The sequence below is a fragment of the Streptomyces sp. Ag109_O5-10 genome, from assembly GCF_900105755.1.
Classification (GTDB): Bacteria; Actinomycetota; Actinomycetes; order Streptomycetales; family Streptomycetaceae; genus Streptomyces.
The window spans coordinates 7478477-7593185 of the sequence record NZ_FNTQ01000001.1 but is presented as its reverse complement, the minus strand read 5'-3'; the positions used below and the strand labels follow the sequence as shown (position 1 = coordinate 7593185).

The window sequence follows — 114709 nt, the reverse complement described above, 5'->3', positions numbered from 1 at the left end:
GCGCAGCATCTCCAGGTCGGCCGGGGTGACCCGGTGCCGCCCGCCCCGCGAGACGTCGACGTCCTCCGGGGGGTTCTCCCACTCCCACACCGGCATCACGGCGGGCGTGCCGGTGACGGCGGGGGCGCCGAGTATGTGCGGGCGCTGCTGTTCGTCGGAGCGCCACAGGGCGGTGGCCCGTTCGACGAAACCGGAGAGCGAGGTGGCGTGCGGAACGCTGGGCTCGCCGGGGACGCCGAGGCCGATGTCGTCGAGGGTGACCGGCCGGTGCAGCCGGGCCGCGAGCACCTCGCAGATCAGGTCGGGCACCTGGCCGCGCGGCCGCTGGCCCTTCAGCCACCGGGCGACGGCGGTGTGTTCGTAGCGCAGCGAGAGTCCACGGGCCCGGCCCGCCTGGTTGACGTGGGCGGCGAGACCGGCGTGCGAGATCCCCGCCTCGTCCAGGATCGCGTCGAGCAGAGAATTGGGCTGCATGGATGCCCCCCGAGTGGCCTGGTGCCGTCAGCGTAGTGCGGGTGCGTTCACACGGGGTGTGAACCAAGTGCGCGAATCCGTAGCGTGCGCGCACTGTCGCGGAACGTGTCGGGCCGGTTGACTGAACTGCCTCGCAAGAGGCCGGCCGGGCCGCCGGCTCCCCCTCGTACAGTGCGGTGGCCTGGCCGCCGGCTCGGCCGGGGTTCAGGGGCTAGTGCCGCAACAGGCAACGTTCGCCCCGTCACGACGCCCGGCACGCACTCTCGCCGCACCAGCCGAAAGCCCAAGTACATCCAGTACGAGGACTTCCGGCCGGCACGCCGAGAGCACGCACCGGACGCCGCTCCTTGACGGGCAAACGTTGCCTGCCGCGGCACTAGCCGTGCGTCGTCGGCTGCGGGTGCGTGGGGTTCGCTCGCGCGGTTCCGCGCGCCCCCGGGAAGGGGTGTGGGTGCCGGCGTTCGTGGTGAAGCACCAGGAGCGCGATGTCGTCGGTGGGGCGGCCGCTGGTGTGGTGGAGCAAGGCGGTGAAGACCGCTCGGAGGATGGTCTGAGGGGAGAGCGGGCGGTCCCGTACCGCTTCCCTGAGCGCTTCCGGCAGGGAGAAGAAGTGGCCCTTGGGGCTTCTCGCGTCCTCCGCGCCGTCCGTGAAGAGGACGAGCGACTCGCCGTCGAGCAACTGGCCGCAGTCGGTTGCGGTCAGGTCCGTCGGCAGCGGGAAGGGCCCGAGGGGCGGCAGCGGATCGGCCGCCGACAGGGGCTCCACGCGCGCACCGCTCAGCAGGTACGGCCAGGGATGACCGCAGTTGATCGCCCGAAGCCCGCCGTCTCCCGTGATCTCCAGCAGCAGGAGGGTGACGAACTCCTCGGCGACCGGGCTGTCCGGATCCTGGCCGCTGGACGGGTGTTCGGCCCTGGCTCGTTCTCGTAGGTGCCGGGCGAGGGCGCGGTCCAGGCGGCCGAGTACCCGGCCCAGTTCGGGTTCGTCGTGGGCGGCCTCGCGGAAGCTGCCGAGGACGGCGGCGACCGTACCGATCGCCGACAGTCCGTGCCCGCGTACGTCGCCCATCACGACCCGCACGCCGTGCTCGGTGGCGACGGCCTCGTAGAGATCGCCGCCGATGCTCGCGCCCCGGTCGGCGGAGAGCTGGGCGGCCGCCACGTTCAGCCCGGCGAGCCGGGGCGGCAACGGGCGCAGCAGCACGCTCTGCGCGGCGCCGGCGACCATGCGGGCCTGCCGCAGCTCCCTGAGCAGGGTCCGGCGGACATGGACTATCAGACCGGTGCCGACGGCGAAGAACACGGCGCTGGTGACGATCCGCGCGCCGAGCGCGTGCTGCTCGGCCAGCGGGCACCCGAATTTGTAGCCGACGGCGACGGCGCCCCACACCGTGGGCAGCCCCAGCGCGAGGGCACGGCGCCTGGGCCGTGAGGTCGTCCGGGGCCGCCTGCTGCGGGGAACCCCAGCCTTGTTGCGGATCATGCCGATGGCCCCCATATAGGCCCTGACAGAACAGACGGACCGACCCCGAAAGGCCGGTCCGATTCTGTCGACGGCATGCCCCGACTGGGCCATGTCCCGGATGGATCTCACCCAAATGAGTGACCACCCACAGGACACCCGCATTTATGCAGGTGGCAGTACGTGCAAGCGCCGGACGGGGACGCGCCCACGGCGACTAGCCGCGCAGCACCGCCCCCGTGCGCCCCCCGGCAAGGGCGACCGCGGCATCACGAGCCGCCGACGCCTCATCGACCGTCAGTGTCCGGTCCCCGGCACGGAACCTGAGCGCATACGCCAGCGACTTCTTCCCGTCGCCGAGCTGCTCGTCGTTGACATACACGTCGAACAGCCGAATGGCCTCCAGGAGGTCACCCGCACCCTCGCGCAGCGCCGCCTCGACCTCCGCCGCCGGCACCGTCTTGTCGACCACGAGGGCGACATCCTGCGTGGCCACCGGGAAGGTGGAGATGCTCGGCGCCTGCGGCGTACCGTCGCCCACCTGCTCCAGCGCGTCGAGGTTCAGCTCCATCGCGCTGGTGCGCGCGGGCAGCCCGAGCGCCTTGACGACGCGCGGGTGCAGCTCACCGGCGTGGCCCACGATCCGCTCCGCGCCGTCGTCGGCGACGACGACCAGCTCGGCGCACCGGCCTGGGTGCCACGGCCCGTACTGCCCGGACCGCACGACCAGCTCGGCCCCGGCCTCCCGCGCGACCGTGCGCCCCGCCTCGACCGCGTCGGCCCAGTCGGCCGGACGGCCCTTGCCCCACCAGCCGGCCTGCTCGCGGGCGCCCGCGAGGACGACGGCGACGTGGCGCGGCTGCTCGGGCAGCACGGCGTCGAGCGCGGCGAGTTCCGCGTCGGTCGGGCGGCGGTCGACCGGCAGGTGACCGGCGACGCCCTGCTCCGCGCGCGGCAGGAAGACCAGGCCGGTCTCGAACAGCGCCAGGTCGTGCGCACCGCGCCCGTCGTTGCGCCGGAGCGCACCGAGCAGGCCCGGCAGCAGCGAGGTGCGGAGCGCGGGCTCCTCGTCGTTGAGCGGGTTGGTCAGCCGGACGACGCGGCGAGCCGGGTCGTCGGCGGCCAGGCCCAGCTGGTCGAAGACCTGCTCGCTGACGAACGGGTAGTTCGGCGCCTCGACGTAGCCGGCCCCGGCGAGCGCGCGGCCCACCCGGCGGTGCAGCCGCTGCCGGTGGGTCAGGCCCCGGCCGGACGGCGGCTTGGGCAGCGTGGAGGGCAGGTTCTCGTAGCCCTCCAGGCGGATGACCTCTTCGGCCAGGTCGTTCTGTTCGAGCAGGTCGGGCCGCCACGACGGGACGGTGACGAGCAACTCGTCCTGCCCGTAGACGTCACAGCCGACCTCCTGGAGGCGGCGGACGACGGTCTCGCGGCCGTATTCGACACCCGCGACCTTGTCCGGGTGGTCCGCCGCGACCGTGATGGTGTGCGGCGCGGACGGCGTGATGACCTCGGTGACGCCGGCCTCGGCGGTGCCGCCGGCGAGCAGCACCAGCAGGTCGACCGTGCGCTGCGCGGCGGCGGCCGCGGCCTGCGGGTCGACACCGCGCTCGAAGCGGCGGGAGGCCTCGGAGGAGAGCTTGTGCCGGCGGGCGGTGCGCGCGATGGCGACGGCGTCGAAGTGGGCCGCCTCGATGACCACGTCGGTCGTGGCGTTCTCCACGTCGGCGTGGTCGGCGATCTCGGTGTTGGCGCCGCCCATGACGCCCGCGAGGCCGATCGGGCCGCGGTCGTCGGTGATGACCAGGTCCTCGGCGTGCAGCTGCCGTTCGACGCCGTCGAGGGTGACGATCTTCTCGCCCTCGGCCGCCCGGCGGACGCCGATGGTGCCCTGGACCAGCGTGCGGTCGTAGGCGTGCAGCGGCTGGCCGAGCTCCATCATCACGTAGTTGGTGACGTCGACGGCGAGGGAGATCGGGCGCATGCCGACCTTCTGCAGGCGGCGCTGGAGCCAGATCGGGGAGCGGGCCTCGGGGCTCAGGCCGGTGACGGTGCGCGCGGTGAAGCGGTCGCAGCCGAGCGGGTCGGAGACCTGGACCGGGTAGCCGAAGGCGTTCGGGCCGGGCACGTCGATCAGGGCCGGGTCGCGCAGCGGCAGGCCGTAGGCGATGGCGGTCTCGCGGGCCACGCCGCGGATGGACAGGCAGTCGCCGCGGTTGGCGGTGACGGCGATGTCCAGGACCTCGTCGACCAGCTCCAGGAGCTCGATGGCGTCCTTGCCGACCTCGGTCTCCGGCGGCAGCACGATGATGCCGTGGCTGCCGTCGTCGCCCATGCCCAGCTCGCCGCTGGAGCAGATCATGCCGTGGGAGGTCCTGCCGTACGTCTTGCGGGCGGCGATGGCGAAGTCGCCGGGGAGCACCGCGCCCGGGAGCACGACCACGACCTTGTCGCCGACGGCGAAGTTGCGGGCGCCGCAGACGATCTCCTGGGGCTCGCCGGTGCCGTTGGCGGTGCCGACGTCGACGGTGCAGAAGCGGATCGGCTTCTTGAAGCCCTCCAGCTCCTCGATGGTCAGCACCCGGCCGACCACCAGGGGGCCCTTGAGGCCGTCGCCGAGCTGCTCGACGGTCTCGACCTCGAGACCGGCCGAAATGAGCTTGGCCTGCACGTCGCGGCCGGTCTCGGTGGCCGGCAGGTCGACGTACTCCCGCAGCCAGGAAAGCGGGACCCGCATCAGATCTCCATCCCGAACGGCCGGGTGAACCGGACGTCACCCTCGACCATGTCTCGCATGTCCTCGACGTTGTGGCGGAACATCAGCATCCGCTCGATGCCGAACCCGAAGGCGAAGCCGCTGTACTTCTCCGGGTCGACGCCGCAGGCGGTGAGCACCCGCGGGTTGACCATGCCGCAGCCGCCCAGCTCGATCCAGCCCTCGGAGGAGCAGGTACGGCAGGGGCGGTCGGGGTTGCCGACGGACTCGCCCTTGCAGACGTAGCAGAGCATGTCCATCTCGGCGGACGGCTCGGTGAAGGGGAAGAAGTTCGGCCGCAGCCGGGTCTTCATGCCCTCGCCGAACAGCGACTGGACCATGTGGTCCAGGGTGCCCTTGAGGTCCGACATGGTCAGGCCCTCGTCCACCGCGAGCAGCTCGACCTGGTGGAAGACCGGGGTGTGCGTGGCGTCCAGCTCGTCGGTGCGGTACACGCGGCCCGGGCAGATCACGTACACCGGCAGCTCGCGGTCGAGCAGGGAACGGATCTGGACCGGGGAGGTGTGGGTGCGCAGTACGACACCGGACTCCGTGCCGCCCTCGGGACCCTGCACGAAGAAGGTGTCCGCCTCGCCGCGGGCCGGGTGGTCCGGGCCGATGTTGAGAGCGTCGAAGTTGAACCACTCGGCCTCGACCTGCGGGCCCTCGGCGACCTCGTAGCCCATGGCCACGAAGATGTCCTCGATGCGGTCGGACAGGGTGGTCAGCGGGTGGCGGGCGCCGGCCGGGACGCGGTCGTACGGCAGTGTGACGTCCACCGCCTCCTCGACCAGCACCCGGGCGTCACGCTCGGCCTCCAGCTCCTCCTGACGGCCGGCGAGGGCCTTGTTCACCGCACCGCGGGCCTGGCCGACCAGCTTTCCGGCGGCGGCCTTGGCGTGCGGGGGCAGGGCGCCGATCTCGCGGTTGGCGAGGGCCAGCGGGGAGGTGCCGCCGGTGTGGGCGACCTTGGCCTCCTGGAGCGCGTCGAGGGAGTCCGCGGCGGCGAAGGCGGCGAGCGCCTCGTCCCGCATGCGCTCGATCTCTTCCGGTTTCAAGGCCTCGACCTCTACAGGGTCGTACGACTTATTCGGTGCCGACATCTCTTCCCGTGCTTCCGATTTGGCTGGCGGTGGGTCCCCGAGACCGTTGGTGGGCCGTGAGAAGGACACAAAGGTGCCAAAGGCCGAGTCTAACGGGGTGGAGGTATTCGAAGAGCCCGTGGGCCGTCAGGCGAGATACGCCGGCGTGCTCACGGGCAACGTAAATCGGAACTCGGCGCCGCCGCCGGGGGCACGTCCGACGGTGATGGTGCCGCCGTGGGCCTCGACGATGCCCTTGACGATGTACAGCCCGAGGCCGGTGCCGCCGCGCTTGCTGCCCCGCCAGAAGCGGGTGAAGACGCGGTTCATGGACTCCTCCGGGATGCCGGGCCCCTCGTCGCTCACCGTGACCGACGTGCCGGCTTCCTCGCCTTCGCGCGGGGACGCCGTGGCCGTGATGTCAATGGTGACGGTTCCCTCGCCGTGCCGCACGGCATTTTCGATGAGGTTGCTGAGGACCTGGTCGATCTTGTCGGGGTCGGCCCACAGCCCGGGCAGCGGCTGCTCGACCCGGAGCAGGAAGCGGTCGGCGGGCTGGCCGGCGGCGACGTAGGCCTGGATGTGCCGTCCGACGGCCGCGCCGATGTCGACGGGCTGCCGGCGCACTTCCAGCCGCCCGCTGTCGATCCTGGAGATGTCCAGCAGCTCGGCGATGAGCCGGGTGACCCGGTCGGCGTCGGCGTCGACCGTCTCCAGCATCAGCCGTTTCTGGTCGTCGGTGAACCGTTCCCACTTGGCGAGCAGGGTGGCCGTGAACCCCTTGACGGAGGTGAGGGGCGACCGCAGCTCGTGCGCGACGGTGGCGATCAGCTCGGCGTGACTGCGTTCGGTACGGCGCCGGGCCTCGGTGTCCCGCAGCGACACGACGACGCGCCGGACGGGCCCGGTGGGCTCGGCCCGCACGTAGCGGGCCGACACCAGCACCTCCCGGCCGCCGGGCAGCAGCAGGTTGCGCTCGGGCTGGCCGACCCGGATGGCGAGACCGCCGTACGGATCAGTGAGCTGCCACCAGCGCCGCCCCTCCAGGTCCTCTAAGGGGAGGGCCTTCTCCAGGCGCCGCCCGAGGGCGTCTGCGGGGGCGGTGGCGGTGATGCGGGCGGCGGCGGCGTTGAAGCAGACGACGAGACCGTGTTCGTCGGCGACCACCAGGCCGTCGGGCAGCTCGTCGGGGTCGATGCCGAGCCCGGTGAGGTCGCCGTGCCGGGGTGCGGGTACGCGTCCGGTGCCGCGGCCCCCCGGCGCGTTGCTGGTGCCGACACTCATACCCCGTACTCCACCTCTCAGACGGCGCAGCAGGCCCCCGAGCTGGTCACCCTACTAGCTCAGGGTGACGGAACGGCACCCTCCGGAGGCGCGCTGTGCACGGGCCGATGCGTAGAGACATACGGCGGCGGCGGTGGCGAGGTTCAGGCTTTCGGCCTTCCCGTGGATCGGGACGCGCACGACGGCGTCCGCCAGCGCGCGGGTCTCCTCCGGGAGCCCCCAGGCCTCGTTCCCGAACACCCAGGCCGTGGGCCCGCCCATGGTGCCCTTGTCCAGCTCGTCGTCGAGATCGTCGGTCCCGGCCCCGTCGGCGGCGAGGATCCGCACGCCGGCCCCCTTCAGCCCCGCGACGGCCTCCTCGACGGGCACCCCGACGGCGACGGGCAGGTGGAAGTGCGAGCCGACGGAGGCCCGCACCGCCTTCGGGTTGTACAGATCCACGGACGCGTCGGTCAGTACGACGGCCTCCGCGCCCGCGGCGTCGGCGCACCGCAGCACGGTGCCGGCGTTGCCGGGATCGCGGACGTGGGCGAGAACGGCGACGAGCCTGGGGCGGGCGGCGAGGATGTCCGCGAACGGCGTGTCCAGGAACCGGCAGACCCCGACGAGCCCCTGGGGCGTCACGGTGGTGGAGATGTCGGCGATGACGTCCTCGGCGGCGAGGTGGATCCGGGCGCCGGCCGCCCTGGCCTCCCCCACGATGTCGGCGTACCGCTCCGCGGCCTCGACGGTCGCGAACAGCTCGACGAGGGTCGCCGCGTCCCCGACCCGGTGCCCGGCCGCCTCCCGCACCGCCTGCGGCCCCTCGGCGAGGAACAGCCGCTCCTTCCCCCGGAAGTTCCGCCGCCCCAGCCGCCGGGCGGCGACGACACGTGCGGAACGGGGGGAGATCAGCTCGGGGGTGGGCATCTTGTCGTTCACCTTCGGAGAGATCAGTAGCTTTCGTACCGCCGGGCCGACGGTTTCACATGCCCGCGTCGGCGGGGTGCCGCTGCGCCCACCCGACGCCGGGCCGACGGTTTCACATGCCCGCGTCGGCGGGGTGCCGCTGCGCCCACCCGTGCCGCCCCAGCGGCACGACTGCCCGCGGCTTTGTGAGACGGCTGGGCAGCGCCCCGTAAGGGGCGCTGTGGGTACCCCCCGGCCGAAGGCTGGGGGAGGAACTGCGCGACCGGCCCCCACCGGCCCGCGACCGAACACGGCGGGGCGGCAACAGCAGGACCCGCAAGCCCTCAAGCCTGCGGGTCCTCAAGTCACGTCGGCCGAAGCCAGCGCAGCGTCACGCCGCCTTGGGGGCGTTGACATCCGACGGCAGCGCCTTCTGGGCCACCTCGACGAGCGCCGCGAACGCGTTGGCGTCGTTGACGGCCAGCTCCGCCAGGATCTTGCGGTCGACCTCGACGTTCGCGGCCTTCAGACCCTGGATGAAGCGGTTGTAGGTGATGCCGTTGGCGCGGGCAGCGGCGTTGATGCGCTGGATCCACAGCTGACGGAAGTCGCCCTTGCGCTTCTTGCGGTCGTTGTAGTTGTAGACCAGCGAGTGGGTGACCTGCTCCTTGGCCTTGCGGTAGAGGCGCGAACGCTGACCGCGGTAGCCGGAGGCCTGCTCGAGGATCGCCCGGCGCTTCTTGTGGGCGTTGACTGCCCGCTTGACGCGTGCCACTTGTTAACTCCTTGTAGCGGGGCCGCGGTTGGACTCACGCGGCCCGGAAACGACTGGGTCCCGGTACTGCTGACTCATGGGCGCCGGCCGGCGCCCGCGTGTCACTTGCCGAGAAGCTTCTTGATCTTCGCGGTGTCACCCGGGGCCATCTCGGCGTTGCCGGTGAGGCGACGCGTCACACGGGACGACTTGTGCTCGAGCAGGTGGCGCTTGCCGGCGCGCTCACGCAGGACCTTGCCGGAGCCGGTGACCTTGAAGCGCTTGCTGGCACCGCTGTGCGTCTTGTTCTTCGGCATAGCGCCGTTATCTCCTCGTTGGTGGCGTTCCGGTGCCCGGTCGTGAAACCGGGCACGATAGAACGTCGCTCTTGTATCGGTTACATCCTGGGACTCGCGCCCCTGGTGCTGTGACCTGGGGCGTTGACCCCGGGATCACGCCTCGGCGGGCTCCTCGGCAGGCGCCTCGGCCGCGTCTACCTCGGCGGCGTCGACCTCGGCAGCGTCGACCTCGGCGGCGTTCTGCGAGCGGCCGGGGTTGGCCTTCGCATCCGCCTTGCGGGCCTCCTGCGCCTGACGGGCCTCGGCCATCGCCTCGGTCTTCTTCTTGTGCGGACCGAGAACCATGATCATGTTTCGGCCGTCCTGCTTCGGGTTCGACTCCACGAAACCGAGGTCCTGGACGTCCTCCGCGAGCCGCTGCAGCAGTCGGTAGCCCAGCTCGGGCCGGGACTGCTCGCGACCACGGAACATGATCGTGATCTTGACCTTGTCGCCCTGCTTGAGGAACCGGACGACGTGACCCTTCTTGGTGTCATAGTCGTGCGGGTCGATCTTCGGCCGGAGCTTCATTTCCTTGATGACCGTGTGCGCCTGGTTCTTGCGCGCCTCACGGGCCTTCATGGCCGACTCGTACTTGAACTTCCCGTAGTCCATGAGCTTGCACACGGGCGGACGGGCGTTCGCCGCGACCTCGACCAGGTCCAGGTCGTACTCCTGCGCAAGCTCCAGCGCCTTGGCAAGCGGGACAATCCCGACCTGCTCGCCGCTGGGACCGACAAGTCGCACCTCGGGAACGCGAATCCGGTCGTTGATGCGGGGCTCGGTGCTGATGGATCCTCCTCGGTAGCACCACACGGCGGCCTGGCGGGCAACCGCGTAACGTCTGTTTCCGTAAGACCTAACCGCACCGAAGCAGAAAAAATGCCCCGGACGATCACAGGCGGGGCTCCTCGAACTACCGGAACACCGCCGCGAGGATCGCGGGGCGCAGAATCGGACGGAACGCCATCGCCGTGAACGGCGAAGCGACCGCCTGACCGGTGACCCGCCGCCCGTGGGGCAGTCAGGTGGGAGTTCGAAGCCTCCACTTGTGGGCCGGTTCAGCTAGCGGTGAGGCATACCTGTCCGGCCGGTCGTCAGTCCAGGCTAGCAGCAAAGCCGGGACAGGGCTAATTGAGACGACCTGGGGCTAAGTAAGAGCCTCCGCGCCCCTGCGCCTATCGTGTGGGGCATGAGTGAGACACCCCTTCCCGGCCCCGGTGACGACGCCGGGCAGCCCGACTTCGACGAGATGACCCGCGACATCGCCGAGGTCCCCGCGGTCGAGGTGATCGTGACGGTCGCCGTCAACCTGATGAGCGCCGCGGCCGTGAAGCTCGGTCTGACCGAGGAGGGGGACAAGTACAAGGACCTGGACGAGGCCCGCAAGCTGGTCACCGCCCTCGCCGGACTGCTCGACGCGTCCACGACCGAGATCAGCTCCTTCCACGCGGCCCCGCTGCGGGACGGCCTGAAGTCGCTCCAGCTGGCCTTCCGCGAGGCCTCGATCGTCCCCGACGAGCCCGGCCAGGGCCCCGGCGAGAAGTACACCGGCCCGGTCTACGGCTAGCCCCCGGTCAGTCTCTGACGTACAAGGGCTCGCCCGGAGGCGTGGTCCCGGCCGGCAGCAGTGCCAGGTCGAGGCCGCGCACCAGGCGGGCCCGCAGTGTCTCGTCGGCGGCGAGCCGCTCGGCGACGGCCCGGGCGGCCTCGGCGGGCGGCGCCGCGGCCTGGTCGAGGACCAGCGCCAGTGTCCCGTCGGCGGTCCCGGGCCCGAGGTGGGCCCGGAGCACGGCGGGCTCGGCGGCCACCGCGGCCCGGACGGCCCTGACCACGGCCGGGTCGGCGAGCGGGTCGGTGGTGGTACGCCCCTCGGCGAGGGCGAGCAGCGCGGCACCGCTCAGCTCGAACGGCACCGGCCCCGACAGGTCGAGCACCACCGTGTCGGCCTTCTCGTGGGCGGCGGCCTGGAGCGCCTGGTGCAGGGGTACGGCGACAGGCCGGGCCGCCGGGTCCCAGCGGGCCAGCGCCTCGGTGGAGGTGAAGGCCGGCAGCGCGGTGCGGTGCCCCGCCTTCAGGGTGGGGACGGCCATGTCACTGGTCTTGTCGCGGCGCAGCCCGTTCTCGTCCTCTTCGGCCTCGCCGAGGACGGCGACCACCGGGACCAGGAGCCGGGCGCCCTTCAGCGCTTCCAGCACCGGTCCGACGGCGCCGCGGTCCGCGGCCCAGGCGGCCAGCGCGGCCGCCAGCCGGGGGTCGGCCGAGCCGTCGTCGTCGGAGTAGCCGGAGTCGGGAATGTTCTTGTTCGCCACGGTCCCCGACCCTATCGGGGGGATGCTGCTGCGGTTGTGCGGCCCCCGAAACCGCCCCGACACGACTTTCACGGGAATCTCAGATTTCCCTGACCTGCTTCTAACGTCCGACAAACGGCGCGCACAGTCCCCGGCCCGAGCATCGCGGGCATGGAGTCCCCCAGAGCCACCTCAGGATCCCGTCGGGCCCGCCGCCGCGCCCGGCCCCCGCGCCGGGGCCTTCTCTACGTCTCCCTCGCCACGGTCGCGGTCGTCGGGGCCACCGCGGCGGGCACCGTGTACGTGAAGGCGCACGCCGGCGACAACACCGTATCCTCGGCGGCGTCGCCGGCGCCGTCCTCCTCGGCCCCGGCGAGTGGGGAGGCATCGGTGGAACCCGTGGCGCGGCCGGCCGTGGACCGGGACGCGGTGCTGAGTTCGGCGCTGGGGAAGGTGACCGTGCCGTCCGGGGCGGAGGTCTCGGCGGCCGTCCTCGACCTGGACTCCGGCGACAGCGCGGTCCACGGCGACTCGGCCTTCGACACCGCGAGCATCGTCAAGGTCGACATCCTGGCGACGCTGCTGCTGCAGGCGCAGGACGCGGGCCGGCATCTGACGGCGACGGAGAAGGCGTACGCCACGAAGATGATCGAGAACAGCGACAACACGTCGGCGTCCCGGCTGTGGGAGGTCATCGGGAAGGCGGCGGGGCTGGACGCCGCGAACAAGCGGTTCGGGCTGACGTCGACCGAGGGTGGCGACGGAGCGCTGTGGGGGCTGACACAGACCACCGCGGCCGATCAGCTCACCCTGCTCCAGCAGGTGTTCGGGGACGACTCGAAGCTGAGCGAGGCCTCGCGGGCGTACATCCAGGGGCTGATGAAGACGGTCGAGCCGGACCAGCGGTGGGGGGTCTCGGCCGCCGCCGACGGTTCGCGGTACGCGCTGAAGAACGGGTGGCTGGCGCGGAGCACGACCGGGTTGTGGGACGTCAACAGCATCGGGCGGGTGACGGTGGGCGGGACCGAATATCTGGTGGCCGTGCTGTCGAAGGGGACCGTGAGCCAGGCCGGGGGTGTCTCCTTGGTGGAGGCGGCGGCGAAGGCGGCGGTGGGGTCGTTCACGGAGTCCACGCAGTCTTCTGAATCTTCTGAGTCGGCCCCTGCTTCGGCTTCGCAGTAGGGGGGTGCGGGGACGCGCGGGCGGGTGCGGGTGCGTGGGGGCTGGTCGCACGGTTCCTCCCCCAGCCTTCGGCCGGGGTACCCCCAGCGCCCCTTTGGGGCGCGTTGCCCTCAGGGGGTTCTTCTGCGGCCTCTCCACAAGGCCACCGCCGCCACCAGCAGAACGCCGCCCGAACCGCCGGCCAGCGGTGCTGCCCAGTCCGTCGCGCCGGTGCTGCTCTGCTCCGGGTCCGGTCCGGAGCCGAAGTACTTCTTGCTGTACGAGGCCGAGGTCAGGCTCTGTGTCTTGAGTCCGGACGCGGACTTGATGGCGGCCGCCGGGTCGATCATGCCGAAGCCACGGGAGTCGTCGCGGCCGCCGGCCGGGGCGTCGCGGGCGGTGTTCTCCAGCAGTTTCTTGATCTGGGCCGGGGTGAGCCCGGGGTGGGCGGCCTTGATCAGGGCGACGGCACCGGAGACGAAGGCGGACGCGGCGCTCGTCCCCCAGCCCTCGTAGTACTTGTGGTCCGGGTCGGCGATGACGATGTCGACGCCGGGCGCGCTGACCGTGGCGTACCAGCGGCGGGTGGAGAAGCCGGCACGGGTGCCGAACTTGTCCACCGCAGTGGCGGCGATGACGCCCGGGTAGGCGGCCGGGTAGGAGATGTGGTCGCCCTTGTCGCCGCCGTTGCCGGCCGAGGCGACGACCACGACGTCCTTCTTCAGGGCGTACTGGATGGCCTCGTCCTCGCTGGGCTCGGGATGCGCGGAGTCGGAGTCGTCGCCGAGGGAGAGGTTGATGACGTCCGCGCCGTGGTCGGCGGCCCAGCGGATGCCCTCGGCCAGGGCGTCGCCCCGGGTGGAGCGGGCCTTGGCGCGGGCGCTGTCGCCGTCTTCGAGGATGACCCGGACGGGGAGGATCTTCGCCTCGGGCGCGACCCCCATCACGCCGTCGCCGTTGCCGACACCATGGCCGTGACCGGCGATGATCCCGGCCATGGCGGTGCCGTGCCGGGCCCAGTCGCGGTCACCCGGCCCGGCGCCGAAGCCGATCATGTCCTTGGCGGCCAGGACGTTGCCGGCGAGGTCCGGGTGGTCGGCCTCGACGCCGGTGTCCAGGACGGCGACGGTGACGCCCCTGCCCTTGGTGGTCCGCCAGGCCTCGTCGAGGTGCAGGGCGGACAGCCCCCACTGCTGGGCGCGGATGCTGTCCGCGTAGGCCGTCGTGGACGGCAGCAGGGCGAGCGAGCCGGCCAGCAGCAGGCTCACCGCGGCCCCGGTCGCGCGGCGCTTCATGAGGGCTTCTCCGTTGCGGTACCGACGATGTTCTGACGCAGCCGCCGTTCGATGCGGTCGGCAAGGCCCTCCGCCTCGTTGCCGAGGCCGGCCTGGGCCGCGGCCGTGGTGGCGCCGGACGCCTCGGCGTCGGCGGCGGGCTGCGGGGTGTCGACGGTACGGCCGTCGGCCCAGCCGGAGACGGCGTAGGCGACGACCGGGGCGTCGGTGAGCACGGAGATCGTCCAGGAGGCGCGCTGGTGCGGGCCGAACCGCTCGGCCGCGGTGTCCTTCGCGGCGTACGGGAGGGGCACCAGGTCGGTACGGCGGTCCAGGCGCTCGCTCGTGAACCGCTTGGCGAGGGCGGTCATGCCGGCCGAGTCGGCCTTGGTGAACAGCAGGCCGACGGTCGTCACGTAGCTCTGGGTGGCGTCGGTGTAGGTGGCGCGGATCAGGCGTGAGCAGCCGACGGGTGCGAGGGCCTTGCGCAGCAGCGGGTCGAAGGCGCCGGAGCAGCCGCCGGCCGGGGCGACGGCGATCCGGGTCCAGGCGCGGTCGGCTCCGCCCGGGCCGGCGCCGGTGCCCTGCACGGTGCGCGGGAACAGCTCGTCGACGGGCACGTTGTGCCAGAGGCCGGAGGCGGAGCTGAAGCTGGTGGCCGCGCTCGCGTCGCCGCCGTCGTCGACGATCCAGCCGCCGGTCACCGCGCCGCCGATGAGACCGAGGCCGAGGACCATGCAGGCGGCGGCAGCGACGGTGCGGGGTGCCACGCGACCGGCCAACGACAGCCCCCGCCCACGCTCGTCGTACCCCTCGGGCTCACCGAAGGTGACAACGGGCCGCTCCCGGCCGGGAGTTCCCACGGAGGAACTCCAGGACAGCGAGGGGTCCGGGGCGGGGTGGAAGGGGTGGGGCGGCGGAGCGGTGTCGCGGTAGGAAGGCGGAGCGGGAGAGGGCATGGGGGCGGTGTCCGGACGGGCCGGGGCCGGGGCGGCCGAGGGCCGTGGCGGCGCTCCCGCCGGGCGCGCGGGGCCGTCCACGGCCGGGAACGCCGTACCGGTCGCCGACGCAGCGGCGGAACGCGGCCGGGCCCCGTCGTCCGACAGCCCCACCGGACGCGCCGGACGGGCGGCGCCCGGGCCACCCGTCCGAGGCGGCACCTCGCCACCCGGGACACCGGCTGCCGGAGCCACCGTCGGACGCGGCGGGGTGCCCGACGCCCGGACACCGGTCGGACGCGCGGACTCGCCGGGCGCGACGGGCTCCGCGGGACGTGCGGGTGCTCCGGTCGACGTGTGCCTCGTCGGAGGCGGTGCGGCGCCCGCCGCCGGAGGACCAGCGGGGCGCGCTGGGGCGCCGGCCGGCGGAGGGCCGGCCGGGCGCGGTGGGGTGCCCACCGTCGGGGCGGCCGTCGGGCGCGGTGGCGTGTCGGCGGACGGCGGCTGGGCCGGCCGGGGTGGCGGTGGGGCGGACTTCGGGGGTGTCGCGGGGCGCGGCGGGGCGGTCGGGACGGGGAACGTCCGCATGTGCGGGCTCCACGCGCTGCCCGAGTCCCGCGCGCCGATCTCGGTGGCCGGGTAGTCGCCGCGCGGCGGTTCCAGCCGTCCGGGCCCGGAACTGCCGGACGTGGCGGACGTGTCCCCGGTGGTGTCGCCCGACGGCGCGGACGGCGTGTCCGGGCGCGCGGCCGACGATCCCGCGGGGGCACGGCGCTCGTCCGGCTCCGACGACGGCCTCGGCTCCGCCGCCGCGCGGAGGGGGCGTGGCGGGGCGGGTGGTGCCGACCCGGAGTCCACGCGGCGGGGCGCCGGGGCCGAGCCGTACGACAGCCGGAACGGCGCGGTCCGCCCCGTCCCCCGCCCGGTGGACGCGGGCGGCACCGCGCGGCCTGAGTCCTGCTCCGAGGGCGCCGGCCCCCCGCGACCGGTCTCCCCGCCGGTGCCCCCGCCGAGGAACGCCGAGGGCGCCGGTGGTGTGTCCGGGAAGCGGGCCGAGGCCGGTGGCGGGGGCAGGGGTGCGGTGGCCGGGTTCCGGGGCGGCTGGTCCTGTGGCGGCCGGAGGCCGGGGTGGCGGGGTCGAACGATGCGTTCGGCGGACGTCGAGCGGGCGACCGCCCGGTCCCCCGGCCCCTGTTCGACCTGCCCCACCGCACCGCCCCGACTCGTCCGGTCATCACGACTCTGCTGCCCGCCGGGCCGTCCCGGCAGCTGGTCCTGCCCGGTGGTCCCGGCCCCACCGGTGGATACGTCCGGCCGCTGCGACCGGTTCAGCCGGGCCGGCCGGTCGAAGAACCCGGGCCGGTCCGCCCGGGGGGACGCGCCGGCCGTGGCGGGGGTGTCGCCCGGGCCGGTGCCGCCGGTGCCCGGCCGCGCCGGGTCGGGCGCCGGCGCGGGTTCTCCGCCGGGCTCCGCCGGGGTGTGGTCGGGCGAGGAGCGTCGTGGGATCGGGGCGTGCCGCGCTTCGCCGCTCATGCGCCCCCCGTTTCCTCGTGCCCGGGCCAAGTTCTCGTACGGGCCGTCGTGCTCCCCGATGCGAAGGCGTCCGCCGCGGGCACGCATACCCGCGCGCGCGGATCCGCATCCCGGTGCGGGTCAGGCGGCCGGGTCGTTCCGCCGTACGTGCGCGCCACTCTACGGGTTGTGCGAGCGCGAACGGCAACCAGTCCGCGGGCCCGCGGCATCTGCCCGGATCGTCCCCCTACCCTGCGGTAATCCTGTCTGGCAGGCTTCGTTCATGACTGCGCGCGCCGCCGACCGGGCCCGTTACGACCGGGCCACCGCCCACCTGGACGCCCCTCTCGCGATCGTCGATCTGGAAGCCTTCGACGCCAACGCGGACGACCTGGTGCGCCGGGCCGGCGGCAAGCCGATCCGGGTCGCGAGCAAGTCCGTGCGCTGCCGCCACCTGCTCGAACGGGTGCTCGCGAAGGAGGGTTTCGCGGGGATCATGTCGTTCACGCTCGCGGAGTCGCTGTGGCTCGCGCGGTCAGGGTTCGACGACGTCCTGCTGGCGTACCCGTCCGCCGACCGGAGCGCGTTCGCCGAGCTGGCCGCCGATCCGAAGCTGGCGGCGGCCGTGACGGTGATGATCGACGACCCGGCGCACCTGGACCTGATCGACGCCGCCCGGAACGGCGGGGGCGAAGTGGTCCGGGTCTGCCTGGAGTTGGACACCTCGCTGAAGCTGTTCGGGGGCCGGGTGCGGATCGGGGCCCGGCGCTCGCCGCTGTACTCCCCCGCCCAACTCGCCGACCTGGCGCGGACCGTGGTCCGGCGCCCGGGCTTCGAGCTGGTCGGGATCATGGGGTACGAGGGGCACATCGCCGGGGTCGGGGACGACGTCGCCGGCCGGCCGCTGCGCTCCCGCGCGGTGCGGCTGATGCAGGCGACCGCCCGCCGTGAGCTGGCCGAGCGGCGCGCCGCGGTGGTGCGGGCGGTCCGGGCGGTGGCCCCGGACCTGGAGTTCGTCAACGGCGGGGGGACGGGCAGTGTGCAGAGCACGGCGGCGGAGGACGCGGTCACCGAGATAGCGGCCGGGTCGGGTCTGTACGTGCCGCGTCTCTTCGACAACTACACGTCGTTCACCGGCCGTCCGGCCGCCCTCTTCGCCATGCCGGTGGTTCGGCGCCCCGGTGTGGGGGTCGTGACCGTCCTGGGCGGCGGCTACCCGGCCTCGGGCGTCGCGGGCCCGGACCGGCTCCCGGTGCCGTACCTGCCGGAGGGGCTGTCGTACGACTCCCAGGAGGGCCCCGGCGAGGTGCAGACCCCACTGCTCGGCTCGGCGGCGGACGACCTGCTGATCGGCGACAAGGTGTGGTTCCGGCACGCCAAGGCGGGCGAGCTGTGCGAGCGGTTCGCGGAGCTGCGGCTGGTCGAGGGCGACCGGGTGACCGCGACCGTGCCCACGTACCGGGGCGAAGGTCACACGTTCCTGTAGACGTCTAGTCCGTCGGGCGGATGCCCTTCGTGATCTTGTCCATGTCGGCCAGCGGCGGTCCGTCCGGGCCCGCGTCGAAGACGAACCGGACGACGACGGGGGCCGGCACGCCGGTGTCGGAGGGGAAGGCCAGCGACTGGACGTAGCCGCCCGGTCCGTCGGCCGTCCGGACCCGCCAGCGCACCAGGTAGCCGTCGCGGCCCGCCACCGCGACCCGGCCGGACCTGACGACCTGGTGGGACCGGATGCCGCCGTAGGGCTTACGTCCGCCGGGATCGCGGCCGTAGACCGCCTGGGCCGCGTCGGGCACGTCCCGTTCGGCGACGGTGCGCGGGGAGGCGCCGTCGGCGCTGCCGGCGGTGCGGCTGATGACCTGGCCGTGGCGGCACCGGCCGGTGTGGGCCGGGCAGGCGTAGGTGCCGTCGGTGGTCATCACGACGTCGTCCTGGGCGGGGTAGGAGGAACCGGTCCAGCCGGCCGGGACCGGCAGCGTGATGCCGTTGAGCCGGTCGACGACGAGGGACGGGGGCGCCGCCGCGCCGGGGGCGGCGCGGACGCCGGTGTCGGTCCGGCCGCGCACCTCGTCGGTGCGCAGCACGGTCGCGCCGGAGACTATCGCCGTCGCCAGTACGGCCGCGGCGGACGCCAGCGCGACCGCCTTGGCCCGTCCGGGCGCCCGCGCCGCCGGGGTGGGCGGCGCGGGCAGGCCGGACGGGGTGCGCCGGTGCTCGGTCCAGGTCTGTCCGTCCCACCAGCACTCCAGGTGCGGGGCCTCGGGGTCGGCGTACCAGCCGGGCGGCGGCGTCATGCTCACTCCCGCACTGTAGGGCGGGGGCGGGGGTCCGTACACGGCCTCCTAGAGGGGCGTGACGTACGCCCCGGAGATCCCGCCGTCCACCAGGAAGTCGCTGGCGTTGACGAAGGAGGAGTCGTCGCTGGCCAGGAAGGCGACGGCGGCGGCGATCTCCTCGGCCTCGGCGAACCGGCCGAGCGGGATGTGCACCAGGCGGCGGGCGGCCCGCTCGGGGTCCTTGGCGAACAGCTCCTGGAGGAGCGGGGTGTTGACCGGTCCCGGGCAGAGCGCGTTGACGCGGATGCCCTCCCGGGCGAACTGCACGCCCAGTTCGCGGGACATGGCCAGAACTCCGCCCTTGGAGGCGGTGTACGAGATCTGCGAGGTCGCCGCGCCCATCCTCGCGACGAACGACGCCGTGTTGATGATGGAGCCCTTGCCCTGCTGCCGCATGTACGGGATGGCGGCCTTGCAGCACAGGTAGACGGAGGTGAGGTTGACCTCCTGGACGCGCTTCCAGGCCTCGAGCCCCGTCTCCAGGATGGAGTCGTCGTCGGGCGGCGAGATACCGGCGTTGTTGAAGGCGACGTCGACGCTGCCGTAGGTGTCGAAGGCGGTCTTGAACAGGGCGTCGACCTGTTCGGCGTCGGTGACGTCGACCTTCACGAAGAGCCCGCCGACTTCCTCGGCGGCTGCTTTGCCGCGGGTCTCGTCGACGTCGCCGCAGACGACGTTGGCGCCCTCGGAGGCCAGCCGCCGCGCGGTGGCGAGGCCGATGCCGCTGCCGGCTCCGGTGATGACGGCGGTACGGCCGACGAGCCGGCGGCAGACGATGTCAGAGGTCTCGGGGGTCTGAGCGGTCACTGTGCGGGGCCCTCCGTGCTGATGAAGACGTTCTTGGTTTCGGTGAAGGCGGTGAGGGCGTCCGGGCCGAGCTCGCGGCCGATCCCCGACTGCTTGAAGCCGCCGAAGGGGGTCCAGTAGCGGACGCTGGAGTGGGAGTTGACGGACAGGTTGCCCGCCTTGACGGCCTGGGAGACGCGCAGGGCGCGGCCGACGTCACGGGTCCAGATCGAGCCGGAGAGGCCGTACTCGGTGTCGTTGGCGAGGCGGACGGCGTCGGCCTCGTCGTCGAAGGGAAGGACCACGGCGACGGGTCCGAAGACTTCCTCGGTGGCCACGCGGGCGTGCGGGTCGACGCCGGTGAGGACGGTCGGCGGGAACCAGAAGCCGGGGCCCTCGGGGGCCTTGCCGCGGATGCCGGGCGCGTCGGCGCCGACGTACGAACGGACCCGTTCCAGCTGGGCCTTGGAGATCAGCGGGCCCATGTCCGTCTTCTCGTCCGCCGGGTCGCCCACCGTCACGGCCTCGACGGCGGGGGTGAGGAGTTCCAGGAAGCGCTCGTACACGGTCCGCTGGACGAGGATGCGGGTGCGGGCGCAGCAGTCCTGGCCGGAGTTGTCCAGGAAGGACATGGGGGCGGCTGCCGCCGCGGCCTCGACGTCGGCGTCGGCGAAGACGAGGTTGGGGCTCTTGCCGCCGAGTTCGAGGGTGACGCGCTTCACCTGGTCGGCGCAGAGCGCCATGATGCGCTTGCCGACGCGGGTGGAGCCGGTGAACACGATCTTGGCGACGCCCGCGTGTCTCACGAGCGCCTCGCCGGCGATGTCGCCGCGGCCGGGCAGGACCTGGAAGAGGTGCTCGGGGAGGCCTGCCTCCAGGGCGAGTTCGGCGAGGCGCAGGGCGGTGAGCGGGGTCGTCTCGGCCGGCTTGAGGACGACCGCGTTGCCGGCGGCGAGGGCGGGGGCGGTGCCCCAGGCCGCGATGGGCATGGGGAAGTTCCAGGGCGCGATGACGCCGACCACCCCGAGGGGTTCGAGGAGGGTGACGTCGAGGCCGCCGGGGACCGGGATCTGCCGGCCGGTCAGCCGCTCCACTCCCCCGGCCGCGTAGTCGAGCAGGTCCCGGACGTTGCCCGCCTCCCAGCGGGCGTTGCCGACGGTGTGCCCGGCCTCCCGGACCTCCAGCTGGGCGAGCTCTTCCCGGTGTTCGTCGACGGCGGCGGCGAACCGGCGCAGCAGCCTGGCCCGTTCGCCGGGGGCGAGCGCGGCCCACCGCTCCTGGGCCGGTGCGGCCCGGTGGACGGCGGCGTCGACGTCCGCCTCCACAGCGCCGGGGACGGTCGCGATCACCTCCTCCGTGGCCGGGTTGAGGACGTCGAGTTCGTACTGCTGCTGTTGCGACAAGGAGTGCCTCACATGCGTTCGAAGGAGCGGCGCAGCTCCCAGTCGGTCACCGCGGCGTCGAAGGCCGCCAGCTCGACGCGGGCCATGTTGCGGTAGTGCGCGACGACCTCGTCCCCGAAGGCGGCTTTCGCGACGGGACTGTTCTCCCAGAGCTCGGCGGCCTCACGGAGGGTGGTCGGGACGTGCGCGAAGTCGGCGGTGTAGGCGTTGCCGGGGCAGGCCTCGGGCAGTTCCAGCCGCTGCTCGACGCCGTACAGCCCGGCCGCGATCAGCCCCGCGACGGCGAGGTGCGGGTTGACGTCACCGCCGGGCAGCCGGTTCTCGAAGCGCAGCGAGCGGCCGTGGCCGACGACGCGCAGCGCGCAGGTGCGGTTGTCCTGCCCCCAGGCGACGGCGGTCGGCGCGAAGGAGCCCGGCTGGAACCGCTTGTAGCTGTTGATGTTGGGGGCGTAGAGGAGCGAGAAGTCGCGGAGGGCGGCGAGCTGTCCGGCGAGGAAGTGCCGCATCACGTCGGACATGCCGTGCCCGTCGGGGGCCGCGAAGACGTTGCGGCCGTCCGCGTCCGTCAGCGACAGGTGGATGTGGCAGGAGTTGCCCTCCCGCTCGTTGTACTTGGCCATGAAGGTGAGCGAGACGCCCTCCTGGGCCGCGATCTCCTTCGCGCCGGTCTTGTAGATCGCGTGCTGGTCGCAGGTGACGAGGGCCTCGTCGTAGCGGAAGGCGATCTCGTGCTGCCCGGGGTTGCACTCGCCCTTGGCGGACTCGACGGTCAGCCCCGCGCCCGCCATCTCGTTGCGGATCCGGCGCAGCAGGGGCTCGATCCGGCCGGTCCCCAGCACCGAGTAGTCGATGTTGTACTGGTTGACCGGGGTCAGCCCCCGGTAGTTCGCGTCCCAGGCCGCCTCGTAGGTGTCCTTGAACACGATGAACTCCAGCTCCGTACCGACCTGTGCGGTGTAGCCGAGTTCGGCGAGGCGCTCCAGCTGGCGGCGGAGGATCTGCCGGGGCGCGGCGACGACCGGGGAGCCGTCGTTCCAGGCGAGGTCGGCGATGAGCATCGCCGTGCCCGCGTTCCAGGGCACGCGGCGGAGGGTGGACAGGTCGGGGTGCATGGCGAAGTCGCCGTAGCCGCGGTCCCAGGACGACATGGCGTAGCCGTCGACGGTGTTCATCTCGGTGTCGACGGCGAGGAGGTAGTTGCAGCCCTCGGTGCCGTGGCTCAGGACCTCGTCGAGGAAGAAACGGGCGGCGAACCGCTTGCCCTGCAGCCGCCCTTGCATGTCGGGGAAGGCCAGGACGACAGTGTCGATCTCACCGCTCGCGACGAGGGTGTGCAGCTCCTCGACGCTCAGCGGGGGTGTGCGGTCTGCCACGGGAGCTCCTTCGGCTGGCGATGTGCTGCTGCGGCCGGACGGGGAGCTCTAAGGTATTGAAGAGAACCATTGCTTGGGAAGGGGGTACGGCCACATGTCGCTGGACGCGGACGGCGCCCTCGACGATCCGTTGACTCCGGTGCTGCGACCGGTACGGGCGGGCAACGGCTTCGAGGAGGCGCTGGAGCAGATCCTTCAGGTGGTCCGGCTGGGCCTGGTCCCGGGCGGCGAGCGGCTGCCCGCCGAGCGGGTGCTGGCGGAGCGGCTCGGGATCAGCCGGGTGACGCTGCGCGAGGTCCTGAAGGTGCTCCAGGACCAGGGGCTGGTGGAGTCCCGGCGCGGGCGGTACGGCGGGACGTTCGTACTGCCGCGCACGGACGCCGGCGGCGAGGACGAGCTGCGGCGCCGGATCGCCGAGGTGGACATCGAGGACGTGCTGCGCTTCCGGGAGGTCCTGGAGGTGGGCGCGGCGGGCCTGTGCGCGGCGCACGGGCTGAGCGGCGAGCAGGCGCTCCGCCTCCGCGAGGCGCTGGCCCGCACCCACGAGGCACCGCTGGCCGACTACCGCCGCCTCGACACCCTGCTCCACCTGACACTCGCCGAACTGTGCGGCTCCCCCTCCCTGACCGCCCAGTACGCGGCGGTACGGGCCTCGGTCAACGACCTCCTGGACTGCATCCCGCTCCTGGTCCGCAACCTGGAGCACTCGCAGCGCCAGCACATCGCGCTGGTGGAGGCGGTGCTCGACGGGGACGCGGACGGTGCGCGGGAGATGATGCGGGAGCACTGCGCGGGGACGGCGGCGCTGCTGCGGGGCTTTCTGGCGTAACGGCCCCTGCGCGTGTCATAAAGGTATTCACGCACACCTTTGCGACTCGGGAGGGGTCCATGACCGGACGGCCGCTGATCGGCGTGAGCACGTACCTGGAGGCCGGGGCTCGCTGGGGGGTCTGGGAACTGGAGGCGGCCCTGTTGCCGGCCGGCTACCCGCGCCTGGTGCAGCGGGCGGGCGGCCTTGCGGCGATGCTGCCGCCGGACGCCCCGGAGCATGCGGCGGCGACGGTGGCCCGGCTGGACGGCCTGGTGATCGCGGGCGGCCCGGACGTGGAGCCGGCCCGGTACGGCGCCGAGCCCGATCCCCGGACCGGCCGCCCCGCCCGGGCCCGGGACGCCTGGGAGCTGGCCCTGATCGACGCTGCGCTGGCCGCGGGGGTGCCGCTGCTCGGGATCTGCCGGGGCCTGCAGCTGCTGAACGTCGCGCTGGGCGGGACCCTCGTCCAGCACATCGACGGTCACGCGGAGACACCCGGCGTCTTCGGCCACCACCCCGTCAAACCGGTCCCCGGCACGCTGTACGCCGCCACGGTCCCGGAGGAGACGTCCGTCCCCACCTTCCACCACCAGGCGGTGGACCGCCTCGGCGACGGCCTGGTGGCGTCGGCGTACGCGGCGGACGGCACGGTCGAGGCGGTCGAACTGCCCGCCGGGCGCGGGTGGGTCCTCGGGGTGCAGTGGCATCCGGAGATGGGCGAGGACCTGCGGGTGATGCGGGCGCTGGTCGCGGTCGCGTCCTGAGCCCGGCCAGAGCCGCGTCGCCCTGGGCTCGCCGGAACGTGCGCAGAGCGGGCAGACCGGGCGGCACCGGCCGCACCGGGAAGTACCCGGTGAGTGCGGCGAGGGCCGGGCGGCGGTGACCCGGGCAGGGTCCGTGGCCCGCCCCGAGCGGATGCGCGGCGAAGACCCGCTCCGGGTCCGGCCCGCCCTGGGCCCGCACGCACGGCGGCATCACGAGAGGTCGGACCGGACAGGGACGCCGCAGGATCCGGCCCCCTCCTCAAGGAGGCCGCAGGCCCGTTCCTGCCCTCAGGGGCCCCGCAGGATCGGCCCCCCGCCTCAGGCGTCTCGCAGGCCGGCCGCGTCGGCCAGTGACTGCCGGTCGTCCGCGTCCAGCCCGGCACCGGCCGGCAGTTCCTCGTCGGCCGGCAGACGTCGCACCCACACCGCGCCGGCGGCGAACGCCGCTCGGCAACGGGCCCGTTCCGGGTGGTCCTGCTCAAGGCCGCCGATCGCCAGGTGCCAGGCGTTGCCGGGGTCGGTCGGTGCCGACAGGGCGGCGGCCACCAGCAGGATCACGAGCAACTCGGCCCGGCGCGGGACCGACGGATCGCCGCAGCAGGTGCGGGACGACGGCGGGCATCGCGGCGCTGACGGACATCGGTCCGGACATCACAACCCGGGCCAGGACTCGTTCGGCCGACTCCGCCGCGTCGGGATCGAGCAGCCCCCGCAGGACGGCCGGGACGTCGACGGGGCAGCCGGGGACGGACGCCCACTCCACGTCGTCGCACCCCTCGAGCGCCGGATGCGGAGCCGCCACCCGCTTCAGGTGCGGATGGGCCGCCGTCAGCGCCGCTGTCGCGGCCACGGCCGCGGCCTGGTGATCCACCGTGCACACCAGCGTGCCCTCGCCCGTCGCCGTTCGCGGTGACTGGAGGGAAAGTTACCGAATCCCGCGCGGGTCAGCTCCGGGTGAGGGCGAGCAGTTCCCGAGCCGGGCCGGTGGGGCGGTGACCGGTCGGCCATACCGCTCGCAGGTCCCGGCGCAACGCCACCGCCTCCACCGGGACGCTGACCAGCCGTCGCATCGACAGCTCCTCACCCACCGCGAGTTCGCTGAGGACCGCCGGTCCGGCGCCGCTGACCGCCGATGCCTTCACGGCCGTGGTCGAGGACAGTTCGATCAGCGGGCGGGCCAGGCCGCCCAGGGCCGCGTCGAGGACCTGGCGGGTGCCGGAGCCGCGTTCGCGGAGGATGAGCGGGGTCGCCGCGAGCTCCTCCGCGGCGAGCGGGCGCCGGCGGCGGGCCCACGGATGGGCGGGGGCGACCACGACGATCAGCCGGTCGTGGGCTATCACCACCGAGTCCAGGCCGTGCGGGACCGTAAGGCCCTCCACGAACCCGAGGTCCGCCTCGTCCGCGAGCAGCCGTTCCGCCACCGCCGCCGAGTTGCCGGCGAGCAGGGACACCGCCGTGTCGGGCCGCTGGGCGCGCAGCGCGAGCAGCCAGCCGGGGAGCAGGTACTCCGCGATGGTCATGCTCGCCGCGACCCGCAGGCGCGAGTCACGGCGGTCCCGGAGCGCCTGGGTGCCCGCGTCGAAGGCCTCGGCCGCCTCCACCACCCGCCGCGCCCAGTCGGTCACCAGCGCCCCCGCGTCCGTGAGCCGGGAGCCACGCGGTGAGCGGTCGACGAGGGCCACGCCCAGCTGCCGTTCCATGGACCGGATCCGGCTGCTGGCCGCCGGCTGGGTGATGCCGACCTCCCGCGCCGCCGCCCCGAGGCTGCCCAGCCGCGCCACCGCGAGCAGCAGCTCCAGCGCGCCGAGGTCCGGCACCCGGTGCGCCAGTGTGCCGCCGCCCGACCGCTCCTCCGTTTCGCTCATAAGACCAGCTTATGCCCCCATAGAAGCGGACTCCCTGGTCGCGGCCCCGCAGTGGCGGGACCGTGGAGCCATGGTCACCGCAGTCCGGCATCTCGGACCCAACTGGTACGCGTCCGTCATGGGCACCGCTGCCCTCGCCCTCGGCGGCGCCGCGCTCGGCGCCGGCGGTCTGCGCGAGCTCTGCACCGGCGTCTGGGCGCTGTCCCTGCTGCAGCTCCTGGTCCTGCTGGCCGCCCGCGCCCTGCACTGGGCCCACCACCGTGACCAGGCCCTCGCCCACCTCCGCGACCCCGCGGTCGCCCCCTTCTACGGCTGCCTGGCGATGGCGCTGCTCGCCGTCGGCGCCGGTGGCCTCACCCTCGGGCGGGACTGGATCGGGGAGCCGGCCGCCGTCGCGCTCGACTCCGTGCTGTTCGTCGCCGGTACCGCCGTGGGACTCGTGGCCGCCGTCGCCGTACCGTACCTGCTGGCCGTACGGCACCGGGTCGAGCCCGGTCAGGCCTCCCCGGCGTGGCTGCTGCCGCTGGTCGCGCCGATGGTGTCGGCCGCGGTGGGCCCGCAGCTGGTCCCGCGGCTGCCGCCCGGGCAGCCCCGCGAGGCCTTGCTCTACGGCTGTTTCACGCTCTTCGGGCTGAGCCTGCTGGCCACGCTGCTGATGCTGACGCTCGTCTTCGCCCGGCTGGTCACCGCCGGCCCGCTGCCGCTCGCGCTGACGCCGACGGTCTTCCTGGTGCTGGGCCCGCTCGGGCAGTCGACGACGGCGGTGGGCGCCTTCGCCGACCTCGCCCCCGGAGTCGTACCGGCGCCGTACGCGGCCGGCTTCGGTCTCCTCGCCGTGCTGTACGGCGTTCCGGTCATGGGGTTCGCCCTGCTGTGGCTGGCCTTGGCGGCCGCGCACGTGGTGCGGGCCCGGCGGCACGGGATGCGGTTCGCCATGACGTGGTGGGCTTTCACCTTCCCGGTGGGCACCTGCGTCACGGGGGCCGCCGCGCTGGGGCGGCACACCGGGTTCGCCGGGTACCACTGGCTGGCGGTGGGCCTGTACGGCCTGCTCGTCGCCGGCTGGCTCGCGGCCGCCTCCGGCACCGTACGCGGGCTACTCACCGGAGAGCTGCTCGCAGCGCCTCGCCCAGCACCCGCGGCGCCTTGGCCAGTGACGGTCCGTACCACGTCAGGTGCCGTCCGCTGAGCAGCGCGCACGGCAACCCGGGGAACGCCTCCGGGCCGTCGGCGGCGGTGAAGCGGTAGGGCTCGTCCGGGAGGGCGACGAGGTCGGGGCCCGCGTCGCGGAGTTCGTCGAGCGGGATGCGGGGGTAGCGCTCGGGGTGGTTTCCGAAGTGGTTGCGTACGCCGAGCCGGGCCAGCACGTCGCCCGCGAAGGTGTCCCTGCCCAGGACCATCCACGGCCGCCGCCAGATCGGTACGACCGCCGTGGCGAGGGGCTCGGGCGGCGGCGCCGACCACGCCCGTTCCGCCTCGTCCAGCCAGCGGGGGCGGCCGTTCGCCCCACAGGCGGCCAGCACCCGGGCCAGCTCGCGGAAGGCCTGCGGCACGTCCCGTACCTCCGTGACCAGGACCTCCACACCGGCGGTGCGCAGGGCGGCCAGGTCGGGGGCGCGGTTCTCCTCCTCGTTGGCGATCACCAGGTCGGGGGTGAGGGCGAGGACGCGGTCGAGGGCGGGGTTCTTGGTGCCGCCGACTCGGGGGAGGTCGAGGCCGGCGGAGTGGGTGCACCAGTCGGTGGCGCCGACGAGGACCTCGGGGAGCGTTTCTGCGATTGCCTCGGTGAGGGAGGGGACCAGGGAGACCACCCGCCGTGGTGCTCTGCCGGTCCGTTGTGGTTGCGCGCGCAGTTCCCCGCGCCCCTCAAGGAGTGCTTCAGTACGGGGGAGGTCAGCGCTGGCGATCGTGGACTGCCTCGATGTGTTCCGCCACCGCGACCACGACGACCCGGGTGTCCGGGACCGTCGCACGCCAGCGGTGGCGGACTCCGCCGGTGAGGTAGAGGGTGTCGCCGCGGCCGAGGCGGTAGGCGCGGCCCTCGGCCTCCACCTCCACGGCGCCGTCGGCGACGTACATCAACTCGTCGTTGCGGTGCTGGAATTCGCGGCCGGCTTCGTGGTCGCCGGTGAATTCCGAGGCGTGCAGCTGGTGGTGACCGCGGACCAGGGAACGCACCCGGGGCGCGAAGTCCGGCTCGGTGGCGTCGTCGGCGCGTACGACGTCCACGCTGCACGCCGGGTCGGCGGCGGCGAGGAGTTCGACGGCCGTGGTGCGCAGGGCGTCGGCGAGCTTCTCCAGGGAGGTGCGGCTGGGGCGGGCCCTGTCGTTCTCGACCTGGCTCAGGAAGGGCACGGACAGGCCGCTGCGTTCGGCCACGACGGCGAGGGTGAGCTCCAGCGCACGGCGACGCCGCCGTACTGCCGCGCCCACCCGCACGGGCTGCTGGTCTTTGTGGTCGCCCATCGCTCCGGCTCCCTCCTTCGCTCGTCGTTCCGTCCTTCGGGTGCCCGGCCTGGGCCGGACCCCTCCTGATGGGTTCTCTGCACCCTACGCATGTTCGGCAAACCGTTTCAGGCGGCCGTCACATCCCTGTCACGTCCGGTGAGCGCGACCCTCACAGATCGCGCCAGTGCACGAGCTCGCCCGCGGCACCGGGCGCGGGCCCCTCCTTCGGGACGAACACCCCGGCCGGGAGGGCCGGACGGCCGTCGGATCGCTCAGCAGTGCGGACGGCGGATCAGCGGCGACGCGGCTTCCGCCGGGGGTACGCGCCCGGTCAGGACGCGGGGGTGCCCCACGGGTTCAATGCGCGGGCGGTCGCCGATGTTCCCGGCGCCGCCCCGGGCGAGGACCGCCTGGTCGGGGCGGTGCTCCGGGGTGTGTCCGCCGGACGCGGAAGTCCCGCAGGGCGGAGAGGAGTTGCGGCCGGCTCCCCGGCGTCACGCGGTATCGCGACGAGGTCGGGGGGCCTCGGCGCACGTGGACGGGGGCGGGGGCGCGTCGAACGCACGGTCGGCCGTTCCGGTGGCGGGACGGAAAGGTCTGGGCAGTGCCGTAGCGCTCTGTGGTTGGCCGGATCCTTTTCGTGGGTGAGGGCGGCGGCACCGCCGGTCGCTGTCGGTGCCGTACGGCATGATGCCTCGCGTGACCGCACGACTGATGCTTCTCGACACCGCCTCGCTGTACTTCCGCGCCTACTTCGGCGTCCCGGACTCCGTGAAGGCGCCGGACGGCACGCCGGTGAACGCCGTGCGCGGACTGCTGGACTTCATCGACCGGCTGGTCAAGGACCACCGGCCGGATCTGCTGGTGGCCTGCATGGACGCGGACTGGCGGCCGCAGTGGCGGGTCGACCTCATCCCCTCCTACAAGGCGCACCGGGTCGCCGAGGAGCGCGAGACGGGGCCGGACGAGGAGCAGGTGCCGGACACCCTCTCCCCGCAGGTGCCGGTCATCGAGGAGGTGCTGGACGCGCTCGGCATCGCCCGGGTCGGGGTCGCCGGGTACGAGGCCGACGACGTGATCGGCACCTTCACCGCGCGCGCCGCGGGCCCGGTGGACATCGTCACCGGCGACCGCGACCTCTACCAGCTGGTGGACGACGCGCGCGGGGTGCGGGTGCTGTACCCGCTCAAGGGCGTCGGCACGCTGCAGATGACGGACGAGGCGTGGCTGCGCGAGAAGTACGGGGTGGACGGAGGCGGGTACGCGGATCTGGCGCTGCTGCGCGGCGACCCGAGCGACGGGCTGCCCGGGGTGCCTGGCATCGGCGAGAAGACGGCCGCGAAGCTCCTCGCCGAGTTCGGCGACCTGGCCGGGATCATGGCCGCGGTCGACGATCCGAAGGCGAAGCTCACGCCGTCGCAGCGCAAGCGGCTGGACGAGGCCCGGCCGTATGTCGCCGTGGCACCGAAGGTGGTCCGGGTCGCCGGTGACGTGCCGCTGCCGGAGGTCGACACGGCTCTGCCGAAGGCCCCCCGGGACCCGGTGCGGCTGGACGCCCTCGCCGCCCGCTGGGGCCTGGGCGGCTCGCTGAACCGCCTGCTGGCGACGCTGGGGTGACCACGACCCGACGACGGCCTGACGACGAAGGACCCCGGAGGAACCTTGGGAGGACCCCGCGGAGGGAATGTTCCGGCAAAGCCCGCTCATCAAGTGTTCATGGAAGAGGTGTTCACCGGAAAAGAGGTGCTAACTTAGGTAAACCTAACCATTGAGTAGGGAGGCCGGTCATGGCAGAGCGCCCGGGACGTAAGCCGCGTAAGCCCCATTCCGCTCAGGTGGTGCGCACCGAGCGGCTGAGCCCGCACATGCAGCGCGTGGTCCTCGGCGGTGACGGGCTGGCCGGTTTCGCCGCGGACACCTGCACCGATCACTACGTGAAACTCCTCTTCGGGCCGGCGGGCGTCAGCTACCCGGAGCCCTTCGACATGGAGCGGATCAGGGCCGAGTTCCCCCGTGAGCACTGGCCGGTGACCCGTACCTACACCGTGCGCTCCTGGAATCCCGAACACCGGGAGCTGACCCTGGACTTCGTGGTGCACGGCGACGAGGGCCTGGCCGGGCCCTGGGCCTGCCGGGTCCAGCCCGGCGAGACCGTGCGCTTCATGGGCCCCGGCGGTGCCTACGCCCCCGACACGGAGGCCGACTGGCATCTGCTCGCCGGTGACGAGAGCGCGCTGCCGGCGATCGCCCGTGCCCTGGAGTCCCTGCCGGCCGGGACGAAGACGTTCGCCTTCGTCGAGGTCTCCGGCCCCGAGGAGGAGCAGAAGATCGACTCCGACGTGGAGGTCGTCTGGCTGCACCGGGGCGAACGGCCGGTCGGCGAGGCCCTGGTCGCCGCCGTACGGGGGCTGGACTTCCCGGAGGGCCGGGTGCACGCCTTCGTGCACGGCGAGGCGAGTTTCGTGAAGGAGCTGCGGGCGCTGCTGCGTGTGGAGCGCCAGATCCCGCGCGAGGACCTGTCGATCTCCGGCTACTGGCGTCTCGGGCACAACGAGGACGGCTGGCAGGCCTCCAAGCGGGAGTGGAACGCCCGGATCGAAGAGGAGCAGGAGGGCGGCGCCACCGCCGCGTGAGCCGGCCGGCGGCACCTCACGAGGAGGTGCCGCCACCCGTCGCCGGTGACCCCGGCCGCTGGTACCGCGTGCCGGTCACCCCGACCACTGGTACCGCGTGCCGGTCACACCGACCGCTGGTACGACCTGAAGGTCCTGATCGACAGCCACACGGCCGCCACCGCCAGCGCCAGCAGCGCCCCGCCGCGGCCGAGCACCGCACCCCAGTCGGGGTCCGCCGACAGCGCCGAACGGCTCGCCACCATCGCCCAGTTGAGCGGGTTGAAGTCGGCGATGTGCCGCATCCAGCCGGGCATCTGGGACGGCGCCATGAAGGCGCTGGACAGGAAGGTCAGCGGGAGCAGCAGGAAGGTGTTGATCCCGATGATCGACTCCCGCTCGCGCACCAGCATGCCGAGGGCGTTGGAGAGCGCGCCGAAGATCGTGCCGAGCAGGACGGCGGACACCAGCAGGACGGCGATGCCGCCGACCCCGCCGGGGTAGTCGGCGCCGCCCAGCAGGCCGAGCAGCACGATGATCAGCGACTGGCCGGCGGTGACCAGGCCGTTGTTCACCACGTTGCCGTTCATCAGCGCGGCCCTGCTGACCGGTGTGGTCAGGAAGCGGTTGAGGGTGCCGCGCTGGATCTCCTCCAGGGTGCCCATGCCGGCCCACATGTTGGAGCTGAGGGCGCTCATCACGACCACGCCCGGCACTAGGTAGTCCAGGTAGGACGTGGTGCCGAAGCCGCCCAGCTCGACGACCTTCCTGAACAGGTTGCCGAACAGGAACAGCCAGATCACCGGCTGGATCAAGGTGATGACGGCGAACGCGGGCTGCCGGGCGAACACCACCAGCTGGCGCTGGGTCATGTACCAGGTCTGGGACACGGCGTTGCTCATCGCGCACCTCCGGCCAGGGCGAGGGCGCCGGCGGCGCCGTCTGCTTCCGCGTAACGGCGGCCCGCGTAGCGCAGGTAGACGTCGTCGAGGGAGGGCCGGGCGACGGTCGCGGCGACCACGGTCACCCCGGCCCGCTCCAGGGCGGCCAGCAGCGCCGGCATCGCGGCGGCCCCGTCGTCGGCGCGGGCGCTGATCCGGCGCCCGTCGAACAGCGCCTCGTGCACACCCTGCAGTGCGGTGAGCGCGCCCGTGAGCAGGGTGCGGCCGGCTTCCCCGGGCGCCTCGCGCAGCTCCACGTGGACGGCGTCGCCGCGCAGTTCGCCCTTGAGGGAGTCCGGGGTGCCCTCGACGACGACCCGGCCGCGGTCGACGATCGCGATCCGCTCGGCGAGCCGGTCGGCCTCCTCCAGGTAGTGCGTGGTGAGCAGGATGGTCAGGCCCTCCTGACCGGCCAGCCGGCCGATCTCGTCCCACATGGCGGTGCGCGCCTCGGGGTCGAGCCCGGTGGTGGGCTCGTCGAGGAAGAGCACCTCGGGGCGGTGGACCAGGCCGAGGGCCACGTCGAGCCGGCGCCGCATGCCGCCGGAGTAGCCCTTGACCTGGCGGCCGGCGGCGTCGGTGAGGGTGAAGCGGTCCAGCAGTTCGTCGACCCGGCGGTTCAGCGCGGCCCCCCGCAGGCCGTAGAGCCTGCCTTGGAGCTGGAGGTTCTCCCGGCCGGTGGCGACGGGGTCGGCCCCGGAGTTCTGGGCGACCACGCCGATCGCGCGGCGCACCCGGTCGGGGTGGCGCAGCACGTCGTGCCCGGCCACGGTGGCGGTGCCGGAGTCGGGGCGGGCCAGGGTGGTGAGGATCTTGACGGTGGTGGACTTGCCGGCGCCGTTGGGCCCGAGGAGGCCGAAGACGGTGCCGGGTTCGACGGTGACGTCCATGCCGTTGAGCGCGGTGACGTCGCCTGGATAGGTCTTGATCAGCTGGCGCGCCTGCACTGCGGGCGCACGGGTGTTCATGACAGGGCTCTCCTGAATGAGGGGATGACAGCTGATCCGCCTGAGGAGCACCGGGCTATCCTGGGTGTGCCGCACCTCGACGCCCGGATCTGCCTCACGGCGGGTTCAGCTCGGGGTTCGAGACCCTGGCGGGGCTGCTGCAACAGCTCCGCCGGGGTCTGTTTCTGTTGGCCTTCTGCTACCGGTCCGCCTCCGTGAACTCCGGCGGGAACTCGCCGGTCTCGTGGAACCGGCGCCAGCTCTCGACGCCCGGCAGCGATCCGTCCTGCATCTCCCGCACGAAGCCGCGGACCCATTCGGCCTGCGCTTCCAGCATGTGCAGGTGGTATTCGACCTCGACGACGAAGAGTCGGGGCAATGTCTCGTGCAGCTTCTCCAGCACGGCCCGGCCGCCGGTGACCTCGACCTCCAGGACGCTGAGCCGCTCCTCCAGCAGACGCTGGACCTCGTCCGGCGGCAGGGCGCCCATCAGCGAGAGCGCCGTCTCGAAGATCGGGTACTCCTTGACCGGGACGGCCATCAGGTCGGACAGCCAGTGGACCGTCTCGTCACGCCCGGCGTCGGTGATGCCGTAGACCGTGCGCTCCGGGCGGTTGCCCTGCCGCTCCACGTCGGCCACCTCGACGAAGCCGTGCTTCTCCAGGTTCTGCATGACCGTGTAGAGCGAGCCGTAGTTGATCCGGGTGCTGGTGTCCTTGCCCTGCCGGCGCATGGTCTGGGCGATCTCGTACGGGTGCATCGGACCCTGCAGGAGGGTCGTCAGCACGACGAGGGCCAGAGGATTGCTGAGCTTGCGCCGTTTCACCGCCACGCCGACCACCTCGCTTCCGAATATCCGTGGCCGAACATATCGCGTCTCCACGGCAGACGTCAATGCACACGATGTATCGCGATGGAAGCGATCACGCAAGGGCGTGAGGACTTGGGACCGCCCCGGACATGCCGGTGTGACGCCTTCGAAACAGCGCGTCCCTAATTTCTGTCGCCCGACAGGAAATCCGCCTGACAGGCAGGTACCGCCGTGACGACCATCGACGACCACTCCCTGAAGGAGTCCGACGACCGCTCCCTGCAGGAGTTCGGCTACCGCCAGGAGCTGCATCGCAGCCTCGGCCGGTACGCCTCGTTCGCCGCCGGGTTCTCCTTCATCTCCGTACTGACGACCGTCTTCCAGTTCTTCGCCTTCGGGTACGCGTTCGGCGGCCCGGTCTTCTTCTGGGCCTGGCCGGCCGTCCTGGCAGGCCAGTTGCTCGTGGCCGCGTGCTTCGCCGAACTGGCCGGCCGCTACCCGATCTCGGGCGCCATCTACCAGTGGTCCTCCCGCCTGTCGAACCCGTCCTTCGGCTGGTTCGCCGGCTGGATCATGGTGATCGGGCAGGTCGTGGTGGTCGCGGCGGCCGCGCTCGCCCTCCAGATGGTGCTGCCCGCGCTCTGGTCCGGCTTCCAGCTGATCGGCACGGACACCGCGGTGACCTCGGCCGACGGGGCCGCCAACGCCGCCGTGCTGGGCGTCGTCCTGCTGGTGCTGACCACGCTGGTGAACGTCATGGACAACCGGGTGATGTCCGTGGTCAACCGGGTCGGGGTGACCGCCGAGATCATCGGCGCGGCCCTGATCGTCGTGCTGCTGCTCACCCACTCCAAGCGCTCCCCCGGCATCACCTTCCACACCGGTACGGCCGCCGAGGGCGGTCTGCTGGGCGCCCTCCTGGTCGGCTCGTTCACCGCCGCGTACGTGATGATCGGCTTCGACAGCGCGGGCGAGATGAGCGAGGAGACCCACCACCCCCGGCGCACGGCACCACGCACCATCCTCACGGCGCTGACCGCAGCGGGCCTGCTCGGCGGCCTGGTCATCCTGGGCGGCCTGCTGGCCGCGCCCAGCCTGACCGACGGGCACCTCGGGGTCGACGGGCTGAGTTACGTCCTCACCAGCAGCCTCGGCGACGGGGTGGGCCGGGTGCTGCTGGCCGACGTGGCGGTGGCCATCGCGGTGGCGACGCTGGCGATCCAGACCGCGGCCTCGCGGATGCTGTTCTCCATGGCGCGGGACGGGCAGCTGCCGTTCGCCGAGCGGCTGGCGCGGGTGAATCCGCGTACCGGTATGCCGGGGGCGCCGGCCGTGGTGGTGGGGGTGCTGGCCGCCGTACTGCTGCTGCTCAACTTCGCGTCGCCGGACGCGTTCCTGGCGATCGGGACCACGTGCATCGTGATGCTGTACCTCGCGTACGCGATGGTGACCGGGCCGCTGCTGGTGCGGCGGCTGCGCGGGGAGTTCCGGGTCGAGGGGACGGACGAGACCGGGGCGCCGCTGTTCTCGCTGGGGCGGTGGGGGGTGCCGGTGAACGTGGTCGCGCTGCTGTACGGGCTGGTGATGACCGTGAATCTGGCATGGCCTCGGGAGGCCGTGTACGACCCCAGCGGGGGACACTGGTACTTCCGGTGGTTCACCATGTTGTTCCTGGTCGGGACGGTGGTGGTGGGCGGCGTCTGGAGGCTCACCCGGGCGGAGTCCAGGCGTACGGTCGCGGTGCCGGAGGAGGCTGTGGCGTAGCGGGTCGGGTGCGGGTGCGTGCGGGCTGGTCGCGCAGGTCCCCGCGCCCCCGAGAAGGGGGCGATGCCCGTACCCTTGGCTGCACATGAGACGCAAGACCGCCCCTCCCCCCTCCCCTCTCCCCCAGCGCCGGGGAGTGGATCCCGTTCGGGTGCGGTTGCCCTTCTCCGAGGAGTGGGAGACCGTCGGCGCCTATCTCGTCGCCCGGCTCTCCGGAGCCGCACCCGGTGTGGTCGAGGAGATGCTGGACGCGGGGCTCGTCGTGGGCGCCGACGGACACCCCGTCGCCGCCCACGCGCCGTACTCCGCCGGCCGCTACCTCTGGTTCCACCGCGACCTGCCCCCCGAGGTCCCCGTCCCCTTCCCCCTCGACGTCGTCCACCAGGACGATCACCTCGTCGTCGCCGACAAGCCGCACTTCCTCGCCACCACCCCTCGCGGCAGTCACGTCACCGAGACGGCGCTGGCCCGGTTGCGGCGGGAGCTGGGGATTCCCGCGCTGGGCGCCGCGCACCGGCTGGACCGGCTCACGGCCGGGCTCGTGCTGTTCACCGTGCGGCCCGGGGAGCGGGGGGCGTACCAGACGCTGTTCAGCGAGCGCCGGGTGCGCAAGGAGTACGAGGCGATCGCGCCGTACGACCCTTCGCTCGCCGTGTCCCGGACCGTGCGCAGCCGGATCCTCAAGGAGCGCGGGGTACCGGCGGCGCGGGAGACCGACGGGGAGCCCAACGCCGAGACGGTCGTCGAGCTGGTCGAACGCAGAGGTGACCTGGGACGGTACCGGCTCATCCCACGCACCGGCCAGACCCATCAACTGCGCGTCCACATGAGCGCGTTGGGTGTGCCGATTCTCGGTGATCCGCTGTATCCGGTCGTGACCGGCCCCGTGCCGGACGGTGACTTCCGGCGGCCGCTGCAACTGCTGGCGCGGCGGCTGGAGTTCACCGATCCGGTCACGGGGACGGAGCACCGGCTGTGCAGCGGGCGGACGCTGCAGGCGTGGGAGTCGTACCGGTCGTGGGCCGGTGGCCGGGTCCGTTAGCGGCCCAGCCACCAGCGGCGCAGCCTGGGCCAGATGCCGTGGGGCCTGGCCGGTTCGGAGGCGGACACGGCCACCGGCGCCGGCTGGGGCTCGGGGGCGGGGACCGGTTCCGGTGCTGCCGGGCGGGGGAGGCCGGCCTGCCAGTCGGTGCGCTGCGGGGGGACGAGGGCCGGGCTCGGCATCAGGGTGACGTCCTGCTTCGGCTTGGGGTCGAAGCGCACCGGCAGTTCCACCAGGTGCCGGGAGGCGATGGAGGCGCGCCAGCGCAGTTCCTCCTCGTCGCAGTCGAGCTGGATGTCGGAGAGCCGGGTCAGCAGCTGGTCGACGCCGACGTCGGCGATGGCACGGCCGATGTCCTGGCCGGGGCATTCGTGCGGCCCGCCGCCGAAGGCGAGGTGCGAGCGGTTGCCCTGCATGTTCGCGCTCAGGTCGGGGCGCACCCGCGGGTCGACGTTGCCCGGTGCGGGCGCGTAGAGCAGGCCGTCGCCCTTGCGGATGCGCTGGCCGCCGAGTTCCGTGTCCTGCTTGGCGAAGTAGGCGAAGACGGTGCTGAACGGCGGCTCGTCCCACAGGGACTGCTCGATCGCCTCCGGCACGGTCATCTGGCCGCCGTTGAGCTGGGCGCGGAAGCCGGGCTCGGTGAGGACCATGCGCAGCGCGTTGGCGAGGAGGTTGGCGGTGGTCTCGTAGGCGGCGTAGAGGACGACCCGCAGGTGCTGGGCGACCTCGTCGTCGTTGAGCCCGGCCGGGTGGTTGACGAGGTGGCTGGCGAAGTCGTCCTCGGGGCGGGCCCTGCGGCGGGCGGTGAGCCGGGTCAGGGCTCCCATGACGTACTCGTTGCTGGCGATCGCGGTCTCGGTGCCCTTGAGCGCGTCCCGGGTGGCCTCCACGATCCGGTCGTTGTACTCCTCGGGCATGCCGAGGAGTTCGCACATGACGGCCATCGGCAGGTGCTCGGAGTACTGGGAGACCAGTTCGGCGCGGCCCTTCTCGCAGAACTCGTTGACCAGCAGCTGGGTGTAGCGGCCGATGAGGCGGCGGATGCTGCGGTGGTCGATGGTGGTCATGGCGCCCTGGACCGCGGCCCGCAGCCGCAGGTGTTCGTCGCCCTCGGCGTGCGAGCAGATCGGCTGCCAGGCGATGTGCGGCATGAGCGGGTGGTCGGGTTTGACCATGCCCTCGCGCAGCGGGGTCCAGATGCGGCTGTCCCGGGTGAAGACGGCGGGGGTGCGGACCATCTGGAGGTTCTCGGTGAGCCCGAGGACCACCCAGATCGGCACGTCGTCGTGGAGCAGGACGGGCGCCACGGCGCCGTGTTCCTCGCGCAGCCTCTCGTACAGCTCGCCCAGGTGGTCCGCGTCGGTGCCGTAGAGCCGCTCCAGTCCGCCGGGGCCGCGGTCGTGCGCCGGACAGCCGGGCGGCGGGACCGGGTCCGTGCTGGCGCCGGCCTGGAAGGGGGATTCAGGCGTCACAGTGATCGCTCCGAGGAGATCCGAAAGAGTTCGAAGGAATGCGAAGGAGTCGGAAGGAGACGGGGGGAGCCCGGGTGTCAGGTGAGCGCGCCGGACATGGCGAGCGAGTGCAGGAAGCGCATCAGCGTCATCAGGACGTCCCGGCTGGAGGCCCGGCGGCGGGCGTCGCACTCGATGATGGGGACGTCGGGAGGCAGGTCCAGCGCGGTGCGCAGTTCCTCGACGGGGTAACGGGGCGCGTCGGGGAAGGAGTTGACGGCGACGACGAACGGCACGCCGCGCTCCTCCAGGCGTCCCATCACGTCGAAACTGACCTCCAGGCGCCGGGTGTCGATGAGGACGACCGCGCCGAGGGCGCCTTCGAACAGGCCGTTCCACAGGAACCAGAAGCGTTCCTGGCCGGGGGTGCCGAAGAGGTAGAGGACCAGCTGGTCGGTGATGCTGATGCGGCCGAAGTCCATGGCCACGGTGGTGGCGGTCTTGGAGTCGGAGCCGTAGTTGTCGTCGACCCCGATACCGGCCTGGGTCATGGTCTCCTCGGTGGTCAGCGGTCTGATCTCGCTGACGGAACCGACCATGGTGGTCTTGCCGACCCCGAAGCCGCCCACGATCACGATCTTCACCGCGGCCTGGGCGGTGTGCGGCAGATGATCCTCGGTGCGGGGGCCGGGGATCGTCTCAGAGCTTTTGAAGTCCATGCATCACCGCTTCGAGAAGTGAACGGTCGGGGAGCGCCTGGCGGACGATCGGGGCGCGCGCCTGCACCAGTTCGGCCGTGATCAGCTCGGTGATCAGTGCCGTCATCGCGCTGAACGGCAGGTTGAGGTAGGCCGAGAGCTCGGCCACGGAGAGCGGCGCGAGACAGAGCCGGAGCAGCGCCGCCTGCTCCGGGGTGACGGAGGGCGGTGCGGCGGCGCGCGCCACGATTAAGGTGACCAGGTCGAGTTCGGCCCGGGCGCCGTCGGCACCGCTGATGACGTAGAGCCGTTCGGGGTTCTTGTTGTCCTCGTCCTCGCCGCCGTTCTCGGGGGCCGGCGGCGCGGACGGGACCGCGGGTGGAGCGAGTTCCGGCCTGGGCCGGCGCCGTTTGCGTTGCGGAGGAGTCATACGGTCTGCCCGTTCCGCCGGGGCGGACTGGTGAGGTGGGCGCCGATGCGGACGACGAGGTCGCGCATCATCTCGCTCATCCGGCCGGGTTCGCAGGTGACGTCGGCGAGCACGGCGAGGTAGGCGTTGGCGCCGGCGGACATGAGGTAGAAGTAGCCTCTGTCGATCTCGATCAGGACGAGGTTCATGTCGCCGTTGCTGATGGGGAGTTCCTGGGCCACGGCGCCGGCCAGGCTCTGCACGCCCGCGCAGGCCGCGGCGAGCCGGTCGGCGGCGTCGGGGTCGCCGCCGTGCCGGGCGATGCGCAGGCCGTCCGCGGAGAGCACGACGATCATCTCGACGCCCGGTACGCCGTCGGCGAGTTGCTTGAGCATCCAGTCGAAGTTGCCTCGCTGCTGGATCACTTGAGGTCCCCCTCGTCGTCGGCCTCGGTGCCGGCCGGATCGTTGATCAGATGCAGGTACTTGGTGGGGTTCCGGGTGAAGTCGGTGGGGTGGACACCCGGGTTGTTCTTCTTGAGCCCCTCCCAGAAGGCATCGACCCAGAGGCCGGGCTCGCGGCGCTCCGGCTCGGGCTCCGGCTCGGGCTCCTTGTGCTGCGACCAGATGGTCGGGTTGCCCTCGCGTTCGGCACGCTCGATGGCGGCCTGCTCGGCGATCCGCTGGCTCAGCGGCGTCTTCATCCGGCTGCGTCGCTGCGGCAGCCCGCCCGCCGTCCACTCGGTGACCTCGGGGACGTCGTCCTCCATGGAGATCCCGGCGGGGATCCGGGGGCTGGTGGGCCGGCGCCGCTTGGGCGGGCGCTTGGGGCCTTCGAGGGCGCCCAGTTCGGGCTGGGGGATGCCGGTGGCGCCGATGCCGTGGGCGATGCCGGGGGCGGGGTCGGTGGTCATCATGTCGCTGGGCACGATGAGGACGGCCCGGACGCCGCCGTACGCGGAGGGGCGCAGCGAGACGTCCATGTTGTAGGTCTTGCACAGGCGGCCGACGACCGAGAGGCCGAGCCGCGGGTTCTCGCCGAGGACCTGGATGTCCTTGCCCTGCTTGGCCTTCTCCAGCAGGCCCTCCAGGCGGTCGCGGGCCTCCTCGTTGAGGGTGACGCCGGCGTCCTCGATCTCGATGCACACACCGGACTGCACCTCGACGGCGGTGACGTGCACCTTGGTGGAGGGCGGCGAGTAGCGGGTGGCGTTGTCGAGGAGTTCGGCGGCCGCGTGGATGACCGGCTCGACGGAGGTGCCCTTGATGTTGACCTGGCAGATGGAGTGCAGCTCGATGCGCCGGTACTCCAGGATCCGGGACATGGCGCCGCGCAGCACGCTGTAGAGGGCGACGGGGTTGGGCCACTGACGGCCGGGACGGCCGCCGCCGAGGACGGAGACCGAGTCGGCGAGGCGACCGATCAGCGCCGTGCCGTGGTCGATGCGCAGCAGGTCGTCGAAGACCTCCGGGTTGCGGCCGTGGTCCTCCTCCATCTCCCGCAGTTCGTGGGCCTGCTGATGGACGATGGCCTGGACGCGGCGGGCGACGCTGACGAAGGAGCGCTCCAGGGAGTCGCGCTGGAGGTCCTCCTCGTCGACGATGTCGAGCATGATGCGGATCAGCCGGCGCTGCGACTCGGGGGCGTGGCGCATCCGCGGGTCGACGTCGAAGAGCTGGCGGACCACCTCTTTGGGTGACTCGCCGGCCTTCAGCCGGTAGAGCGCGGTCGGGAAGACCTCCCGGCCGAGGTGCTCGATCTCTTCCTCGCTCGCGGCGAGGCGCCGTTCCAGATACGCGCTGTGACGGTCGTGCTCGGCACGGGCGTCCTGAAGCCTGCGGCCGCGGCGCACCGCTTCCGCCGCCGTCGCGAGCACCAGCAGCATGCCGACGGCCCCGCACACGCCGACGGCGATCCGGGCGGACCCCGCCACCAGGACGACGGCGGCGACGGTCGCCGCGGCCATCAGTATGGCGGGCAGCAACAGCACGCGCGCCAGGGAAAGTTCACGGCCATCGGGAGGCGATTGCACACTCACCATGTATGCCTTCTGAGACGAATCGGCTGGGTGTCGGGGGAGCTCGTGGGGGGAAGGTTCATGGAGCAGTCTGGATCTTCCGTATGTTTGGGAACAGGCGCACGAATTCACCTCAACTCGGTGCGCCGCGGGCGAGCTTAGTCCGACCGGATCAACGCCGTGTCATATTCGGCAAGCACCTGAAAACGCCCGGAGGACTGGAGTACCCTCGGTCGTTTTGCACGCAGGGCATTCGATCGAACACGCCCCGTAACTGCGTACAGGTGTACGGGCGCCACTCACCGTGACGGGTGAAAGGAGCCTCCGGGGCTCGACCCGCGCCGCCCCGGTGGGCCCCCTCAGACCCCCACGATCCGCAGCGCGGCCTCGGCCGTGGCGCGGGCGAACTCGCGGGCCGAGCGCTCCGGTTCGGAGCGGTGGACGAGGATGACGCCCTCGATCAGCCCGAAGACGAGATCGGTCCGCAGCTCCAGTTCCCCCTTGGCCAGCGCCCCGCCGGCCGCCGTGCCGGCGATCAACTGCCGGTAGGCGTCCTTGAGCTCGGCGCGTACGGCATGGAACCCGGCGAACCGCTCGGTGCGGACCTCGGGCAGCAGGTAGAGCGCGCCGAGGTTGTGCGGCCCGGCGCACAGCAGCTCCACGTCGGCCCGGCACAGGACCCGCAGCCGCTCCTCGGCGGGGGTCGCGTCGTCCGCGAGCAGCTCCCGCGCGCACGCCAGGGAGGGCGTGACGGTGGACTCGAGGAGCTCGGCGAGCAGATCCTCCTTGCCGGAGACGTAGTGGTACATCGACGCCTGCCGCATGCCCGCCCGTTCGGCGACGGCCCGGGTGGTGGTGGCCGCGTAGCCGCGGGTGGTGAACAACTCGGCCGCCGCCGCGAGCAGTTCGGCCCGCGGTTCGAGACCGCTGTCCGGTCGCTGCGCGACCCGCGGCCGGCCGACCCGGCGGCCACTGCTCGTCCCCATGCGTTCGATCCTCGCACACGACCCCGTACGGCGATCACGCCGACGCCACCCCCGGACCGGCCAGCGCCCCCCCGGTGAGCCCTCGGCAACCGGGCCGTTACGCCGCGGCAACGCCGCCGACCCGGCCCGCCCCTAATTTCTGTCGGGCGACAGAAATCCCCCCATCCAAGGAGCCGGAGGTCAGCGATGGCGACAGCGACCACGTACGGAGCCCGCGCCCACGCCCGCGCCCAGGCGGGCACCCGCGCCGAGGCCATGCCCGTCGTACCGGCCGCCGACTGGCCGGACCCGCCCTGCGAGGCGGGCCACCTGGTGTGGGCCGAGACGGTGGCGGGCGGCAACTACACGCACCGCGTCCTGGCCCGCGGCACCGAACTGCGCCTGACCGACCCGGCCGGCGACGCCTGCGCCCACCTCCTGCTGTACGCCGACGGCCGCCCCTGGGAGCGGCTGAACGTCGCCGACACGGTCAAGGTCCAGTGGAACGCCTACCTCGGCGAGGGCGTCCTGCTCCTCTCCGACCAGGGCCGGGTCCTCGCCTCCGTCGTCGCCGACACCTCCGGCCGGCACGACGCGCTGTGCGGCACCTCCACCCTGGTCCGCAACACCGAGCGGTACGGCGACGGCACCCCGCAGTCGCCCTCCCCCGCCGGCCGCGAGCTGTTCAAGCTGGCGGCGGCCAAGAACGGCCTGGAACCACGCGACCTGCCGCCGTCCCTGTCGTTCTTCCAGGGCGTGGAGGTCCGCGCGGACGGCTCGCTCGACTTCACCGGCCCGGCCGGCCCCGGCGGCAGCGTCACACTCCGCGCCGAGCAGGACGTGACCGTGCTGATCGCGAACGTCCCGCACCCGGCCGACCCGCGCCCCGACTACATCAGCACCCCCCTGCAGGTGCTGGCCTGGCGCGCGGCGCCCACCCCGCCCGGCTCCGCGCTCTGGGACGCCACCCCCGAAGGCCGCCGCGCCTTCCTCAACACCGCCGAATTCCTCGCCGCGAGGGGGCTCGCATGAGCACGAGCACGCAGACCGCCGTCGTCCCGGCCCGCGCCGCCTGGTCCGCGGTGATCGCCGGGGGCGACACCCTCACCATCACCGACCTGCACGGCAACCAGGCCGTGGACTTCCTCGTCTACGACGCCCACGACACCTCGGTCCGCTACAGCGCGCCCGACACCGTCCACGCCCAGGGCAACATCTTCCTCACCACCGGCAGTGTGCTGCTCTCCAACGAGCACACGCCGCTGATGACGGTGACCGCCGACGAGGTCGGCCGGCACGACACGGTCGGCGGCGCCTGCTCCAAGGAGTCCAACACCCTGCGCTACGGCCACCACACCTGGTCCCAGCACGCCTGCGTGGACAACTTCCTCGCGGAGGGCGCGAAGCACGGCCTCGGCAAACGCGACCTGGTCTCCAACATCAACTGGTACATGAACGTGCCCGTCGAGCAGGACGGCACCCTCGGCATCGTCGACGGGCTCTCGGCCCCCGGCCGGAAGCTGTCCCTGCGCGCCGACCGCGACGTCCTCGTCCTGGTCTCCAACTGCCCGCAGATCAACAACCCCTGCAACGGCTTCGACCCGACGGCCGTGGCGATGGCGATCACCGGGGCCGCGGCATGACCTCCTTCGACAAGCTGCTGGTCGCCAACCGGGGCGAGATCGCCGTCCGCGTCATCCGCACAGCCCGTGAACTGGGCCTGCGCACGGTCGCCGTCTACTCCGACCCCGACCGCTCGGCCCCGCACGTGCGCCTCGCCGACGAGGCGGTCCGGCTCGGCCCGGCGCCCGCGAAGGAGTCGTACCTCGACGCCGACCTGGTCCTCAAGGCGGCCAAGGACACCGGCGCGGGCGCGGTCCACCCCGGCTACGGCTTCCTGTCCGAGGACGCCGACTTCGCCCGGCGCTGCGCGGAGGCCGGGATCGTCTTCGTCGGCCCGACCCCCGAACAGCTGGAACTGTTCGGCGCCAAGCACACCGCACGTGCGGCGGCCCAGGCCGCCGGTGTCCCCCTCGCGCCCGGCACCGGTCTGCTGCACGGCCTTCCCGAGGCCCTGCGCGAGGCGTCCGCGATCGGCTACCCGGTCATGCTCAAGGCCACCGGCGGCGGTGGCGGTATCGGTATGTCGGCATGTCGATCGGCCGACGAACTCACCGACGCCTGGGACCGCGTCCAGCGGGTCGCCGCCGCCTCCTTCTCCTCCTCCGGGGTCTTCCTGGAACGCCTGGTCGAGCGCGCCCGCCATGTCGAGGTCCAGGTCTTCGGCGACGGCGAGGGCCGGGTCGTCACCTTCGGCGACCGGGACTGCTCCCTCCAGCGCCGCAACCAGAAGGTCGTCGAGGAGGCCCCCGCCCCCGGCCTGCCCGGCCACGTACGGGCCCGGCTCGCCGACGCCGCCCGCGATCTGTGCGCCTCGGTCGGCTACCGCTCCGCGGGCACGGTCGAGTTCGTGTACGACGCGGCCCGCGAGGAGGCCTACTTCCTCGAGGTCAACACCCGCCTCCAGGTGGAACATCCGGTCACCGAGGAGATCTACGGCGTCGATCTGGTCGCCTGGATGCTGCGCCTGGCCCGCGGCGAGACCGACGTGGTCCGCGACCCGGGCACCCCGCGGGGCCACGCCGTCGAGGCCCGCGTCTACGCCGAGGACCCCTCCCGCGAACACCGGCCCAGCGCGGGTCTGCTGACCCGGGTCGAGTTCCCGGACGGGGTGCGCGTCGACGGCTGGGTGGAGACCGGCACCGAGGTGACGACGTCGTACGACCCGATGCTCGCCAAGGTGATCGCGTACGGCGCCGACCGCGCCGAGGCGCTGCGGCGGCTGGACGAGGCGCTGGCCCGCACCCGCGTCGACGGCATCGAGACCAACCTCGGCCTGGTCCGCGCCGCGCTCGCCGACCCCCGCTTCCGTTCCGCCGCCCACTCCACGGCCATCCTCGCCACGGTGACCGATCCCACCCCCCGGATCGAGGTCGTCGCCGCGGGCACGCTCACCACGGTCCAGGACTGGCCGGGCCGCACCGGCCACTGGCAGGTCGGCGTCCCCCCGAGCGGCCCGATGGACGACCGCTCCTTCCGCCTAGGCAACCGCGCCCTGGGCAACCCGGAGGGCGCGCCCGGCCTCGAATGCACCCTCCAGGGTCCGTCCCTGCGCTTCACCCACCCCACCACCGTCTGCGTGACCGGCGCCCCGGCCACGGTGACCGTCGACGGCGCCCCCGCGGCCCAGTGGGAGCCGGTGACCGTCCCGGCGGGCGGCCTGCTGGAGGTCGGCGCCCCCGCCGAGCACGGCCTGCGCACCTACGTCCTGTTCGCCGGCGGCGGCCTGGACGTCCCCGGCTTCCTCGGCAGCGCGAGCACCTTCACCCTGGGCCGGTTCGGCGGCCACGGCGGCCGGGCGCTGCGCACGGGTGACGTCCTGCACGGCGGCGCCGTGACGGACGGCGCGCCGGTCGCCGACCGCTCGCATTTCACCACCGCCTGGCAGCTCGCGGCCGTCGAAGGCCCCCATGCGGCCCCGGAGTTCTTCACCGAGGACGACATCCGCGACTTCTACGCGGCCGAGTGGAAGGTGCACTTCAACTCGGCGCGCACCGGAGTACGCCTGGTCGGCCCCAAGCCGCGCTGGGCCCGCACCGACGGCGGTGAGGCGGGCCTGCACCCGTCCAACATCCACGACACCCCGTACTCGGTCGGCGCCGTCGACTACACCGGCGACATGCCGGTCCTGCTCGGCCCGGACGGCCCCTCCCTGGGCGGCTTCGTCTGCCCCGCGACCGTGCTGAGCGGCGAACGCTGGAAGCTCGGCCAGCTCCGTCCCGGCGACACGGTCCGCTTCACCCCCGTCGACGTCACGGGCGCCCCCCGCGCCGAGATCGTCGACGGCGGGGTCCTGGCCCGCGACGGTGACGTGACCTACCGGCGCAGCGGCGACGACAACCTGCTGGTCGAGTTCGGCCCCATGCAGCTCGACCTCGCCCTGCGGATGCGGGTCCACGCGCTGATGGAGGCGGTGACGGCGGCGCAGCTGCCCGGGGTCACGGACCTCACGCCCGGCATCCGCTCCCTCCAGATCCGCACCGACCCCCGCGTCCTGCCCCAGACCGGACTCCTGGGCGCGGTACGGGAGATCGTGGTCGGACTGCCGCCCACCGACGAACTCGTGGTCCCCTCCCGCACGGTCCACCTCCCCCTGTCCTGGGACGACCCGGCGACCCGCGAGGCGATCGCCCGCTACATGGCGGGCGTCCGCGACGACGCGCCCTGGTGCCCGTGGAACATCGAGTTCATCCGCCGGATCAACGGCCTGGACTCGCCCGACGAGGTCTACCGCACGGTCTTCGACGCGGAGTACCTGGTCCTCGGCCTCGGTGACGTGTACCTGGGCGCCCCGGTCGCCACCCCGCTGGACCCCCGCCACCGCCTGGTCACCACGAAGTACAACCCGGCCCGCACCTGGACCGCCGAGAACTCCGTCGGCATCGGCGGCGCCTACCTGTGCATCTACGGCATGGAGGGTCCGGGCGGCTACCAGTTCGTGGGCCGTACCACCCAGGTGTGGTCGGGCTGGCAGCAGCGCGGCGCGTTCGAGCCGGGCATGCCGTGGCTGCTGCGGTTCTTCGACCGGATCAGGTGGTACCCGGTGTCCGCGGACGAACTCCTCGACCTGCGCGCCGACATCACCTCGGGCCGCTTCGTCCCGCGCATCGAGGAGGGCACCTTCTCGCTCGCCGCGTACGAGAGCTTCCTCGCCGAACACGCCGCATCCATAGCGGAGTTCAGGTCACGTCAGCAGACGGCCTTCGCGGCGGAGCGCGACGCCTGGGAAGCGGCCGGCGAGTTCGCGCGGGCGGAGGCCTCGGCCGCACCGGCCGCCGCACCGGCCGAGGTGTCCGTCCCGCCGGGCGGCCGCCTGATAGAGGCCGAGTACGCGGCCTCCGTATGGCAGTTGAACGTGGCGCCGGGCGACGAGGTGTCGGCGGGCCAGCCGCTTCTCGCCCTGGAGGCGATGAAGATGGAGTCCAGGGTGCACGCGCCGGTGCCCGGTGTGGTGACGGAGATCCTGGCCCGGCCCGGAGACCAGGTGGAGGCGGGCACGGCCCTGCTCGTCCTGGCACCGGCCCCGAACTGAGCGACAGGAGCACGACCATGTCCAGCACCCTCTCCCGGGTCCGCGCCGCCTACGCGCGCATCGGGGCCGTCGACCGGCCCGAGATCTGGATCGACCTGCGCCCGCGGGCCGAGGCCGAGGCGGAGGCCCGCGCGATCGACGAGCGGGTGGCCGCGGGGGAGCACCTCCCCCTCGCGGGCCGGCTGTTCGCCGCCAAGGGCAACATCGACGTGCACGGCCTGCCCACCACGGCGGGCTGCCCGGCGTACGCCTACGAACCGGAGGCCGACGCGCCGGCCGTGGCCCGGCTGCGGGCGGCCGGCGCACTCGTCCTCGGCACCACCAACCTCGACCAGTTCGCGACCGGCCTGGTCGGCACCCGCTCCCCGCACGGCGCGGTCCGCAACGCGATCGACCCCAGCCGGATCAGCGGCGGCTCCAGCTCCGGCTCGGCCGTCGCCGTGGCCCTCGGCATCGTCGACCTCGCCCTCGGCACGGACACCGCCGGCTCCGGCCGGGTCCCCGCCGCCTTCAACGGCATCGTCGGCCTCAAGCCGACCCGCGGCCTGGTCCCGACGGCCGGTGTGGTCCCGGCCTGCGCTTCCCTCGACTGCGTGACGGTGTTCGCCCGGACACTGGCGGAGGCGGAGCAGGCACTGTGCTATGTCACATACCACCCGGACCGGTCCCTCCCGCCCCTCCCCCAGCGCCCCCCGGGCCCCTGGCGCGTCGCCGTCCCGCCCCTGACCCAGCTCGGTGAGCTGGACGAGGGCTGGGCCGAGGCCTACGAGGCGGCGGTGCGCCGTCTGGCCGCCGCCGGCGCCTCGATCCGCCCGCTCGACCTGACCCCCTTCACCGAGGCGGCCGCGATGCTGTACGAGGGCGCGTTCGTGGCCGAGCGCTACACGGCCGTGGGCGCCTTTGTCGACAAGTTGATCTCGTCCGGTGGCGAGGGTCTCGACCCCACCGTGGCAGGCATCATCACCCGGGCCCGTGCCATCCCGGCCCACCGGCTCTTCACCGACCAGGAGCGCCTGGCGGACCTGCGCACCCGCGCCCTGGCCGAACTCGGCGACGCGGACGCCCTGCTGCTCCCCACCACCCCCGGCCATCCCACCCTCGCCGAGGTGGCCGCCGACCCGCTGGGGGCCAACGCCCGCCTGGGCCGCTTCACCAACTCGACGAACCTGTTCGACCTGGCCGCGGTGGCGGTACCGGCGGGCGAGGTGGGCGGCCTGCCGTTCGGCGTGATGCTGATCGGCCCGGCGTTCACGGACGACCGGCTGACCACGATCGCCCGCGCCCTGGAGCCCCGGGTGAGCCTGGCGGTGGTCGGCGCCCACCTGACGGGCCAGCCGCTCAATCCCCAGCTCCTGGCGCTGGGGGCGGTACTGGACCGTACGACGACCACGGCCCCGGTGTACCGCCTCCACGCCCTGCCGACGACCCCGCCCAAGCCGGGCCTGGTCCACGTGGGCGAGGGCGGCGCGGCGATCGAGACGGAGGTGTGGAGCCTGCCCCCCGAGGGCCTGGGCCGCCTGCTCGCGACACTCCCCCGCCCGATGGCACTGGGCAGCGTGGAGCTGGCGGACGGCACCAGCGTCCCCGGCTTCCTGTGCGAACCGAGCGCGCTGACGGACGCCGAGGACATCACCTGGTACGGAGGCTGGCGGAACTACTTGAGCGAGGGCTGAGGCGACCCGCCTGCGTGGGGGCGCGGGGCCGTATTCGATGTGCGGCTACCGCCGCGCGGGCGCGACCAGCCCCCGCCCCCACACACCCGCACCCGCCGACGCGCCGGTCACCCCACCGACGAGTAGGCCACAACCCCACGCAGCACCAGATCGACCGCCTTCCGCGCAGTCTTCCCCACGGTCGAGCCCGCCACAGGAGAGGCCGCCGAGATCTGCCCGAGCACGTCGATGACCTGCTTGCACCAGCGGACGAAGTCACCGGCGGGCATCTCCGCCTCCCGCAGCACCTCGTCCAGACCCGTCCCCGAAGCCCACATGTAGACCGCCCAGGCGAAGCCGAGGTCCGGTTCGCGCTGTCCGACGCCCTCGGTCTGGTTGATCCGGAAGTCCTCCTCCAGGGCGTCCAGGCGTCCCCAGATCCGGACCATCTCGCCGAGTGCGGCCTTGGCCTTCCCGGAGGGCAGTTTGGGCGCCATCGCGTCGTCGCCGGTCCGGGCCTCGTACACCAGCGCCGAGACGCACGCGGCGAGTTCGGCGGGGCTGAGCCCCTCCCACACGCCGGCCCGCAGGCATTCGCTGGCGAGCAGGTCGAGTTCGCCGTACAGGCGCGCCAGCCGCTTGCCGTGTTCGGTGACCTCGTCGCCGCGCAGGTAGTCCAGCTCGGTCAGCAGCGCCACGATCCGGTCGAAGGTCCGGGCGATGGTGTTGGTCCGCCCCTCGATGCGCCGCTCCAGCTGGGAGGTGTCCCGGATCAGCCGGTGGTAGCGCTCGGCCCAGCGGGCGTGGTCCTCGCGGTCGTTGCAGCCGTGGCAGGGGTGCGCCCGGATCGCGGTGCGCAGCCGCGCGATCTCCCGGTCGTCGGCCGCCTGCGAGCGCTTCTTACGGGCCCGCTCCGGCGGGATGTGCCCGGCCTTGGTGCGCAGCGCGGAGGCGAGGTCCCGACGGGACTGCGGGGAACGCGGGTTGAAGGACTTGGGGATCCGCATCCGCTCCAGCGCCTCGACCGGCACCGGGAAGTCGATGGAGGCGAGCCGCTTGACCTGCCGCTCGGCCGTCAGGACCAACGGCCGGGGGCCGTCGTGGTGTTCGAAGCCGCGGTGGCCGTTGGACCGTCCGGCGGGCAGCCCGGGGTCGAGCACCAGTGCAAGGCCCGCGTACTTGCCGGTCGGCACGTGGATGACGTCGCCCGGCTTGAGCTTCTCCAGGGCGACGGCCGCCTCGGCGCGTCGCTGGGAGGCGCCCTGCCGCGCCAGTTCGGTCTCCCGGTCCTTCAGCTCCCGCCGCAGCCGCGCGTACTCCTCGAAGTCGCCGAGGTGGCAGGTCATGGACTCCTTGTAGCCGGCGAGCCCCTCCTCGTTGCGCTGCACCTGGCGGGAGATCCCGACGACCGACTTGTCGGCCTGGAACTGCGCGAACGACGTCTCGAGCAGCTCACGCGAGCGGTGCCGCCCGAACTGCTCGACCAGGTTGACCGCCATGTTGTACGACGGCTTGAAGCTGGACCGCAGCGGGTAGGTGCGGGTGCCGGCGAGCCCGGCGAGGTGCTCGGGGCTCATGCCGCGCTGCCAGAGCACCACGGCGTGGCCCTCGACATCGATGCCGCGGCGGCCCGCACGGCCGGTCAGCTGGGTGTACTCGCCGGGGGTGATGTCGGCGTGCTGCTCGCCGTTCCACTTGACGAGCTTCTCCAGCACCACCGAGCGGGCGGGCATGTTGATGCCGAGCGCGAGGGTCTCGGTGGCGAACACGGCCTTCACCAGGCCGCGGACGAAGAGTTCCTCGACGACCTCCTTGAAGGTCGGGAGCATGCCGGCATGGTGGGCGGCGATGCCGCGCTCCAGGCCCTCCAGCCACTCGTAGTAGCCGAGGACGTGCAGGTCCTCCGGCGGGATCGACGAGGTGCGCTCCTCGACCAGGGCGCGCACCTTCTCCCGCGCCTCGTCGTCGTTGAGCCTGAGACCCGCGTACAGGCACTGCTGGACGGCGGCCTCGCAGGCGGCGCGGCTGAAGATGAAGGTGATCGCGGGCAGCAGGCCCTCGTTGTCGAGCCGTTCGATGACCTCGGGGCGGCCCGGTGTCCACACCCGGGAGCGCTGCCTGCGCTCCCGCTCCCGGTCGGCCTCCCGCATGGCGCGACCGCGTCTGCGGTCCTGGTACGACGGGCGCTGCGCCTCCATGCGGGCCAGCCGGGCGAGGTCGGGGTTGACGGCCTTCTTGTGGCCCTCGCCCTCCTCGAACAGGTCGTACATCCGGCGTCCGGCGAGCACGTGCTGGAAGAGCGGGACCGGCCGGTGCTCGGAGACGATGACCTCGGTGTCGCCGCGGACGGTGTCGAGCCAGTCGCCGAACTCCTCGGCGTTGGAGACGGTGGCCGACAGGGAGACCAGGGTCACGGACTCCGGGAGGTGGATGATCACCTCTTCCCAGACGGCGCCGCGGAAGCGGTCGGAGAGGTAGTGGACCTCGTCCATGACCACGTAGCCGAGGCCGATGAGGGTCTGGGAACCCGCGTACAGCATGTTCCGCAGGACCTCGGTGGTCATGACGACCACGGCGGCGTCCGGGTTGATGCTGTTGTCACCGGTGAGGAGGCCGACCATGCCGTCGCCGTAGCGGCGGCAGAGGTCGGCGTACTTCTGGTTCGACAGGGCCTTGATGGGTGTCGTGTAGAAGCACTTCTTGCCCTGCATGAGGGCGAGGTGGACGGCGAACTCGCCCACGATCGTCTTGCCGGAGCCGGTGGGGGCGGCCACCAGAACACCCTTTCCGGCTTCGAGCGCCTGACAGGCCTCGATCTGGAAGGGGTCGAGGCCGAAGTCGTACATCTCGCGGAACGACGCGAGCGCGGTGGCCTGCTCGGCGGCCCGCTTGCGGGCCGCCGCATACCGCTCGGCCGGTGAGAGGTCCTCTGTCATCGTGCTTTCGAGCGTACCGGTCCCCACTGACAACAGGACGATCATTATCCGGAACATGGGACGACGGACAACGAAGAGGTGCCCGCGTCGTGGGACGCGGGCACCTCCCGGTGGCTGTGGTCGCCCTGTCAGGTCACGTCGTCGTACCCGTTGACCCGGTCCGGAGCCTCGGGCAGCGCGCGGCTGGCGGAGACGGTCTCGATCTCGCCGATGTCGTCGGGGGTGAGGTCGAGGTCGGAGGCCTCGTCATCATCGAGGCCGTCGTCGTCGCGGCGGCGCTTGCGCCGGTCGTTGAGGAGGGAGAACGCGACCGCGCCGAAGTACAGCACCCAGATCGGTCCGGCGAGCGCCAGCATGGAGAGCGGGTCGGTGCTCGGCGTGGCCACGGCCGCGAAGACCGTGATGCCGAGGATCATCGCCCGCCACCAGCCGAGCATGCGCCTGCCGGTGATGATGCCGGTGAGATTGAGGAACACCAGGAGCAGCGGCAGCTCGAAGGAGAGGCCGAAGACGATCACCATACGGGTGACCAGCTGCAGCAGGTCGTCGAGCGGCAGCAGGTTGCTCACCCCGTGCGGGGTGAAGCCGATGAGCACCTTCGCGGTGGTCGGCAGGACCCGGTACGCGAAGTACGCGCCGCCGAAGAAGAGCGGAACGCCGGTGCCGACGAACGCGTAGGCGTACTTCTTCTCGTGCCGGTGCAGACCGGGGGCGACGAACGCCCACAGCTGGTAGAGCCAGACCGGCGAGGCGAACACCACGCCTGCCATCAGGGAGACCTGGAGGGCGAGGGTGAAGGGCGCGAGCAGACCGTTGATGGTGATCTGCGCGCACTGCTCGTCACCCTTCGTCGTGTTCATCTCCGAGAAGGTGTGGTGGCAACCGACCGAGTCGAGGATCGGCTTGGTGAGGAAGTCGATGACGTTGTTGTAGAAGAAGGCGGCGACCACCGTGATGACGATGATGGCCAGCATGGCCTTCGCGAGCCGGTTGCGGAGCTCACGAAGGTGATCCGCGAGAGGCATCCGCCCCTCGGGATCCTTCTCCTGTTTGCGGGCAGACTTTGGCAACCCACGTCCTCATCTCGTGCGGCAGGCCGGGGGCTACCGGCCTTGCGTCAGCGCTGGGTGGTGTCCGACGGCTCGTTGACCGGGCGGGCGCTGGTCACGTCGCCGGGGGCCGCCTGGATGGTGCGCTGGGCCTGGGACTGCTCGCCGGAGGCGGGCGCCTGGGCGGAGGTGTTGCCGTCTTCCTTCATCGCCTTGGCCTCGCTCTTGAGGATGCGAGCGGACTTGCCGAGCGAGCGCGCCATGTCGGGAAGCTTCTTCGCGCCGAACAGCAGGATGACGACGACGAGGATGAGAATGATCTCGGGGGCGCCGAGCCTTCCGAACATAAGTCTTTACCTTCTCACCGAGGCGGCTGGGTGGGATGCTGTCCGATCCGCCGGACATGCGTCCGATTGATCGTGCTCTCAGCGATCGTAACGCTCAGGGGTAAACGTGAGGCAATCCCCGTGCGTACTCCCGGTCCGCGGAACGTGCCTCGTTCTCCGTGCCGCGTTCAGCAGCGTACCTTTCCCTGCGGGCACCGTGACAGGGCGAAGTGACGCAAACCGCTTATTGCCCACCACTCACACCGTTCGCACAGCGGGGGTCACACACGGTGAGGGTCACAGTGCGTCCACGGTGCGGGCCGCGCTCCCGGCCGCCCGCTCCAGGTCCTCCGCGGCCCGGCTGATGCGCCGCGCCGAGTCCGCGACCTGCGCGCCCAGCCGCCGCGCCTCCAGGAAGACCCGGACGGCGAGCACGCCGAGCACGGCGAGACCCACGAAACCCACAGCTACCGCGACCATCGCCCAGAACATGGGGCCGAGCCTAGACGGTGGGGTGCAGCCGCAGCGTCCTGACCCCACCGCCGGTGAGCAGTTCGACGATCCGCTCGCCGGCGGGCTTGCGGACGGCGGCCCCGCAGTCGGGGCAGGTGAACGAGTAGAACGTCGTCTTGCTGGTGGCTCCGATGGCCAGGCGCAGGGCGCTCGCGGCGAGCTCGAAACTGCTCCGGCAGTCCGGGCAGCCGGCCCTGAACACCACGGGGACCACTCTTCTCATCCCGGCGAAGGCGGCCGCGACCGTCATCTCCCGCGCGCCCGCGCCACCGGCACCCGAAGTCCCGTCCAGAACCACCGAAGACTCGTTCAAAACCCTCGCCCCTCCTCTTGACCGTTCACCCTCGCCGGCTCGCCGCTCCGGCTCACTCATGCCCTTCCACGTCGCCGTGCCCGACCTGGTCGTACGCCGCCAGTGCCTCGCGGGCCGCCCGGCGGGCGCTGTCGGCCAGCTCGGGCGGTGACACGATCCGGCCGTCTCCGCCGAGCCTGAGCGCCAGCCGGCGCAGGGAGGTCGGATCGGGGGTGCGCAGAGTAATACGCAGCCCGCCGTCGGGAAGCTCATCGGCGCTGTCGTGCGGGTAGTACTCGGCGACCCAGCGGCCGCCGGGGCCGACCTCGACGACCACCTCGGGATCCTCGGCGGCCGGCTGCACCAGGGCCTCGGACAGGTCGCGCAGCTCGATCTCGGGGGGTGCGGACGGCTCGTCGAGGATCTTGATCTCGGCGACCCGGTCGAGCCGGAAGGTGCGCCGGGCCTCGGAGCGGCGGCACCAGGCCTCCACATAGGTGTGACCGACGCTGACCAGGCGGATGGGGTCGATCTCGCGCTCGGTGACCTCGTCGCGGGCCGGTGAGTAGTAGCGGATCCACAGCCGGCGGCGCTCGGCGATCGCCCGGTCGACGTCGGCGAAGACCCCGCCCTCGGACTCGAAGGTCACCGAGAGCCGGGCGCTGGCGTCACCCGCCTCGCCGGCCGCGGTCTCCAGCTTGGCGGTGGCCCGCAGCAGCGCCTGCCGGTCGCCCTCGCGCAGGCCCGGCAGGGTGGCCACCGCGCGGGCGGCGACCAGGAGCGCGGTCGCCTCGTCGGCGGCGAGCCTGAGCGGTTCGGCGGCCTCCTCGCCGAGCGCGGCCGCGTTGTGCCACCAGATGCGCTCGCCGTCGGTGTCGATGTCCAGCAGATCGCCGCCCCGGAAGCTGGTGCCGCACATGGGCAGCACGTCGAGGTCGGAGACCAGTTCGTCCTCGGTGATCCCGAAGGCGCGCGCCACGTCCGCGATCCGGGCGCCGGGGCGCTCGCGCAGGTAGGTCACCAGGGAGAGCATCCGCCGGGTCTGGTCGATGGCGTTCACGGGCCTGACCGGTTTTCCTGCCACTGCCTTGCTCCGCTCCCCCTCAGCCCTTGGCCACGGCACGCAGCCGGTCCACCACGTCGGCGCGCAGCTCGGCCGGCTCGACCACCATGACGTCCGGCCCGAACTCCACCAGCCAGGCGTCCAGCCCGTGCCCGTACGGAATCTCCAACTCGTCCCACCCGTCTCCGAGTTCCCGCACCGCGGTGGCCTTCGCCCGAAGGGGGTAGCCGGCACCTGAGCGCAGCCGGATCAGCGCGGAACGGTCCGCGATCTCACCGGCCCAGCCCGCCACGGTCTCGCGGACGGTGACGACGTCCGGGACCGGCGCGGTGAAGGGAGTGCCTCGGGAGCGGACCTTCCCGGTGATCCGGGACAGCCGGAACACCCGCTCGGCACCCCGGTCGCGGTCCCAGCCCGCCAGGTACCAGTGGCCTCGCCAGCACTCCAGGGCCCAGGGCTCCACGGTCCGGGTCTCGGGGCGGGCGGCGTTGGCCTTGCGGTAGTCGAAGACGACCGGGCGGCGGTCCCGGCAGGCCAGCATCAGCGGCTCGAAGGCGGCCTCGTGCACCGGGATCCGCGGCTCCAGGGCGCCGTGCGCCTCGTACGGGTCGACATCCTCGGGGAGGCCGGCCGCGCGCAGCTTCTGCAGGGCACCGCTGGCGGCACCGGCCAGCCGGGCCTGCTGCCAGACCTTCGCGGCGAGACCGAGGGCGGCGGCCTCCTCGGCGTCCAGGGTGATGGGCGGCAGACGGTTGCTGTCGCGGCGCGCGAGGTAGCCGACCTCGCCGTCCAGGTTCTCGACGGTCTCGATCACCAGCCCGAGTTCGCGGAGATCGTCCTTGTCCCGCTCGAACATCCGGCTGAAGGAGTCGTCGCTGCCCGCCTCCAGGTAGGCCTCGATGGATTCGCGCAGCTCACGCTTGCTGAGCGGCCGCCGCGTCCCCAGCAGGCACAGCGCCAGGTTCATCAGCCGCTCGGCCTTGGCAATGGCCATCGACGCCCTTCGTCTTCCCTATGGTGCTCCTGACCGATGACCGTACCGCTCCGGAGTGTCACGGCAAAAGCCAGTCCAAACAATGAGGGCCGAAACGGACACGACACGACAAACGCCGAGGGCCCGCGCACACGGCACGGGCCCTCGTCCAGCCGGTTCCCGGCCAGGACCGGACGGCGTCCGAACGACGCCGGCCGGGGACGGGGATCAGACCCCGAGCAGGTCCACGACGAAGATCAGCGTCTCGCCGGGCTTGATCGCAGGCGTCGGGCTCTGGTCGCCGTAGGCGAGGTGGGCGGGGATGGTCAGCTGGCGGCGCCCGCCGACCTTCATGCCCTGCACGCCCTGGTCCCAGCCCTTGATGACCCGGCCGCCGCCCAGCGGGAAGCGGAACGGCGTGCCGCGGTTCCAGCTGGCGTCGAACTCCTCGCCGGTGCTGAACGCGACACCCACGTAGTGCACGGTGACGGTCTGACCCGCCTGGGCCACCTCGCCGTCACCCTCCCAGATGTCCTTGATCTCCAGGTCGGCCGGGGCCGGGCCCTCGGGGAAGTCGATCTCGGGCTTGTCGATGCTCACGTCTTCTGCTCCTGCTTGTGTACGACACGGAACGCGGACAGTCTTTCATCCCCGCCCGACTCACGCCCCCGCGACTACATCGCCGCAAGAATGTCCACCGTGAACACCAGCGTCGAACCCTTCTTCACCACACCACCGCTCGGCGGGTTGTTCCCGTAGGCCAGCTCCGGCGGCGTGACGACCAGGATCCGGCTGCCCACCTTCTTCCCGGTGATGCCCTGCGCCAGCCCCTTGAGGACCTCCTGCATCTGCGCGAGCGAGAACTGCGCCAGCCGCCCACTCTCGTACGTCTGCTCGAAGACCTTGCCGGTGTCCCAGACCTCGCCCTTGAACTGGCACAGGACGGTCTGCGCCGGCTGCACCGCCGCGCCGTCGCCCTCCAGCACGTAGTTCGACACCAGCGTCTTCGGCGGGTCCACCTTGGGAATCTCGATCGAGGGGGCCTTGCCGTCCGTGTTCGTGCCGACCTTGGGCAGCGACGGGTCGCTCTGCGCGACCTCCTTGCCCGTGCTGGAGCTCTTCGAGTTGAACGAGTTCAGGATGTCCACCACGAACACCAGCGTGTCGGTGCCCTTGATCCCCGCCTGCGCATTGCCGGCGCTGCCGTAGCCCCACGTCGGGGGCACCGCCATCAGCACCCGGCTGCCGACCTTCTTCCCGGCCAGCCCGTACCGCCAGCCGTCGATGATGCTGCCCGCGGCGAGCTGCATCAGCAGCGGCGTGCGGTCGTACGACTGGTCGAAGACCTTCGCCGTGGACCAGATCTGCCCCAGGTAGTTGGCCTGGATGAAGTCGTTCTCCGCGACCGTCCTGCCGCTGCCCGCGATCACCGTCTTGACCGCCAGGTTCTTCGACGGGTCACCGGTGCCCTTGGCCACCGTCGGCTTCTCGTTGAACTTCGTGCCCGCCGTGATCGCCGGCAACGGCCCGTCCACGATCTTCGGCGGCGGCACCGAGGCGGACGCCGACGGCGAGGCACTGGCCTTGCTGGAGGAGGACGAGTTGTCACCACACCCGGCGAGCGTGACCAGTCCCGCGGGAACAGCGGCAAGGAGGAGAGAGCGTCGGCGCACGGAAGAGCCTCGTAATCGGTCGATCTTGCGGATGGCGTGCGCGCAACTCTACGACGTGAGAAGGGCGCCGTACGGAAAACGTACGGCGCCCGTGTGGCGTTCTGTGCCGATCTCTCACATACCGGCGATGAGCTTCTCCACCCGGTCGTCGACCGAACGGAACGGGTCCTTGCACAACACCGTGCGCTGCGCCTGGTCGTTGAGCTTGAGATGCACCCAGTCGACCGTGAAGTCCCGGCGCTGCTCCTGGGCCCTCCTGATGAAGTCACCGCGCAGCCGCGCCCGAGTCGTCTGCGGCGGAACCGACTTGCCCTCGAAGATCTTCAAGTCATTGCAGATCCGCGCGGCTTGACCCTTCTTCTCCAGCAGGTAATACAGACCCCGACGACGGTGAATGTCGTGATAGGCGAGGTCTATCTGCGCCACCCGCGGATGGGACATGGTCATGTTGTGCTTGGCCCGGTACCGCTCGATGAGCTTGTACTTCATCACCCAGTCGATCTCGGTGCCGATCCGGTCCAGGTCCTCGGCCTCGATCGCGTCCAGCGTCCGGCCCCACAGCTCCAGCACCTGCTCGACCGTGCCGGTGCGGATGCCGCGCCGCTCGCAGAAGTCCACGGCCTTCTCGTAGTACTCCCGCTGCACCTCGAGGGCGGAGGCCTCCCGGCCGCTGGCCAGACGCACCTTGCGCCGGCCCGTGATGTCGTGGCTGACCTCGCGGATCGCCCGGATCGGGTTCTCCAGGGTGAGGTCCCGCATCACCGTGCCCGCCTCGATCATGCGCAGCACCAGGTCGGTGGCGCCGACCTTCAGCAGCATCGTCGTCTCGGACATGTTCGAGTCGCCGACGATGACGTGCAGCCGGCGGTAGCGCTCGGCGTCGGCGTGCGGCTCGTCGCGCGTGTTGATGATCGGCCGGGAACGCGTCGTCGCCGAGGAGACGCCCTCCCAGATGTGCTCCGCCCGCTGGCTCACGCAGTACACCGCACCGCGCGGGGTCTGCAGCACCTTCCCGGCGCCGCACAGCAGCTGCCGGGTCACCAGGAACGGAATGAGGATGTCCGCGAGCCGGGAGAACTCCCCGTGCCGCGCCACCAGATAGTTCTCGTGGCAACCATAGGAGTTGCCCGCCGAGTCCGTGTTGTTCTTGAAAAGGTAGACGTCGCCCGCGATTCCTTCCTCATGCAGGCGTCGTTCGGCGTCCACCAACAGCCCTTCGAGAATGCGCTCGCCGGCCTTGTCGTGGGTGACCAGTTCGGTCACATTGTCACACTCGGGTGTCGCGTATTCCGGATGTGAGCCCACGTCGAGATAGAGCCGGGCGCCGTTCCGCAGAAAGACATTGCTGCTACGGCCCCATGACACGACACGGCGGAAGAGGTACCGCGCCACCTCGTCAGGCGACAGGCGGCGCTGTCCCCTGAACGTGCACGTGACGCCGTACTCGTTCTCCAGCCCGAAAATGCGGCGGTCCATGACTGAACATTACGCCCGATCCCCTGAGCTGAAACGGGGTTCGACAGCACGATTTGGATCATTTTCCGAACCGGCCGCAACCACCGCACCCCCACCGGGAGCTGCGAGGACCCGCCCCGTGACCGCCAGGACCAGCAGCGACACACCCCCCGCCGCACCCGGCACCGCGAACCCCCACAGGGCCCCGCCCGCCTCGACCACCGGCCCGGCCACGCCCGTTCCCACCGACGCCCCCACTGTGAACGTCGTCACAAGCCAGGAGAACGCCTCGGTGACCGTGCCCCTCGGCGCATGCCGGTCCACCAGCACGAACGCACACGCGATCGCCGGCGCCAGGAACACCCCGGCCAGCACTGTGAGCAACACCATGGCCAACGCCCCCGGCATCAGCATCAGCGGCAGATAACACACCGCCAGAAGAGCCACCAGCACGCGCAGTCGCCGCGCCGGCTCCCCCGCCCACCGCCGCGCCCCGTAGACACTGCCCCCCAGCAGCGCACCCAGCCCCAGCGCCGCCATCATCCAGCCGTACACCGCGTCACCCCCGTGGCCGTCCGCGTACGGCACCGACGCCACCGTGATGGACCCCAGCGCGATCCCCACGAACAGGAACGCGCCCAGCAGCGCCAGCAGCCCCGGCGAGCGCAGCGCACCCAGCCAGTGCGCCTCACGCGGCGCCGACCGCCACGCCCGCGACGGCGCCGAGACCACCACCGAGAGCGCCCCGAGCACCCCCACCACGTTCACCATCAGCAGCGCCGCCCGCGCCGACCACAGCGACACGCACAGCGTCACCAGCAACGGCCCCACCGTGAACATGACTTCCTGCGCCACCGCGTCCATCGCGTACGCCGTGTGGACCCGCTCCTCCCCACCCAGGACACTCGGCCACAGCGCCCGCAACCCGCCCTCCAGCGGCGGAGTGAACAGCCCCGCCGCCGCCACGGCCGCGTACGCGACCGGCAGCGACCCGGTACCCGCGAACGCGAACACGGCCATCGCACCCGCCGACGCCAGCGCCGCCGGCAACTGGACCCGCGGCTGCCCGCGCAGGTCGACCAGCCGCCCCAGCACCGGCTGACCCACCGCGTTGGCCACCCCGTACACCGCCGCGAGCGCCCCCGCCAGGCTGTACGTGCCGCCCTCCGCCCGCACGAACAGCACGATCGCGATCGCCGCCGTCGCGTTCGGCAGCCGCCCCACCAGCGTCCCCGCCAGCAGCCGGGCCGCGTGCCTCGCCCTGAGGATCTCCAGGTACCCCGCGGCCATGTCCCACCTCCACGTTTTACGTATAACCCCGTCTCTCATACGTACCATGTGCGCTGTTCACACGTCCAGACGAAGGAGCCCACCCCCGGTGCCACCCAGCAGCACGCGCCCCACGAGCCGCGACGTCGCCCAGGCAGCCGGCGTCTCCCAGGCCGCCGTGTCGCTCGTGCTCGGCGACAAATGGCGCGGCCGCGTCTCCGAGACCACCGCCCAACGCGTCCGCGAAGCCGCCCGCGACCTCGGCTACCGCCCCAACCTCGCCGCCCGCAACCTCCGCCTCGGCCGCACCCGCACCGTCCTCCTCGTCGTCCCCGCCCTCACCACCGAGTTCTTCGCCGGCGTCTACACCGGCGCCGCCCGCGTCGCCTCCGCGCACGGCTTCGGCGTCCTCCTCTACCCCTCCCCCGAAGGCATCGGCCCGGCCCGCGACCCCTTCGCCTCCGCCCAGTCCGCCCTCGACGGCGTCATCGCCTCCTCCATGGCCGCCGACGCCCTCACCGCCATCCGCGGCGACCAGCTCCCCCTCGTCATGCTCGACAGCGACCCCGACGGCAGCCTCGGCGCCGCCACCGTCAACCTCGACATCGCCGACGGCGTACGCCAGACCGCCGACCACCTCCTGAACCTCGGCCACCGCCACTTCCTGCACCTGGCCGCCGACATCGCCTCCTGGACCTTCGAGGTACGCGCACACGAACTGGCCACCCGCACGTCAGCGGTACCCGGCACCTCACTGCGCACGATCCGCGCCCCGATCTCGATCGAAGGCGCCCAAGCCGCCACCGAGGCCGCCCTCACCACCCCCGGACCCCGCCCCACCGCCCTCGTCTGCGACGACGACAAACTCGCCGCCGGCGCCTACAAAGCCCTCCGCCGCCAAGGCCTGCGCATCCCCGACGACATCTCCGTCACCGGCCTCGACGACCTCGCCCTCGCCACCGCCATCGACCCCGAGCTGACGACCGTACGCCTGGACGCGGAACTCTTCGGGGAACGCGGCATGCAGGCCCTCCTCGCCGTCCTGGACGGCCGCGAACCCGAACACGGCGACATCCCCGTCGAACTCGTCGTACGAGGCTCCACAGCACCCCCACGCCCCTCGTGAAACGCCCGCGCCCCGTCCGATGACCACCGGACGGGGCGCGCAGAAAGGGCTGACACGAGCCGATACGAGAACCTACTCGACGTCTCCGCCGGACTCCTCGGCGTCCTCGGCCTCCGCGGCCGTCGCCGCACCGCCCGCCTCCAGCAGCCGCGACAACTGCGGACCCACGATCCGCTTGAACTTCCGCTTCTGCGGACGCGTCCGGTCCAGCACCGCGACCTCGAGACGCTCCGCCGGGATCTCCCGCTGCGTACCGTTCGACTCCCGCGACAGCGCCGTCACAGCCAGCTTCAGGGCCTCCGCCAGGGTCATACCCTCCCGGTGCTCACGGTCCAGATACGTACTGATCTGCTCCGCACTGCCACCGACCGCCACCGAACCGTGCTCGTCCACGATCGAGCCGTCGTGCGGCAACCGATAGATCTGGTCACCCTCCGGAGTCTCCCCGACCTCCGCGACGACCAGCTCCACCTCGTACGGCTTCTCCGCCGCCGACGAGAAGATCGTGCCCAGCGTCTGGGCGTACACGTTCGCCAGACCACGCGCCGTCACATCGTCACGGTCATAGGTGTAACCACGCAGATCGGCGTACCGCACCCCACCGATCCGCAGATTCTCGTACTCGTTGTACTTACCGGCGGCCGCGAAACCGATCCGGTCATAGATCTCGCTGAACTTGTGCAGCGCACGGGACGGGTTCTCACCGACGAACACGATGCCGTCGGCGTACTGGAGCACAACCAGGCTGCGGCCACGCGCGATGCCCTTGCGGGCGTACTCGGCACGGTCCGCCATCGCCTGCTGAGGTGAGACATAGAACGGCGTCGACACCGGTATCCGTCCCCTTCCTTAGGGTTCCGTCGAAGTCACTGGGATCACCTTGATAAGAACGTCGGCGCCCTACAGCAGCGCCGCGCGCGGGCCGTCCGGCTCCTCCAGGCGGCGCGCCAGCACCGCACGGGCCAGCTCGGAGGACTCGTCGTCCGTGAGCCGGCGGAAACCGGCGTCGGTGATCACGGTGATGATCGGGTAGATCCGGCGGGCGACATCGGGACCACCCGTCGCCGAGTCGTCGTCGGCCGCGTCGTACAGAGCCTGCACCACCAGTGTGGTCGCCTGCTCCTCGGACAGGTCCTCGCGGAACAGCTTCTTCATCGCGCCCCGCGCGAAGATCGAGCCGGACCCCGTGGCCGCGAAGTTGTGCTCCTCGGACCGGCCGCCGGTGACGTCGTAGGAGAAGATCCGGCCCTTGGCCCGGTCCACGTCGAACCCGGCGAACAACGGCACGACCGCCAGCCCCTGCATCGCCATGCCGAGGTTGGACCGGATCATCGTCGACAGCCGGTTCGCCTTGCCCTCCAGGGACAGCTGGGCGCCCTCGACCTTCTCGAAGTGCTCCAGCTCCAGCTGGAAGAGCTTGACCATCTCCACGGCGAGACCGGCGGTGCCGGCGATACCGACGGCCGAGTACTCGTCCGCCGGGAACACCTTCTCGATGTCCCGCTGGGCGATCACGTTGCCCATCGTGGCCCGACGGTCACCGGCGAGCACCACGCCCCCGGGGAAGGTCACCGCCACGATCGTCGTCCCGTGCGGCGCCTCGATCACCCCCTGCGTGGGCGGCAACTGCCGCCTGCCGGGCAGCAACTCCGGCTGGTGCTCACCGAGAAAGTCCATGAACGAGGACGACCCAGGCGTCAGGAAGGCAGCTGGTAGACGCCCTGTGCTACGAGTGTTGGCTTCCACAAGTTTCCTTCCAGGTAAGCAGCGGCTCGGCGAGCGGCGTCGGGCCTGTCCCTCAATTTGCCGATGGCCGAATTGCAGTTGAAGCACAGTACGCCTCGGACCCTACCCGTCTTGTGGCAGTGATCCACATGCACGGGCGGAGCATCTAGACAGATCGCGCAGAGTCCGTACTGGGCGGCGATCAGCGCGTCGCGCTCGACTTCGGTTAGGCCGTAGTTGCGCTTCAGGTGCTGCGCCCGCCCCTTCTCCGCCTTGCACGCCTTGCAGAGAGTGGCCAAACCGTCCGAGGCACTGCTGTTCCGCGTCCATTCGCTGTGCGGTTTGATCTCTCCGCAAGTGCGGCAGTGTTTGTGCCCTGGAGGTGCGTCCACTCTCGGTCGAACGTTGCACCCCTTGGCCAGCTGCCGCTGCTGGTGATACGCAGCCGCGCACTCCCTGCAGTACGCCTGGTAGCCGTCACGCATCGCCTTGTTTCGCGCAAACGCTGCCCACGGTTTGTGCTGCTTGCACCGCGAGCAGCGCTTCACGCCTTCTTCGCTTGCCAACCCAGACTCCCCCCGCACCTTCGTTTCGAAGGGAAAAGCTACTCTCCACCCTTTTGAACGAAGGACCGAACGAAGTCCTCTGCGTTCTCCTCGAGTACATCGTCAATTTCGTCAAGAACCGAGTCGACGTCGTCGCTCAGCTTCTCGTGCCGCTCCTTGAGGTCCTCGGAGCCCTGCGACTCTGCCGCCTGCTCCTCGACCTCCTCGGCCGAGTGCGTCGCCTTCTGCTGTCCGCCGCCGGTGTCCTTGGTTGCCATGACACTCACCCCGCTCAGTTCGCCCGACATGGGTCGACAGGTCGGCTTTCCTGCCGATCGGTGATGATCAGACCCTACAAGCCGGGTCCGACATCGGCCCCGCAGTTTCTCCAACGTACGGGGGCCACCTCGATGATTCCCGGGCGCCGGGGTTTTGACCCTGGTCGGCCGGTGTGCTCCGGGTGCCCGTTCAGCCGCCGGAGAGGACCCTGACCAGGTCTTCTGCGGTGCGGCAGCGGTCCAGGAGCTCCTTGACGTGATTTCGCGTTCCGCGTAGCGGTTCCAGGGTTGGGACGCGCTGGAGGCTGTCGCGGCCGGGGAGGTCGAAGATGACCGAGTCCCAGCTGGCCGCGGCGACGTCGTCGGCGTACTGCTCCAGGCAGCGGCCGCGGAAGTAGGCACGGGTGTCCTCTGGCGGGCTGGTGCGCGCCCGTTCCACGTCGGCCTCGTCCAGGAGCCGCTTCATGCGCCCGCGGGCCGCGAGGCGGTTGTAGAGGCCCTTCTCGGCCCGTACGTCGGCGTACTGGAGGTCGAGGAGGTGCAGCTTGGCGGCGTCCCAGTCGAGCTCGTCGCGGCGGCGGTAGCCCTCCATGAGCTCCTTCTTGGCCACCCAGTCGAGCTCACCGGAGAGACTCATGGGGTCGTTCTCCAGGCGGTTGAGGGTGTCCTCCCAGCGCTGCAGGACGTCCCGGGTCTGGTCGTCGGCGTCGGCGCCGTAGCGCTCCTCGACGTATTTCCGGGAGAGCTCGTAGTACTCCATCTGGAGCTGTACGGCCGTGAGTGTGCGGCCGCTGCGGAGGGTGACGAGGCGCTTGAGACCGGGGTCGTGGGAGACCTGGTGGAGGGTGCGTACGGGCTGGTCGACGGCGAGGTCGACGGCGATGAAACCGTCCTCGATCATGGACAGGACCAGGGCCGTGGTCCCGAGCTTCAGGTAGGTCGAGATCTCGGACAGGTTCGCGTCGCCGATGATCACGTGGAGGCGGCGGTACTTCTCCGCGTCCGCGTGGGGCTCGTCCCTGGTGTTGATGATCGGCCGCTTCAGGGTCGTCTCCAGGCCGACCTCGACCTCGAAGTAGTCGGCGCGCTGGCTGAGCTGGAAGCCGTGTTCGTGGCCGTCCTGGCCGATGCCGACGCGGCCGGCGCCGGTGACGACCTGGCGGGAGACGAAGAACGGGGTGAGGTGGCGCACGATGTCCGAGAAGGGGGTCTCCCGCTTCATCAGGTAGTTCTCGTGCGTGCCGTAGGAGGCGCCCTTGTTGTCGGTGTTGTTCTTGTAGAGGTGGATGGGCTGGGCGCCGGGGAGTGCGGCGGCTCGTTCGGCGGCTTCGGCCATGATGCGTTCGCCGGCCTTGTCCCAGAGGACGGCGTCGCGGGGGTTGGTGACCTCGGGGGCGCTGTATTCGGGGTGTGCGTGGTCGACGTAGAGGCGGGCGCCGTTGGTGAGGATCACGTTGGCGAGGCCGATGTCCTCGTCGGTGAGCTGGCTGGCGTCGGCGGCCTCGCGTGCGAGGTCGAAGCCTCGGGCGTCCCGTAGCGGGTTCTCCTCCTCGAAGTCCCAGCGGGCCCGGCGGGCCCGGTGCATCGCCGCCGCGTAGGCGTTGACGATCTGGGACGAGGTGAGCATGGCATTGGCGTTGGGGTGGCCGGGGACGGAGATCCCGTACTCCGTCTCGATGCCCATTACTCGCCGTACGGTCATGCGGCCCTCCTTGCCCGGCGGAGCCCTCGGTCGTGGGCCCCGCTCGCGTACCGCTGGCGCTCCGGTGCGTGTGCGGTGCCCGTCCCCGCACTGCGCGACTCGGCGGTAGGAAAGAGCCTAGAACGCCTTTGCGCTGGTGGGGAGATCATTTGCGTCATTGCCTTGCTCGCCTCGGTTCCGGTTTTGGCCGGAAAAACAGTCGGCTGCGGGTACCCGGTGAGGGCACCCGCAGCCGCCCTGCGTTTTACAGGTACTGTCCGGTGTTCGCCACCGTGTCGATGGAGCGTCCGGTGTCCGCGCCCTGCTTTCCGGTGATGAGGGTACGGATGTAGACGATCCGTTCGCCCTTCTTTCCGGAGATCCGGGCCCAGTCGTCGGGGTTGGTGGTGTTGGGCAGGTCCTCGTTCTCCTTGAACTCGTCCACGCAGGCCTGGAGGAGGTGGGAGACGCGGAGACCCTTCGCGTTGTGGTCGAGGAAGTCCTTGATCGCCATCTTCTTGGCGCGTCCGACGATGTTCTCGATCATGGCGCCGGAGTTGAAGTCCTTGAAGTAGAGGACTTCCTTGTCGCCGTTGGCGTAGGTGACCTCCAGGAAGCGGTTCTCCTCGGATTCGGCGTACATGTGTTCTACCGCCGTCTGGATCATGCTTTCGACGGTGGTCGCCTTGCTGCCGCCGTGTTCTCCGAGGTCGTCGGCGTGGAGCGGGAGGCGTTCGGTGAGGTACTTGCCGAAGATGTCCTTGGCGGCCTCGGCGTCGGGACGCTCGATCTTGATCTTCACGTCCAGGCGGCCGGGGCGGAGGATGGCCGGGTCGATCATGTCCTCGCGGTTGGAGGCGCCGATGACGACCACGTTCTGCAGGCCTTCGACACCGTCGATCTCGGCGAGCAGCTGGGGGACGATGGTGTTCTCCACGTCCGAGCTGACGCCGGAGCCGCGGGTGCGGAAGAGGGACTCCATCTCGTCGAAGAAGACGATGACGGGGGTGCCCTCGCTGGCCTTCTCCCGGGCACGCTGGAAGACGAGGCGGATCTGCCGCTCGGTCTCGCCGACGTACTTGTTCAGGAGCTCGGGGCCCTTGATGTTGAGGAAGAAGCTCTTGCCCGCGGCCTGGCCGGTGACTTCGGCGACCTTCTTGGCCAGCGAGTTGGCGACGGCCTTGGCGATGAGCGTCTTGCCGCATCCGGGGGGTCCGTAGAGCAGGACGCCCTTGGGCGGGCGCAGTTCGTGCTCCTTGAACAGGTCCGGGTAGAGGTAGGGGAGCTCCACGGCGTCCCGGATGGCCTCGATCTGGCCGCCGAGTCCGCCGATCTGCTCGTAGCCGATGTCGGGGACCTCTTCGAGGACGAGTTCCTCGACCTCGCTCTTGGGCACGATCTCGTAGACGTAGCCGGAGCGGGGTTCGAGCAGGAGGGCGTCGCCGGGGCGGATGGTCACGTCCAGCAGCGGCTCGGCGAGCCGTACCACCCGCTCCTCGTCGGTGTGCCCGAGCACGAGGGCCCGCTCGCCGTCCTCGAGGATCTCCTTGAGGGTGACGATGTCGCCGACGCGCTCGTACTCCATGGCCTCGACCACGTTGAGCGCTTCGTTGAGCATGACCTCCTGGCCGCGCCTGAGGTCGTCCAGGTCAACGCTTGGGCTGACGTTCACCCGCAGTTTGCGGCCGCCGGTGAAGATGTCGGCGGTGCCGTCCTCGTTCGCCGTGAGGAAGACACCGAAGCCGGCCGGCGGCTGTGCGAGCCGGTCGACTTCCTCCTTGAGGGCCACGATCTGGTCGCGGGCCTCGCGGAGGGTGTTGGCGAGTCGCTCGTTCTGGGCGGACACGCCGGCCAGGTTCGTCTGCAGCTCGACGATCCGCTCTTCGAGAATCCTCGTGTGTCGCGGAGAGTCGGCGAGCTTGCGTCGCAGGACGGCGATCTCCTGCTCAAGATAGGCGATCTGCTCGGACGGGTCGTCGGACCCTCGTCCCGGGCGGATGCCGCGGTTCATGTCGTCGTCGTGGGCTGCCACGGTCCTCACCTCCTCCAAGGGGAGCTGGACGCTTCCAGACCCTACCTGGGTGGGTGTCGATTGAAACCCCTAGATCACAAAGACTGTCAAGGTGTGTCGTCGGTCACCCATCGCGTTCTCCCTCGTGCCGGGTGGATACCCACTCAACGCGATGAGGAAGCCGCGTGTTCCAGGCCCGGAGTGGTCAAAACCCTTCGTTACTGACCGGAGTTGTCCGCCCCAATGCCGGTTCAGGGGTTGTGCCCCGGTGGCGCATTTCTTACACAGAGCGACCGGCCGGATGTGGTGCGTGTTCACGGCGGCGGGGCGCGGGTTGGCTCAAGTCGATCGGCCGGGTGGCCGGACGCCGCCGTCCCGCGCCGGTGGGGGCGCCGTCCGCGCGGGCGCGGGGCGTGAACGCAGGGCGCTCCGGAGGGTGCGCGAGGAGGGGGCGCGGGCGGCTGCGGGCCGGAGGTAGGGTCGAGGGCGTTCAACACCCGCCGGGGCGGGACCGGGTGACCCCCGGGTCCGGCCGCCCGGCGCTTTCGACGGCAGGAGAGATGACCGTGCAGCAGGAGGCCCTGGCCGGCGGTGAGGCGCTCGAGGTCTGGATCGACCAGGATCTGTGTACGGGTGACGGGATCTGTGCCCAGTACGCCCCGGAGGTGTTCGAGCTGGACATCGACGGCCTGGCCTATGTGAAGGGCACGGACGACGAGCTGCTGCAGGCGAAGGGGGCGACGGTGGGGGTGCCGCTGCCGTTGCTGACGGACGTGGTGGACTCGGCGCGGGAGTGTCCGGGCGAGTGCATCCATGTGCGCCGGGTCGCGGACCAGGTCGAGGTGTACGGGCCGGACGCGGAGTGACTTTCCGGCCACTCCGCGTGGCGTGGGCCGGGGGCCCGTCGGGCCGGCGCGGTCGGCGTGACCGGTGTGGCCGTCAGACGCTGTGGGCGGCGGCCGGAGTGGAGCGGACGAACGCGTGGCCGTTCCACTGCCACTTGGCGCCGGCCTTCAGGTCCGGGCAGCAACTGGGCACGTCGTCCGAGGAATAGCCGAGCAGGGTGGCGGTGACCGCTTTGCCGGCGACGGCGAAGTCGGTCACGGTGTAGCGGTCCTTGGGATCGACCAGGGTGGCGACGACGCGGGGGCTGGTGGCGCCGGCGGCCTGGGTGAGGACGTAGACGCCGTCGGGCGGGGTGCCCATGGCCGAGTCGCAGTGGACGACCACCACGGTCTCCGGCCTGCCGTCGCCGTCGAGGTCGCCGGTGGCCTTCTTGACGACCAGCTCCTTCACGGGGCCGCAGTCGAGGGGGAAGTCCACACCGGTGGTGCTGGGCGGCGCTGCGGCCGCGGGGGCGGGTTTCGTCCCGGTCGCGGCGGTGGGCTGGGCGGCTTTGGCCGAGCCCGGCTGGAAGAGGGACGACAGAGCGACGACCCCGGCCACGGCAGCGGCGGTGGCGAGCCAGTGCATGGGGCGGGTGTCGGTGTGAGCGAGCTCCGGGACCACGGATTGCTGCACTAGGAGTGTCTCCTGTGAGGCCTGTGCCGGTGGGGGTGGCCTGCATCGTGCCACACGTCACAGTGGGGAGGGAACGGCGGGGTGGGCTTTCGCGGCCGGTGGGGTGCCGCACTCTGTCAGGGGTGGCGTCGACAACGGGTGAGCGCCGCCGCCCAGTTCCGTGGTGTCGGGAACTCGGCGGCGGCGCTCGTACGTTGAAGCGGGTGCGGGGCCGGGCTCAGCGGCCGGCGCCGCCGTCGGCGTTGGGGCCGTCGTAGTCCTCGCCGTAGGCGCCCTTGGCGGGGCGGCGGCGGCGCATGGGGGGTTCGACGCCGTCGGCGAGACGGCGGGCGGTGAGCAGGAAGCCGGTGTGGCCGATCATCCGGTGGTCGGGGCGGACGGCGAGGCCTTCCACGTGCCAGTTGCGGATCATCGTCTCCCAGGAGGTCGGCTCGTTGAAGCAGCCGATCTCACGGATGGACTCGACGGTCCGGGCGAGCTGGGTGGTGGTGGCGACGTAGCAGCACAGGATGCCGCCGGGGACGAGCGCCTTGGAGACGGCCTCGAGGCATTCCCAGGGGGCGAGCATGTCGAGGATGACACGGTCGACGTCGGTGTCCGACAGGTTGTCCTGGAGGTCGCCGACGGTGAGCTGCCAGGCCGGGTGCGGGCCGCCGAAGTAGCGCTCGACGTTCTGCTGGGCGATCTCGGCGAAGTCCGCGCGGCGCTCGTAGCTGTGCAGCATGCCCTGGTCGCCGATGGCGCGCAGCAGGAAGCTGCTGAGCGAGCCGGAGCCGACGCCGGCCTCGACGACGCGGGCGCCGGGGAAGATGTCGGCGAAGGAGAGGATCTGCCCTGCGTCCTTGGGGTAGACGACGGCTGCCCCGCGGGGCATGGACAGGACGTAGTCGGGGAGCAGGGGGCGCAGCGCGAGGTAGGCGACGTTGCCGGTGGTGCGGACAACGCTGCCCTCGGGAGCGCCGATCAGTTCGTCGTGCGGGAAGGAGCCCTTGTGGGTGTGGAAGTTCTTCCCGGCTTCGAGCGTGAACGTGTAGTGGCGACCCTTGGGGTCGGTCAGCTGTACCTGGTCCCCGACCTTGAAGGGCCCGCGCCTGCGGGCGGCACCGGTCGGTTCGGACATGTGAACAGCCTACCGGCCCCTGCGGGCGGCTCGGACCAACGAAGGGCGCCTTCGGCCGGGGGAAGGGTGCGGGCGGGTCGTGGTTGCTCGCGCCGTTCCCCGCGCCCCTTCGGGGGCGCGCTCGGACGGGGGCGTGGTCAGGCGGGCCTTGCCATTGCTCTGACGAAGGCGCGTTCGACGTCCGCGGCCGAGAGGACGCCGTAGATTTCGCCGGTCTCCTCGACGACCAGGTATTCGGTGGCCGGGGTCGCGCGCAGGACGTCCAGGAGGTCCTCTCCGGCCAGCTCCGCGGAGACGCGCATGCCGTCGGTGAGGTCCTGGGCGAGGCCGCTGACGGCGACCCAGGGGCGGCGGTGTTCGGGTACGCCGACGATCGCGGCCTCACGGACGAGGGAGAGCGGGTTGCCGTCGGCGTCGACGACGACCAGGGCACGGGCGCCGGCCGCGTTGGCGCGGCGCAGGGCCTCGGAGAGGGGGGTGTCGGTCTCGACGGGGACGGCGCGGCGGGTGAGGGTGCGGGCGCGCAGTTCCGGGAGGTGTTCGCGGAGCCGGGCCATGCGCAGGCTGTTGCCGGCGCCGGTCCAGATGATCGCGGCGAGGATGGCGGCGAGCAGGGCGTCGGTGACGGCGTCCATGCCGCTGCTGTCGTCGGTGCCGCCGCCGAAGGCGCCCCAGTGGTTGAGCAGCGGGAGGCCGATGAGGACGGAGACGGCGAGGGCGCGGCCGACCCAGGCGGCGGCGACGGTGCCGCTCATGGGTTTGCCGGTGATCTTCCAGACGACGGCACGGAGCATCCGGCCGCCGTCGAGGGGCAGGCCGGGCAGCAGGTTGAAGGCGGCGACGATGAGGTTGGAGACCATCAGGCCGGCCAGCAGGACGCCGGGGACGGTGCCGGGCTCGACGGGCTGCATGGCGAGGTAGAAGAGGCCGGAGAGGACGAGGGAGAGCAGCGGGCCGACGAAGGCCAGCACGAATTCCCGGCCGGGGGTCTCCGCTTCCTTCTCGATCTCCGAGACGCCGCCGAAGAACTGGAGCTGGATGCGGCGGACGGGGAGTTTGAAGCGGATCGCGGCGACCGTGTGGGCGAGTTCGTGGATCAGGACGGAGGCGTAGAAGGCGATGGCGAAGAAGAGGGAGACGAGGTAGCGGGCGGCGCCGAGTTCGGGCAGTACGCGGTCGAGCTGGCCGCCGAAGACCCAGGTGATCAGTGCGGCGACGACGAACCAGCTGGGGGCGACGTACACGGGGACGCCGAAGGGCCGGCCCATGAGCAGTCCGCCGCCGGGTTCCTTGGGCCGCTTCGGTGGTCGTCCCTTGGCCATACCGGACTGCGCGGGTGCCGGTCCGTCGCCCGGGTCGGGGGCGCCGGCGGGTGGGTCGGGTGCGTCCTGGCGGGCCGGTGCCCCGGCCGTCTCCGGTTTCTCCGGTGGCGGCGTGGTCTGCGGCCGCACCGGCTGTTCGGGGTGTTCCGGCGTCTGCGGGGCCGGGGCCGGGGGCGCGGGCTCCTCGCCGGTCGTCTGCTGCGCCGGTTCGGCGTTGTCCGACCGGGGCTGCCCGCTGCCGCCGCTCACGTCCACGGTGTCCCCTCGTTAGATGCGTCTTCTCCGGTCGATGGTATGCGGCCGTCGCGGCGTGTTCCGCCCCGGCACCCCCTGTGTTGGCCGGGGCGTCGTGCGGGTTGGGTGACTGTCAGTGGCGGGCCGTAGGGTCTGTGGTCATGGACAGCAGCATCGAGGACGGCGCGCGGGATCAGGGCTCGGTCGTCGCGCAGGGGGACGGGCCGGTCACGGGGGTGGCGGGCAGGGCGGCCGGGCCGCCCGCGTCGCTGTCGCCGTCGCGGGCCAGTGACTTCATGCAGTGTCCGCTGCTGTACCGGTTCCGGGTGATCGACCGGCTGCCGGAGAAGCCGAGCGAGGCGGCGACGCGAGGGACCCTGGTGCACGCGGTCCTGGAGCGGCTCTTCGACGCGCCCGCGGCGGAGCGGACGGCGCCGCGGGCCAAGGCACTGATCCCGGGGCAGTGGGACCGGTTGCGGGAGTCCAGGCCGGAGCTCGGGGAGCTGTTCGCGGAGGACCCGGAGGGCGAGCGGCTGGCGCGCTGGCTGGGTGAGGCGGAGCAGCTGGTCGAGCGCTGGTTCACGCTGGAGGATCCGGTCCGTCTCGAGCCCGTGGAGCGGGAGCTGTTCGTCGAGACGGAGCTGGAGTCGGGGCTGCGGCTGCGCGGGATCATCGACCGGGTGGACGTGGCCGCGACAGGGGAGGTGCGGATCGTCGACTACAAGACGGGCAAGGCGCCGCGGCCGGAGTACGCCGAGGGTGCGCTGTTCCAGATGAAGTTCTACGCGCTGGTGGTGTGGCGGCTGAAGAACGTCGTGCCGAGGCGGTTGCAGCTGGTCTATCTCGGCAGCGGTGACGTGCTGACGTACGACCCGGTCCTCGCCGATCTGCAGCGGGTGGAGCGCAAGCTGCTCGCGCTGTGGGAGGCGATCCGGCAGGCGACGGAGTCGGGTGAGTGGCGGCCGCGGCCGACGAAGCTGTGCGGGTGGTGCGACCACCAGGCGCACTGCCCGGAGTTCGGCGGCACTCCCCCGCCGTATCCGCTGCCGGTGAGGTCGGCGGCGTCCGGGGACGTGGCGCAGGGCAGAATGAGCGCGGACTAGCAGAAGGAGACTCATCGTGGCCATCCGCGTCCTACTGGTCGACGACCAGCCGCTGCTGCGTACCGGGTTCCGGATGATTCTGGAGGCCGAGCAGGACATCGCGGTCGTGGGCGAGGCCGGAGACGGCCTGCAGGCACTCGACCAGGTGCGCGCCCTCCAGCCCGACGTCGTGCTGATGGACATCCGGATGCCGCGGATGGACGGTGTGGAGGCGACCCGGCAGATCACCGGTCCGGGCCGGGACGGCCCGGCGAAGGTGCTGGTGCTGACCACGTTCGATCTGGACGAGTACGTGGTGGAGGCGCTGCGCGCGGGGGCCAGCGGTTTTCTGCTGAAGGACGCGCCGGCCAACGAGCTGGTGCAGGCGATCCGGGTGGTGGCGAACGGCGAGGCGATGCTGGCGCCGAGCATCACGCGCCGGCTGCTGGACAAGTACGCGACGCATCTGCCGTCCGGTGAGGAGCCGGTGCCGGACACCCTGCACACGCTCACCGACCGTGAGGTGGAGGTGCTGAAGCTGGTGGCGCGCGGGCTGTCGAACGCGGAGATCGCCGCGGACCTCTTCGTCAGCGAGACCACGGTGAAGACGCACGTGGGGCATGTGCTGACCAAGCTGGGGCTGCGGGACCGGGTGCAGGCGGCGGTGTACGCGTACGAGAGCGGTCTGGTGCGCCCCGGCGCGCAGTAGCCGGCGGCCGGCAGGCGTGTACGACAGGAGGGGCGCCCCGCTCGTGAAGCGGGGCGCCCCTCCTGTCGTATGACCGGGCGTCAGCTGCTGGAGCCGCGGCCCAGCTCCCACAGCTGGAGGCTGGCGGAGGAGTTGAGGGCGTAGGCGACGCCGGTGATGTCGTCGCGGGCGGCGACGTACTGCTTGCCCTGCCACAGGGGCAGCACCGGGACGTCCTTGGCGACGTCGTCCTGGATCTCGGTCAGGCTGCCGGTGGCGCTGGCCCGGTCGGCCTCGCGGCGGGACTCCGGGATCAGCGTGTTGATGATCCGGCTGTTGGCGTAGGGCGACTTGAGGAAGTTGTCCTTGTCGAGGAACGGCGCGAGGAAGTTGTCGGCGTCCGGGAAGTCGGGGAACCAGCCCATGCCGTAGACGTCGTACTTACCCTTGCGCTCGGCCGTCTGGTAGGTCGACCAGGGGGTGCCCTCGATGCTGACGTCGAACAGTCCGCTGCCGTTGAGCTGCTGCTCGAGGACCTCGAACTCCTGCTTGGTGGCCGGACCGTAGTGGTCGGTCGTGTAGTGCATGGTGAGCTTCACCGGGGTGGTGATGTTCGCCGCGGTCAGCAGGTTCTTGGCCTTGGTGACGTTGGGGTCGCCGTACTTGTTGAAGAAGGAGTTGGAGTGGCCGGTGATGGAGGCCGGAACCAGTGAGTACAGCGGCTCGGCCTGCTGCCCGTACACCTTGGCGACGAGTTCGTCGCGGTTGATGACCTGGGCCATGGCCTGGCGGACGGCCCTGGCCTTGACGGTGGGCGCGTTGGTGTTGAAGCCGAGGTAGCGGATCTCCAGGCCGGACATGTCGACGAGGCTGACGTTCTTGTCGGTGCCGGCGTCGAGCTTGTTGATCTGGGCCGGCGACATGGAGCGGGTCATGACGTCGATGTCGCCCTTGTCGATCGCCTCGCCCATGGCCTCGGCGTCCTTGAAGGAGCGCAGGACGACCTGCTGGTTGTTCACCTTCACGCTGCCCTTGTAGTTCGGGTTCTTGGTGAAGGTGGCGGAGACGAACTCGTCGTTCTTGACGTCGGCCTTGAAGGTGTAGGGACCGGAGCCGTCGATGTCGAAGCCGTCGCGAAGCTTGTCCTTGTCGTAGTCCTTGGGGTTCAGGATGCCCGCGACCGGGGTGGACAGCTTGTACGGGAAGGTGGCGTCGGCGGTCTTGAGGTGGAAGATGACCTCGCGGTCGCCCTGGGTCTCGATGGTGTCGATGTTCGTGAGGAGACCGAAGACGCCACTGTCCGACTTGATGCGCAGGGCACGCTCGATGGACCACTTGACGTCCTCGGCGGTGACGGCGTTGCCGTCGGAGAACTTCAGGCCCTCACGCAGCTTGCACGCGTAGCGCTCGCTGCCGCTGTCGGTGAAGGAGCAGCTCTCGGCCGCGTCCGGGACCGGGTCGCCCTCGCCCTTGGGCTGGGACATGAGGGTCTGCACGGTCTGGCGCAGGATGTTCCAGCCACCGACGTCGTAGGAGTAGGCCGGGTCGAGGGGCGCCGGGGCGTCCTTCGTGGCAGTGAACCCGTCGGTGGTGCCGACGACGATCGCGTCGCTGCTGCTGCTCCCGCTGTCGGACCCACCGCACGCGGCGAGCACCGGAGTGAGCAGGCCGACCACGGCCGGCAGCACCAAAGTCTTACGGTTCATGCTCGAAGTTCTCCAGAGCTGTTCGTGTCCGTGTATCCCGCATACATGGGGTGTCGAAGCGGATCACGGGGGTTACGGCGATGTTCTCGCGACGAGATTAGTCGGCGCCCGCAGGACGGTTGGCAGCGGCGTGAGTTGAGGGCCCATCACGCAGGGGAACCGGTCGTGGACGGACCGAAAACCCGACAGCGGCAGGATTAGTGCAGCGTCTCCCCAATCGGGACACAAGGTCGCCCCGTTTCCCCCCGAAGGGGGGTGCTCTGCACAGTCGGGCAACGTTGTCGAGCGTCCTCACACGTGGTGAACGTCACACGCGCATTTCGGTGATGGGGTATCGGAATTCAGCCGGTTGAACAGTTGCGAATTCCGTTGAATGACCGTTGCCGGGATTTCGACCATTGGACCTTTGCACGCTGGGTGAACGGCTAGACCATTTCCGTCATCAGGCCGTGCAGGAAAGCCAGGTCGACCTCTTCCAGGGAGGTCACCACGGTACGCCGTGCGGCCGGGGCGATCGGCGCGACCGACGGGACGGCGACCACCTGGCAGCCGGCCGCCTCGGCGGCGGCGACACCGGTCGCGGTGTCCTCGACGACCGCGCACCTGGCCGGATCCACCCCCAGTCCGGCGGCGGCGAGCAGGTACGGGTCCGGGTAGGGCTTGGTGCGCGAGACCTCGTCGCCGGCGACGGACAGGCTGAAGTGCTGGGGGCCCAGCAAGGTCAGGACACGGTCGATGATGCGCCGGTGCGAGGCGGAGACCAGGGCGGTGGGGATCTGCTGCTCGTACAGCTCGGCGAGGAGCCGCTGGGCGCCCGGCATCAACGGCAGGGCGGTGCCGATCCGCTCCTCGAAGCCGTCGTTGAGCAGCACGCTGAGCTCGGCAAGCGTGATGGCGGCGCCGGTGGCCTCGATGAGGAACCCGGCGCTGCGGGTCATGGGGCCGCCGACCACGACATGGCGCCAGGAGTCGTCGAGGGTGTGGCCGAGGCGGGCGAAGATCTCGACCTCGACGTCCCACCAGAAGCCCTCGGTGTCCACCAGGGTGCCGTCCATGTCGAGGAGCACCGCCTGGAGGGCCGAGCCTTCCGCCGTACGGGTTCCGAGCGCGGGGACCGTGCTGGTCAATCCACACACCTCCTTGAGGGACGACCAGGCCGGTTCCCGTGCGGGGAACCGGCCTGCTGTGGACCGACCAGTGTACGACTTATCCGATCAGTGCGCTGTGTGCGACACGTCTCGGTGCCGGCGCACCGCTCAGCGCGCGTTGAAGTACTTCGCCTCCGGGTGGTGGATCACGATGGCGTCCGTGGACTGCTCGGGGTGCAGCTGGAACTCCTCGGACAGGTGGACGCCGATCCGCTCGGGCCGGAGCAGGTCGGCGATCTTGGCGCGGTCCTCCAGGTTGGGGCAGGCGCCGTAGCCGAGGGAGAAGCGGGCGCCCCGGTACTTCAGGGCGAACATGTCCTCGATGTCGCTGGGGTCCTCGCCGGCGAAGCCCAGTTCGGAACGCACGCGCGCGTGCCAGTACTCGGCGAGGGCCTCGGCCAGCTGGACGGACAGGCCGTGCAGTTCGAGGTAGTCGCGGTAGGCGTTGGCCTCGAACAGCTTGGCGGTCTGCTCACCGATGCGGGAGCCGACGGTGACGACCTGGAAACCGACCACGTCCGTCTCGCCGGACTCCTCCGGGCGGAAGAAGTCGGCGAGGCAGAGCCGGCGGCCGCGGCGCTGGCGGGGGAAGGTGAACCGGGTGCGCTCGTTGCCCTGTTCGTCGAGGATGATCAGGTCGTCGTCCTTGGAGACGCACGGGAAGTAGCCGTAGACCACGGCCGCTTCCAGCAGGTTCTCCGTCTGGAGCTGGTCGAGGAGGCCGCGCAGCCTCGGCCGGCCCTCGGTCTCGACGAGCTCCTCGTAGGAGGGTCCCTCACCGGTGCGGGCCTGCTTGAGGCCCCACTGGCCCTTGAAGAGGGCGCCCTCGTCGAGCCAGCTCGCGTACTCCTTGAGCTGGATGCCCTTGATGACGCGGGTGTCCCAGAACGGCGGGGTGGGCACCGGGTTGTCGACGGCGACGTCGGAGCGGACGTGGCCCTCCTCGGGCCGTTCCTCGACCTCGACGGCGGCCGTCTGCCGGACCCGGCGCTGCTTGAGCTCGGGGAGGCTGGCGCCGGGCACCCCGCGCTTGACGCCGATGAGCGCGTCCATGAGGCGCAGGCCCTCGAAGGCGTCGCGGGCGTAGCGGACCTCGCCCTCGTAGAGCTCGTGCAGGTCCTGCTCGACGTAGGCGCGGGTGAGGGCGGCGCCGCCGAGGATGACCGGGTAGGTGGCCGCGAGGCCGCGCTGGTTGAGCTCCTCCAGGTTCTCCTTCATGATCACCGTGGACTTGACCAGCAGCCCCGACATGCCGATGACGTCGGCCCGGTGCTCTTCGGCGGCCTCCAGGATCGCGGAGACGGGCTGCTTGATGCCGAGGTTGACGACGTTGTAGCCGTTGTTGGACAGGATGATGTCGACGAGGTTCTTGCCGATGTCGTGGACGTCGCCGCGCACGGTGGCGAGCACGATGGTGCCCTTGCCCTCGGCGTCCGACTTCTCCATGTGCGGTTCGAGGTGGGCGACCGCGGACTTCATGACCTCGGCGGACTGGAGGACGAAGGGCAGCTGCATCTGGCCGGAGCCGAAGAGCTCGCCGACGACCTTCATGCCGTCCAGGAGGGTCTCGTTGACGATGTCCAGGGCGGGGCGGGTCTGCAGGGCCTCGTCGAGGTCGGCCTCCAGACCGTTCTTCTCACCGTCGATGATGCGGCGCTTGAGGCGCTCCTCCAGGGGGAGGGCCGCCAGTTCCTCGGCCTTGCCCGCCTTCAGGGACTTGGCGGTGGCGCCCTCGAACAGGGCCATCAGCTTCTGGAGCGGGTCGTAGCCCTCGCGGCGGCGGTCGTGGACGAGGTCGAGGGCGGTCTGCACCTCCTCCTCGGAGAACCGGGCGATCGGCAGGATCTTGCTCGCGTGCACGATCGCCGAGTCCAGGCCGGCCTTGACGCATTCGTCGAGGAAGACGGAGTTGAGCAGGATGCGGGCGGCCGGGTTGAGGCCGAAGGAGATGTTGGACAGGCCGAGGGTGGTCTGGACGTCCGGGTGGCGGCGCTTGAGTTCGCGGATGGCCTCGATGGTGGCGATGCCGTCCTTGCGGGACTCCTCCTGGCCGGTGCAGATGGTGAAGGTCAGGGTGTCGATGAGGATGTCCGACTCGTGGATGCCCCAGTTCCCGGTCAGGTCGTCGATCAGCCGCTCGGCGATCTCGACCTTCTTCTCGGGGGTGCGGGCCTGGCCCTCCTCGTCGATGGTCAGCGCGATCAGCGCGGCGCCGTGCTCCCGCGCCAGCTCGGTGACCTTCGCGAAGCGGGACTCCGGGCCGTCGCCGTCCTCGTAGTTGACGGAGTTGATGACCGCGCGGCCGCCGAGCTTCTCCAGACCGGCCCGGATGACGTCGACCTCGGTGGAGTCGAGGACGATCGGCAGGGTGGAGGCGGTGGCGAAGCGGCCGGCCAGCTCCTTCATGTCGGCCACGCCGTCGCGGCCGACGTAGTCCACGCAGAGATCCAGCATGTGGGCGCCCTCGCGGATCTGCTCGCGGGCCATCTCCACGCAGTCGTCCCAGCGGGCCGCCAGCATGGCCTCGCGGAACTTCTTCGAGCCGTTGGCGTTGGTGCGCTCGCCGATCGCCAGGTACGAGGTGTCCTGGCGGAACGGGACGGTCTGGTAGAGGGAGGCGGCGCCGGGCTCGGGGCGCGGGCTGCGCTCGGGCGGGGTGATCCCGCGGATCCGCTCGACGACCTGGCGCAGGTGTTCGGGGGTGGTGCCGCAGCAGCCGCCGATGAGGGAGAGGCCGTAGTCGCGGACGAAGGTCTCGTGGGCGTCGGCCAGCTCCGAGGGGGTGAGCGGGTAGCTCGCGCCGTCCTTTCCGAGGACGGGCAGACCCGCGTTCGGCATGCAGGACAGCGCGATGCGGGAGTGCCGGGAGAGGTAGCGCAGGTGCTCGCTCATCTCGGCGGGGCCGGTGGCGCAGTTCATGCCGATCATGTCGATGCCGAGCGGCTCCAGCGCGGTGAGCGCGGCGCCGATCTCGGAGCCGAGCAGCATGGTGCCGGTGGTCTCCACGGTGACGGAGACGATGATCGGGACGTCCAGGCCGGCGGTCTCGCGCGCACGGTGGGCACCGATCACGGCCGCCTTGGTCTGGAGCAGGTCCTGGGTGGTCTCCACGATCAGCGCGTCCGCACCGCCCGCGATCAGGCCTTCGGCGTTCTGCTGGAAGGCGTCGCGGATGGTGGTGTAGCCGACGTGGCCGAGGGTGGGCAGCTTGGTGCCGGGGCCGATGGAGCCCAGGACCCAGCGCTGGCGGCCGTCGCGGGCGAGGTAGCCGTCGGCGGTCTCGCGGGCGATGCGGGCGCCGGCCTCGGACAGCTCGAAGACCCGTTCGGGGATGTCGTACTCCGCCATCGCGGCGTAGTTGGCTCCGAAGGTGTTGGTCTCGACGCAGTCCACGCCGGCGTCGAAGTACGCCTCGTGGACGGAGCGGACGATGTCCGGGCGGGTGATGTTGAGGATCTCGTTGCAGCCCTCGAGGTGCTCGAAGTCCTCCAGGGTGGGGTCCTGCGCCTGGAGCATGGTGCCCATGGCTCCGTCGGCGACCACCACGCGTGTGGCGAGCGCCTCGCGGAGCGCGGACACCCGGGTCCGGCTGTCGGCGGAAGGGGACGGCGGCGACGAGGCCATGAAGGGCTCCCTTGGATGCGACGGCTGTCGGCTATGCGGTTTCCCAGGGCGGACCCGGGTATGGACGCACGGCGCCAGCGTAACCGGGAGTGGGCTTGGATGGGCAGGGCGTCCATGTGGCGGACGAGTGACCGGCGGGGCGGGCAGTATGACGCCGACCATGGCGTTCTGCCGCTCACGGGTCATGGTGCGGGGCGAAGGTGCGGGGCCGGACACCGGAGGACGGGCCACGCGTGAAGTGACGGATGTCGACGGCCCATTAGCGGAGAGTCGGCATGGACCGGTAGTGTTCGGCATTGCCGAACGATGGTTACGGCGCCGTGACGGTGAGGGTCACAGGGGACGGAGGCAGAACGGCGATGGCACGGAACATCCAGTCGCTCGAACGGGCGGCCGCGATGCTGCGGCTGCTCGCGGGCGGCGAGCGACGGCTCGGCCTGTCGGACATCGCCTCGTCGCTGGGTCTCGCCAAGGGCACCGCCCACGGCATTCTGCGCACCCTCCAGCAGGAGGGGTTCGTCGAGCAGGACGACGTCTCGGGCCGCTACCAACTGGGGGCCGAACTGCTCCGGCTCGGCACCACCTATCTCGACATCCACGAGCTGCGGGCACGGGCGCTGGTGTGGACGGACGACCTGGCCCGCTCCAGCGGGGAGAGCGTCTACCTGGGCGTGCTCCACCAGCAGGGCGTGCTGATCGTGCACCACGTCTTCCGGCCCGACGACAGCCGGCAGGTGCTGGAGATCGGCGCCATGCAGCCGCTGCACTCCACGGCCCTCGGCAAGGTGCTGTCGGCCTACGACCCGGTGGCGCACAGCGAGGCGCTGGAGGCCGACCGCAAGCCCTTCACCGACCGCACCACCTGCGACCTGGACGCCTTCGAGCACATCCTCGACATCACGCGGGCCCGGGGTTACGCGGCCGACGTGGAGGAGACCTGGGAGGGCGTCGCCTCGGTGGCGGCGCCGATCCACGACCGCCGCCGGATGCCGGTGGGCGCGGTGGGCATCACGGGCGCGGTGGAGCGGGTCTGCAAGGACGGGGAGGTGCGGCCGGATCTGATCGCGGCGGTGCGGGACTGCGCCCGTGCGGTCTCCCGGGACCTGGGCGCGGGCCGGTTCTGACGGCGGGCCCCTGATCGACGACCGAGGCCGGTTCGCGTGTGGCGGACCGGCCTCAGCCGTACTCTGAGATGGACATAACAGGGCAAACAAGCAGATCAGTGGAGTTACTGCTGGGCACCTGGCGGACGACCCGACTCACCGATAACCCACAGCAATCAATAACGATCGCGCTTTCGATAACAGAACTCTTGACGCACGCGTAACGCCGGAGCAAGACTCCCGTCCATCGGTCGGCATTGTCGAACACCTACCGGCAATACGCGCTAGAGTGTGACAACGCCAAAGGCCGACATCGCTCTCACCCCCGAGGGCGCCAACACCCCGAAGGGACTCGGGGTTCGGCTTCCCTGGACGAAGGACAAAGGAGTCGCGGGTGTCCAGCTCCGACATCTTCATCGGCGAGACCATCGGTACCGCCATACTCATCCTGCTCGGCGGTGGCGTCTGCGCCGCCGTGACCCTCAAGGCCTCCAAGGCCCGCAACGCCGGCTGGCTCGCCATCGCCTTCGGTTGGGGCTTCGCCGTCCTGACGGCCGTCTACATCTCCGGACCGCTGTCCGGTGCCCACCTCAACCCGGCCGTCACCGTCGCTCTCGCCATCAAGAACAGCGACTGGAGCAACGTCCCGGTCTACTTCGCCGGACAGCTGCTCGGCGCGATGATCGGCGCCTCCCTGGTGTGGGTCGCCTACTACGGCCAGTTCCACGCGCACCTCACCGACAAGGAGATCGTCGGCGGTCCGGGCGCGCAGGCCACCACGGCCAAGGCCGTCGAGGCCCAGGAGAAGGGCGCAGGCCCGGTCCTCGGCATCTTCTCCACCGGTCCCGAGATCCGGAACGCGGTCCAGAACCTCGCCACGGAGATCATCGGCACCGTCGTGCTGATCCTCGCGGTCCTCACCCAGGGCCTCAACGACAAGGGCAACGGCCTCGGCGTGCTCGGCGGCCTGATCACCGCCCTGGTGGTCGTCTCGATCGGTCTCTCGCTCGGCGGCCCGACGGGCTACGCCATCAACCCGGCCCGTGACCTCGGCCCCCGCATCGTGCACGCGCTCCTCCCCCTGCCCAACAAGGGTGGTTCCGACTGGAGCTACGCCTGGATCCCGGTCGTCGGCCCGCTGATCGGCGGAGCCATAGCCGCGGGTATCTACAACGTCGCCTTCGCTTAGAGCAGCAGGCCTCCCCGAAGCACAGACGTAACAGACGTACCGCCACACACACGGACCTCTGAGGAGCACACAGTGACCGACGCCCACACCGCAGGCCCCTTCATCGCCGCGATCGACCAGGGCACCACCTCCAGCCGCTGCATCGTCTTCGACAAGGACGGCCGTATCGTCTCGGTCGACCAGAAGGAGCACGAGCAGATCTTCCCGAAGCCGGGCTGGGTCGAGCACAACGCCAACGAGATCTGGACCAACGTCCAGGAGGTCGTCGCCGGGGCCATCCAGAAGGCCGGCATCACCCGCGACGACATCAAGGCCATCGGCATCACCAACCAGCGCGAGACCACCGTGCTGTGGGACAAGAACACCGGTGAGCCCGTCCACAACGCCATCGTCTGGCAGGACACCCGCACCGACGCCCTCTGCCGCGAGCTCGGCCGCAACGTCGGCCAGGACCGCTTCCGCCGCGAGACCGGCCTGCCGCTGGCCTCCTACTTCGCCGGCCCCAAGGCCCGCTGGCTGCTCGACCACGTCGACGGCCTCAAGGAGCGCGCCGAGGCGGGCGACATCCTCTTCGGCACCATGGACACCTGGGTCATCTGGAACCTGACCGGCGGTGTCAACGGCGGCAAGCACGTCACCGACGTGACCAACGCCTCCCGCACCCTGCTCATGAACCTGCACACCATGCAGTGGGACGACAAGATCGCCGAGTCCATCGGGGTGCCGCTGCAGATCCTGCCCGAGATCCGCTCCTCCGCCGAGGTCTACGGCGAGGTCACCGGTGGCAAGCTCGGCGACCTGCTCGGCGGCATCCCGGTCGCCTCCGCGCTCGGCGACCAGCAGGCGGCCCTGTTCGGCCAGTGCTGCTTCTCCGAGGGCGAGGTCAAGTCGACCTACGGCACCGGCACCTTCATGGTGATGAACACCGGTGACAAGATCATCAACTCCTACGCGGGCCTGCTGACCACGGTCGGCTACAAGATCGGCGACCAGCCGACCCAGTACGCGCTGGAGGGCTCGATCGCCGTCACCGGCTCGCTGGTGCAGTGGATGCGCGACCAGATGGGCCTCATCTCCACCGCGGCCGAGATCGAGACGCTCGCGCTCTCGGTCGAGGACAACGGCGGCGCCTACTTCGTGCCGGCCTTCTCCGGCCTGTTCGCCCCGCACTGGCGCTCCGACGCCCGTGGTGTCATCGCCGGCCTGACCCGGTACGTCACCAAGGCGCACCTGGCCCGCGCCGTCCTGGAGGCCACCGCCTGGCAGACCCGCGAGATCGCGGACGCCATGGTGAAGGACTCCGGCGACGAGCTGGTGGCCCTCAAGGTCGACGGTGGCATGACCGCCAACAACCTGCTGATGCAGACCCTCGCCGACGTCCTCGACGCACCCGTGGTGCGCCCGATGGTCGCCGAGACCACCTGCCTCGGCGCCGCCTACGCCGCCGGCCTCGCCGTCGGCTTCTGGTCCAGCACCGACGAACTGCGCGCCAACTGGCGCCGGGCCGCCGAGTGGACCCCCCGCATGGACGCGGAGACCCGCGACCGTGAGTACAAGAACTGGCTCAAGGCCGTCGACCGGACCATGGGCTGGATCGACGACGAGAGCTGACGAGAGCGTGCACCGCTCTCACGATCGAGCTCTGACGAGGAGTAAGAACCCGACATGACCAGTCAGTCCACCCTGCAGTCCGTACCTGCCCTGGGGACGCACCCGGCCTCCGGCTCGCTTCCGAGCCGCGCCGAGACCAGGGAGCAGCTCTCCAAGGCGTCGTACGACCTTCTCGTGATCGGCGGCGGCATCCTGGGCATCTCCACCGCCTGGCACGCCGCGCAGTCCGGGCTCAGGGTGGCACTGGTCGACGCCGGCGACTTCGCCGGCGCCACCTCCTCCGCCTCCTCCAAGCTTCTCCACGGCGGTCTGCGCTACCTGCAGACCGGCGCGGTGAAGCTGGTGGCGGAGAACCACTTCGAGCGCCGTGCGGTCTCCCGCCAGGTGGCTCCCCACCTGGCGAACCCGCTCACGTTCTACCTCCCCGTGTACAAGGGCGGTCCGCACGGCGCTGCGAAGCTCGGGGCGGGCGTGTTCGCCTACTCCGCGCTCTCCGCGTTCGGTGACGGCGTCGGCCACCTGCTCTCCCCCGCAAGGGCCCAGCGGGACGTGCCGGAGCTGCGCACCGAGAACCTCAAGGCCGTCGCGGTCTACGGCGACGACCAGATGAACGACGCCCGCATGGCGCTGATGACGGTCCGCGCGGCCGTCGAGGCGGGCGCGGTCGTCCTGAACCACGCCCAGGTCACCGGGTTGCGCTTCACCCGGGGCCGGGTGACCGGCGCCGACCTGAAGGACGCGGTCTCCGGCGAGGAGTTCGGCGTCAACGCCCGCCTGGTGCTGAACGCGACCGGCCCCTGGGTCGACCATCTGCGCCGGATGGAGGACCCGAACGCGGCCCCGTCCATCCGCCTGTCCAAGGGCGCCCACCTGGTGCTGAAGCGCACCTCGCCGTGGAAGGCCGCGCTGGCCACCCCCATCGACAAGTACCGCATCACCTTCGCCCTCCCCTGGGAGGACATGCTGCTGCTCGGCACCACCGACGAGGAGTACGAGGGCGACCCGGCGGACGTCTCCGTCACCGAGAAGGACATAGCCCAGATCCTGGACGAGGCCGCGTTCTCCGTCCGGGACCAGCAGCTCAAGCGCGATCTGATCACCTACGCCTTCGCCGGTCTGCGGGTGCTGCCGGGCGGCCCCGGCGACACCGCGAAGGCCAAGCGGGAGACGGTGGTCACCGAGGGCCGGGGCGGCATGCTGTCCGTCGCGGGCGGCAAGTGGACCACCTTCCGGCACATCGGCCGCACCGTGATGGAGAAGCTGGAGGCGCTGCCGGGCCACCCGCTGGGCGACGACTTCGAGCCCATCGCCTCGCTGCCGAAGAAGCTGCCGCTGCCCGGCGTCGCCAACCCCCGTGCCGTCGCCCACCGCCTGCTGGTGGACAACCCGGCACCGGGCCCGCGGATGGCCGCCGACACGGCCAAGCATCTCGCCACCCACTACGGTTCGCTGGCCTTCGACATCGCGCGCCTGGCCAACGAGGACCCGCTGCTCGCCGAGCGCGTCCACCCGGACGCCCCGGAGATCTGGGCGCAGGTCGTCTGGGCCCGCGACCACGAGTGGGCCGAGACCGCGGACGACGTGCTGCGCCGCCGTACCACCCTGACCATCCGGGGCCTCGCCACGGACGACGTCCGGGCCAGGGTCCAGGACCTGCTCGACAAGAAGTGACCCCAGGGACAGGCGGCTGCCGGGTACTCCCCTGACCGTCCCGGCAACCGCTGAGGACCCGGCCCCGCCGTACCGGGGGCGGGCGACAGGAGGGGCGGCTCCCATCCCCTGGGGAGCCGCCCCTCTCGCATGCCCGCCGGACGCCGGCAGGGCGGCGCCCCGGCCCCCGGCACCTGCCCGCACGGCACGGCACCGCCCACGGAGAGCGGCGACAGGCCCTGCGGAGCCGCTCCGGGCCCGTCGAGCGGCGTGCGGAAGCGCGGCCGCGCAAGGCTGACCAGGCCGCATAATGGTGCCGAGACATCGGATGTCTTTGCGACAGGGAGGCCGGTATGGCAGTCACCGATGAGGCGATCGAGAAGATCAAGGACATGATCGTCTCCGGTGCGCTGCGCCCCGGAGAACGGTTGCCCAAGGAGAGCGAGCTCGCCGCCGAACTGGGCCTGTCCCGCAACTCGTTGCGGGAGGCCGTACGGGCCCTGTCGCTGATCCGGATCCTGGACGTCCGGCAGGGCGACGGCACGTATGTCACGAGCCTGGACCCGCAGTTGCTTCTCGAGGCGATGAGCTTCGTGGTCGACTTCCACCGCGACGACACGGTCCTGGAGTTCCTCGCGGTGCGCCGGATCCTGGAGCCGGCCGCGACGGCAATGGCCGCCTCCCGGATCAGCGAGCAGCAACTGGGTGCGCTGGACGCTCAGTTGGACGCGCTCGGCGCCGAGCCCTCGGTGGAGGAACTGGTCGCCTGCGACCTGGAGTTCCACCGGGGCATCGTGCAGAGTTCGGGAAACTCGGTGCTGTGCTCGCTCCTTGACGGGCTGTCGGGCCCGACCACCAGGGCGCGGATCTGGCGCGGTCTGACCCAGGAGGACGCGGTCGCCCGGACCCTGCGGGAGCACCGGGCGATCCTGGCCGCGCTGCGCGACCGGGACGCGGAGGCGGCCCGGTCCTGGGCCACCGTGCACATCGCGAGCGTGGAGCAGTGGCTGCGCAGCAGCCTGTGAAGCGCTTGCCGGCTTCCCGGAACCGGTGGTGTTCGAGGACGGCGAACGGGGCAGTGATCCGTTCACTCCCCCGTGCAAGGGGGCTGCGGGCGCCCCCGCCTCACGCCGTAAGGTTGGGGCGTACGCGAGGGCACGTCGGAAGGAGGCACTGGGTGATCGAGCTGGAGGGGGTTCCCGAGCTGATCGACCCAGTCATGGTGGCCGCGTTCGAAGGCTGGAACGATGCCGGCGACGCCGCCTCCACCGCGGTCGCGCACCTGGAGCGGGAGTGGAAGGGCGAGGTGTTCGCGGCGCTCGACGCCGAGGACTACTACGACTTCCAGGTGAACCGCCCCACGGTGTGGATGGACGCGGGCGTGCGCAAGATCACCTGGCCGACGACACGGCTGTCGGTGGTCCGGGTCGGCGGCGACAAGCCGCGGGACCTGGTGCTGGTCAGAGGCATCGAGCCGTCCATGCGCTGGCGCTCGTTCTGCAACGAACTGCTGGGCTTCGCCCACGAGCTGGGCGTCGAGCTGGTGGTCGTCCTCGGCGCGCTGCTCGGCGACACCCCGCACACGCGTCCGGTACCGGTCAGCGGGGTCACCTCGGACTCGGACCTGGCGCAGCGGATGGACCTGGAGGAGACCAAGTACGAGGGCCCCACGGGCATCGTCGGCGTTCTCCAGGAGGCGTGCACGCATGCCGGTGTGCCGGCGGTCTCGCTCTGGGCGGCCGTCCCGCACTACGTCTCCCAGCCGCCCAACCCGAAGGCCACGCTGGCGCTGCTGAACCGCCTGGAGGACCTGCTCGACCTGCGGATCCCGCTGGGCGAGCTGCCCGAGGACGCCCGCGCCTGGCAGGTCGGGGTGGACCAGCTGGCCGCGGAGGACAGCGAGGTCGCCGAGTACGTGCAGACGCTGGAGGAGGCCCGGGACACCGCCGAGCTGCCGGAGGCCTCCGGCGAGGCGATCGCCCGTGAGTTCGAACGCTACCTGCGGCGCCGGGACGTGAACCCGCCCGGCGGTCACGCCACCGCGGACGGCAGCGACAGCGCGTCGTACCTGCGGGACAACCCGGGGAACCCGGGTGGCAAGGCGCGGCCGCCGCGGCCGCCGAAGCCCGACACGCCGGGGAACGCCGAGAACTCCGGGACTTCCGGGGAGGACGGGGACACCGGCGGGGACTCCGGACCGGACGGCGAGGACACCTCCGAGGACTGAGCCACGAGGACTGAGCCACGAGAACGGGGACAGGGGCGGTACGCGTCACGCGTACCGCCCCTGTTCGTCGGGTGCCGACCGCAGAGTGCCCGCCGGGCGGCCGGAGGGGCCGGGCCCGCAGTTCCTCCCCCGGCCTGCGGCCGGGGGAGCCCCAGCGCCCCTGAAAGACGGGGCGCCGGTGGCGGCGCCGCCTAGAGGGCCACGCCCAGCAGGGCGTCCACCGCTCGGGACACGACGCCCGGCGCACCCGTGTCCGTGCCGCCCTGCTCCTGCTGGAGGGCCGCCCAGCGGTCCACCGCGGCCAGGGCGGCCGGGGCGTCCAGGTCGTTGCTCAGGGCCTCCCGGATCTCCTCCACGACGGACTCCGCGGGCGGGCCGTCCGGGCGGGAGACCGCCGCGCGCCAGCGGTCCAGGCGGGCCACCGCGTCGGCCAGTACCCGGTCGGTCCACTCCCAGTCGGACCGGTAGTGGTGGGAGAGCAGGGCGAGGCGGATGGCGGCCGGGTCGACGCCGTCCCTGCGGAGCTGGGAGACGAAGACCAGGTTGCCCTTGGACTTGGACATCTTCTCGCCGTCGAGCGCGACCATGCCGGCGTGGACGTACGCCTTGGCCATCGGGAACTCGCCGGTGAGCACCTGGGCGTGCGAGGCGCCCATCTCGTGGTGCGGGAAGGCGAGGTCGGAGCCGCCGCCCTGGACGTCGAAGGTCATGCCGAGGTGGTCGAGGGCGATCGCCACGCACTCGATGTGCCAGCCGGGGCGGCCGCGGCCCAGGGAGCCGCCGTCCCAGCTGGGTTCGCCCTCGCGGGCGGTCATCCACAGCATCGGGTCGAGCGGGTTCTTCTTGCCGGGACGGTCGGGGTCGCCGCCGCGCTCGGCGGAGAGCAGACGCATGGCGGCCGCGTCGAGGTTCGAGACCTTGCCGAAGTTCGGGTCGGACTCGACGGAGAAGTAGATGTCGCCCTCGAGTTCGTAGGCGGCGCCGAGGTCGCGGAGCCGCTCGACCAGCGGCACGATGCCGGGTATGGCCTCTACCGCGCCTATGTAGTGCTGCGGCGGCAGCATCCTGAGGGCGGTCATGTCCTCGCGGAAGAGGGCCGTCTCCTGCTCGGCGAGGGCGACCCAGTCGACGCCGTCGCGCTCCGCGCGCTCCAGGAGCGGGTCGTCGACGTCCGTGACGTTCTGGACGTAGTGCACCTGCCGCTTGGTGTCGAGCCACACGCGCTGAACGAGGTCGAACGCGTTGTAGGTCGCCGCGTGCCCCATGTGGGTCGCGTCGTACGGCGTGATGCCGCAGACGTAGAGGCGGGCGACGGGACCGGGGTCGAGGGTGACCGGACCGCCGGTCGCGGTGTCGTGGATCCTCAGGTCGCGGCCCTGACCAGGCAGGGCGGGGACCTCGGAAGCGGGCCAGGCATGCATGTACATGAGCGTAACCGGACCCGAGTTCGGTATACGAACCGGACGGCCGGGAAGGCAGTCTTGATCTCTGGGCCGGAATGTGCTGGTGGGGGCTATACGGGCGGCCAGGGGATGGCCGGCCACTCGCCGCTGGGTTCCGGATGCCTGCCGGCGGTGAGCAACGTCTCCACACGCGCGCGCGTCGCGTCGAGTTCCGCCGCGGTGATCAGTTCGGCCAGCCGGGTCCCCAGCGGCCCGCCAAGGGCCTCGCGCAGGCCCTTGAGGACCTCGACGGCCTCGCCGGTCAGGTCCTCACCCGCCCACCCCCACAGCAGGGTGCGCAGCTTGTTGTCGACGTTGAAGGTGACGCCGTGGTCGATGCCGTAGAGCCGGCCGTCGGCGGTGGGCAGCAGATGGCCACCCTTGCGGTCGGCGTTGTTGATGACCGCGTCGAGGACGGCGAGCCGGCGCAGCCGTTCGTCGTCCGCGTGCACCAGCAGCGCCGTCTTGCCGTCGCCGACCTCGGCGAGCCCGATCGCCTTCCAGCCGGGCTCGGGCTCCTCCGCGTCCACCAGGCCGAGCAGTTCGGCACCCTCGGGGTCGACGTCGATCCACAGCTGGACCATGCCCTCGCCGTACGGGCCGTCGCGCAGCACGGTGGGCGGGACCAGGTCCCAGCCGGTGGCCGCGGCGACCTCGTAGGCGGCCACCTCGCGCTGGGCGAGGGTGCCGTCGGGGAAGTCCCACAGCGGGCGCTCCCCCGCGACCGGCTTGTAGACGCAGGACACCTCGCGGCCGTCGAGCGCGACCGTGCAGAACAGTGCCGCGTTGGAGGCGTCGCGGATGCGGCCGCGTACCGTCAGCTCACCGCGGGCGAGCAGCTCGGCGGCGGTCACGCTCCGCGGCGGTATCCGTTCTGGCGCGGACATACGTGTCCTTCCGGGTCGAGCGGGAGGCTGCACAGCGGGCACGGCGGCCGCCCGGCGTTGACGACGTCCAGGGCGCGCTTGGCGAAGGCCCTGGCCTGCGCGCCGGTCAGCCGGACCCGCAGCATCGGGGGCCCGTTCTCCTCGTCCTGCAGGAGCCGCTCCTCGGCCTCGGCGAGGTCCTCCTCGGAGTCGGCCTCCAGCTCCACGAGGGCCTGCGCCTCGACGATCATGCGCTCTTCCTCGCCGTCCCAGGCGAGCGCCATGGTGCCGACGCGGAACTCCTCCTCCACGGGGGTGTCGAGGGGGGCGCTGTCGCTGATCTCGGTGGGCGCGACGGCGGGCACGGCCGCGTTGCCGCCGCTGCGGCGCACGACCTCGTCGAGGAGTTCGTCCATGCGTTCGGCGAGGGCGGCGACCTGGGTCTTCTCCAGGGCCACGCTGGTCGTCCGGGGGCCGGCCGTGGCCTGGAGGAAGAACGTACGGCGTCCGGGCATTCCGACCGTGCCCGCGACGAAGCGGTCCGGCGGATCGTAGAGGAACACCTGACGGGACACGTCCTGTCTCCATGAGTCGAGAGTGCGTGGGCTTCGGGCGGGCGACCACGCGGCCGGGGAGCCGCCTACGTGGATCGCTTCACCCTACTGCGGCTGACGATCACGGCGCGCCGGCGCCGCCACCGACCGCGGCGTCTTCCCCCGGGGGTTCCTCGCGGGGGGCAAGGGAGGCGAAATCCCCGGTGTCCCCGAGACGAACGAGAAACGGCCTGAGACGGGTGTAACGGATCGCGGTGATGGAACACGGTTCCACAGAGATCCGCTGGAAGAGGTCGAGATGCAGACCGAGCGCGTCCGCGACGAGGGACTTGATGATGTCACCGTGCGAGCACATGAGAAAGACGGCGTCCGGGCCGTGGTCGCGCTCCACGCGCGCGTTCCACTCGCGGACCGCCTCGACGGCGCGGGTCTGCATGGCGCGCATGGACTCGCCACCGGGGAAGGCGGCCGCCGACGGATGGGCCTGGACGACCTCCATCAGCGGCTCGTCCTTGAGTTCGGCGAGCTTGCGGCCGGACCAGTCGCCGTAATGGGCCTCCCCGATCCGCTCGTCGGTGTGGGCGGTGAGCCCGGGGCGGGCGTCGAGCAGCGGGCGGACCGTCTCCTGGCAGCGCTGCAGCGGGCTGGTGACGAGCTCGGAGATGGGCAGCCCGGCGAGCCGGCCGGGCAGCGCGGCGGCCTGGGCGGCCCCGCGCTCGTCGAGGGCGACGCCCGGCGACCACCCGGCGAGTACGCCCGAGGTGTTGGCGGTGGACCGTCCGTGCCTTACGAGGATCAGCGTGGGCATGCGGCCCAGGGTAGGCGCACCCCGAAGTGCGCAGGCGGGCGGGCGACGAGAGAATACGCTCCGTGATCGTCGACTGCGCCATCTACCGGGACGGGGAGCGGACGGAGACACCGCAGGACTTCTCCGATGCGCTCGCGGAGGCACGCGCGCGTGGCGACAGCTTTCTGTGGATCGGTCTGTACGAGCCGACGGAGCGCGAGTTCGACCTGGTCACCGACGAGTTCGGGCTGCATCCGCTGGCCGTGGAGGACGCCCTGAGCGCGCACCAGCGGCCGAAGCTCGAGGTGTACGACGACTCGCTGTTCGTCGTCCTGAAGCCGGTGACGTACGAGCCGAAGAGCGACACGGTGACCTCCGGCGAGCTGATGATCTTCATCGGGGACTCCTTCGTGGTCACCGTGCGCCACGGGACGCCGTCGCCGCTCGGCGACATCCGGCGGCACCTGGAGGAGCAGCACGAGATGCTGAAGCACGGGCCGACAGGGGTGCTGTACTCGATCTCCGACGCGATCGTGGACCACTACCTGGAGGTCGCGACCGAGTTGCAGACCGACCTGGAGGAGCTGGAGGCCGAGGTGTTCTCGCCGACCGGCGGCGGCTCCCGGCACACCGCGTCGCGGATCTACACCTTCAAGCGGCAGATCCTGGAGTTCCGCCGGGCGACCGTGCCGCTGGCGCTGCCCATGACCAAGCTGGCGGGGGTGGGCCAGTACGGCAGCGGCGTGACGGTGCCCTTCGTGCCCGCGGAGGCCCGGCCGTTCTTCCGGGACGTCAACGACCACCTGACGCGGGTGAACGAGAGCGTGGAGGGCCTGGACCGGCTGGTGTCGGACGTCCTCAGCTCCCATCTCGCGCAGATGAGCGTGCGGCAGAACGACGACATGCGGAAGATCTCCGCGTGGGCGGCCATGGCCGCGGTACCGACGCTGATCGCGGGAATCTACGGCATGAACTTCGATCACATGCCCGAGTTGCACTGGTTCTGGGGGTACCCGGCGGTGATCATGCTCATGGTCGTGCTGGAGCTGTCGCTGTACCGGCTGTTCAAGCGCCGCGGGTGGATGTGAGGGAGGCGCGCGGCCCGCGGGCTCAGGCGAACTCGGGGGCGGGCGTCGCGGGGCCGCCCAGGGCGTTCCTGTGCTCCGGCATCCGCAGGGAGACCATGCGGCGCCAGCCGGCGGCGCGTTCGTAGGCGTAGACGGCGTGGATTCCGGACGCCAGGAGCGCGGACCTGGCCCTGGGCCAGCCGAGGATGCGGCCCATGTGGGTCATGACGGCGAGGCTGACGTTCCGGTGGACGCGGATCTCGGCGAGGGCGCACGCGCGGAGCGTGCGCTGGATGGTGCGGCCGTGCCCGGCGGCGGCGAACCGGAGCAGCTCCTCGTGGCAGTAGGCGAGGTGGTTGTCCTCGTCGGCGGAGATCATGCGCACCGCGCGGCCCACGTCCGGGTGGTCGGCGAAGTACCGGCGCAGCAGCTTCATCTGCTCGGAGGCGCGCTGCTCGGTGACCCGGCTGTGGGCCAGGTAGGCGACGACGTCCGGCACCGTGAGCGGCCGGTCGGCGCGGAGCCGGTCGTGGGCGAGCCCGATGCCGTGCCGCTCCAGGATCATCGTGTAGTCGGTGTCGGCCGGCACCGGGACCGGCGCCAGCCCGCGCTTCCTGAGCAGGGCGTGGAAGATGCGCCCGTGCTTGTCCTCGTCGGCGCCGTGGCGGGCGATCTTGGGGGCGAGGGCGCGTTCGCTCCGCGGTACCAGCGCGGCGATCCGCGCGTTCTCCCAGCCGCCCTGGGACTCCCCGCTGGCCGCGATGGAGCAGAAGAGCCGGAAGGACTCGTCGTTGTCGAGGATCTCCTGGAACAGACTCCTGGCCGAAAGCATCGTGGGCACCTCTCCGGAGGACTCACCAGACCCGCAAAGAACGAGTCAAATGCCGCGCCGGAGTGGCTGCAACAGGTGTGCGGGCGAACTCGGCCGAAAGGAGGAGCGGCGGGGTCACCCCGGGGCGTAACCGCGCGGGCGCGGGCGCGTTGTTCTCCGTGACGGCCGTGGCGGGGAAGACCCCCCGAGCCCCCACCACGGCCGTGGACTTCTCTCGCCTCTCAGGTGTTCACGCGAGGCCGGCGCGCTCCAGGGCCTCGGCGCCGGCCCGCAGCGAGGCGAGCCGCTCCTCCAGCGCGAAGCCGGCGGGCGCGAGGGAGAGGGTGGTGACCCCGGCGGCCGCGTAGGCCTTCATCCGGTCGGCGATCCGGTCCACGGAGCCGAGCAGCGTGGTCTGGTCGATCAGCTCCTGCGGTACGGCGGCCGCGGCCCCGTCCCTGTCCCCGGACAGGTACTTGTCCTGGATCTCGGCGGCCTCCCGCTCGTAGCCCATGCGCTGGGCGAGCTGGTTGTAGAAGTTCTGCTTGCGGCTGCCCATGCCGCCGACGTAGAGCGCCGTGTAGGGCCGGAAGGTGTCGGCGAGCGAGGCCACGTCCTTGTCGTCGCCGACGGCGAGCGGCAGCGTCGGGCAGATGTCGAATCCGTCGAGGGTCCGGCCGGCCTTCTCCCGGCCCGCGCGCAGGTGCTTCACGGCCGTCTCCTCCAGGTGCTCGGCGGAGGGGAAGATCAGCAGCGCGCCGTCGGCGATCTCGCCGGTCTGCTCCAGGTTCTTCGGGCCGATGGCGGCGATGTAGACCGGGATGCGCTCGCGTTCCGGATGCACGGTCAGCTTGATCGGCTTGCCGGGGCCGCCCGGCAGCGGCAGCGTCCAGTGCTCGCCCTCGTACGACAGCCGTTCCCGGGTCATCGCCTTCCGCACGATCTCCACGTACTCGCGGGTGCGGGAGAGCGGCTTGTCGAACTTGACGCCGTACCAGCCCTCGGAGACTTGCGGTCCGGAGACGCCGAGGCCGAGCCGGAAGCGGCCGCCGGAGAGGGAGTCGAGGGTGGCGGCGGTCATCGCGGTCATGGCGGGCTGCCGGGCCGGGATCTGGAAGATGGCCGAGCCGACGTCGATGCGCTCGGTCTGGGCGGCGACCCAGCTGAGCACGGTGGCGGCGTCGGAGCCGTAGGCCTCGGCGGCCCAGCACACGGCGTACCCGAGCCGCTCGGCCTCCTGCGCCACGGCCAGATTGTCCCCGTCCATCCCGGCGCCCCAGTAGCCGAGGTTGATCCCGAGCTGCATGGCCGTTCCCCTTACCGATCAGTAACGTCGCTGTTGCGAGAGACCTTAGCGTGGGGATTTCCGTGTGGGGGATCGCTCGTGGTCCGGCTGCGGGTCGTGGGGGCTGGTCGGGCCCACGCGGCGGAGCCGCACATCGGTACTGTCCCGCGCCCCTTGGCCGGGCGAGTCCCGTCCCTTCGAACTCCCCCCCGTCTGGGGAAATCGGTTATCCACAGGCAACCCAACGCACCAGCTCTGGCCAGTAATCTCGCGGGCATGGAGCAGAGGCATCTCGGCCGTACCGGCCTGCGTGTGTCCAGAATCGGACTCGGCACCCTCACCTGGGGCCGGGACGTCGACGAGCACGACGCCGCGGACATGCTGAAGGCGTTCTGGGAGGCCGGCGGGACCCTCGTCGACACCGCGGACGTGTACGGCGACGGCGAGGCCGAGTACCTGCTCGGGCAGCTCATAGAAGGGCTGGTGCCGCGCCGGGACCTGGTCATCTCGACCAAGGCGGGCAGCGTCCCCGACCCCGACCGGCGTTTCGACGGCTCGCGCGGCCACCTGCTCGCCGCGCTGGACGCCTCCCTGGCCCGCCTCGGCACCGACCACGTCGACGTCTGGCACGTGCACGCCTACGACCCGGACACCCCGCTGGAGGAGACGCTCCAGGCCCTCGACCTGGCGGTGAGCAGCGGTCGCGCGCGGTACGCCGGGGTCTCCAACTTCTGCGGCTGGCAGCTGGCGAAGGCGGCGACCTGGCAGCTCGCGGCGCCGGGCACCCGCACCCGGCTGGCCAGCACCCAGCTGGAGTACTCGCTGCTCCAGCGGGGCGTCGAGCGCGAGGTGCTGCCCGCCGCCCTCGACCTGGGCATCGGCCTGCTGCCGTCCTCCCCGCTGGGCCGGGGCGTGCTGACCGCGAAGTACCGGCACTCCACTCCCCCGGACTCGCGCGGCGCCTCCGAGCATCTGGCGCCGTTCGTCGAGCCCTACCTCGACGACACCGCGACCCGGATCGTGGACGCGGTGCAGACGGCGGCGGACGGGCTCGCGGTCACCCCGCTCCAGGTGGCGCTCGCGTGGGTGCGGGACCGGCCGGGCGTGGCCGCGCCGATCGTCGGCGCGCGCAACGCGCAGCAGCTCGCGGGTGCGTTGTCAGTGGAGGCGCTTACGCTTCCTGACGAGATCTGCCGGGCCCTCGACGACGTGTCGGCGCCCGTGCACCGCTATCCCGATCACGACTGGAGCACGCTGTGAGCACGGAGCCGGGGCTGGGCGCCAAGCCCGAGGCCGACGAGGGCACGACGGCCGGGGGGACGACGGAGACCGGCCACCTCACCGACAGAGCGAGCGGCGCCGGCGACGGGGCCGCGGGCGACGTGCGGGCCGCCGGGGCGGCGGAGAGCGGCGACACGGCGGACGGCGAGGCCGACGGGGCGGACGGGGCGGACGGCGACGAGAGTGCCGGGGCGGTCTCCGGAGCGGCGGACAGCGACGCGGCAAGCGGCGAAGGCTCGGGCGAGCAGTCCGCGGCCGCGGCCGAGCTGGCGGCTCAGCGGATCGAGCGGGAGCGCATCGAGCGGCGGAAGGCCGAGAAGGCGGCGCCGATCGAGAGCGGGGCCAAGCTCAGCGGCAAGGCGGCCGACCTGCTCGCGGCGGTCCGGGCCGTGGAGGGCGGCGGGAAGCCGGCGACGACCGTGTTCGCCGCCCCGGAGCCGTCCCCGCGCCCGGCGGCCCCCGCTCCGGAGCCGGTGCGGCGGCCCCAGCCGGCGCCGGCCGCCGCCGGGCCCGGCACGGAGACGATCGGGGCGGTACGCCGGGTCCTGGCCGACGGCGGTGCGCCCGAGTCGCTCGCGCCCCAGGTCGCCGCCGCTCTTGGCGAGGGCGCGGAGACGCTGCTGCGGGAGGACCCCTGGCAGCTGCTCCGGGTCACCGGGGTGCGGCCGGACCAGGCGGACGGGTTCGCGCGGGCGCTGCTGGGCGCGGAGTGCGGTCCGGACGACGAGCGGCGCGGCCGCGCGGTGACCGGCTGGCTGCTGGAGCAGGCGGCCGTGGCCGGGCACACCGCGCTGGAGATGCCGGCGCTCACCGCCGCGCTGGCCCGGGGCGCGGTGCCCGACCCGGAGGCGGCCGTGCAGGACGCGCTCGCGGAGGGCGAGGCGCTGGTCTTCCGGGACTTGCTGGATCCGGGCGCCCCGGAGCCCGAGGACGACGAGGAGGAGCGGCCGGTCCGGGTCCTGGTCGCCCTGGAGCGGTACGCGCTGGCCGAGGAGAGCCTCGCCGACGGGCTGGCCCGGCTGGTCAGCTCCGTGACCAAGGACACCTCGGACCCGTGGGAGGCGGCCGCGGCGGCGGCCTCCGGGGGCGCGGCGGAGCTGGCGCGGGCGGTCGCCGGGCACGGCCTGGTGCTGCACACCGGCGGCGAGGCGGCCCGCGCCGAGCCCGCGGCCCTGCTCGGCGCCGCCCGTGCGGCCGGACTGCGCGCCTTCGCGGCCACCCACACCCCTGACGGCGGCCGGCGCCTGGCGGGCGGCGAGGGAGCCGTGGGCACCGTCGCCGACCTGCTCTCCGGCGCCGCGGGACCCGGCCGGGACACGGACGGCGCCCTGGCCCTGGACCTGCTGATCGTGCTGGACGCGCCCCAGCTGGACGTGGAGGGTGCGGCGATGCTCGTGGAGGCGCTGCCCGACGGCGCCCGGCTGGTGCTGAGCGGGGATCCGGCGGCGTTGTGGTCCGCGGGCCCCGGGCGGGTCTTCGCCGACCTGCTGGCGGCCCGGGTGTGCCCGCAGGTCGCCTCCCGTACGCCCGACCCCGGACCGCTCGGCGAGCTGGTCTCCGGGATCGGCGTGGGCGAGCTCACCCAGGTCGAGGCGCCCGGCAAGGAGGTCGTGATCGTGCCGGTGCGGGACGCGGGCGAGGCGGTGCACCGAACGGTGCAGCTGGTCGCCGACTCCGTGCCGCGCGCGATCGGCGTCCCCGCCGGGCAGACCGTGGTGATCACCCCGGGTCACGGCGGAGCGGCCGGCACCCGTGCCCTCAACGCCGCGCTCAAGGAACGGCTCAATCCGGGCCCCGGCCGCTTCGGCGGCTTCGACCCCGGTGACCGGATCGTCCACTCCCCCGCGCCGGGCCGTACGGTGCCGGGCGAGGTGGTGACGGCCGACACCGACGGGCTGCACCTGTCGTGCGCGGGCGCGCCCGTGGTCGTACCGAAGGAACGGGTGGAGCAGTCCGTCCGCCACGGCTGGGCCCTGACCGCCCACCAGGCCGCGGGCAGCCGCTGGGCGGCGGCGGTCGTGGTGCTGCCGGGGGACGCGGTCCAGTCCCTCAGCCGTCCTTGGGTGTACACGGCGTTCAGCCGGGCGGAGCGCCATCTGTCGGTGGTCCACGGCGTGGAGCAGGCGCTGCCGAAGGCGGTGGCCGAGATTCTGCCGAAGCCGCGGACGACCCGACTTCCGCTGCTGCTGAAGACACAGGTTCCGGCGGCGGACTGACCGGTTCCGCCACCGCTCTCCGCCACCGGTTCCGCTTCCGCGGCGACGGCGACCGGCCGCGACGGGGTCGGGCTGCGGTGTCCGTCCGGCCTCGGCCGCCGGGTGGCACCGCCGCCCGGCGGATCAGCGCTCCGCGTCCAGCGGCTCCAGATCCTCGTCCTCGTCCAGGTCGAGCTCGTCCAGTTCGTCGGTCTCCGCCGTGTCGTCGCCGTCCTCGTCGTCGAAGACGGCGCTGACGTCGAAGCGGCACACCACCCGCTGCGGGTCGACGCCCTCGAAGGGCACCTCCAGCCACTCGCCGGGCTCGGCCGGCTCGTCCGCCGCGGTCACCCAGAGCGTGGAGTCGCCCTCCTCCAGACCGAACTCCTTGTGCCGGGAGGCGATCTCGTCCGGCTCGAACTCGCCGAACAGGACGCCCAGCGCCCCGTGGATCGTGCCCGCCGCGTCCCCGTCCGCGCCGGGGCCGTCGTCGTACTCCGCCGCCTCGACCCGCTGGGCCTGTGCCAGCAGCCGCTGTGGTTCCGCCACCGCGTAGTCGCGGCGGATCAGCACGCTGATCGCGTTCGGCTCCTCGGGGCCCGCGTACGGCGGCAGCGCGTCGTCCGTACCGGGGATCTCGAAGGGTGTGACCTCGTCGTAGCGGTCGTACAGGAGCTCGTCGTAGACCTCGGCGGCCGCGGCCAGCTGGTTGAACGCCTCGTAGACAGCCGGGTCGTCCTCCCCCGACCTGCGTTCGACCGCGGCCAGATGGCGGTCGAGCGCGGTCTTGACCGCCTCGGCGGCGGCGCGTACCTCGGCAGCGGTGGGCTGCGCAGCATCAGACATAGTGCAGACGCTATCCGTACCGGGCACCAGCCCGCACAATAGATGCGATGCCGGAATACGAATTTGTCGACGTGTACGTTCCTCGCGGGGTGTCCCGCAACGAGGCGACACGTCTGCTGACGGACCATGCCGAGTACGGACACTGGGAGTTGGACCGACTGAGCCTCATGCGCGACGGCAGCCGCAGGGTGCGGTTGCGCCGGCGGATCATCCGCCAGGTGCGTGCCACATGGTGAGACTGGCCGACTGACGGAAAGGGCCCCGCGTCGACGGGGCCCGCTCCGCTCCACGCACCGCAGCCGGTGCGTCACCGTGCGTGAGCTACGCCGCGGCGCGCGCCCTGCGGTAGAGCACCGCGCCCGCGAGCAGCGCACCCGCGCCCGCCGGGAGCGCGAGCCCCAGCGGCACGTCACTGCCCGTGTGCGCGAGTTGCGCCGCGGTGACCGGCCGGCTCACCGAGGCGCCGCCCAGCGGTTGGACGTGGCTGGAGCCGTGGGAACCGGTGGGGACGGTGTGGTTCCCGGAGTGAGCGGGGGGCGTACCCGGGTGCTGGCCCGGAGTCCCCGGCTGGCCCGGGGTCCCGGGGTGTCCCGGCTGACCCGGAGTTCCGGGGGTTCCCGGCTTCCCGGGCGGGTTGCTCCCGTCTCCCCCGTGCCCGGGGGGCGTGCCGTGGCCGGGCGGCTGCGTGGGGTGACCACCGCCCGGATGTCCTGGATTTCCGGGGTGGCCGGGGTGGCCGGGGTGCCCAGTGTGTCCGGAACCCCTCTCGTTGGCGCACTCGTTGCCCAGCGCGGCGTTGCCGACGCCGATGATGTTGACGCTGTTGCCGCAGACGTTGACCGGGACGTCGATCGGCGCCTGCACGGTGTTGCCCGAACCGACGCCGGGCGAGCCCGAGGTGTGTCCTCCGGCGTGCGAGCCCCCGTGGCCGGCGTGGCCGCCGTGATCGCCGTACCCTCCGGAGTCGCCGTAGCTCGTCGAAGCGCCTCCACGGCCGCCGGGGTTGGCGCACTTGTTCCCCATCGACGGGTTGAGGACGCCGACGACGTTCACGGTGTTGCCGCAGACGTTCACCGGCACGTGTACCGGCGCCTGCACCGTGTTGCCGGAGAGCACACCGGGTGAGTCGGTGGCGGAGCCGACCGCTCCCGAGTCGGCGTGGGCGTAACCGCCCGCCGCGGCGATCACACCGGTCGCCGCGGCCACTGTCATAAGGCCCTTGCGGGTACCCTGTCGCATTTTATGAATTCCCCCCTGCCTTGGATCCTGACCTAGCATTCACCGCAGGGAAAACCCTGCGGAAAAACCGGTCGGCCCCGGAGCGCATGGCGCGCGCTCCGGGGCCGACGGAAAGACGCCCCCTCAGGGAGTCGGCGTCACTTGTTGATGCAGGTGTTGCCGAAGGCGGGGTTCAGCAGCCCGATCACGGAGATCGTGTTGCCGCAGACGTTCACCGGGACGTGCACGGGAACCTGGATCACGTTGCCGGAGATGACACCCGGGGAACCCACGGCAGCGCCCTGGGCACCCGAGTCGGCGACGGCCAGGCCCGCACCCGCGAGAACCAGACCACCAGTGGCAGCCGCAGCAGCGACGACCTTCTTGAGCATTATTCCTCCTTGTTGGCAATGCGATTCCAAGTAGCGGATCGCATTAGATGTAACGAGGAGGGAGTAATGGGGCTACGAGCTTATCGTCGCATTCACTCTTCTCAGTCGACTTCGCACAGCCGCCCGATTACCTGAAGCCATTGCCTCACGACGCGTGCTTCACGACGCGTCGATGAAGCGGTCGAGGACGCGGACGCCGAACTGCAGCCCGTCCACCGGCACCCGCTCGTCCACGCCGTGGAACATGCCCGCGAAGTCCAGCTCCGGCGGCAGCTTGAGCGGCGCGAAGCCGAAGCCGCGGATGCCGAGGTCGTCGAAGGACTTGGCGTCGGTGCCGCCGGAGAGCATGTAGGGGATCGCCTTGGCGGTCGGGTCCTCGGCGAGCAGCGAGGACTGCATGGCCTCCACCAGGGCCCCGTCGAAGCTGGTCTCCAGGGCCTTGTCGGAGTGCACGTCCGAGCGGACCACGTTCGGGCCGAGGATCCGGTCGAGGTCGGCGAGGAACTCCTCCTCGTGACCGGGCAGGAAGCGGCCGTCCACGTGGGCGGTGGCCTCGCCGGGGATGACGTTGACCTTGTAGCCGGCGTTCAGCTGGGTGGGGTTGGCGGTGTTGCCGAGGGTCGCGCCGATCAGCTTGGCGATGCCGCCGAGCCGGGCCAGCGTCGACTCCATGTCCTCGGGGTCCAGCTCGGTGCCGAGCGCGTCGCCCAGCTCGTCGAGGAAGGCCCGGGTGGTCTTGGTGACCCGGACCGGGAACCTGTGCCGGCCGAGCCGGGCGACGGCCTCGGAGAGTTCGGTGATCGCGTTGTCGCGGTGGATCATCGAGCCGTGCCCGGCGGTGCCGGCCACCTTCAGCTTCATCCAGTGCATGCCCTTCTCGGCCGTCTGGATCAGGTAGAGCCGACGCTGCTCGCTCACCGTGAAGGAGAAGCCGCCGACCTCGCTGATCGCCTCGGTGACGCCCTCGAAGAGGTCCGGGTGGTTGTCGACCAGGTGCCGGGCGCCCCAGGTGCCGCCGGCCTCCTCGTCGGCGAGGAACGCCAGCACGATGTCCCGGGGCGGCTTGCGGCCGCTGCGCAGCCGGTCCCGCACGACCGCCAGGGTCATCGCGTCCATGTCCTTCATGTCGACGGCGCCCCGGCCCCACACGCACCCGTCCGCGACCTCGCCCGAGAACGGGTGGTGGGTCCAGTCGTCGGCGTTGGCCGGTACGACGTCGAGGTGGCCGTGGATGAGGAGAGCGGGCCTGGTCGGGTCCGCGCCCTCGATGCGGGCCACCGTCGAGGCGCGGCCCGGATGGGACTCGAAGATCTTCGGCTCCAGGCCGACCTCCGCGAGCTTCTCGGCGACCCACTCCGCGGCCTTGCGCTCACCGGGGCCGGAGTGGTCGCCGTAGTTGCTGGTGTCGAACCGGATCAGCTCGCGGCAGAGGTCCACGACCTCGTCCTCGCCGGTGACGCCCCTGGCCGTGTCCGTCTCGCTCACGCTGCTTCCTTCCGCTGTCACTGCCGCCCGGTCCCCGCCATCCTCTCTCCCTTCCCGCTCGGAGCCCAAGGCCGGTCCCGGCCCGTCACACGCCGTTCACGCCCGCGGGCCCGGAAACAGGGTGTGATCGACCGCCCCCGAAAGCCTGGTAGTGTTTCCTCCGTCGCCGCGAGGGAGACCAGCACGGAACGTCTCGCACGACACACACCTTGTCCGGGTGGCGGAATGGCAGACGCGCTAGCTTGAGGTGCTAGTGCCCTTTATCGGGCGTGGGGGTTCAAGTCCCCCCTCGGACACCACGCAGAAATCACGAAGAAACCCCTGCTGAGCAGGGGTTTCTTGGTTTTCCGGGCGGTTCGGGAGCAGAGCGCGGGCGGCCACCTCGTCGGTGGACGCCGCTCTCTCAGCCGAGGCCGTCCAGGCCGCCTATTCGGCCGTCACGGAGGGCCACGGCGGAGGTGAACGCACGGAGCGTGGCGCGGTCCAGCAGGAGCGCGGGCCCGTCGGGCCGCTTGCTGTCGCGGACGGCGGTCGTCGCCTCGTCGACGATCCCGCATTCCACGCAGTCGGACTGTGATGCGGACGCCGAGGACTTCCACCAGGTCACCGGCAGAGTCGACGCGTCGTCAACGTGCTTCATTCGCTATTCGTTCTTCCTTATCTGGGTGATCAGCTCCACCGACGCCTCGACGGACTCGGCGGCAGACGTGAGGCGTTGCCACGCGGCCCGGTGCGTGGAGACCCGATCACGTTCCTCGATGTACAGGGCGGAGGTCAGCCCTTCCTGGTGGACGACGTCCAGGTCCGTGTGCGGACCGAAGCCCAGGATGCTGAAGGTGCCGGTGAGCCCGGCGTGGAGGGGAGCGTCCGATCTCAGCACCTGGATGTTGATGTTCGGACGCCGCCCCATCGTAAGCAGGCGCCCCAACTGCTCGTACATCAGGGCGGGATCCTCGGTGGTGGAGCGCAGGGCCTGTTCGGAGATGATCGCCCAGAGTGCCAGCGGGTCGCTGTCCCGGGTGAGGACGGCCTGGCGTGCCAGCCGTACCTCGACGAGCGCGTCGACCCGTGCCTCGACCGCCTCGGACATGGCGGTCGCCCGGATGATCTCGCGGGCGTACTCGGCGGTCTGGAGCAGTCCGGGGACCATGCCCAGCTGCCAGGTGGAGACCGTCTCGGCCTCCGCCTCCAGGCTGATCAGGTCCTCGTACACCGGGGTGAGGACGCCCCGGTACGAGTGCCACCAGCCGCGCCGGCCGCCCTCCTTGGTGAGCGTGATCAGGGCCGCGCGCAGTTCGTCGCTGACGTCGCGGCCGAGTTCGCCGTAGAGGTGGAGCAGCGCCTCGATGTCCGCTGCCTTGGGGGCGGTCTTGCCCGTCTCCATCCGGGACAGCTTGGAGGAGACGAAGACGCCCTTGGAGTGCTCGGCGACCTCGTCGAGGGTGAGTTCGCCGCGCAGTTCGCGCAACTTCGCACCGAGCCGTCGTCGGCGCACCGTGGGCGTGCTCACGGACTCCCCCTTCTCTCCGGTGAACTGCCCGACAGTCTGCCCGTGCCGCCCCGACCCCCGCCACCGACTGGCGACTTGTGCCGCAAGTCTCTCAAGGCGATGCGCAATATTTCACATCTCGTGGGACGTATTGCGATCGACTGTGTCGTGAAGGCACCATGAATCCGGGAAATACGACAGTGACCGCACTCGCATGGCGAACCACTGTGCCTGCGTTGGGACATGCCCGTGAGGGGATGCACATGATCGAACGCCAGCGGAGCACCACGACCGACCCCCGCCCCCTGCAAGTCGCCCCGCCGCCGGTCCTGTTACTGGCCAGCGAGCCTCAGTCGGCCAAAGCCGCCCGGCTGTTCGTGAGCGACTTCATCGCGCACCACACCCCCGACGCCTCCCGCGACCACATCGACGCGGTCGCCCTGGTCACCTGCGAGCTGGTCACCAACTCCCTGCGCTACGAGACCGACCCGGACGACCCGGTCCGTCTCGTCATCGACTCCGACGGCTCCCGGACCCGGGTCGAGGTGCACGACCCGCTGGGCCGCCATCCCCGGCTGCGCCCCATCTCGGTCGAACGCGACCGCGGGCGCGGTCTGCTGATCCTCGACGCGCTCTGCTCGGGCCGCTGGGGCGTGGGCAACCTGCCCTGGGGCAAGTCCATCTGGGCCGAGGTGAGCGCCGCGTGACGTCCGGCGCGCCCTGACGTTTCCTCCACCCCCCACGGCGACGGCCGGTTCCGCGGCGATCTCCCCCCTCCTCGCCGCCGGGCCGGCCGTTGTCGTACGGGGCCGCCGAACACATGGAGTTGGCCTGCCTCACGCTGTGTGGGCCATCTCTCGCCGGGCACGGAGAATCCCTGGTCAGAGGTCGCTCGATCGTCAAGGGACTGCCCCGAACGGCTGCTTCCAGGTGGCTGTCAGATGAACGCGAGCCTAGCGTCGTACTAATATTTCCGGCTTGTCACCCAGCCGGAGCCGGACAACCCCAGGCAGACCTGCGGGCCCGCCGGCACCCCGGAGGTTCCGGGTACGAAACGCGAGGACCGGATGGCAGCGATTGACGAGAGCAGTGCTCTCGGCCTGCTCGACGAAGAGATCCGCGAGGAGTTCGGGGACACGGCACGGTTCTCGGCCGGGGCGGCGGGATCGCCGCGCACGCTCGTGGACGTGTTCGACGCAACGGTACGGGCGTATCCCGACGAGCCCGCGCTGGACGACGGCACCGCCCGGCTCACCTACCGCGAACTGGCCACGGAGGTGGCGCGGCTGCGGCGGCGGCTCACGGAGGCCGGGATCGGGCTCGGGGACCGCGTGGGCGTGCGGGTGCCGTCCGGAACCAACGATCTGTACATCGCCGTTCTCGGCGTGCTCGCGGCCGGCGCCGCCTACGTCCCGGTCGACGCCGAGGACCCGGACGAGCGGGCCGCCCTGGTGTTCGGTGAGGCGGAGGTGGCGGCCGTCCTCGGCGAGGGGCTGCACATCGACGTACGCCGTACGGCCCGGCAGCCCTCCGGGCGTCCCGGCGCCGAGCACGACGCCTGGATCATCTTCACCTCCGGTTCCACCGGCAGGCCCAAGGGCGTCGCCGTCACCCACCGCAGCGCGGCCGCCTTCGTGGACGCCGAGGCCGCGCTGTTCCTGGCCGAGGAGCCGATCGGGCCCGGCGACCGGGTCATGGCCGGCCTCTCGGTGGCCTTCGACGCCTCCTGCGAGGAGATGTGGCTCGCCTGGCGCTACGGCGCCTGCCTGGTGCCCGTGCCCCGCTCCCAGGTGCGCAGCGGCGCCGACCTCGGCCCCTGGCTGGTCGAGCAGGAGATCACCGTCGTCTCGACCGTGCCCACCCTGGCCGCGCTCTGGGAGCCCGAGACCCTCAACGACGTCCGCCTCCTCATCTTCGGCGGCGAGGCCTGCCCGCCCGAGCTGGCCCAGCGCCTGGTCACCGAGGGCCGCGAGGTCTGGAACACCTACGGCCCCACCGAGGCCACCGTCGTCGCCTGCGCGGCCCTGATGACCGGCGAGGAGCCGATCCGCATCGGGCTGCCGCTGAACGGCTGGGAGCTCGCCGTCGTGGACGAGGCGGGCGTGCCCGTGGCGATGGGCGAGAGCGGTCAGCTGGTGATCGGCGGGGTCGGGCTCGCCCGGTACCTCGACGCCGGGAAGGACGCCGAGAAGTACGCCCCGCTGGAGTCGCTGGGCTGGGAGCGGGCGTACCGCAGCGGTGACCTGGTGCGCGCCGACGCCGAGGGGCTGGTCTTCCTCGGGCGCGCCGACGAGCAGATCAAGCTCGGCGGGCGCCGGATCGAGCTGGGCGAGGTCGACGCGGCCCTGCAGGCGCTCCCCGGCGTCGCGGGCGCGGCGGCGGCCGTACGGACCGCGCGCAGCGGCAACCAGCTCCTGGTCGGCTATGTCGTCACGCAGGACGGCTGGGACCACGCGGCGGCCGTCGAGAAGCTGCGCGCCGAGCTGCCCGCGGCCCTGGTGCCGCTCCTCGCGCCGGTCGCCGAGCTGCCCACCCGCACCTCCGGCAAGGTCGACCGCAACGCCCTCCCGTGGCCCCTGGAGGGCCTGGAGACCGGCGGTCCGGCCGAGCAGCTGTACGGCACCGAGGCCTGGCTCGCGGAGCAGTGGACCGAGGTCCTCGGCATCCCGGTGAGCAGCGCCGCCGACGACTTCTTCACGATCGGCGGTGGCAGCCTGTCCGCCGCCCAGCTCACCACCCGGCTGCGCACCCGCTACCCGAGCGCGGCCGTCCTCGACATCTACCAGCAGCCCGTGCTGCGCAAGCTGGCCCGTCGCCTCGAGGAGTCCGTGCAGGACGACGGTGCGGAGCGCACCATCGCGCCCGTGCCGCGCAGTGCCCAGTGCGTGCAGCTGCTGCTCCTGCTCCCCCTGTTCACCCTTCTCGGGCTGCGCTGGACGGTGGTCCTCGCCGCGCTCGGCAACGTGCTGGGCGGCTACGGCCGGCTGCCCACGGCACCCTGGTGGCTGGTCGGCCTCGGGGCCCTCGCCCTGTTCACCCCGCCCGGCCGGATCGTGATCGCGGCGGGTGGCGCGCGGCTGCTGCTGCGGGGCGTGAAGCCCGGCACGTATCCGCGCGGCGGCGCCGTCCACCTGCGGCTGTGGACGGCGGAGCGGCTGGCCGAGTTCGCCGGGGCGACCGCGCTGACCGGCTCCTGGCTGGAGCGGTACGCGCGGGCGCTCGGCGCCAAGATCGGCCCCGAGGTGGACCTGCACTCGCTGCCGCCGGTCACCGGTCTGCTCAGGGTCGGCCGGGGCGCGGCCGTGGAGTCCGAGGTGGACCTGTCCGGCTCCTGGCTGGACGGCGACCGGCTGGTGATCGGCCAGGTCCGGATCGGCGCCCACGCCGTCGTCGGGACCCGCAGCATGCTCTTCCCTGGCGCCCGCGTCGGCAAGCGCGCCGAGGTGGCCCCGGGCTCGGCGGTCACCGGGCAGATCCCGACCGGCCAGCGCTGGGCCGGCGCCCCCGCCGTCAAGCTGGGCAAGGCCAAGCGGAACTGGCCCAAGCACCGGCCGCAGCGCGGCACCTACTGGCGGGTGATGTACGGCCTGACCGGGCTCGGGCTCAGCGCGCTCCCGGTGCTGTCCGGTGCCGCGGCGCTGCTGGTCGCCGGGTGTTTCGTGGCCTCCGGCGACGGCCTGGCCGCGGCCCTGCGGGGCGCGGCGGTCGCGCTGGTCCCGGCCACCCTGGCCTTCGGGCTGGCGTACGCCCTGCTGATCCTGGTCTCCGTACGGCTGCTGAGCCTGGGGCTGCGCACCGGCACCTACCCGACGCACAGCCGGACCGGCTGGCAGGCGTGGACGGTGTCCCAGCTGATGGACCGCTCCCGCGAGACGCTGTTCCCGCTGTACGCCGGGCTGGTCACGCCGGTGTGGCTGCGGCTGCTCGGGATGCGGATCGGGCGCGGGGCCGAGGTGTCGACCGTGCTCGCGCTGCCGAGCCTGACGACGGTCGGCGAGGGCGCGTTCCTGGCCGACGACACGCTGACCGCGCCGTACGAGCTCGGCGGCGGGTACGTGCGGATCGGGCGTGCGGAGATCGGGCGGCGGGCGTTCCTCGGGAACTCCGGGATGACCGCGCCGGGCCGGAGTGTGCCGGACGGCGGTCTGGTGGGGGTGCTGTCGGCGACGCCGAAGAAGGCCAAGAAGGGCACGTCGTACCTGGGGCTGCCGCCGGTGAAGCTGCCGCGCAGCGCGGCCGACGGCGACCAGGCCCGGACCTACGAACCGCCCGCCCGGCTGCTGTGGGCGCGGGCACTGGTGGAGGCGTGCCGGATCGTGCCGGTGCTGTGCTCGGTGGCGCTGGCGGGGCTGACGGTGGCCGCGCTGTGCGCGCTGGGTGCCTGGGCACCGCTCCTCTCGGGGCTGGTGCTGCTCGGCGCCGGCGCGGTCGCGGGCGTGGTCGCGGTGCTTGCCAAGTGGGCTCTGGTCGGGCGGCACCGCAGCGGGGAGCACCCGCTGTGGAGCTCGTTCGTGTGGCGCAACGAGCTGGCGGACACGTTCGTCGAGGTGCTGGCGGTGCCGTGGCTGGCCGGCTCGGTGCCGGGTACGCCGGTGCTGACGGCCTGGCTGCGCGGCCTCGGCGCGCGCATCGGCAGGGGTGTCTGGGTGGAGAGCTACTGGCTGCCGGAGACGGATCTGGTCACACTGGAGGACGCGGCCACCGTGAACCGCGGCTGTGTCCTGCAGACTCACCTCTTCCACGACCGGATCTTGCGGACGGATACTGTGGTTCTCCGTGAGGGCGCCACCCTGGGCCCTGGCGGGATCGTGCTGCCCGGCAGCACGGTCGGGGCCCGCACCACCCTGGGCCCCGCGTCGCTCGTCATGGCGGCGGAGTCGGTCCCCGACGACACCCGCTGGCTCGGCAACCCGATCGAGGCATGGCGTCCCTGAGCGCGGGCCGTCCGGTGGGGGGCGCGGGCATCGGCGCACCGAGGGACGGTTCGAGCACAGCGCAGGGAGCGAACGCGGAAGTGGCAGTGCAGCAGTCAGCGGGTCCGGACCCGTACTTCCCGGACAACGGCGATTCCCGGTACCGGGTGCATCGCTATGAGCTCACGCTGGACTACCGGCCGGGACCGAACCGACTGTCGGGCGCGGTCCGGATCAACGCGATCGCGGGCCGGGCGGCCCTGCCCGAGTTCCAGCTGAACCTGGCCGACTTCAAGATCGGCCGGATCCGGGTGGACGGCCGCCAGCCGCACTGGACGCACCGCGGCGGCCGGCTGCGGATCAAGCCGGCGAAGCCGCTGCGTGCCGGGGCCGCCTTCACCGTGGAGATCCACTGGTCCGGCAACCCCAGGCCGGTCAACAGCCCCTGGGGCGGGATCGGCTGGGAGGAGCTGACGGACGGCGCGCTGGTGGCCAGCCAGCCGGTCGGCGCGCCCTCCTGGTTCCCGTGCAACGACCGGCCGGCCGACAAGGCGTCGTACCTGCTCTCCGTCACCTGCCCGTCGGCGTACTCGGTGGTGGCCGGCGGCCGGCTGCTGACCCGCACCACGAAGGCGTCCACGACGACCTGGGTGTACGAGCAGGCCGCGCCGACGTCGAGCTACCTGGTGACCGTCGCGATCGGGAAGTTCCAGACGGTGCTGCTCGGCGACCCCGGCTTCGGCGGGATCCCGATGCACGGGCACATACCGGCGCAGCTGCTCCCGGAGTTCTCCCGGGACTTCGCGCGGCAGCCCGCGATGATGGACCTGTTCCAGCGGCTGTTCGGGCCGTATCCCTTCGACGAGTACGCCGTGGTCGTCGCCGACGAGGAGTTCGACGTCCCCGTCGAGGCCCAGGGGCTGTCCCTGTTCGGCGCCAACCACGTGGACGGGGCGCGGGGTTCGGAGCGGCTGGTCGCACACGAACTGGCGCACCAGTGGTTCGGCAACAGCGTGTCCATCGCCGACTGGCGGCACATCTGGCTGAACGAGGGGCTCGCGAAGTACGCGGAGTGGCTGTGGTCGGAACGGTCCGGGGGCCGCAGCGCGCAGCAACTGGCCGCCATCGCGCACCGGATGCTCTCCGGGCTGCCGCAGGACATCCGGATCGCCGCGCCGGGCAAGAAGGCGATGTTCGACGACCGGGTCTACGAGCGGGGCGGGGTCACGATCCACGCGGTCCGCTGCGCGCTCGGCGACGAGCGGTTCTTCCACATGCTGCGCGCGTGGGCGGGGCTGCACCGGGGCGGGTCGGTGACGACCGCGATGTTCACGGCCCACGTCAACCGGTTCGCGGACGAGCCGCTGGACGGCCTCCTCGACGCCTGGGTGCACCGCACCGCGCTGCCCGCGCTCCCCACCCTGGCCGTCCCCGCCCGCCCGGCCCAGCCGCCCACGAACGCCGAGTCGGCGTAGGAGGGCGGGCTCGTGACACCGAAGCGACCCCGGCAGCAGCCCGCCGCCTGCCCGTGCGGTCTGCCGGAGACGTACGAGAACTGCTGCGGCCGGTTCCACCGCGGCGAGGCGGCGGCGCCCACCGCCGAGGCGCTGATGCGTTCGCGCTACAGCGCCTTCGTCAGGCGGGACGAGCCGTACCTGCTGCGCACCTGGCATCCCCGGACCCGCCCGGCCCGGCTCGACCTGGACCCCGGGATGCGGTGGACGGGTCTGGAGATCCTGGCGGCGACCGACGGCTCGGCCTTCCACGCCACCGGCACGGTGACCTTCCGCGCCTCGTTCCGCGACGGCTCGCTGCTGGAGCGCAGCCGGTTCGAGCGGGTCGAGGGGGCCTGGGTGTACCTGGACGGGGAGTTCCCGGCGCAGTAGGGCCGCGGCGCTACGGCGCCAGGATGTCCAGCTCCTGCAGGGCACCCGCGGTGATCTCGCGGGTCAGCTGTTCCGCGCGCGGGGCGTCGCCCTCGCGGACCGCCTCCGCGAGCTGGACGTGCAGGGTGACGGCGGCCGGGTCGGGGTCCTCGAACATGACCTCGTGCTCGGTACGGCCCGCGAGGACCTCGGCCACGACGTCGCCGAGCCGGGCGAACATCTCGTTGCCCGACGCCGCCAGGATCACCCGGTGGAAGGCCACGTCGTGGAAGAGGTACTCCGCCAGCCTGTGGCCGCGCGAGTGGGCCACCATGCCGAGGGCGCACTCGGTCAGCTCGGCGCACTGCCCGGCCGTGGCGTGCCGCGCCGCCAGGCCCGCCGCCACGGGCTCGATCGCCGAGCGCAGCACGGTGAGCGAGCGCAGCTGGTGCGGGCGGTCGGCGCCGGCCAGGCGCCAGCGGATCACCTGCGGGTCGTAGACGTTCCACTCCGCCTTCGGGCGGACGGTCACGCCCACCCGGCGGCGGGACTCGACCAGGTGCATGGATTCGAGGACCCGGACCGCCTCGCGCATCACGGAGCGTGAGACCTCGAAGTGCTGGGCCAGTTCGTCGGTGCGCAGGACACTGCCCGGCGGGTACTCGCCGGCGGTGATGGCGGGGCCCAAGGCGTCCAGTACTCGGCCGTGCAGGCCCCGGCCCGGTGTGCTCATGCACTCAGCGTACCGAGTGGATCACCGAGCCAAAAAGTCAGACTTATATGTCACAGACTCTTGAATTCGTCGTACCTAATGGGTTTCAGTGAGGCCGACACCGGATGTCGTACGCCGGTGCCGCTCCTCGAGGAAGGACAGCGAGGCAGTGATGCGGACCCCTCACGTCATCGTGGTGATGGGCGTCGCCGGCACGGGCAAGACCACGATCGGTCCCCTGCTCGCCGCCCGGCTCGGCGTCCCGTACGCCGAGGGCGACGACTTCCACCCGCCGGCCAACATCGCCAAGATGTCGGCCGGTCACCCGCTCGACGACGCCGACCGGTGGCCGTGGCTGGACGCCATCGGCGCCTGGGCGCACGGCCGGGCGGGACTCGGCGGGGTGGTCAGCAGCTCCGCGCTGAAGCGGTCGTACCGCGACCGGCTCCGCGCCGCGGCCCCCGGCATCGTGTTCCTGCACCTGTCCGGCGACCGGCGGCTCATCGAGGACCGGATGTCGCACCGGCAGGGCCACTTCATGCCGACCACGCTGCTCGACTCCCAGTTCGCCACGCTCCAGCCGCTGGAGCCGGACGAGGCCGGTGTCGCCGTGGAGGTCTCGGGCACCCCCGAGGAGATCACGGCACGGGCCGTGCGCGCGCTCGGCGCGCTGCCCGACCTCACCCCGCAGTAATCACCCAGTCTCCGCCCTCACAACTGCAAGGAACCACCGTGACCAGACTCAGCGTCGAGATGCTGGCAGCGGACACCGTCGCGCCCATCACCTCGGCCGGACACGCCCGGCTCGGCATCGCCGTCCTGCTGGGCTTCGCCGTCATCGTCCTGCTCATCACCAAGTTCAAGCTCCACGCCTTCCTGGCGCTGACCATCGGCTCGCTCGCGCTCGGCGCGTTCGCCGGGGCGCCGCTCGACAAGGTCATCACCAGCTTCACCACCGGGCTCGGCACCACCGTCGCCGGCGTGGGCGTCCTGATCGCGCTCGGGGCGATCCTGGGCAAGCTGCTGGCCGACTCCGGCGGCGCCGACCAGATCGTCGACACGATCCTCGCCAGGGCCGGCGGCCGGGCGATGCCCTGGGCGATGGTGCTGATCGCCTCCGTGGTCGGACTGCCGCTGTTCTTCGAGGTCGGCATCGTGCTGCTGATCCCGGTGGTCCTGATGGTCGCCAAGCGCGGCCACTACTCCCTGATGCGCATCGGCATCCCGGCCCTCGCCGGGCTGTCCGTGATGCACGGCCTGGTGCCCCCGCACCCCGGCCCGCTGGTCGCGATCGACGCGGTCCACGCGAACCTCGGCGTCACCCTGGCCCTCGGCGTCCTGGTCGCGATCCCGACCGTGATCATCGCCGGCCCGCTGTTCTCGAAGGTCGCCGCCCGCTGGGTGGACGTGCAGGCCCCCGACCGGATGCTCCCGCAGCGCCCGTCCGAGGAACTGGAGAACCGCCCCGGCTTCGGCGCCACCCTCGCCACCGTCCTGCTGCCGGTCGCGCTGATGCTGTCCAAGGCACTGGTGGACATCGTCGTCGACGACCCGTCGCACACCGTCCAGCGCGTCTTCGACGTCGTCGGCTCGCCGCTGATCGCGCTACTCGCGGCCGTGATAGTCGGCATGTTCACGCTGGGCCGGCCGGCCGGGTTCTCCCGGGAGCGGCTCTCGCACACCGTCGAGAAGGGGCTCATGCCCATCGCGGGCATCCTTCTCATCGTCGGCGCGGGCGGCGGCTTCAAGCAGACGCTGATCGACTGCGGCGCCGGCCAGATGATCCTGGAGATCTCCAAGGACTGGTCGATCCCGGCCCTGCTGCTGGCCTGGCTGATCGCCGTCGCGATCCGTCTCGCGACCGGCTCCGCGACGGTCGCCACGGTCTCCGCGGCGGGCCTGGTGGCCCCGCTGGCCGCCGACATGTCGACCGCCCACACCGCCCTGCTCGTCCTGGCCATCGGCGCGGGCTCGCTGTTCTTCAGCCATGTCAACGACGCCGGGTTCTGGCTGGTGAAGGAGTACTTCGGCCTGTCCGTCGGCCAGACGCTCAAGACCTGGTCGGTGATGGAGACGATCATCTCGGTGGTCGCCGGCGGCCTGGTGCTGCTGCTGTCCCTGGTGATCTAGGGGCGGTACGGGACGGCGGAGTCCGGCGGTGCACACGCAACTCGGCACCGCCGGACTCCGCCGTCCCGGCTGATCGCCGTCGCGACGGGACGTGGGGAGCGGCAGCGTGAACGGCCTCGCGGGGCGAGGAAGACCACGGCCTTCACGGTTCTCTCCACCGCGCCGGCGAGGTCCGGCAGCGCGGCCGGCGAGGCACCGCCGGACTCCGTCGTCTCGGCTGGTCACCGTTGCGGCAGGAGGACGGCGGGCGGCGGAATCCACCGTTGCCGCCCGACAATCCACCGAAGCGCTCCCGACCGAAGTCCGGAGCGCTTCGGAGCGATGTCCGGAGCGCTTCTGACGGGTCCTGCGGGGCGCGTCGCGGGACTGGGTCGGCGGCTTTCGCGGGTTTCCCCGCCGCAACGGTGATCAGCCACGACGGCGGGATACGGCGGCGCCCGGCACGCCGTCGGAGCGCGTTCGGCAGGCCCCGCGCGGCTACGGCCGCCACAGTGGGTGTTCGCGTTTGGCCCAGTCGCGGCTCACCGTGCCCGTGCGCAGGCCCCGTCTGGACTCCGGGTCGCCCAGGGCCATGCCGATGTGGCCGGCCAGGACGACGCCGATGGTCAGGGCGAGCCAGTCGTGGACGAAGGTGGCCGAGGTGCGCCACATCAGCGGGGCGAGGTGGGTGAACCACATCAGGAGCCCCGTGCCGAGCATGACGAGGGTCGCGCCGGCGATCCAGTTCGCGTAGATCTTCTGGCCCGCGTTGAACTTGCCCGCCGGCCGGGAGGACGGGCGCTTGTCGCGGCTCAGGACGGCCGCCAGCCACAGCTTGTCGTGGGGACCGAAGCGGTTCAGGAAGCCGAGGTCCCTGCGGAAGGCGCGGGAGGCGAGGCCCAGCACGACCGGGACCGGAAGGGCGAGGCCCGCGCACTCGTGGATGCGGACGACCAGTTCGCGGCGGCCGACGAGGACCGCCAGCTGCGGGATGTAGAGGCAGGCGGCGGTCGCGACGCACAGGCCCATCAGCAGTGCCGTCGTGCGGTGGATCCAGCGCTCGGCCGGGGTGAAACGGCGCAGCCGGTCGGTGGCTGCCGGGGCCTCAGTTCGTAGGCTCATCGTCACGTCCGTTCGAGCGGCCGACCCAGGCGTCGACGTCGTAGCCGAGGTTCTCCCAGTAGCCCGGTTCGACCTTGTCGGTGACCGTGATGCCGGAGAGCCACTTGGCCGACTTGTAGAAGTACATGGGGGCGACGTAGAGGCGGACCGGGCCGCCGTGGTCGTGGGTGATGGCCTTGTTCTGCATGCGCAGCGCGACCAGGACGTCCGGCCGGCGCGCCTGGTCGAGGGTGAGGCTCTCGGTGTACGCGCCGTCGAAGCAGGTGAAGTGGATCGCCTTGGCGGTGTCCCGGACGCCCGCAAGGTCCAGCAGATGGGAGAGGCGGACGCCCTCGAAGGGCGTGTCGGGGACCCGCCAGCCGGTCACGCACTGGACGTCCTTGACCAGCTTGGTCTGCGGCAGGGCCCGCAGGTCGGCCAGGGTGTACGTCTGCGGCTTGTCGACCAGGCCGTCGATCTTCAGCTGGTAGTTCGCCGCGGTCTTGTCCGGCACGGACCCGGTCACCGAGTAGTAGCGGAAACCGCCGCCGTTCGGGAGGAGTCCGGTCAGGCCCGTGGGGTCCTTGCCGGAGAAGGCGCCGAGGACCGTCTCGGTCATGCGTTGCAGCACCGGCGCGGTCACCAGACCGAGCGCGCCGAGGCCGATGGTGCCGAGGAACACCCGGCGGCCGAC

101 protein-coding genes and 1 tRNA gene (2 of these 102 cut by a window edge) are annotated in these 114709 nt (G+C 71.7%); 35 read left to right on the top strand and 67 right to left on the bottom strand.

Annotation, left to right across the window (positions count from 1 at the left end; translation table 11 throughout):
- The 9 genes from BLW82_RS34600 to infC all read right to left on the bottom strand — a co-directional run.
- On the bottom strand, positions 1–474 hold the 5' end (the start) of the coding sequence (locus BLW82_RS34600; protein ID WP_093505171.1) for an NsdA family TPR-like regulatory protein. It extends 876 nt beyond the left edge of the window; 474 of the gene's 1350 nt are visible here — the first part of the coding sequence; its start codon is at positions 472–474; its stop codon lies beyond the left edge, outside the window.
- 376 nt (positions 475–850) lie between these two features.
- Entirely contained in the window at positions 851–1957 is a 1107-nt protein-coding gene (locus BLW82_RS34595; RefSeq protein WP_093508434.1) for a PP2C family protein-serine/threonine phosphatase, read from the bottom strand.
- Positions 1958–2153: 196 nt separating this feature from the next.
- Positions 2154–4670, bottom strand: a complete 2517-nt coding sequence (pheT, locus tag BLW82_RS34590) for a phenylalanine--tRNA ligase subunit beta (protein ID WP_093505169.1) — start codon at positions 4668–4670, stop codon at positions 2154–2156.
- Positions 4670–5791, bottom strand: a complete 1122-nt coding sequence (gene pheS, locus BLW82_RS34585) for a phenylalanine--tRNA ligase subunit alpha (RefSeq protein WP_093505167.1) — start codon at positions 5789–5791, stop codon at positions 4670–4672. Before pheS ends, pheT begins: the two co-directional genes overlap by 1 nt.
- Positions 5792–5917: 126 nt before the next feature.
- Positions 5918–7054 (bottom strand): sensor histidine kinase, encoded by a 1137-nt coding sequence (locus BLW82_RS34580; RefSeq protein ID WP_093505165.1) that lies wholly within the window; start codon positions 7052–7054, stop codon positions 5918–5920.
- A 54-nt stretch (positions 7055–7108) separates the two neighbouring features.
- Positions 7109–7963, bottom strand: a complete 855-nt coding sequence (locus tag BLW82_RS34575; protein WP_093508433.1) for a TrmH family RNA methyltransferase — start codon at positions 7961–7963, stop codon at positions 7109–7111.
- 370 nt (positions 7964–8333) lie between these two features.
- On the bottom strand, positions 8334–8717 hold the full coding sequence (rplT, locus tag BLW82_RS34570; RefSeq protein ID WP_006141703.1) for a 50S ribosomal protein L20: 384 nt from the start codon (positions 8715–8717) through the stop codon (positions 8334–8336).
- Positions 8718–8818: 101 nt separating this feature from the next.
- Positions 8819–9013, bottom strand: coding sequence for a 50S ribosomal protein L35 (gene rpmI, locus BLW82_RS34565; protein WP_046726698.1), 195 nt, complete (start codon positions 9011–9013; stop codon positions 8819–8821).
- Positions 9014–9148: 135 nt separating this feature from the next.
- On the bottom strand, positions 9149–9850 hold the full coding sequence (gene infC / locus BLW82_RS34560) for a translation initiation factor IF-3 (protein WP_177233165.1): 702 nt from the start codon (positions 9848–9850) through the stop codon (positions 9149–9151).
- A 376-nt stretch (positions 9851–10226) separates the two neighbouring features.
- On the opposite strand from infC, the gene BLW82_RS34555 reads away from it, so the two are divergent.
- A complete protein-coding gene (locus BLW82_RS34555) occupies positions 10227–10604 on the top strand; it encodes a DUF1844 domain-containing protein (RefSeq protein ID WP_093505162.1) in 378 nt (125 codons plus the stop codon).
- A gap of 7 nt (positions 10605–10611) precedes the next feature.
- Here the strand turns inward: BLW82_RS34555 and BLW82_RS34550 are convergent, their stop codons facing one another.
- A complete protein-coding gene (locus BLW82_RS34550; RefSeq protein ID WP_093505160.1) occupies positions 10612–11346 on the bottom strand; it encodes an SseB family protein in 735 nt (244 codons plus the stop codon).
- Between the two features lie 150 nt (positions 11347–11496).
- Here BLW82_RS34550 and BLW82_RS34545 point away from each other — a divergent pair, with 150 nt between their 5' ends.
- Entirely contained in the window at positions 11497–12507 is a 1011-nt protein-coding gene (locus BLW82_RS34545; protein WP_093505158.1) for a serine hydrolase, read from the top strand.
- A gap of 110 nt (positions 12508–12617) precedes the next feature.
- Here the strand turns inward: BLW82_RS34545 and mycP are convergent, their stop codons facing one another.
- Both mycP and BLW82_RS34535 read right to left on the bottom strand, forming a co-directional pair.
- Complete coding sequence (mycP, locus tag BLW82_RS34540; protein ID WP_093505156.1) at positions 12618–13781, bottom strand: type VII secretion-associated serine protease mycosin; 1164 nt, start codon at positions 13779–13781, stop codon at positions 12618–12620.
- On the bottom strand, positions 13778–14719 hold the full coding sequence (locus BLW82_RS34535; RefSeq protein WP_256216043.1) for a hypothetical protein: 942 nt from the start codon (positions 14717–14719) through the stop codon (positions 13778–13780). The genes mycP and BLW82_RS34535 overlap by 4 nt, the downstream gene beginning before the upstream one ends.
- Positions 14720–16493: 1774 nt before the next feature.
- On the opposite strand from BLW82_RS34535, the gene BLW82_RS34525 reads away from it, so the two are divergent.
- Positions 16494–17696 carry an amino acid deaminase/aldolase gene (locus tag BLW82_RS34525; protein WP_093505150.1) on the top strand — a complete coding sequence of 401 codons (1203 nt, stop codon included), beginning with the start codon at positions 16494–16496 and terminating at the stop codon, positions 17694–17696.
- A 4-nt stretch (positions 17697–17700) separates the two neighbouring features.
- On the opposite strand, the gene BLW82_RS34520 is transcribed toward BLW82_RS34525, so the two are convergent.
- The 4 genes from BLW82_RS34520 to BLW82_RS34505 are packed head-to-tail and all read right to left on the bottom strand — an operon-like array spanning position 17701 to position 22108.
- Positions 17701–18504, bottom strand: coding sequence for a DUF2510 domain-containing protein (locus BLW82_RS34520; RefSeq protein WP_093505148.1), 804 nt, complete (start codon positions 18502–18504; stop codon positions 17701–17703).
- Positions 18505–18552: 48 nt separating this feature from the next.
- Positions 18553–19353: a 3-oxoacyl-ACP reductase gene (locus BLW82_RS34515; protein ID WP_177233164.1), complete on the bottom strand. Its 801-nt coding sequence runs from the start codon at positions 19351–19353 to the stop codon at positions 18553–18555.
- Positions 19350–20735, bottom strand: a complete 1386-nt coding sequence (locus BLW82_RS34510; RefSeq protein ID WP_093505146.1) for an aldehyde dehydrogenase family protein — start codon at positions 20733–20735, stop codon at positions 19350–19352. Before BLW82_RS34510 ends, BLW82_RS34515 begins: the two co-directional genes overlap by 4 nt.
- An 8-nt stretch (positions 20736–20743) precedes the next feature.
- Entirely contained in the window at positions 20744–22108 is a 1365-nt protein-coding gene (locus BLW82_RS34505) for a glutamine synthetase family protein (RefSeq protein WP_093505144.1), read from the bottom strand.
- Between the two features lie 94 nt (positions 22109–22202).
- Between BLW82_RS34505 and BLW82_RS34500 the strand changes: the two genes are divergently transcribed.
- Positions 22203–22937, top strand: a complete 735-nt coding sequence (locus BLW82_RS34500; protein WP_093505142.1) for a FadR/GntR family transcriptional regulator — start codon at positions 22203–22205, stop codon at positions 22935–22937.
- 59 nt (positions 22938–22996) lie between these two features.
- Entirely contained in the window at positions 22997–23683 is a 687-nt protein-coding gene (locus BLW82_RS34495; RefSeq protein WP_093505140.1) for a gamma-glutamyl-gamma-aminobutyrate hydrolase family protein, read from the top strand.
- Between the two features lie 318 nt (positions 23684–24001).
- Here the strand turns inward: BLW82_RS34495 and BLW82_RS45790 are convergent, their stop codons facing one another.
- Together BLW82_RS45790 and BLW82_RS34485 are read right to left on the bottom strand one after the other, a co-directional pair.
- Positions 24002–24241, bottom strand: a complete 240-nt coding sequence (locus BLW82_RS45790) for a hypothetical protein (RefSeq protein WP_256216042.1) — start codon at positions 24239–24241, stop codon at positions 24002–24004.
- A 386-nt stretch (positions 24242–24627) separates the two neighbouring features.
- Positions 24628–25548: a LysR family transcriptional regulator gene (locus BLW82_RS34485; protein WP_093505138.1), complete on the bottom strand. Its 921-nt coding sequence runs from the start codon at positions 25546–25548 to the stop codon at positions 24628–24630.
- 70 nt (positions 25549–25618) lie between these two features.
- Between BLW82_RS34485 and BLW82_RS34480 the strand changes: the two genes are divergently transcribed.
- On the top strand, positions 25619–26737 hold the full coding sequence (locus tag BLW82_RS34480; protein ID WP_093505136.1) for a TDT family transporter: 1119 nt from the start codon (positions 25619–25621) through the stop codon (positions 26735–26737).
- Here the strand turns inward: BLW82_RS34480 and BLW82_RS34475 are convergent.
- Together BLW82_RS34475 and BLW82_RS34470 are read right to left on the bottom strand one after the other, a co-directional pair.
- Entirely contained in the window at positions 26649–27359 is a 711-nt protein-coding gene (locus BLW82_RS34475; protein ID WP_256216041.1) for a helical backbone metal receptor, read from the bottom strand. The genes BLW82_RS34480 and BLW82_RS34475 overlap by 89 nt on opposite strands.
- A gap of 82 nt (positions 27360–27441) precedes the next feature.
- Positions 27442–28014, bottom strand: coding sequence for a helix-turn-helix domain-containing protein (locus tag BLW82_RS34470; protein WP_093505134.1), 573 nt, complete (start codon positions 28012–28014; stop codon positions 27442–27444).
- Positions 28015–28686: 672 nt separating this feature from the next.
- Here BLW82_RS34470 and BLW82_RS34465 point away from each other — a divergent pair.
- Both BLW82_RS34465 and BLW82_RS34460 read left to right on the top strand, forming a co-directional pair.
- Entirely contained in the window at positions 28687–29613 is a 927-nt protein-coding gene (locus BLW82_RS34465; protein WP_093508429.1) for a 5'-3' exonuclease, read from the top strand.
- A 170-nt stretch (positions 29614–29783) separates the two neighbouring features.
- Positions 29784–30629, top strand: a complete 846-nt coding sequence (locus BLW82_RS34460; RefSeq protein ID WP_093505132.1) for a siderophore-interacting protein — start codon at positions 29784–29786, stop codon at positions 30627–30629.
- A 104-nt stretch (positions 30630–30733) separates the two neighbouring features.
- Here the strand turns inward: BLW82_RS34460 and BLW82_RS34455 are convergent, their stop codons facing one another.
- From BLW82_RS34455 to BLW82_RS34445, 3 genes are all read right to left on the bottom strand, one after another.
- Positions 30734–31510: an ABC transporter permease gene (locus BLW82_RS34455; protein ID WP_093505130.1), complete on the bottom strand. Its 777-nt coding sequence runs from the start codon at positions 31508–31510 to the stop codon at positions 30734–30736.
- On the bottom strand, positions 31507–32517 hold the full coding sequence (locus BLW82_RS34450) for an ATP-binding cassette domain-containing protein (protein ID WP_093505128.1): 1011 nt from the start codon (positions 32515–32517) through the stop codon (positions 31507–31509). Before BLW82_RS34450 ends, BLW82_RS34455 begins: the two co-directional genes overlap by 4 nt.
- A gap of 178 nt (positions 32518–32695) precedes the next feature.
- A complete protein-coding gene (locus BLW82_RS34445; protein WP_256216040.1) occupies positions 32696–33328 on the bottom strand; it encodes a PadR family transcriptional regulator in 633 nt (210 codons plus the stop codon).
- Positions 33329–33538: 210 nt separating this feature from the next.
- Between BLW82_RS34445 and BLW82_RS34440 the strand changes: the two genes are divergently transcribed.
- On the top strand, positions 33539–35071 hold the full coding sequence (locus BLW82_RS34440; RefSeq protein WP_093505125.1) for an amino acid permease: 1533 nt from the start codon (positions 33539–33541) through the stop codon (positions 35069–35071).
- An 85-nt stretch (positions 35072–35156) separates the two neighbouring features.
- Positions 35157–36113 carry an RluA family pseudouridine synthase gene (locus tag BLW82_RS34435; RefSeq protein WP_093505124.1) on the top strand — a complete coding sequence of 319 codons (957 nt, stop codon included), beginning with the start codon at positions 35157–35159 and terminating at the stop codon, positions 36111–36113.
- On the opposite strand, the gene BLW82_RS34430 is transcribed toward BLW82_RS34435, so the two are convergent.
- The 6 genes from BLW82_RS34430 to BLW82_RS34405 form a co-directional block, all read right to left on the bottom strand.
- Positions 36110–37585 carry a cytochrome P450 gene (locus BLW82_RS34430; RefSeq protein WP_093505122.1) on the bottom strand — a complete coding sequence of 492 codons (1476 nt, stop codon included), beginning with the start codon at positions 37583–37585 and terminating at the stop codon, positions 36110–36112. The two genes, BLW82_RS34435 and BLW82_RS34430, sit on opposite strands and share 4 nt — an antisense overlap.
- Before the next feature lie 77 nt (positions 37586–37662).
- The gene (locus BLW82_RS34425) at positions 37663–38283 is read right to left on the bottom strand and encodes a GTP-binding protein (protein ID WP_093505120.1); all 621 of its coding nucleotides are present in this window, start codon (positions 38281–38283) and stop codon (positions 37663–37665) included.
- On the bottom strand, positions 38264–38692 hold the full coding sequence (locus tag BLW82_RS34420; protein ID WP_093505118.1) for a DUF742 domain-containing protein: 429 nt from the start codon (positions 38690–38692) through the stop codon (positions 38264–38266). The genes BLW82_RS34425 and BLW82_RS34420 overlap by 20 nt, the downstream gene beginning before the upstream one ends.
- Positions 38689–39096 (bottom strand): roadblock/LC7 domain-containing protein, encoded by a 408-nt coding sequence (locus BLW82_RS34415; protein ID WP_046726726.1) that lies wholly within the window; start codon positions 39094–39096, stop codon positions 38689–38691. Before BLW82_RS34415 ends, BLW82_RS34420 begins: the two co-directional genes overlap by 4 nt.
- The gene (locus BLW82_RS34410; RefSeq protein WP_107408587.1) at positions 39093–40712 is read right to left on the bottom strand and encodes a sensor histidine kinase; all 1620 of its coding nucleotides are present in this window, start codon (positions 40710–40712) and stop codon (positions 39093–39095) included. Before BLW82_RS34410 ends, BLW82_RS34415 begins: the two co-directional genes overlap by 4 nt.
- A gap of 335 nt (positions 40713–41047) precedes the next feature.
- On the bottom strand, positions 41048–41674 hold the full coding sequence (locus tag BLW82_RS34405) for a TetR/AcrR family transcriptional regulator (protein WP_093505116.1): 627 nt from the start codon (positions 41672–41674) through the stop codon (positions 41048–41050).
- A gap of 186 nt (positions 41675–41860) precedes the next feature.
- Between BLW82_RS34405 and BLW82_RS34400 the strand changes: the two genes are divergently transcribed.
- From BLW82_RS34400 to atzF, 4 genes are read left to right on the top strand one after another with little or no spacing between them, the layout of a single operon-like run.
- A complete protein-coding gene (locus tag BLW82_RS34400) occupies positions 41861–42685 on the top strand; it encodes an urea amidolyase associated protein UAAP1 (RefSeq protein ID WP_093505115.1) in 825 nt (274 codons plus the stop codon).
- Complete coding sequence (locus BLW82_RS34395) at positions 42682–43296, top strand: urea amidolyase associated protein UAAP2 (RefSeq protein ID WP_093505113.1); 615 nt, start codon at positions 42682–42684, stop codon at positions 43294–43296. Before BLW82_RS34400 ends, BLW82_RS34395 begins: the two co-directional genes overlap by 4 nt.
- Positions 43293–46805, top strand: coding sequence for a 5-oxoprolinase/urea amidolyase family protein (locus BLW82_RS34390; RefSeq protein ID WP_093505111.1), 3513 nt, complete (start codon positions 43293–43295; stop codon positions 46803–46805). The genes BLW82_RS34395 and BLW82_RS34390 overlap by 4 nt, the downstream gene beginning before the upstream one ends.
- Positions 46806–46822: 17 nt before the next feature.
- A complete protein-coding gene (gene atzF / locus BLW82_RS34385; RefSeq protein ID WP_093505109.1) occupies positions 46823–48478 on the top strand; it encodes an allophanate hydrolase in 1656 nt (551 codons plus the stop codon).
- 107 nt (positions 48479–48585) lie between these two features.
- Here atzF and BLW82_RS34380 read toward each other — a convergent pair whose 3' ends face one another.
- The 11 genes from BLW82_RS34380 to BLW82_RS34330 all read right to left on the bottom strand — a co-directional run bounded on the left by BLW82_RS34380 (position 48586) and on the right by BLW82_RS34330 (position 60027).
- On the bottom strand, positions 48586–51438 hold the full coding sequence (locus BLW82_RS34380; protein ID WP_093505107.1) for a DEAD/DEAH box helicase: 2853 nt from the start codon (positions 51436–51438) through the stop codon (positions 48586–48588).
- A gap of 83 nt (positions 51439–51521) precedes the next feature.
- Positions 51522–52463, bottom strand: coding sequence for a twin-arginine translocase subunit TatC (gene tatC, locus BLW82_RS34375; RefSeq protein ID WP_093505105.1), 942 nt, complete (start codon positions 52461–52463; stop codon positions 51522–51524).
- A gap of 47 nt (positions 52464–52510) precedes the next feature.
- A complete protein-coding gene (tatA, locus tag BLW82_RS34370) occupies positions 52511–52789 on the bottom strand; it encodes a Sec-independent protein translocase subunit TatA (RefSeq protein ID WP_093505103.1) in 279 nt (92 codons plus the stop codon).
- 276 nt (positions 52790–53065) lie between these two features.
- The gene (locus BLW82_RS34365; RefSeq protein ID WP_093505101.1) at positions 53066–53260 is read right to left on the bottom strand and encodes a hypothetical protein; all 195 of its coding nucleotides are present in this window, start codon (positions 53258–53260) and stop codon (positions 53066–53068) included.
- 10 nt (positions 53261–53270) lie between these two features.
- Positions 53271–53531: a hypothetical protein gene (locus BLW82_RS34360; protein ID WP_093505099.1), complete on the bottom strand. Its 261-nt coding sequence runs from the start codon at positions 53529–53531 to the stop codon at positions 53271–53273.
- A 115-nt stretch (positions 53532–53646) separates the two neighbouring features.
- A complete protein-coding gene (locus tag BLW82_RS34355; RefSeq protein WP_093505097.1) occupies positions 53647–54657 on the bottom strand; it encodes a helix-turn-helix transcriptional regulator in 1011 nt (336 codons plus the stop codon).
- Positions 54658–54676: 19 nt separating this feature from the next.
- Entirely contained in the window at positions 54677–55630 is a 954-nt protein-coding gene (locus tag BLW82_RS34350; protein ID WP_093505095.1) for a helix-turn-helix transcriptional regulator, read from the bottom strand.
- Between the two features lie 207 nt (positions 55631–55837).
- Positions 55838–56209 carry an FKBP-type peptidyl-prolyl cis-trans isomerase gene (locus tag BLW82_RS34345; RefSeq protein ID WP_093505093.1) on the bottom strand — a complete coding sequence of 124 codons (372 nt, stop codon included), beginning with the start codon at positions 56207–56209 and terminating at the stop codon, positions 55838–55840.
- 74 nt (positions 56210–56283) lie between these two features.
- A complete protein-coding gene (locus BLW82_RS34340) occupies positions 56284–57282 on the bottom strand; it encodes an FKBP-type peptidyl-prolyl cis-trans isomerase (protein WP_093505091.1) in 999 nt (332 codons plus the stop codon).
- Positions 57283–57396: 114 nt separating this feature from the next.
- Positions 57397–58758, bottom strand: coding sequence for a Pup--protein ligase (pafA, locus tag BLW82_RS34335; protein ID WP_028801611.1), 1362 nt, complete (start codon positions 58756–58758; stop codon positions 57397–57399).
- Between the two features lie 9 nt (positions 58759–58767).
- The gene (locus BLW82_RS34330) at positions 58768–60027 is read right to left on the bottom strand and encodes an MFS transporter (RefSeq protein ID WP_093505089.1); all 1260 of its coding nucleotides are present in this window, start codon (positions 60025–60027) and stop codon (positions 58768–58770) included.
- Positions 60028–60073: 46 nt separating this feature from the next.
- Here BLW82_RS34330 and BLW82_RS34325 point away from each other — a divergent pair, with 46 nt between their 5' ends.
- Complete coding sequence (locus BLW82_RS34325) at positions 60074–61132, top strand: LacI family DNA-binding transcriptional regulator (protein WP_093505087.1); 1059 nt, start codon at positions 60074–60076, stop codon at positions 61130–61132.
- Between the two features lie 72 nt (positions 61133–61204).
- Here the strand turns inward: BLW82_RS34325 and prcA are convergent, their stop codons facing one another.
- The 6 genes from prcA to arc all read right to left on the bottom strand — a co-directional run bounded on the left by prcA (position 61205) and on the right by arc (position 67393).
- Positions 61205–61963 carry a proteasome subunit alpha gene (gene prcA / locus BLW82_RS34320; protein ID WP_093505085.1) on the bottom strand — a complete coding sequence of 253 codons (759 nt, stop codon included), beginning with the start codon at positions 61961–61963 and terminating at the stop codon, positions 61205–61207.
- A gap of 69 nt (positions 61964–62032) precedes the next feature.
- Positions 62033–62878 (bottom strand): proteasome subunit beta, encoded by an 846-nt coding sequence (prcB, locus tag BLW82_RS34315; RefSeq protein WP_093505083.1) that lies wholly within the window; start codon positions 62876–62878, stop codon positions 62033–62035.
- Positions 62830–63342 carry an endonuclease VII domain-containing protein gene (locus BLW82_RS34310; RefSeq protein ID WP_371131515.1) on the bottom strand — a complete coding sequence of 171 codons (513 nt, stop codon included), beginning with the start codon at positions 63340–63342 and terminating at the stop codon, positions 62830–62832. Before BLW82_RS34310 ends, prcB begins: the two co-directional genes overlap by 49 nt.
- A 119-nt stretch (positions 63343–63461) precedes the next feature.
- A complete protein-coding gene (locus BLW82_RS34305; RefSeq protein WP_093508426.1) occupies positions 63462–63680 on the bottom strand; it encodes a ubiquitin-like protein Pup in 219 nt (72 codons plus the stop codon).
- Positions 63681–63870: 190 nt separating this feature from the next.
- Positions 63871–65382 (bottom strand): depupylase/deamidase Dop, encoded by a 1512-nt coding sequence (dop, locus tag BLW82_RS34300; protein ID WP_351958918.1) that lies wholly within the window; start codon positions 65380–65382, stop codon positions 63871–63873.
- A 244-nt stretch (positions 65383–65626) separates the two neighbouring features.
- Complete coding sequence (gene arc, locus BLW82_RS34295; RefSeq protein WP_093505079.1) at positions 65627–67393, bottom strand: proteasome ATPase; 1767 nt, start codon at positions 67391–67393, stop codon at positions 65627–65629.
- 539 nt (positions 67394–67932) lie between these two features.
- Between arc and BLW82_RS34285 the strand changes: the two genes are divergently transcribed.
- Positions 67933–68238 carry a ferredoxin gene (locus BLW82_RS34285; RefSeq protein ID WP_093505076.1) on the top strand — a complete coding sequence of 102 codons (306 nt, stop codon included), beginning with the start codon at positions 67933–67935 and terminating at the stop codon, positions 68236–68238.
- A gap of 73 nt (positions 68239–68311) precedes the next feature.
- Here the strand turns inward: BLW82_RS34285 and BLW82_RS34280 are convergent, their stop codons facing one another.
- From BLW82_RS34280 to BLW82_RS34270, 3 genes are all read right to left on the bottom strand, one after another.
- Positions 68312–68893: a hypothetical protein gene (locus BLW82_RS34280; RefSeq protein ID WP_093505074.1), complete on the bottom strand. Its 582-nt coding sequence runs from the start codon at positions 68891–68893 to the stop codon at positions 68312–68314.
- A 217-nt stretch (positions 68894–69110) separates the two neighbouring features.
- Positions 69111–70013 carry a tRNA (adenine-N1)-methyltransferase gene (locus BLW82_RS34275; protein WP_089103073.1) on the bottom strand — a complete coding sequence of 301 codons (903 nt, stop codon included), beginning with the start codon at positions 70011–70013 and terminating at the stop codon, positions 69111–69113.
- Between the two features lie 137 nt (positions 70014–70150).
- Positions 70151–71590: a site-2 protease family protein gene (locus BLW82_RS34270; RefSeq protein ID WP_093505072.1), complete on the bottom strand. Its 1440-nt coding sequence runs from the start codon at positions 71588–71590 to the stop codon at positions 70151–70153.
- Between the two features lie 140 nt (positions 71591–71730).
- Here BLW82_RS34270 and BLW82_RS34260 point away from each other — a divergent pair, with 140 nt between their 5' ends.
- Together BLW82_RS34260 and BLW82_RS34255 are read left to right on the top strand one after the other, a co-directional pair.
- Positions 71731–72672, top strand: a complete 942-nt coding sequence (locus tag BLW82_RS34260; protein WP_093505070.1) for a RecB family exonuclease — start codon at positions 71731–71733, stop codon at positions 72670–72672.
- Between the two features lie 16 nt (positions 72673–72688).
- Positions 72689–73360, top strand: coding sequence for a response regulator (locus tag BLW82_RS34255; protein ID WP_030608351.1), 672 nt, complete (start codon positions 72689–72691; stop codon positions 73358–73360).
- 80 nt (positions 73361–73440) lie between these two features.
- Here the strand turns inward: BLW82_RS34255 and BLW82_RS34250 are convergent, their stop codons facing one another.
- The 3 genes from BLW82_RS34250 to metH form a co-directional block, all read right to left on the bottom strand.
- Positions 73441–75045 carry an ABC transporter substrate-binding protein gene (locus BLW82_RS34250; protein ID WP_093505068.1) on the bottom strand — a complete coding sequence of 535 codons (1605 nt, stop codon included), beginning with the start codon at positions 75043–75045 and terminating at the stop codon, positions 73441–73443.
- A gap of 425 nt (positions 75046–75470) precedes the next feature.
- A complete protein-coding gene (locus tag BLW82_RS34245; RefSeq protein ID WP_093505066.1) occupies positions 75471–76172 on the bottom strand; it encodes an HAD family hydrolase in 702 nt (233 codons plus the stop codon).
- Positions 76173–76301: 129 nt separating this feature from the next.
- Entirely contained in the window at positions 76302–79817 is a 3516-nt protein-coding gene (gene metH / locus BLW82_RS34240) for a methionine synthase (protein ID WP_093505064.1), read from the bottom strand.
- A gap of 359 nt (positions 79818–80176) precedes the next feature.
- Between metH and BLW82_RS34235 the strand changes: the two genes are divergently transcribed.
- From BLW82_RS34235 to BLW82_RS34210, 6 genes are all read left to right on the top strand, one after another.
- A complete protein-coding gene (locus BLW82_RS34235) occupies positions 80177–80941 on the top strand; it encodes an IclR family transcriptional regulator (RefSeq protein WP_093505062.1) in 765 nt (254 codons plus the stop codon).
- Between the two features lie 373 nt (positions 80942–81314).
- Positions 81315–82109 (top strand): MIP/aquaporin family protein, encoded by a 795-nt coding sequence (locus BLW82_RS34230; protein WP_093505060.1) that lies wholly within the window; start codon positions 81315–81317, stop codon positions 82107–82109.
- Positions 82110–82181: 72 nt separating this feature from the next.
- A complete protein-coding gene (glpK, locus tag BLW82_RS34225) occupies positions 82182–83720 on the top strand; it encodes a glycerol kinase GlpK (protein WP_093505058.1) in 1539 nt (512 codons plus the stop codon).
- A 54-nt stretch (positions 83721–83774) separates the two neighbouring features.
- Positions 83775–85391, top strand: coding sequence for a glycerol-3-phosphate dehydrogenase/oxidase (locus tag BLW82_RS34220; RefSeq protein ID WP_093505056.1), 1617 nt, complete (start codon positions 83775–83777; stop codon positions 85389–85391).
- Between the two features lie 332 nt (positions 85392–85723).
- Positions 85724–86395 carry a FadR/GntR family transcriptional regulator gene (locus BLW82_RS34215; RefSeq protein WP_093505054.1) on the top strand — a complete coding sequence of 224 codons (672 nt, stop codon included), beginning with the start codon at positions 85724–85726 and terminating at the stop codon, positions 86393–86395.
- Positions 86396–86547: 152 nt separating this feature from the next.
- A complete protein-coding gene (locus BLW82_RS34210) occupies positions 86548–87597 on the top strand; it encodes a PAC2 family protein (RefSeq protein WP_093505052.1) in 1050 nt (349 codons plus the stop codon).
- A 191-nt stretch (positions 87598–87788) separates the two neighbouring features.
- On the opposite strand, the gene mshC is transcribed toward BLW82_RS34210, so the two are convergent.
- From mshC to BLW82_RS34190, 4 genes are all read right to left on the bottom strand, one after another.
- The gene (gene mshC / locus BLW82_RS34205) at positions 87789–89018 is read right to left on the bottom strand and encodes a cysteine--1-D-myo-inosityl 2-amino-2-deoxy-alpha-D-glucopyranoside ligase (RefSeq protein ID WP_093508425.1); all 1230 of its coding nucleotides are present in this window, start codon (positions 89016–89018) and stop codon (positions 87789–87791) included.
- Between the two features lie 92 nt (positions 89019–89110).
- Positions 89111–89926: an SCO1664 family protein gene (locus BLW82_RS34200; RefSeq protein ID WP_093505050.1), complete on the bottom strand. Its 816-nt coding sequence runs from the start codon at positions 89924–89926 to the stop codon at positions 89111–89113.
- Complete coding sequence (locus tag BLW82_RS34195) at positions 89890–90480, bottom strand: DUF3090 domain-containing protein (RefSeq protein ID WP_093505048.1); 591 nt, start codon at positions 90478–90480, stop codon at positions 89890–89892. Before BLW82_RS34195 ends, BLW82_RS34200 begins: the two co-directional genes overlap by 37 nt.
- A gap of 100 nt (positions 90481–90580) precedes the next feature.
- Positions 90581–91267 (bottom strand): histidine phosphatase family protein, encoded by a 687-nt coding sequence (locus BLW82_RS34190; RefSeq protein ID WP_093505046.1) that lies wholly within the window; start codon positions 91265–91267, stop codon positions 90581–90583.
- 62 nt (positions 91268–91329) lie between these two features.
- Here BLW82_RS34190 and corA point away from each other — a divergent pair, with 62 nt between their 5' ends.
- The gene (gene corA / locus BLW82_RS34185; protein ID WP_177233163.1) at positions 91330–92334 is read left to right on the top strand and encodes a magnesium/cobalt transporter CorA; all 1005 of its coding nucleotides are present in this window, start codon (positions 91330–91332) and stop codon (positions 92332–92334) included.
- Between the two features lie 22 nt (positions 92335–92356).
- Here corA and BLW82_RS34180 read toward each other — a convergent pair whose 3' ends face one another.
- Both BLW82_RS34180 and BLW82_RS34175 read right to left on the bottom strand, forming a co-directional pair.
- A complete protein-coding gene (locus BLW82_RS34180; protein ID WP_093505044.1) occupies positions 92357–93145 on the bottom strand; it encodes a ferritin-like domain-containing protein in 789 nt (262 codons plus the stop codon).
- Positions 93146–93374: 229 nt separating this feature from the next.
- Positions 93375–94430: an LLM class F420-dependent oxidoreductase gene (locus tag BLW82_RS34175; RefSeq protein WP_093505042.1), complete on the bottom strand. Its 1056-nt coding sequence runs from the start codon at positions 94428–94430 to the stop codon at positions 93375–93377.
- A gap of 255 nt (positions 94431–94685) precedes the next feature.
- Between BLW82_RS34175 and BLW82_RS34170 the strand changes: the two genes are divergently transcribed.
- On the top strand, positions 94686–95669 hold the full coding sequence (locus BLW82_RS34170) for an aldo/keto reductase (protein WP_093505040.1): 984 nt from the start codon (positions 94686–94688) through the stop codon (positions 95667–95669).
- Entirely contained in the window at positions 95666–97906 is a 2241-nt protein-coding gene (locus BLW82_RS34165) for a helix-hairpin-helix domain-containing protein (protein WP_371131440.1), read from the top strand. Before BLW82_RS34170 ends, BLW82_RS34165 begins: the two co-directional genes overlap by 4 nt.
- Before the next feature lie 123 nt (positions 97907–98029).
- Here BLW82_RS34165 and BLW82_RS34160 read toward each other — a convergent pair whose 3' ends face one another.
- Positions 98030–98731 carry a hypothetical protein gene (locus tag BLW82_RS34160; RefSeq protein ID WP_093505039.1) on the bottom strand — a complete coding sequence of 234 codons (702 nt, stop codon included), beginning with the start codon at positions 98729–98731 and terminating at the stop codon, positions 98030–98032.
- A gap of 47 nt (positions 98732–98778) precedes the next feature.
- Here BLW82_RS34160 and BLW82_RS34155 point away from each other — a divergent pair, with 47 nt between their 5' ends.
- Complete coding sequence (locus tag BLW82_RS34155; RefSeq protein WP_093505037.1) at positions 98779–98967, top strand: DUF5703 family protein; 189 nt, start codon at positions 98779–98781, stop codon at positions 98965–98967.
- 85 nt (positions 98968–99052) lie between these two features.
- Here BLW82_RS34155 and BLW82_RS46095 read toward each other — a convergent pair whose 3' ends face one another.
- The 3 genes from BLW82_RS46095 to BLW82_RS34140 form a co-directional block, all read right to left on the bottom strand.
- Positions 99053–99970: a chaplin gene (locus tag BLW82_RS46095; protein WP_093505035.1), complete on the bottom strand. Its 918-nt coding sequence runs from the start codon at positions 99968–99970 to the stop codon at positions 99053–99055.
- A 137-nt stretch (positions 99971–100107) separates the two neighbouring features.
- Complete coding sequence (chpH, locus tag BLW82_RS34145) at positions 100108–100341, bottom strand: chaplin ChpH (RefSeq protein WP_046732802.1); 234 nt, start codon at positions 100339–100341, stop codon at positions 100108–100110.
- Positions 100342–100500: 159 nt separating this feature from the next.
- Complete coding sequence (locus BLW82_RS34140) at positions 100501–101826, bottom strand: M20/M25/M40 family metallo-hydrolase (RefSeq protein ID WP_093505033.1); 1326 nt, start codon at positions 101824–101826, stop codon at positions 100501–100503.
- A 211-nt stretch (positions 101827–102037) separates the two neighbouring features.
- Between BLW82_RS34140 and BLW82_RS34135 the strand changes: the two genes are divergently transcribed.
- Positions 102038–102125, top strand: a tRNA-Leu gene (locus tag BLW82_RS34135).
- Between the two features lie 104 nt (positions 102126–102229).
- Here BLW82_RS34135 and BLW82_RS34130 read toward each other — a convergent pair.
- Together BLW82_RS34130 and BLW82_RS34125 are read right to left on the bottom strand one after the other, a co-directional pair.
- Positions 102230–102466: a DUF397 domain-containing protein gene (locus tag BLW82_RS34130; RefSeq protein ID WP_093505032.1), complete on the bottom strand. Its 237-nt coding sequence runs from the start codon at positions 102464–102466 to the stop codon at positions 102230–102232.
- Positions 102467–102469: 3 nt separating this feature from the next.
- Positions 102470–103336, bottom strand: coding sequence for a helix-turn-helix domain-containing protein (locus tag BLW82_RS34125; protein WP_093505030.1), 867 nt, complete (start codon positions 103334–103336; stop codon positions 102470–102472).
- Between the two features lie 242 nt (positions 103337–103578).
- On the opposite strand from BLW82_RS34125, the gene BLW82_RS34120 reads away from it, so the two are divergent.
- The 4 genes from BLW82_RS34120 (at position 103579) to BLW82_RS34105 (ending at position 110114) form a co-directional block, all read left to right on the top strand.
- Positions 103579–104022, top strand: a complete 444-nt coding sequence (locus BLW82_RS34120) for an ATP-binding protein (RefSeq protein WP_093508422.1) — start codon at positions 103579–103581, stop codon at positions 104020–104022.
- A gap of 360 nt (positions 104023–104382) precedes the next feature.
- Positions 104383–108249, top strand: a complete 3867-nt coding sequence (locus BLW82_RS34115; protein ID WP_093505028.1) for a Pls/PosA family non-ribosomal peptide synthetase — start codon at positions 104383–104385, stop codon at positions 108247–108249.
- 80 nt (positions 108250–108329) lie between these two features.
- Entirely contained in the window at positions 108330–109703 is a 1374-nt protein-coding gene (locus BLW82_RS34110; protein WP_093505026.1) for a M1 family metallopeptidase, read from the top strand.
- Between the two features lie 12 nt (positions 109704–109715).
- Positions 109716–110114 (top strand): YchJ family protein, encoded by a 399-nt coding sequence (locus BLW82_RS34105; protein ID WP_093505024.1) that lies wholly within the window; start codon positions 109716–109718, stop codon positions 110112–110114.
- Between the two features lie 10 nt (positions 110115–110124).
- Here BLW82_RS34105 and BLW82_RS34100 read toward each other — a convergent pair whose 3' ends face one another.
- Positions 110125–110826, bottom strand: a complete 702-nt coding sequence (locus tag BLW82_RS34100; protein ID WP_093505023.1) for a FadR/GntR family transcriptional regulator — start codon at positions 110824–110826, stop codon at positions 110125–110127.
- 151 nt (positions 110827–110977) lie between these two features.
- On the opposite strand from BLW82_RS34100, the gene BLW82_RS34095 reads away from it, so the two are divergent.
- Positions 110978–111499, top strand: coding sequence for a gluconokinase (locus BLW82_RS34095; RefSeq protein ID WP_093505021.1), 522 nt, complete (start codon positions 110978–110980; stop codon positions 111497–111499).
- Between the two features lie 38 nt (positions 111500–111537).
- Positions 111538–112935, top strand: a complete 1398-nt coding sequence (locus BLW82_RS34090; RefSeq protein WP_093505019.1) for a GntT/GntP/DsdX family permease — start codon at positions 111538–111540, stop codon at positions 112933–112935.
- Positions 112936–113412: 477 nt separating this feature from the next.
- On the opposite strand, the gene BLW82_RS34085 is transcribed toward BLW82_RS34090, so the two are convergent.
- Together BLW82_RS34085 and BLW82_RS34080 are read right to left on the bottom strand one after the other, a co-directional pair.
- Complete coding sequence (locus BLW82_RS34085; RefSeq protein ID WP_093505018.1) at positions 113413–114036, bottom strand: cytochrome b/b6 domain-containing protein; 624 nt, start codon at positions 114034–114036, stop codon at positions 113413–113415.
- A protein-coding gene (locus BLW82_RS34080) for a molybdopterin-dependent oxidoreductase (RefSeq protein WP_093505016.1) crosses the window boundary here: on the bottom strand, positions 114020–114709 show its 3' portion. It continues 54 nt past the right edge of the window; only the last 690 of its 744 coding nucleotides appear in the window; its start codon lies off the right edge, out of view — the gene reads right to left on this strand; it ends in the stop codon at positions 114020–114022. The genes BLW82_RS34085 and BLW82_RS34080 overlap by 17 nt, the downstream gene beginning before the upstream one ends.

Bases quoted from the DNA above. Each gene is read 5' to 3' on its own strand.
- BLW82_RS34595 (WP_093508434.1), bottom strand. From the start codon at position 1,957: ATGATCCGCAACAAGGCTGGGGTTCCCCGCAGCAGGCGGCCCCGGACG.
- pheT (WP_093505169.1), bottom strand. From the start codon at position 4,670: ATGCGGGTCCCGCTTTCCTGGCTGCGGGAGTACGTCGACCTGCCGGCC.
- pheS (WP_093505167.1), bottom strand. From the start codon at position 5,791: ATGTCGGCACCGAATAAGTCGTACGACCCTGTAGAGGTCGAGGCCTTG.
- BLW82_RS34580 (WP_093505165.1), bottom strand. From the start codon at position 7,054: ATGAGTGTCGGCACCAGCAACGCGCCGGGGGGCCGCGGCACCGGACGC.
- BLW82_RS34575 (WP_093508433.1), bottom strand. From the start codon at position 7,963: ATGCCCACCCCCGAGCTGATCTCCCCCCGTTCCGCACGTGTCGTCGCC.
- rpmI (WP_046726698.1), bottom strand. From the start codon at position 9,013: ATGCCGAAGAACAAGACGCACAGCGGTGCCAGCAAGCGCTTCAAGGTC.
- BLW82_RS34555 (WP_093505162.1), top strand. From the start codon at position 10,227: ATGAGTGAGACACCCCTTCCCGGCCCCGGTGACGACGCCGGGCAGCCC.
- BLW82_RS34545 (WP_093505158.1), top strand. From the start codon at position 11,497: ATGGAGTCCCCCAGAGCCACCTCAGGATCCCGTCGGGCCCGCCGCCGC.
- mycP (WP_093505156.1), bottom strand. From the start codon at position 13,781: ATGAAGCGCCGCGCGACCGGGGCCGCGGTGAGCCTGCTGCTGGCCGGC.
- BLW82_RS34535 (WP_256216043.1), bottom strand. From the start codon at position 14,719: ATGCCCTCTCCCGCTCCGCCTTCCTACCGCGACACCGCTCCGCCGCCC.
- BLW82_RS34525 (WP_093505150.1), top strand. From the start codon at position 16,494: ATGACTGCGCGCGCCGCCGACCGGGCCCGTTACGACCGGGCCACCGCC.
- BLW82_RS34520 (WP_093505148.1), bottom strand. From the start codon at position 18,504: ATGACGCCGCCGCCCGGCTGGTACGCCGACCCCGAGGCCCCGCACCTG.
- BLW82_RS34500 (WP_093505142.1), top strand. From the start codon at position 22,203: ATGTCGCTGGACGCGGACGGCGCCCTCGACGATCCGTTGACTCCGGTG.
- BLW82_RS34495 (WP_093505140.1), top strand. From the start codon at position 22,997: ATGACCGGACGGCCGCTGATCGGCGTGAGCACGTACCTGGAGGCCGGG.
- BLW82_RS34485 (WP_093505138.1), bottom strand. From the start codon at position 25,548: ATGAGCGAAACGGAGGAGCGGTCGGGCGGCGGCACACTGGCGCACCGG.
- BLW82_RS34480 (WP_093505136.1), top strand. From the start codon at position 25,619: ATGGTCACCGCAGTCCGGCATCTCGGACCCAACTGGTACGCGTCCGTC.
- BLW82_RS34470 (WP_093505134.1), bottom strand. From the start codon at position 28,014: ATGGGCGACCACAAAGACCAGCAGCCCGTGCGGGTGGGCGCGGCAGTA.
- BLW82_RS34465 (WP_093508429.1), top strand. From the start codon at position 28,687: ATGCCTCGCGTGACCGCACGACTGATGCTTCTCGACACCGCCTCGCTG.
- BLW82_RS34460 (WP_093505132.1), top strand. From the start codon at position 29,784: ATGGCAGAGCGCCCGGGACGTAAGCCGCGTAAGCCCCATTCCGCTCAG.
- BLW82_RS34455 (WP_093505130.1), bottom strand. From the start codon at position 31,510: ATGAGCAACGCCGTGTCCCAGACCTGGTACATGACCCAGCGCCAGCTG.
- BLW82_RS34450 (WP_093505128.1), bottom strand. From the start codon at position 32,517: ATGAACACCCGTGCGCCCGCAGTGCAGGCGCGCCAGCTGATCAAGACC.
- BLW82_RS34435 (WP_093505124.1), top strand. From the start codon at position 35,157: ATGAGACGCAAGACCGCCCCTCCCCCCTCCCCTCTCCCCCAGCGCCGG.
- BLW82_RS34425 (WP_093505120.1), bottom strand. From the start codon at position 38,283: ATGGACTTCAAAAGCTCTGAGACGATCCCCGGCCCCCGCACCGAGGAT.
- BLW82_RS34420 (WP_093505118.1), bottom strand. From the start codon at position 38,692: ATGACTCCTCCGCAACGCAAACGGCGCCGGCCCAGGCCGGAACTCGCT.
- BLW82_RS34410 (WP_107408587.1), bottom strand. From the start codon at position 40,712: ATGGTGAGTGTGCAATCGCCTCCCGATGGCCGTGAACTTTCCCTGGCG.
- BLW82_RS34405 (WP_093505116.1), bottom strand. From the start codon at position 41,674: ATGGGGACGAGCAGTGGCCGCCGGGTCGGCCGGCCGCGGGTCGCGCAG.
- BLW82_RS34400 (WP_093505115.1), top strand. From the start codon at position 41,861: ATGGCGACAGCGACCACGTACGGAGCCCGCGCCCACGCCCGCGCCCAG.
- BLW82_RS34395 (WP_093505113.1), top strand. From the start codon at position 42,682: ATGAGCACGAGCACGCAGACCGCCGTCGTCCCGGCCCGCGCCGCCTGG.
- BLW82_RS34390 (WP_093505111.1), top strand. From the start codon at position 43,293: ATGACCTCCTTCGACAAGCTGCTGGTCGCCAACCGGGGCGAGATCGCC.
- atzF (WP_093505109.1), top strand. From the start codon at position 46,823: ATGTCCAGCACCCTCTCCCGGGTCCGCGCCGCCTACGCGCGCATCGGG.
- BLW82_RS34380 (WP_093505107.1), bottom strand. From the start codon at position 51,438: ATGATCGTCCTGTTGTCAGTGGGGACCGGTACGCTCGAAAGCACGATG.
- tatA (WP_093505103.1), bottom strand. From the start codon at position 52,789: ATGTTCGGAAGGCTCGGCGCCCCCGAGATCATTCTCATCCTCGTCGTC.
- BLW82_RS34365 (WP_093505101.1), bottom strand. From the start codon at position 53,260: ATGTTCTGGGCGATGGTCGCGGTAGCTGTGGGTTTCGTGGGTCTCGCC.
- BLW82_RS34360 (WP_093505099.1), bottom strand. From the start codon at position 53,531: ATGACGGTCGCGGCCGCCTTCGCCGGGATGAGAAGAGTGGTCCCCGTG.
- BLW82_RS34350 (WP_093505095.1), bottom strand. From the start codon at position 55,630: ATGGCCATTGCCAAGGCCGAGCGGCTGATGAACCTGGCGCTGTGCCTG.
- pafA (WP_028801611.1), bottom strand. From the start codon at position 58,758: ATGGACCGCCGCATTTTCGGGCTGGAGAACGAGTACGGCGTCACGTGC.
- BLW82_RS34330 (WP_093505089.1), bottom strand. From the start codon at position 60,027: ATGGCCGCGGGGTACCTGGAGATCCTCAGGGCGAGGCACGCGGCCCGG.
- BLW82_RS34325 (WP_093505087.1), top strand. From the start codon at position 60,074: ATGTGCGCTGTTCACACGTCCAGACGAAGGAGCCCACCCCCGGTGCCA.
- BLW82_RS34310 (WP_371131515.1), bottom strand. From the start codon at position 63,342: ATGCGTGACGGCTACCAGGCGTACTGCAGGGAGTGCGCGGCTGCGTAT.
- BLW82_RS34305 (WP_093508426.1), bottom strand. From the start codon at position 63,680: ATGGCAACCAAGGACACCGGCGGCGGACAGCAGAAGGCGACGCACTCG.
- dop (WP_351958918.1), bottom strand. From the start codon at position 65,382: ATGACCGTACGGCGAGTAATGGGCATCGAGACGGAGTACGGGATCTCC.
- BLW82_RS34285 (WP_093505076.1), top strand. From the start codon at position 67,933: ATGACCGTGCAGCAGGAGGCCCTGGCCGGCGGTGAGGCGCTCGAGGTC.
- BLW82_RS34275 (WP_089103073.1), bottom strand. From the start codon at position 70,013: ATGTCCGAACCGACCGGTGCCGCCCGCAGGCGCGGGCCCTTCAAGGTC.
- BLW82_RS34260 (WP_093505070.1), top strand. From the start codon at position 71,731: ATGGACAGCAGCATCGAGGACGGCGCGCGGGATCAGGGCTCGGTCGTC.
- BLW82_RS34250 (WP_093505068.1), bottom strand. From the start codon at position 75,045: ATGAACCGTAAGACTTTGGTGCTGCCGGCCGTGGTCGGCCTGCTCACT.
- metH (WP_093505064.1), bottom strand. From the start codon at position 79,817: ATGGCCTCGTCGCCGCCGTCCCCTTCCGCCGACAGCCGGACCCGGGTG.
- BLW82_RS34235 (WP_093505062.1), top strand. From the start codon at position 80,177: ATGGCACGGAACATCCAGTCGCTCGAACGGGCGGCCGCGATGCTGCGG.
- BLW82_RS34220 (WP_093505056.1), top strand. From the start codon at position 83,775: ATGACCAGTCAGTCCACCCTGCAGTCCGTACCTGCCCTGGGGACGCAC.
- BLW82_RS34215 (WP_093505054.1), top strand. From the start codon at position 85,724: ATGGCAGTCACCGATGAGGCGATCGAGAAGATCAAGGACATGATCGTC.
- mshC (WP_093508425.1), bottom strand. From the start codon at position 89,018: ATGCATGCCTGGCCCGCTTCCGAGGTCCCCGCCCTGCCTGGTCAGGGC.
- BLW82_RS34200 (WP_093505050.1), bottom strand. From the start codon at position 89,926: ATGTCCGCGCCAGAACGGATACCGCCGCGGAGCGTGACCGCCGCCGAG.
- BLW82_RS34190 (WP_093505046.1), bottom strand. From the start codon at position 91,267: ATGCCCACGCTGATCCTCGTAAGGCACGGACGGTCCACCGCCAACACC.
- BLW82_RS34180 (WP_093505044.1), bottom strand. From the start codon at position 93,145: ATGCTTTCGGCCAGGAGTCTGTTCCAGGAGATCCTCGACAACGACGAG.
- BLW82_RS34175 (WP_093505042.1), bottom strand. From the start codon at position 94,430: ATGCAGCTCGGGATCAACCTCGGCTACTGGGGCGCCGGGATGGACGGG.
- BLW82_RS34170 (WP_093505040.1), top strand. From the start codon at position 94,686: ATGGAGCAGAGGCATCTCGGCCGTACCGGCCTGCGTGTGTCCAGAATC.
- BLW82_RS34160 (WP_093505039.1), bottom strand. From the start codon at position 98,731: ATGTCTGATGCTGCGCAGCCCACCGCTGCCGAGGTACGCGCCGCCGCC.
- BLW82_RS34155 (WP_093505037.1), top strand. From the start codon at position 98,779: ATGCCGGAATACGAATTTGTCGACGTGTACGTTCCTCGCGGGGTGTCC.
- BLW82_RS46095 (WP_093505035.1), bottom strand. From the start codon at position 99,970: ATGCGACAGGGTACCCGCAAGGGCCTTATGACAGTGGCCGCGGCGACC.
- chpH (WP_046732802.1), bottom strand. From the start codon at position 100,341: ATGCTCAAGAAGGTCGTCGCTGCTGCGGCTGCCACTGGTGGTCTGGTT.
- BLW82_RS34130 (WP_093505032.1), bottom strand. From the start codon at position 102,466: ATGAAGCACGTTGACGACGCGTCGACTCTGCCGGTGACCTGGTGGAAG.
- BLW82_RS34120 (WP_093508422.1), top strand. From the start codon at position 103,579: ATGATCGAACGCCAGCGGAGCACCACGACCGACCCCCGCCCCCTGCAA.
- BLW82_RS34115 (WP_093505028.1), top strand. From the start codon at position 104,383: ATGGCAGCGATTGACGAGAGCAGTGCTCTCGGCCTGCTCGACGAAGAG.
- BLW82_RS34100 (WP_093505023.1), bottom strand. From the start codon at position 110,826: ATGAGCACACCGGGCCGGGGCCTGCACGGCCGAGTACTGGACGCCTTG.
- BLW82_RS34095 (WP_093505021.1), top strand. From the start codon at position 110,978: ATGCGGACCCCTCACGTCATCGTGGTGATGGGCGTCGCCGGCACGGGC.
- BLW82_RS34085 (WP_093505018.1), bottom strand. From the start codon at position 114,036: ATGAGCCTACGAACTGAGGCCCCGGCAGCCACCGACCGGCTGCGCCGT.